A 101382-nucleotide genomic window follows, 5' to 3' on the forward strand; every position below is an offset into this window, starting at 1 on the left:
CAGACGGTGAAACCTGACAGTATTGTCTATACCGATACTTGGCGCAGTTATAATGCGTTAGATGTAAGCGAATTTAAACACTATCGTATTAACCATAGTAAGCTTTTTGCCGATAAGCAAAATCATATCAATGGTATTGAGAATTTTTGGAATCAAGCTAAGCGCCACTTACGGCGATTTAACGGTATTCCAAAGGAGCATTTTCACTTGTTTTTGAAAGAGTGTGAGTGGCGATTTAATAACAGTGACCCAAAGAGTCAATTAAAACAATTAACTCAATGGGTTAAAGCGAATATGGGCTAGTTATCTGGATCAGCCCCTTAATTATTATTATCCAGAGAAACAATTATCAGTGCCGGTTGAAGTTGGGGTGCATTATGATTCGGATTTGGAACATGTTGAAAGAGTGACACTGGAAGTTGCCCGTAACATTCTAAAAACCCATAAATGGGGCGTGCCTGATTACCAGACTTTTGTTATTTTTCACACCTTTGATAGTTCAAGCATTAACTTTACTGTGATGTTACGAGCACAGGAATACTTCAATCGATTCTTTATTAAATCCGAGTTTATCAAAGCCTTACATCAACGTTTTAAAGAAGAGGGGATAACCATTCCTTATCCAATTCGGGCAATTAATTATGAACAAGAAAAGGCAAATTCATCAGCTGAGGATAAAAGAGCAGGTTGACTTCATATTGTCCTGCAACCTTGAACTAAGTTGCGTACAATTTAATTATGTTTTAGCTTTTTTGTTGTTGGACACTCTATGTCGTCAGATCTAAATGATTTATTAGACCAGAAAAAACTTGAGTCATTAAGTCACTATATTGATATGTTACTTGATGCTATATGCATCGTTGATAAAGATGGGCATTTCTTGTTTCTTAGTGCCGGGGCTGAACGCATATTCGGATATACACGTGAGGAGTTGTTGGGTAAGCAAATGCTGGATATGGTGCATCCAGATGATCGTGAAGCTACGCTGCATGTTGTTGACGACATTATGAAGGGCCAGGAAACAACAGACTTTGAGAACCGTTATATACGTAAAGATGGTCAGGTTGTTTATCTACTCTGGTCAGCCAAGTGGGCGAGTAATGAAGAATTTCGGATAGCTGTTGCCAGAGATATTTCTCGAAGTAAACGTTCAGAAGCTATTCAGTCTGCAACTTATGCGATTTCTGAAGCAGCTCACCACGAAGAAAGTTTGTCAGCGTTGTATAAACGTATACATCAGATTATGCAGACCCTATTACCGATAAGTGATTTTGTTATTGCCCTGTATGATGAGCCAACCCAGAATCTGACATTTGCTTATTCTAGTATCTATGTCGATCAGGAATCGTTGCATGCGCATTTAAGCGAGAATCTGACATCATGGATTGATTCAAAAAAGGTGTGTTTTGACATCGAGAATGGTTGGATAAAAGTACCACTGTGCTCAGCGGAAAAAGTAATAGGTAGTCTCATTGTCAAAGTGGGAGCAGAGCATATCAATAATGAAGATAGTCAAAATTTACTTGAATATATTTCAACGCAAATTGCTGCTGCGATTACACGAAAACAACTACATGACCGCTTACGTTTCCTTGCGATGTATGATCATTTAACTGGTCTGGCAAATCGTGAGTTATTTCATGATCGTATTCAGCATGCCATTTCACGAGCGTTAAGACAGCAAACAGAATTAGCATTGTTTTACCTTGATCTGGATGACTTTAAACAGGCCAATGATAATTTTGGTCATGATGTCGGGGATGCCTTATTGCAACAAGCTGCCGAGCGAATACAGTCGTGTGTGCGAAGCACAGATACGGTGGCCCGATTCGGTGGTGATGAGTTTGTGGTACTGCTTGAAACGATAAATCATCAGCAAGATGCAAAGAATATTGCTGACAAAATACGACAGGCGATGGCAAAGGTATTTGTCGTCGGCAACTGTGAAATTTATCTATCTACCAGCATTGGTATTGCTCTATTACCCGCCCATGGCAATATCGAAAAAATATTATTGCAGCATGCTGATAAGGCTATGTATGAAGCAAAACGCTTAGGTGGTAATCAATACATTATCTGATTATTGCCTATGCTTATTCAGGGGAAAACGCTTTACTGACAGATTGGCTTATTTTTTCTATGACCATATTTTTTTCACTTTTTGAGCGTTCTGAGCCAGAGTAATACACGACTAATAAATAAGGTTGGCCAGCATCCGGCCAGATAATAGCAACATCATTATTGGCACCATTAGCACCTGAGCCGGTTTTATCACCTACAAGCCATGTTGACGGAACCCCAGCTCGTATTTTGTCATCACCGGTTTGGTTGCCTATTAACCAGTGAATAAGACGTTGTTTGGATGACTCAGATAAAGCATCACCAAGCAGTATGGTTTTTAAGGTAAATAGCATAGCCTCTGGTGTAGTGGTATCTCTTGGATCATCAGCTAAGTTGCTATTGAGATTTGGCTCAATTCTATCTAAACGAGTGGTGTCATCGCCTAATGTACGCAGATAACTCGTCAATCCCTGTGGACCACCCAATGTATTTAGTAATAAATTTGCAGCGGTATTATCACTTAGCTGTAATGTAGCTTTACTTAAGGCGGCTACCGTCATTGCCCCTTTATCAAGATGTTGTGACGTGACAGGTGCGTAATCAAGGATGTCCGATTTATCATAGCTTATCAGGCGATCAAGTTTTTCTTGTTTCTGATCAATACGATGTAAGACATTAGCAACGAGTAATAATTTGAAGGTACTACACATCGCAAAACGCTCATTTTCGCGATATTGAAGTTGTTGACCATCATTTGTATTCCATGCAGATACACCTATACGTCCACCATAAACAGTTTCTAGCTGTGCGACATCGTCTTGCCAAGCGGCATTCGCATCAACGGCAAAGGCAGGAGATTGAGCAGTGAATACGATAAAAAATAAGGTCAATAGTTTTAAAAGTGATTTCATAGATAAAGTATTTATATAGCTAAAAAATGATTACAGCAGCGAGTAGACGTTGAGTGAAGTGTGGTGCTTCACAGTCGTCAGCTAATCGGAAAGCGGAGAATTATAGCGTCAAATGACCACTGAATCGAATGCGATAAAGCTATCAGATTTAATGAATAGCTAAGGGCTGTTTAATGAAATCGTTAAATTCTTCTAAAGGCATTGGTTTACCAAATAAATAACCTTGGTAATTCAAACAGCCATTTTCTGCCAGAAACATCTCCTGAGCTTCCGTTTCCACGCCTTCTGCGATCACGGTCATACCCATATGATTACTCATATTAATGACCGTACGGATGATATGAGCATCATTGACATTTTCCAGCATGTGATCGACAAAACTTTTATCAATCTTGATTTCATCCAAGGGGAAGCTACGTAATATGGATAAAGATGAGTAGCCTGTGCCAAAGTCATCCAGCGATAAAGTGATGCCATAAGAACGTAATTTTTCAATCTTTGTGGCGAGTTCATTGATGTTTTTTAACATCAGACTCTCGGTAATTTCCAGTCGTAAACGCGAGCCAGAGCATTGATAGGTTTCAATACTGGATAAGACGGTCTCAACAAAGTTCTTTTGCATAAACTGTCGTGCACTGATGTTAACGGATAATACTAAGCGAGCTGTTTCAGGATTATTTTGCCAAATGGCTAATTGCTTACAAGCACTCTGAAGCACTTCAGTGCCTATACGGTTGATAATGTCAGAGTCTTCTGCAATCGGGATAAATTCAGCAGGCGATATCATGCCATGTTTGGGATGTTTCCAACGGAGTAAAATTTCTGCTCCGATCAATTGATGGCTATGATTTACCTGAGGCTGAAAGTAGGGAATGATATCGCGATTAAAAATAGCCCCTCTGAGGTCATTTTCCAGACTGGCCTTAAATTCAATACTGGGTTGCAGTTTTTCATCAAAAAACCGAAAACAACTACGACCGTCGGACTTAGCCTGAAACATGGCATTATCAGCGCGTTTAAAGATTTCATTAACCGATAAGGTATCACCGAGAAAGTTACAAATACCAATACTGCATGAAGTACGATATTGTACATTACCAATATTGTATATATCGCTGATTCCATTGATTATTTTATTGTAAATTACTTCTGCTATTTTTTTGCTTTTGCTAAGTGTTTGACCAATATTCTCGATGAGTATCACGAATTCATCACCACCGAAACGGGCAATAGTATCTTCATCTCTTAGCAGTGTTTTAAGGCGTGTTGATACTGATTTTAATAACATGTCGCCAGCAGAATGACCATGTAAGTCATTAATATTTTTAAAGTTATCGAGGTCAATAAAGAAAATAGCGCAATAAGATTTACTCCGACTACTTGAATGCATGGCATGTGTAACACGATCGGTTAATAAGCGTCGGTTTGGTAAGTCAGTTAAGGTATCGTAATAAGCAAGGTATTGGATTTCATCCTGATTCTTTTTGAATTCAGTTTTGTTTTGCACTAACGTGGCTAAGCCTACCACATGGTTATCACTGTCCCGTAAGGCGGTATACGTCCATTCACAATAAATAATCTCGTGTTCTTTGGTCAGGTTTTCATTTTGACAATGCGTTGAGCTACCTTCCGAAATGAGCTTATGCATTTTTTGAAGCATCTGATTTTGAATTTCCAGGGGCAAGATAAAGCTGGCATGTTGATGAAGTGCTTCAGCTTGGCTATGGCCAAAAATCTCTTCCGCAGCGGCATTCCATGAAACAACACATAAGTTGAGATCCCATTCGATTACACCCATCGGGGTATGATCTAAATGGATGCGCTGATGTTGAGATAACTTTTCAATTTCTGCCTGTTGTTTGATGGCAGCATGATGCAATAAGATATTTTCTCGAAGCTTTTTACCCAAATTAATGGATGCTATAGAAATATAGACAATATAAACGGCTAATAAAATAGCCATTGCCAGTGACAGTTCTATTTCATTGGTAAAAAAGCCGGGCAGGGATAACAGGTAGATACTGCCAGAGAATAACGTTGATGTTATGGCATCCACGGCATATACCATCATCGCTCCGCCTGTTACGCCAACAATAACGAGAGTGATAAAAGCCTTATGTGCGATCTCATTAGTTTCTGATAGAAAGTAATAGCCGGCAAATCCCCATGCCAGACCGCAGGCTAACGTCGATAAGCGAAAGATATTCAGCCAGTAATCTGGGGGATAATTATTTGAGTTTCGTTGAAAATAAAAGATGGTATAAAAACGCAAGCCATAAACTAAGCAAAAAATAACACACCAGGCGAATAAGATAATGTTATCAACCTGGTCGTATTCAACATAGACCAAGGTGAGCGCGACAAGACTGGCAACAATAAACGACTTAAGGTTGCTGCCATACAACATATTGATGATCTCGACCTTTAATGCCGTTTCCCGATCTTGCTTAACCGGTCTATCAGTTGCTGCTTTGGCGTCCAAACGAAAGTATCCTTTCTCTGCTTAAACCAAATATTTAAACGTTTTTTTAATGGCTTTAGCAGACTGTGCTAAATACCTACGTTTTAGATGGTTTTAGCACAGAAAAAAAAATACTGTCTATTTTGTTGTGGGCTAATTACTTTGAGACATTGTTTGAATTAATCTGCCTGAACCTTTTTGGTCTGTACTTCTAACCATTACATAAACATGCTTAGTCGTATTGAAACTGACTTTGTCAGACGATAATGCAGAGCTGAATCGCAGTATCATTAGTCAGAATTGGGTTAGCGTGCCAGGTGATGACAATGCTGGTTAGTGACGATAGTAGATGGAAAAACAGTCAGGGAATTGAAGCTTCAGGTGGTATGTCTCTCTAAAAAAGTGTACTTAATGGCCACCCGTTTTAGAAAAGAGGTTGATCACGAGCACACCTGAGATGATTAACCCCATGCCAAGCAGGGCAGGTAAGTCCAGTTTCTGTCCATACATTATCCAGGAGATGATAGCGATCAGTACAATTCCAAGCCCCGCCCAGATAGCATAGGCAATACCAACAGGAATCACTCTTAGTGACAGGGTCAGAAAGTAAAAGGCAGTCAGATAGCCTGTAACAACAATTATCGTTGGAACAAGGCGGGTAAATTCATTGCTTGCTTTCAGGGCAGAGGTTGCGATGACCTCTGCCACAATAGCGATCGCTAAATATATCCAATGGGGCATAGTGTCACCGGCTAAATGTATTGATGTAAAGCTGCTCAACTTTTTTTCTGGCCCAGTCTGTTCTGCGCAGAAATTTCAAAGAGGATTTAACCGATGGATCGTTTTTGAAGCAGTTCAAATTGATTCGCTGTGCGAAGCCATCCCAGCCAAAATGATCAACCAGTTCAGTGACAATAGTTTCTAGAGTGATGCCATGTAATGGGTTGTTGGGTTGCTGATTCATAATACGAACTTATTATTTACCTGAAGTTATTTTCTTAAGAGTACAGCCGTCTTTTATAAATGCTGATACAAGACTGCTGTTGAATGGCTTTAGATTAACACTCAAGTGATAAAAGCACTCAAAATATCTTTATGAATATGGGTAAGAGAGGGGCTGTATTGGTCCCCGTTATAAGGGCAAGCAGACTACTCTAATAAATCAGAGTAGCCATTTGACAAGCAACACCATCATTTCAATTATGGTATTTAATGCGATACCTGTGCAGCTTGTTGTTTAAAGCTGAATATCAGAATTAAAATCAGGCTAAGCAATAAGCCGGTTATGCCTAAATGACTTAAAGCTAGGCCTCCTTCCGCTATCGGCTTATCTAGAAAGTCACCTACCACCGCACCTAATGGTCGGGTGAAAATAAATGCAGCCCAGAATAAAACAGTATGTGAAATAGATGTGGTGAAATATGCAATGGCAATACTGACAAGCACGGCACCAAACAGTAAAGCGCTGGTAGCGTAGCCTAGCCCTTGTGTATCTGCTACCCAATCTCCTAAAGCAGTTCCTAATGTTTGTGAAAATAAAATAGTGACCCAATAAAACATTTCAGCTTTAGGTGAACGTATCTGTTGGATTGAGACTGAGCCTAGACTTTTGTGCCAGACAAATAACGATAACATCAATAATGTTAATAGCAGGGTAGAGCCGCCGGCATAACCAATCCCTAACGATCGATCTGTAAAGTCAGCCATTGTGGTACCCAATGTAGTGGTGGCGATAATGGTAGCCCAGTAGATGAACACGTTAAATGATCGGGCGTTGATTTGTAGAGAGACCACAGTAAGAAAAATAACAGCAAAAATAATACTACTGATGAGATAGCCAACATTCAGTGACATTGAGACTAAATCGCCAGCTGTTTCACCAACCGTGGTGGCAAATATTTTGATTACCCAGAATATTAGGGTGACTTCCGGTACCTTGCTTACAATTTCATGATGTTCTGTTTTCACCGCTGCCTCACTGATTTAAATCTATTAGAGTCAAAGCCTCTATTTCGATGAGTGACCTATCGTCAATACGTCGACAGCGTTATTGTTCTATGGATTACTTAAACGTAACTTAAACAGTGATGTTTATATTTATACCAGTGTTGCTTTTGCATAGGCATGGGTGTCTATATCAATAGCCTCCGCCGTGATAGTGATATCTGTCAAAGGTAATGTGGTACATAGACGTTCTACTATCAGATTTGTTAAGCGTTTTTTCTGTTCTTCTGAGCGTCCTTGATGAAGCCTGACGGTGACATGTATAAAGTGGCTGTGATGATCACCTAACTGAAATGTCTGGTAAGCAATACTGCGTGTTTTGATATGCGCTGGCTCAAACAGTAAAGAGTCGATAGCGGCTTGATGCACAGTCGACACTAAAGCGGCATCAGTGGTGATGGTGGCAGTCGATGTTGAATGCTCGATAATACAATGTGGCAAATCGATATCTCCTAAGGTATATCAATAAGAAAAAAGGCCGCAGTTAGCGGCCTTTTTGTCATAGTCAAAACTACTTATTTTATAAATAACATCTCACGATATTTAGGTAATGGCCATAAGTCATCGGCGAGTTCACCTTCAAGTGTGTCAACATGTGAACGTACTTTATCCATCAGGCTACGGATGTCGTTCGCACAGAAGTTCATATGCGCTTCAATTGATTCAAAGTCGTGTTTTTTCACCGCAGCTTCAAGTTCAGCGACAGTCGTTAACATCGCATTGGTTTCTTTAGCGATACTGCTAACGACAGCGTTATTCATTTCAATGCCCATATCTGCCATGCTGGTGTGCGTGACTGATAGCTCCGCTAAATATTGTGAGGCAGATGGGTAAATTAAGGTTTTTGCCATTTCAATAACAAGCTTGGCTTCAACCTCAATAGAAAGAATATATTGCTCAGCATATACCTCGAAACGGCTTTCTAGTTCTACTGGTGTGAACACGCCGGTACGAGAGAATAATTCACGGATGGACTCATCACGAAGATAAGGCAGAGCATCAGCTGATGTGGGCAGATTTTTCAAACCACGTTCTTCAACGGCAGCTTTATGCCATTCTTCAGAGTAACCATCGCCACCAAACACAACGTTACTGTGTTGTTCCATCAATTCTTTCAGTACTGCAAGAACTGCCGTGGTTTGATCTTTACCGTTATCTAATTCGACTTTGAGCTTGTCGGCAATCCAATCGAGGGAATCTGCCATCATCGTATTCATCGCAACTAATGGGCCCGATACCGATTGGGATGAGCCTACAGCGCGGAACTCAAAACGGTTACCAGTAAAGGCAAACGGTGAAGTTCGGTTACGATCACCAGGATCACGCTCAAATTTTAAAATTTGAGAAAGTCCCAGATCCATTTCATCGCCTTTTTTCGAGGTCGCAATATTGCCATCTTTAATGTCCTGGAAGACTTTTTCTAGTTGGTCGCCAAGGTAAACAGACAAAATAGCTGGGGGGGCTTCATTCGCACCTAGACGATGATCATTTGAAGCAGAAGCGATGACAGCACGTAATAGGGGACCGTACTTATGAACACCACGAATAACGGCACCGCAGAATAATAAGAAGTTAAGGTTGTCGTGTGGTGTTTTACCCGGATCAAGCAAGTTGCCTTGGGTAGCATTACCGACAGACCAGTTAACATGTTTACCTGAACCATTAACACCGGCAAAAGGCTTTTCATGCAGCAAGCACATAAAGCCATGTTTTTTTGCGGTGGCTTTCATCAAGGTCATCATTAATTGCTGGTGATCAGCAGCGATATTGGCAGACTCGAAATAAGGAGCAATTTCAAATTGGCCTGGAGCCACTTCATTGTGATGCGTTTTTGCAGGGATACCTAAACGGTAGAGCTGATCTTCAAAGTCTTGCATAAAGACCTGAACACGTTCAGGAATTGCGCCAAAATAGTGATCATCAAACTGCTGGCCTTTAGCTGGTGGAGCACCAAATAGCGTGCGACCAGTTAATAATAAGTCAGGGCGTGCCAGTGCAAAATTACTGTCTACCAGGAAGTATTCTTGTTCAGCACCACAGCTTGAATTAAGGGGAGCAATCTCTGTTTCGCCCATCAATGCCAGGACTTTGTTTGCCGCTTTATCCATCGCTGAAATAGAGCGTAACAGTGGAATTTTTTTATCCAGCGCTTCACCAGTCCATGACATGAACACACTTGGAATCATTAATGTTGAGCCGTTCTCGGTATGCATGATGAAAGCAGGGCTGGTGGGATCCCACGCTGTGTAGCCACGAGCCGCATTGGTCATTCGCAAACTACCGTTCGGGAATGATGAGCCATCTGGTTCGCCTTTGATTAATAAGCTGCCAGAGAATTCTGTGATGGCATTGCCTTCAGCATTGGTCACAATAAAACCGTCGTGTTTTTCAGCGGTAATATTGGTCATTGGGTAGAAAATATGTGAGAAAAACTTCACGCCTTTTGATAAGGCCCAGTTTTTCATTGCTGCGGCCACAACATCGGCAACGGCTGGATCTAATGGCGCACCTGTTTGCACGGTTTGCTTAACCGCTTTGAAGGCTGACTTGTTTAATGCTTCTTCCATTTTGGCCAGATTAAAAACATCTGTCGCCCAGATTTTATCAAGTGGTTCAGGTTTTTGAACGACTGTTTTCTGGCGGTTTGTAATGTTTAAAATGGCTTGCAGACGTGATTCATTTCCACTCATTTTTCTATCCCTTAATCGCTGATGATTAATTGTTAATTTGATAAACGTATTCGTCCCCGTGGCAAACAATATGATTGCTTGCGCATACACAGGTCCTGTTAGCAACAGTGCTAAATAACGATACGAGTATCTAATCGTCTTAATTGGTGTGACACTAAAATAGAGAATAACCATATCAACATATTGATTATCAATATGAAATCATCGGTGATTGGATAAGGCACGACATTCAGCGGAAAAGGTATTCTTGCGTGGTCGATATGCGTCTTTATTAAACTATTTAATGTGTGACAACTATCAATATAGAGTAAAAAAATTAAGTTATGAAGTCCTGATGTTGTAATAAAAATCGTGTAGGGAGAAATAGCAAGCTAATAATCATTAAAGAACCGCGGCCTCAGGACGATGTGTATTGTAAAGGACGTATATTGCTTATTATTTGGACACCCATTATGAATGTCGATCTCTCATCGGTTCGCAGTAGCAGCCCGACAAAATCAAAAGCGCCAACTGGCACATCACTTGATTCACGTATTGCTGCATTAAAGAAAAAAATGGTCGATTTATTTAATAAGCTCAAAGAATTGGGACAGGAACCTAGCGAAGATTCGGCAAAACAAGCTGAGGCTATTCAGAAGCAGATCCAATTACTTCAGGCGCAGATAATGCAACTGGAAGCCTTAAAACGCCAGCAGGAGAAAGCAGAGCAAAAATCTCAGGCAGCGGATGTGGTGCCGGCAGAGCCGATCTCGATTGCCGATGAAGATACCCGTAGCAAACTGGGTAATAATATCGATAGTTACGGTTGAGTGAATAAAAGCCGGCCTGCCAGAAGTATAAATATGACGGCGGTGAGGGTATGGAGAACGCTTTGTGCATAGCTTGAACGTATTAACCAATTGCCCAACTTAGCAGCGCTCATAGCCACTACAAAAAATACCAATAGCGCACTTGCCATAAAAATAAGGCCTAAACATAAAATTTGTAGCGACACATGTCCTTTATCGGCGTGAACAAATTGTGGTAAGAAAGCCAGAAAAAAGATCGCTACTTTAGGATTACTCACATTCATCAAGAATCCGGTTCTGAACAAGGCTATGGCGTTATGTGGAGAACGCTTATCGGTTAAAGCGGATATAGGCTGTGCTTTTAATGCACGCCAAGCTAAATAGAGTAAATAACTGGCGCCGATGACTTTTACCAAGATAAAGGCTACGGGTGTGGTGGTCAGTAACGTTGCTATGCCAATGACTACTGCCATGATATGGATGATAAGACCGCTACATAATCCCAAGGTAAGTATCGCACCGGTTCTGACACCATAAAGTGCAGATTGTGTGAGCACGTAGAGGTTGTCCGGACCTGGTGCAATAGCGAGCAGAATAGACGTCAGGATAAAAATTGATAAATCACCAGTAACAGGCATCATGCTCAATCTTTTTGACGTGACAATTTTAACCAGCTAAATGACTTTTCTAAAAAAGACACTGCGTGGTCTTCAATAATTAAACCATGCGCCATCACTATTTTTTCAGGTTGCCAGCTGATAATGTGTTGCATATGTTCTCTGGCGACATCTTTGTTAAAACTAAGGCGCCAGTCGATAGGCATTTTGCCATTGGGGGCAACAACGCCACTTATTTTTGCCAGAAAACGTTTTATGGGCGGGAAGGCATCGGGCGAAAAGTTTTCAATTAGATCAGTGACGATAAGTGTTTTACTGTCACGATGGAAAAACACACATTCCTGCATCGCTTTTGAACCAGTAAATAAGCACTGTTGTATGTCATTTTCCCAGGGTAGGGTGACATCAGAAGTGAGAATGCCATCAAACTGGATATCTGTTCGTTTTTGTGAGACTTGTTCTGTACCGTAAACTGCTGCCGAAGGGTAATGTTGTTGCCAGTCTTTCAGAAACAGATGATGTAACTTATTGGGTGCAATTAAAAAACGGACCTGACCAAGTGCATCAACTTGATTGACTAAGTCTTGAGTGAGCTTAATCGGGCTGTGTATCCATAAGCTATTGTCGGCTAAGCGAACAATCACCATACGTGTTGTATAAGGTAGGGTATAAAAAGGGACGCTATCACCATCAGCGTACCAAATATTGTTCCCCAAGCTTTTCATTGTGACTCCTTCGTTTTGGGCTAAGACATCAAGATAGCTGTACACCTGATAATTTCTTATCAGCATATACAGATGGGATGTGACAGAATATTACCGTTGCTAATCAATTATAGCTGAGGATAAACAGGTTAATGACACTGCGATCGATTCTACGTAAATGGACAGAACGTTATTTCTCTGATGAAGAAGCCGTCATACTGCTGATTGTATTAGTCATCGGTTTTGCCGTTGTGATCTGGCTGGGCGGGATGTTGGCACCATTTTTTACGGCATTGGTCATTGCCTTTTTATTGCAAGGTGTCGTCAATATGCTGACTCGACGGCATGTGCCCAATATGGTGGCTGTAGCTATTGTCTTTCTGGGATTTATCAGCCTGATGTTAGCAATGGGTTTTTTATTAATGCCGCTATTGTGGAATCAGCTGGTTAATCTGGTTCAGGAAACGCCAAAAATGCTATCCAATGGTGAAGACTGGCTAGTGAATTTGCATACTCATTACCCCAACTTGATTAAACCTGATGAGATACAAAACTGGATTTCCAGCACAGCAAAACAATTCACGGTTTATGGTCAACGAGCTGTTTCACTTTCTATTGCTTCGCTGGGTAATGTGATTGCCTTAATTATTTATTTAGTGCTTGTCCCCATTCTTGTCTTTTTTATGCTGAAAGATAGAGAAAAGTTAGTGAGCTTTGTGCTGTCATTTATGCCAGAAAAACGAGGTCTGATGAATCGTATCTGGAATGAAATGGATGATCAGATTGCCAATTATGTGCGTGGTAAAGTGGTCGAAATTGTGATTGTTGGTACTGTAAGCTATGCCTCATTCTCATTCTTCGGTTTGCAATACACCGCGTTATTAGCTGTTCTGGTCGGTTTTTCAGTGTTAATTCCTTTTATTGGTGCCGCAGTGGCTACCTTACCAGTTGCAGCAGTGGCCGGTTTCCAATTTGGCCTGACTGATCAGTTTGCCTATGTATTAATTGCTTACGGCATTATTCAGGCCCTGGATGGTAATGTCTTAGTGCCTATTCTCTTTTCTGAAGCGGTGAACTTACACCCAGTCTCTATCATCCTTGCTGTACTGTTCTTCGGCGGTATATGGGGAGTATGGGGGGTGTTCTTTGCTATTCCGCTCGCGACATTATTAAAAGCTTTAATGACGGCCTGGCCCAGAAGTCTGCATGGGACATCTGTACAAGAAATTCCTTAGCATTAATCAATCATAGATTTTCACAGGAGCCTTGAGTGGGGCAGTTATCTTCGCCGACGAATATTGTGGCCAAAAAGGACATTTAACAGAGATGGATTTATCCCAGCATACTTAAAAATGTCCATGTTAATTATTCAAACCATTGTGAAACAATGGGATAAAAGTCAGCAAAGTGAGCAACATCAACAACAACGTATGTGCTTACCTGATCGATATCCGCTGCATATTCCGCCGGCGAAATGGGTGATGGAAAATCAGGTTCTTCTTGATCAACAGGGTGATGATATTGAGGGGAAACGGATTCAATATCTTGTGCATGGCAAAGATAATTTTATTATCGACCGTTTTCGGTTTTCTCTGTCCAATAAAACCTTGGAATATAAAACAGCTCATTCCGAGCCCGTACTGATTTCACAGTTAACTAAAGGCTGGGTGCAGTGTCGTTATAACTGGCGTCGGCGTGTTGAACAGGGTGGGTTTATCTATTGGTTGTATGAAGATGTCACGCTAAATGCTTGTTTCGTAGAGAAATTGGATAGTCAGATTTTTATGATATCTGAACCGGAGACTGTATTTACGGATTTAACGCTGCCAGAGCAATAAGAGTAAACCGTCAAAAAACATCAATATCCGCTTTTCCCCAAAGTATGTCGATTTGTTGCTCAAATCTGCTTCGATCACTGTTTGTCAGTAACAAAGTTGATCCCGGTGTCTGCTGTGCAGAGCGTAAATTTTCCTGCTGTAGTCGCCTGTTGACTTCTCTGGCCACAGCTTCTTCAGTGCTGATGACATTGACGGTTTCCCCAGCCACTTTTTGTATCACTGCTTTTAGATGAGTGAAATGAGTACAACCCAAAATGATGGTATCTGCACCTTTATCCAGTAAGGGCTGTACATAAGCTTGCACGGTATCATATGCTTCTTCATAGCTGAGCTTTAAGGCTTCGACTAATAGAACTAAGTCTGGGCACGGCTGAATTTCGACTTTAGCTCCCATGGCGACGCGTTGAGCAAGATCATGAAAGGACTGGCTGGTAAGAGTTTTTGCTGTGGCTAAGACACCAATTACACCGGTTTTTGTATTCAGTGCTGCAGGTCTTAATCCAGGTTCTACGCCTATAAAGGGAATAGGGTAGCGTTCACGTAAGGTTTTGATACTGACCAGCGTTGCAGTATTGCAAGCCACAACAATCGCTTTCACATCACGAGCTAATAGAAATTCAGTAATGTTGATCGAGCGTTCGAGAATATAGGCTTCCGTTTTTTCGCCATAGGGCGCATGTATGGTATCGGCTAGGTAGATGAGGTTCTCATTTGGCATAAAAGAGCGGACTTGTTTTGCGATAGCTAAGCCGCCAATACCTGAGTCAAATATGCCAATAGATCTCGTATCAGCCATGATAATTTCTGTTTTATATGTCGCTGGAAGAATAAAAAGACGACGATTGTACTGTATCTATGTAGGGATAGTTAAAAATGGATTATTTTTGCAGTGCAACAAATTCGCCGCGAAAGAAACCTGCGCGCTGCTGCTGGTAATGCAATGTTGAAATAAGTGTTGTGCGAGCTTTGCCCATACGTGAAAAATGGCGAAGAAATTTAGGCCAATCTTTTGTCGATTCCAGTTGTGCAGTGGCGGTAAACTCACCGGTAATGGGTTTTTCATACTCCATCGTGTTGCGTTGTATGACCAGCGTCGATTCAATATTAGCTTGATGCAGCCGAGTATTTAACAATGACTAGGCAGAGAGGATCGCTAATGTGGATGCGCTGCCGCCAAACACAGTTTCATGATAATTAATATTTGGTGTTAAAGGCGCTCGGAGTATGACCTTTTCATCGCTGACATGATCAACAGAGACCTGCATGGCTGCAGATAAGGGAATATGTTGATAAAGGTATTGCTGAAGTTGTTCAGGAGTCATCCGATTTTATGTCCTTAATTCATCAGCAATGATAACGTCTTCTCTACAGGTGAAAAAGCATTTACGCTATCAACATCATCTGCGAGTTAAAAAGGTTCGCACAAAAATGGAAGTATCACTGGATATAAAACGGTTGTCGACTGTTACCTTACTGTTGTTCTGTATTCTATTTGCTGTGACTGTGTTTGCAGATGATGTTCAGCAAGGTGTAGTGGCCTATAAACAGGGTGACTTTCAATCTGCTTACCAGGCCTGGCATAAAGCCGCTGAAAACGATGTTGCTGAAGCACAGTGGATGTTGGCTATTTTGTTATTAAATGGTCAGGGTGTGAAACAAGACAACGTCGCCGCCTATTCATGGTTAACCTTAGCTAGTGAAAAACAGCATAAGCAAGCCATGATTGATCGTATGGCGATAAGAGACAGATTAAGCGCAGAAGAATTAGCCAGAGCTGAGACCTTAAGCAAGGCATTCAGAAATAAACAAACAGCAAAAACAGCGATTAAGCAGCAAAAAGAAAAAGCTTTTCACTGGTTTGAAAAGGGCGCAAAACAGGGTGATCCACAGGCCCAATATCAAGTAGGGGAGATGTTACTCAATGGTGATGGCGTCAAACAGGATAAAGTCGCTGCCTATTCCTGGTTTAGTCTGGCGAGTCAACAAAATCAACCACAGGCAATTGTAAAACAGGCACAATTAAAATCGGAGTTAAGCAGCAGTCAAATTGAAAAAGCCAATGTCTTGATGCTGGCCAATCGTGATAATCATCCGATTAATGATGCACCTCCTGGCTTACCTGATATCGCTAAGAAAGTTGCGGTAAAAGAGGTTCAACCACCGCCAGAAGTAGCTTTACTACCTGTCCTTACTCCACCACCCGAGAAGGTGAATAAACCGACATTCGAAAAGCCTGCTGAGCTTATTAAGGTTATCAGAGCTGAGCATAAGAAATCTGAAATTAAGCCTATTGCAGATACTGTCTATCGTGTGCAGGTTGGCGCATTTAAATCCAAACAACAGGTTGATATGGCATTGGCCCAGCTAACAAAAATATCCGCCGCTACAGTGCAGAAATATCAAACAACCATTACCGAACCTGTCGACAATGGTGTTAAACCGGATTTTTATCGTCTACAACTGGGTAATTTTGAAGATAAGCCTGAAGCAACAAAGCTGTGTCAGTTTCTCAAACAGAACAAACAAGCCTGTTTTGTTGTTTCCAGCCAGCCTGAATAATCCTTTGAGTTTCTTGGACAGAACAACTGTCTATTAACGAGCTAATTTGACGCTAACGTAAAAATAAAATTATTGATTAAATTCAAATGTTTAGTATTATTTTTTTAAGTGTCATACGGAAAGTTAAACTGATCATTGCACCATCAATTTTTCTATATGTCAGGGAGTGAGTCATGCTAAGGCAGATTTTTAAAGGACTGGTCAGTGCTTCATTCGTCTTTTTATTCTGTAGCAATGTTTATGCAGAGTCAGCGATAGACAAGGCATTAGAAGCCCGAGCAATGGAGGCTATCAGTAAACAAGAACAGTGTTTCTATCTGCTTGACCCTAAATTACCCAGCCGTGAAAAAGTTACCGGCGCTCGGGAATGCAATGTAGCCTGCCACAAAATACGATCGAGCTTTAATGTGTATAAAAGATCTAGTTCCTTGAATAAGGATTACCATAAATCAACATTAATTGAGACGCTTCAAGTCTGTGAAGCCGCTTATGACCGCGTTAAAGCTGCAATGACACCAGCAGAACAAAAATTACATTATCAGCAGTATCTTGATAAGAAAAATACAAAACCGTTATCACCGCAGGAAAAGTCACAGGCAAAACTTAAAGGGCCTCGAGAGGTGCTTCAAGATAAATCAAAACAGCCTGTTATTGATAGCTTTCTTCAAAAGTGCACGAAAGGTTACTCCGAGGCCATATGCAATTGTAAAGCGGATGCAGTCATCAAAGAACTCAATGGTGGCGGTTCTGGGATGCGTGCAATCAGATCTGTGATGTTGAAGGGCGATATTTGCTAGTTCAGAAGTTGTATTCGAACTTGAATTATCTAAGAAAGTTTACTGCGGAAAACAAAATAAACCGCACCCACCAGACATAAACCGGCCTATAAATAGTCGAGCTTAAGTGGTTCTTTCAGGTAGAAAACAGAAAAGGGGATAAATACCATTAAGGTAATGACTTCCTGAAGTATCTTGAGCTGACCAACACTGAGTACCGTGTAGCCAATTCGATTAGCTGGCACTTGTAATAAATATTCGAATAAGGCGATTCCCCAGCTGATTAATGCGGCGATAATCCACGGCTTATTATTAAGTTCTTTCAGGTGGGCGTACCAGGCAAACGTCATAAAAATATTGCTGCAAACCAGCAGCGATACACTAACGAGTATGGGATTCATTTACTCTGGTCCTGAGGGTTAAACAGCTATTATTCCTGAAACAGTCTTTTCAGGAGTACATATAAGGCGCCGGTGCCGCCATCATCGACTGTGGCACTACAAAAGGCGAGCACGATCGCGCTTTGTCGTAACCAGTGATTCAGTTTACTTTTCAATACGGGTTTATTATCCCGCGATCCCCAGCCTTTACCATGGATAATTCGCACACAGCGGATCTGTTGTTGCTGACAAAACTCCAAAAACTCGGATAGTGATGGTTCCGCTTTGGCAATGGTCATGCCGTGTAAGTCTAATTCTGCTTCAATATGGACTTTGCCATTACGTAATTTGCCGAATAGTTTGTGTTGGATCCCAGGCCCACGGTATTCGAGATATTCTTCGTTACCAACGGTTTCTGGAGAAAACATATCAGAGAATGTTTCCCCCTGATATTCATCATCCATGATCTTTTGGCGAATAGCCTTTGCAACGGGTTTTGGTGTGTTATGAATCAAACGATTTTGGCGGATACGGGTAGCATCGCGCATTTCTTGACGAAATAACGCAAATTCGTCCTCATCGGTATCGTCTTTTTTATTGACCATGAGCGTGTGGCTACCTGCGGATTTAAGTAAAAGTTCGTCACTATTGTGCCAGATGAGGCTTGTGCAAAAAATCATTTTTGATTTACCATGCGAATCACTTGTCGGGGTGCCCGCCCGGAATAATCCGGAAAGGCTGAGATGAAACCCGTTGAACCTGAAGAGGCTAGAACCTCCGTAGGAAACAAGCAGGACATCTGTTTTGCACTCGAGATCCATTTTCGATTGGTGTCTGTTTTCTTGTTCGCTTTCGCGCAACGATCTCATCTTCCCCGTCGTGGTTTTCATTTAGGGGAAGAAACGTGTCTACACAATCCAATAAAGTTATTAACATTAAAGACCGTAGCGGCATTACGACTGAGCCTTTGGTGGGGAGTGAGAAGTTTTACATCAAAGGCAGCCGCGACGATTTACTGGTGCCATTCCGTCAGATTCATTTAACTGATACACCTAACGCCAATCCTGAATTAGCAGCCATTCCGAATGAACCCGTTGTTGTATATGACACATCAGGTTTGTATACCGATCCCAAAGCACGCATTGATATTGAAAAAGGTCTGCCATTAATTCGTCAAACCTGGATTGATGAGCGTGATGATACTGAACAATTAGCCGAGTTCAGTTCGGCCTATACACGTGAGCAAGATGCTCAGGATTTTGATATTCCATTGTTCAATCATCGTCGCTTACCGCGTAAAGCGAAAGCGGGCAAAAACGTTAGCCAAATGCACTATGCACGCCAAGGCATTATTACCCCAGAAATGGAATACATTGCTATTCGTGAAAGTATGGGCCGTGAAGCCTTAGCCCAGCGTGGTGAACTGCCAGAGAATATGGAACACTACATTACGGCCGAATTTGTGCGTAAAGAAGTGGCTGAAGGTCGGGCCATTATCCCGGCCAATATCAATCATCCGGAAACTGAACCGATGATCATCGGCCGTAACTTCCTGGTAAAAATTAATGCCAATATCGGTAACTCAGCCACTACCTCTTCGATTGAAGAAGAAGTCGAAAAAATGGTGTGGAGTACTCGCTGGGGTGGTGACACCATTATGGATTTATCGACAGGTAAACATATCCATCAAACTCGTGAGTGGATTATTCGTAACTCACCTGTGCCAGTAGGCACTGTGCCTATTTATCAGGCACTGGAAAAGGTTAATGGCGTTGCCGAAGATCTGACCTGGGAAGTGTTCAGAGATACCCTGATTGAACAAGCCGAGCAGGGCGTCGATTATTTCACGATCCATGCGGGTGTGCGTTTGGCACATATCCCACTGACCGTGAATCGCACAACAGGTATCGTTTCACGTGGTGGTTCGATTATGGCAGCATGGTGTCTGGCGCATCATGAAGAAAGCTTCCTCTACACGCATTTCGAAGATATCTGCGAAATCATGAAAGCCTATGACGTGTCATTTTCATTAGGGGATGGTTTACGTCCAGGTTCTCAGGCTGATGCCAATGATGAAGCGCAGCTGGCGGAGTTAAAAACCTTAGGTGAGTTAACTACCATTGCCTGGAAGCATGATGTGCAAGTGATGATTGAAGGTCCGGGTCATGTTCCGATGCATAAGATCAAAGAAAATATGGATCTGCAATTGGAGTGGTGTCATGAAGCACCGTTCTACACCTTGGGTCCATTGGTGACCGATATCGCACCAGGTTATGACCATATTACTTCTGGTATCGGCGCAGCTATGATTGGCTGGTTTGGCACGGCGATGCTGTGTTATGTCACACCAAAAGAACATCTCGGTCTGCCGAATAAAGACGATGTGAAAACCGGCATTATTACCTACAAAATTGCTGCCCACGCAGCTGATTTAGGTAAAGGTCATCCAGGCGCACAGATTCGTGATGATGCCATTTCAAAAGCGCGTTTTGAATTCCGTTGGGAGGATCAATTTAATCTTGGTCTGGACCCGGATACGGCGCGTGAATATCACGATGAAACTTTGCCGCAACCTAAAGCAAAAGTAGCCCATTTCTGCTCAATGTGTGGGCCTAAGTTCTGCTCGATGAAAATTTCACATGATGTGAAAGCAGCTTTTGCTGAGAAATCTCAGGAGTTCAAGGAAGGCGGCAGCAAAATTTATCGCCAAGTTTGATGAGCCATTATCTCATCATCGGTAGTGGCCTGATCGGACGGCTAACAGCTTGGCGTCTGATTCAGGCAGGCTATCAAGTCACATTATTATCGAAAGATGACAAAATCGGTACCGACAGTGCTGGTTATGTTGCTGCTTCTATGGTGGCTCCAGCGACAGAAGCAATTACTTCAGAGCCTCTGGTAAAAACAATCGGACTCAGGTCATATCAGCTATGGCCAGAATGGTTAAACGAGTTAGATGAACCTGTGTTTTATCAGAATGAAGGCACTTTGGTGGTGGCTCATCAGGGCGATAAAGCTGAAATGGAGCGTTTTGAGCGACGAGCGAATCATGTACTGGAAGCAGGAGATTATCAGCGTCTTGATAAAACATCGCTTACTGAACGTGAGCCAGAGCTTGCCGACCGCTTTGATCAAGCACTGTTGTTTGAGCAAGAGTCTTGTATTGATAATCGCCAGTTATATAAGCAGCTTACAACATTTATTGAAACACATGCTGAGTGGATACAAACGGATGATATTGGCGAGTTGAATTCGACAGAGATTGAAAAACTGACTCAACGTTATCTGCAATGCTCAGCAGATACGTTTGATGCTGTGCTGGATTGTCGTGGCAATGGTGGCAAAGCAAATTTAGCTGAATTACGCAGTGTGCGAGGCGAAGTGATTCGTGTGTCAGCCCCTGAAGTAAATTTCAAACATGCGATTCGTTTAATGCATCCACGTTATCCGTTTTATCTGGCACCAAGGCCGAATAATGAGTATGTGCTTGGGGCAACCGTGATCGAAAGTGATGACCGCTCTCAGCTGACTGTTCGCAGTGGCCTGGAGTTGATGTCGGCTTTATATAGCCTGCATAAAGGCTTTGCCGAAGCACGTATTCTGGAAATGGCTGCACATTGTCGACCGGGGCTGCCCGATAATCTTCCGACGATAAAGCGTACTGATTGGGGCTACATCATTAATGGGTTTTACCGGCATGGTTATCTGTTTGCACCAGCTATCGCTGATGATTTATGTCAGGTGCTGGCAGGCAATAAAGAACAGATAAAGTTTGGAGCGTTATATGACATCTAATCTAATGTTACATATCAAGCTAAACGGTGAGTTAACCGAGCTTGGTAAGGAACAGACTGTTTCTGAGTTCGTTAATGAACAGGACTTTAACGGTCGTTTTGTTATCGTTATCAATGATGAATTAATGCCCAAATCACGCTGGCAAGATGTAGTGATTCATGATGGAGACCGTATTGATATCGTGTCTCCGATAAGTGGAGGTTGAGATGAAAGCATCTGATTGGCAAGTCTATGGCCAAACCTTGAGTAGTCGATTATTTATTGGCACGGCTTTGTATCCCTCACCTAAGGTGATGATCGATGCTATTAAAGCGTCTCAGGCGGAAGTGATTACGGTTTCGCTGCGTCGGCAGACATCAGCCGATAAACAAAGTGGCGGCCAATTCTGGCAAATGATTGAGCAGCTTAACTGCCATCTTTTACCTAATACGGCAGGTTGTTATAGCGTCAAAGAAGCGGTTAACACCGCACATATGGCCAGAGAGTTATTTGACACTGACTGGGTGAAGCTTGAAGTATTGGGTGATAGTTATAATCTGCAACCGGATCCATTTGCTTTAGTTGAAGCCACTAAAATATTAATCGAAGATGGATTTAAGGTGTTTCCATACTGCACAGATGATCTGGTGTTATGTCAGAAATTGGCAGAGTTGGGTTGTGAAGTATTAATGCCTTGGGGAGCACCCATCGGCACTGGTCAGGGATTACTCAATCCTTATGCCTTAAAGACATTACGCGAACGTTTGCCAGATATGACTTTATTAGTCGATGCGGGCATTGGTAAACCTTCTGACGCTGTTCAGGCACTGGAGCTAGGCTTTGATGGCATTTTATTAAACACAGCAATTGCAGAAGCGCTTGAGCCTGAGACCATGGCTTATGCCTTTGCTGATGCCATTAATGCGGGGCGTTTGGCTTATGAAGCAGGAGTGATGCCTAAACGTGATAATGCCAAACCCAGCACACCCACCTTAGATCAGCCAATCTGGCAGCAACATGCTTAAAAGCAGAACTAATGCAGCAGAATCATACTGTTGTCACAGAACTCTCTGTGGTTAATCCGTTATTATCCTGCTCCGTTATTTCCAAAGAATGCCTCGTCAGGCGCTTTATTTATATGAGGCAATAAGTGAATTCAACTTCTAGTCAAAAACCTGCTGTCCTATTAATTGGAGGACTTGATCCTCAGGGTTGTGCTGGCATCAGTGCTGATATCATGACGGTCGAGAATCATGGCTGTCACCCTTTACCATTAATCACTGCATTAACAGAGCAGAGTTCACAGGGATTGACAGAATTTGGCCTTGTCAGCCCATCAAAGATGATGGCGCAGTATGAAAACTGTATTGCAGATTTTGATATCAAAGCGATAAAAATTGGCTTGATTCCCCATCTCCTCACAGCAAAATACATCAAAGAGATTCTTTTAAACTTTAATGGGCCCATCATTTTAGATCCTGTGCTTGCAAGCACCAGTGGCGGAGTGACTGTAGATGATGATGTAAAAGCTTTTATTCGTGATGATATTCTTCCTTTAGTCACTTTAATTACACCCAACCTGCCCGAGTTGACGATGTTGACTGGAAATGATGTCAGTGTCGAAGAAGGGGCGAAATCATTACGCCAACTGGGTGTTGCAGCATGTTTGATTAAAGGGGGGCATGCAGAGGGTGCCTTAGCAATAGATTATTTTTCATCTGAGTTAGCTGATTTTTATCTTTATAACGATAAAACTGTAGACAAGGTGCGTGGTACGGGCTGTGTACTGGCATCTGCGTTAGCTTCGCAGCTTGCCTGTGGTCAAGATATACGTGATGCAGTTGTGCTTGCTAAAGCGTATGTAAGTCGAGGCATAAGGCTTTCAGCAAAGGCGGGTTCATATCAGGTCATCCATCATAGCCAGGATGAGATTGCCTTAGTGGATTTCCCCAAGCTGTGTTATCAGCCCGAACTGATTAGCCAGACCTTTGATTTTCCCCGTTGCCCTGAGTTAGGTATCTATCCGGTTGTAGATAATGCTGACTGGGTGAAGAAGCTTATTGATGAGGGCGTCGATACCATACAGCTGCGAGTAAAGGATCTGGATAACGAGTCAACAAATCAACAAATCGTATCGGCTCTTCATTATTTACAAGGTAAATCGATACAGTTTTTTGTTAATGACCATTGGCAAGTGGCTATTGAACTCGGTGCTTACGGCGTACATCTGGGACAGGAAGACTTGCATGATGCAAATTTGAAAATATTGGCCGAAGCCGGGCTGAGGTTGGGTATTTCTACTCACTCGTATTGGGAGCTTGCTCGGGCTCTTGCGGTCAATCCCAGTTATATTGCATTGGGCCCGATATATGAGACCACGAGTAAGCAGATGCCTTTCTCACCCCAGGGTATTGAGCGTTTGCAACAATGGGTGAATTTATTAAAAGGTCAGTATCCGGTGGTGGCTATCGGTGGTATTACACTTGAACGAGCAGAGCAACTGAAAGTCACGGGGGTAGGCTCGGTCGCCATGATTACAGCGATTACGCGTGCAAAAGATTATAAATATGTCACCCAGCAATTATTAGATTTGTGGCAATAGATCAATTCTTACCTAAGTCAGGTTTAACCTCTCCCCACTGTGGCCCGATATCAAGTTTATGCTGCTGGCTGTAGCGGTATTCCTGATACTGAATAGGCTTATCAGTAGTTGATTGAGTTTCGTTATCTTCAGTAAAAGAAGGGGCTGCCGGAGCAACATAGTCGCTGGCAGTGAGATCTTCATTTTTCAGATGTTTGTTTTCATTCGACAATTGCTGGATTTGTTTAATCAGCTCATGGTTTGTTGATTGTTGTTTATTCAATTGCTGCTGTAATGCCATGACTTCTTTAAGCAATTTGTCTGGCGAACTTGCATCTGTAGGCGCTGTACTTGTTGCTGTGCTGTCAGTGGTCGCAGCGGCCGTTGCAGTTGATGCATCATTGGCTGCAGGGGCTGGCTCGGATGGTGTATTTGCAGCAGTCATTGGGTTATCGATATCTGGCATAGGGTTAATCAGATTATCCGTTGGGATAACATTGCCATTTTCATCGGTTTTCTTTTTCACAACAGTGGGCAGTGTGACACTTTCTTCTTCGTCATTTTCCATATCAGTATCAACTGGCGGTAAGGCGGCTGCTTCCTCGTTATCTTCAGATGGGGGAGCGGTAGAGTCTGGCTCAGAACCTGTATCACTATCTTCAAGAAGCAGGGGCTCGGCTTCCTCGGCAGGATCATCTGATCCCATCAGAAAAAACATAGCTAAACCACCAATCAGAGATAAAGCTGCCAGACCAATCCCGATTTTTATCAGCAACGATGTGGAGAGACCAAGTAATTTTGGCTTCTCTTTGTTATCGCTTTTGTCTTTAGCATCGTTGTTACTTTCGGATCTTTCATCCGCTTGAGGACTAGGACTCTCCTCAGTCGCTTCTTCGATAATGTCGTTACTGTCTTCAGCCATGGTGTTACATCTACCTCAACCACTTATTCCTAGTTGATATATCGGCTTTAATAACAAAATCTTTTGTCATGAAGGCAAACGATTTTCATCAAGGCTACCATCGACCTCAGGTCCACTCATTTCAGCCGGGGTCAGATCGCCTTCATCTTGCACAAGGGCAACAATGGTCCAGCCCATTTCTGGTTGTAATGATTCTGCCGCAGTAAAAAAGCGCAGACGTTTACGAGGGTTAAATGCAAACAATGGGGTGACGCGTCTACCATGTTCACGTAAGTAATCGGCAAAACTAAAGTTTTCAGTCAACTTGGTTTGTTTTATTTTGGCGCCTTTTGAAATCAGGCTGGCCATTTTGGCGTAAGTAATTTCATTACCAAACAGAACATGCGAGTCATGACTGATAGCTTTACGTGATTTGACGATGCTACGTTCTTTGTCTTTTTCCTTATCTGTCGATAAAAAGTAAACGCGATTACTCCCAAACTCTGATTTATAACGCATACAGGCCAGTGCGTTGAGCTCGCTTTGTGGTGTCAGTGCAAGTATTTGACCTAATCCAATAAGATCCAAGTGGCGGTCAGCATGTTCAGAAACCGCATTACCATAGTAGGTATCCATGCCTTTCATTCGGGCTTCTTTGACATTACTCCAGCTACCATCAGTGAGACGGGTTCTAAAACCATTATCGTTTAATGCCTGAGCCACGACACGGGCCACAGAGTTGGCACCGACAATAAGAAAGCCACTATCTTCCGGCTCGGCAACGCCAAGGCGTTTGGCAATGAATTTAGCAGTAGCACCTTGTACCAGAACAGTTCCGATAATAATGGCAAAAGATAATGGTACTAGCAGGTCGGCTTTATCGTAGCCAATGTCTTGTAAACGAAGTGCAAATAATGCCGTGACAGCGGCAGCCACAATACCACGTGGTCCAATCCAACTTATCATCGCCTTTTCTTGCCATGTTAAGTCTGATCCGATTGAGCAGAGGAACACTTTAATCGGACGCACGACAAACTGGATAAATAAGAACAGCATTACCGCGCCCATACCCAGTTGAGTAAAGGAATCCAGGTTCAGGCGGGCAGCAAGTAAGATAAATAAACCTGAAATCAAAAAGATACTGAGATCTTCTTTAAAGTCGAGAATGTTTTCAACTTGCACATTTTTCATATTGGCTAACCAGATACCGAGCACAGTAACGGTAAGCAAACCGGATTCTTCCGAGATTTCATTAGATACAGCAAATGTACCAAATACCAAAGCTAAGGCAGCTACATTATGTAAGTATTCAGGTAATAAATGCCGACGCAGTAACAAACCAAAACCATAACCAGCAATAGCACCAATCACCAAACCAACAGCAATGGTTTTAGCGAACATATATAGCGTGTGTCCAACTTCGGCATGACCTTGAAGTTGTATTGATAAAAGAACCTCAAATACTAATACTGCAAGGATGGCGCCCAGTGGATCAATGACAATACCTTCCCAGCGTAAGACATTGGAAATTTTGGCATTAGGGCGAACGGTTCTCAGCATGGGAACGATAACCGTGGGGCCGGTAACGACCATAATGGCACCAAATAAAATGGCCAGTGCCCAAGGGAAATCAAGCAGAATATGTGTGGCAATTGCGATTGCTGACCAGGTGATGAGTACACCGAGAGTCAAAATATTACGAACAACTTTTTGTAAACCACGAATTTCTTCAAACTTAAGGGTCAGACTTCCTTCAAACAGGATGACAGCAACGGCCAGAGACACGGTAGGAAAGAGCAGGTCACCAAATAAAGCTTCAGGGTCTAACCAGCCAGTAACAGGACCAAGAACAATACCAGCGATCAACAGCAGAACGATGGCTGGTAATTTAATCCACCAGGCTAGCCATTGACATATTATGGCGATAATTCCAATAACTGACAGTGCCATGACTGCTTCTTGATTCATTCTCTTCCTTTAGCTCAATGGAGCAGTGATAAATGGACGCTAATGGTGACACTAATTAGCATTGTCGAAAAGACTTTTACCTGACTAATTCAATTTCTGCCCGGCGATTGTATGCTCGTCCTTTAGCTGTTTTATTAGTGGCGGCGGGATCATGGTCAACAAACGAACGCATGACAATTTTTTCTGCCGGAATTTCATATTTACTAACAAAAAAGTCACGGATGGTTTTGGCTCGGGCTTCTGACAAAGGCACATTTAAACGTTTACGACCAAAGCTGTCAGTGTGGCTGGTGATGATGATTTGACTGACACAGTCATCCACTTTCACATAGTCAGCAACCCGTGTCAGTGCATTGATAGAAGCTTTGTCCAGATTGGCTTTTTCTGATTCAAAATAGACAGTGAGTTTTTTAATTTCGTCAAAGCTATCTGGATAGAGATTGCTTAGGCATTGTTGAAATGCGGGTAATGAATCATTGAACTTCACCGTGGATAACTTCACTGTGGTTTCGCCATTATAGGACTGAGAGTGATACCGGATGATCGGGAAACGGCCATCCTGCATTTTTGACAGTGCTTGCTGTGCTAGCACACCATCGACAATAAATTCTCGTTGGCCGGAAGTGGTAGGTAAGGTCACCAAAGTATCGAATTGATCCGTGTTTTGCCATGGCGCCGCAGACATTTCAAAGTGCACATCCTTTTTTTGTGCTGGCAGACTATCGGTGACGAATTTTAATTGTAAAGACTGACCATTACGACGATAAAAGCCAGCCTGACCAAAGCTGGGGATGGTTTGCATCAGTGAACATTCGAGCGGTGACTCAATAACATGCCAATTGGTATCTGTGACCGGCGCCTGAAACTCTTCGGCATAGACTGAGCTGGTAAATAATAGCGAGGCAATAATCAATTTCAACATGATGTTAATAACTTATTAGAGTGTGTATAGGATAAGACATTAAATTGTCACGACCTTGTAAAAAATCAAGTTCCATAACAAAAGCACAAGCGATGACTTCACCACCCAGATTTTCGATTAATTCGCAGCTTGCCCGCGCAGTTCCACCTGTCGCCAGAACATCGTCAATCACTAAAATTCTGTCGCCGGTACTAATAGCATCAATGTGAGCTTCTAAAGAGGCTGTACCATATTCAAGAGCATAATCTATACGTTGGACATCATAAGGTAATTTACCTGGCTTACGTAATGGTATAAATCCGACGCCAAGCTCCCAGGCAGCCAGAGATCCAAAAATGAATCCTCTCGCTTCCATTCCCGCTACCGCCGTAATGGACTCTTTTCTAAACGGGCGAATTAATTCTTCTATACATTCCTTGAGTAACAGTGGGTCCTGCACTAGTGGTGTAATATCCTTGAATACAATGCCTGGTGAAGGGAAGTCAGGGATATCTCTGATTTTAGCTTTTAGCTTTTGCATAATAATCTCATTGAGCGAAACGGCGATCAGCGTCTATTATATCGGCAGTAATCGTCCGGTTTTTAGTGACAAACGAATTAACGATAAAAGGAAGCATTTTGACTTTATATTCCCGACTGTTTTTTTCTTTTTTTATTTTATCGACATCTCTTCTTCTCAGTTCTTGTTTTAGCTGGGGTGGCGGTGACAAAGAAGTGGATATGACACCACGTTATTATGTGTTGGATGTCGAGCGAGCGGATGTCGCTGCTGATTTTCCTGCAAATCGTGTTTTGCGACTTAATCCAGTGCGCGTTGTGCCACATTTTAAAAGTAAAACTTTAATATTCAGAGTCGGAGAAAATGAATATAAGGCTGTAGAGCCACATCAGTTTCTGGTTGACCCGGAAGTTATGTTTACTAATATTCTGAAACGCTGGTTACAAAAGAGCGGTCAATTCAGCAAGGTGGTCACCGATGATTCTGTGCCAGCTGATTTTACCATGGATGCTGCAGTGACAGCCTTCTATGGCGAAAAACGTCCTGCCTACTCACCCCAATCTGTTATTGAAATGCAATTTTTCATGACGGCGGCAGATAATCCTGAGAAATTACTGTTTCAAACAGGCTTACGTGTTGATGTCGATATCGAACAAGCTACTCCGAGCAATGTTGTTACAGGCTGGAAAGAGGGAACTGAAGAACTTCTAACGACTTTAGAGCAGGATTTAAGCGCATATTTTGCAAAAGTAGATGCTAGGTAGCATCTTGAGTTTAACGTGCAGGATATGGGCTTTAGTGGTAGGATAACAGGTTTGGTGGTTTAGACAGATTGGCCCCATTTCCGGGGTGAGTGTGTTTTTCCGGTAGTGCCTAAGCAAGTTACTGAAATTTGTGAAGTTATGTCTGGAATTCTTTCGACTGGTTTCGTCTTCTGAGACTGGTTGATAAACCATGTATGTAGAACTGACTACGCTACACCTCTGTTCACTGAAACAGCCGAACAGCTGGTTTGTAGTCTTATGCTTTATTTGGACGGTCAATAAATGAGTGAAATTGCCTTAGAACTGGATTCGATAGGTATCGAAACCGAGATGAAGCAGTCGTACCTCGATTACGCCATGAGCGTTATCGTGGGACGGGCGCTACCTGATGTTCGTGATGGTTTAAAACCTGTACATCGTCGTGTTCTCTATGCGATGAGAGAACTGGGCAATAGCTGGAACAGCCCATATAAAAAGTCTGCTCGTATCGTCGGTGACGTTATCGGTAAATATCACCCACATGGTGATACCGCCGTGTATGACACGATGGTTCGTATGGCTCAGCCATTCTCTATGCGTTATATGCTGGTTGATGGTCAGGGTAACTTCGGTTCGGTTGATGGTGATCCACCTGCTGCGATGCGTTACACCGAAGTCCGCATGGCTAAAATCGCTCATGAAATGTTGGCGGATCTTGAAAAAGAGACAGTTGACTTTGTACCTAACTATGATGAGTCCGAATCTGAACCAGCCGTTCTGCCAACAAAAATTCCTGCCTTATTAGTCAATGGCTCGTCAGGTATTGCGGTGGGGATGGCGACGAATATTCCGCCACACAACCTTACTGAAATCCTGAATGCCTGTATTGCCATTATTGATAATCCTGATATCGGTATCCATGAATTAATGGAATACGTGCCAGGGCCTGATTTCCCGACGTCAGGGATTATTAACGGTGCTCGTGGTATTGCAGAAGCCTATCAAACTGGTCGTGGTCGTGTTCACATTCGTGCCAGAGCCGATATCGAAACTAATGAGGCGACTGGACAGCAAAGTATCGTTGTTAAAGAGCTGCCTTATCAGGTCAATAAAGCGCGTTTATTAGAAAAAATCGCCGAGCTTGTTAAAGATAAAAAAATGGAAGGTATTTCTGCCTTACGCGATGAGTCTGATAAAGACGGTATGCGTATGGTGATTGTACTGAAGCGTGGCGAAGTGCCTGAAGTAGTACTGAATAATCTGTATCAACAAACGCAGATGCAGACTGTCTTTGGTATCAATATGGTGGCGATTGTTGACGGACAACCGCGCACATTAAATCTGAAAGCGATTTTGGATGCCTTTATTCGCCACCGTCGTGAAGTGGTGACTCGTCGTTCGATTTATGATTTAAGAAAAGCGCGTGAACGTGCTCACGTCTTAGAAGGTTTAGCAACTGCTTTAGCCAATATTGATGAAGTTATCGAACTGATTAAAGCTTCTCCGAATCCTGCTGAAGCAAAAGAAGCATTGGTTTCTAAAGGTTGGGCTTCAGGCATGATCCTGGAAATGCTCGGTGCAGCCGGTGCAGAAGCCTCACGCCCGGAAGACTTAGCGGATCAATATGGTTTAGTTGAGAACCTTTATTATCTGTCTCCTGTTCAGGCACAAGCTATTCTGGATATGCGTTTACACCGCTTAACCGGTCTGGAACAAGACAAAATTCTGCAAGAGTACCGTGAAGTATTAGACGTCATTGCAGAGTTATTAGCTATTTTGAGCGATCCAGATAATCTGATGGCTGTAATCCGTGAAGAATTAGTAGCGATTAATGCCGAATACGGTGATGAGCGTCGTACAGAAATTCTGGCAAATCATCTTGATTTAACTCTGGAAGATTTAATCACCGAAGAAGAAATGGTAGTGACTTTGTCTCATGCCGGTTATGCCAAAACACAGCAGCTTGATACTTATCAGGCACAAAAACGCGGTGGTAAAGGTAAAGCAGCAACCGCGATGAAAGATGAAGACTTTATTGAGCATCTGTTCATTGCTAATACACATGACACACTTTTGTGTTTCTCCAGTGCAGGTAAAGTGTATTGGAAAAAAGTCTATGAATTACCGCAGGGAAGCCGGGCTTCTCGTGGCAAACCTATTATCAATTTATTGCCTTTAGAAGAAGGTGAGAAGATTAATGCGGTGATGCCAATTCGTGAGTTTGAGGCTGATAAGTTTATCTTTATGGCAACAGCCTCTGGTACGGTTAAGAAAACGCCATTAGTCGATTACTCTCGTCCACGTGCTAACGGTATTATTGCAGTTGATCTGAAAGAGGGTGACCAACTCATTGATGTGGCCGTTACCGATGGTCACTCTGATGTGATGCTATTTAGCAATACTGGTAAAGTCATTCGCTTTACTGAAACAGATGTCCGTTCTATGGGACGTGTCTCTCGTGGTGTTCGTGGCATGCGCATTGGTGACGATGAAAAAATTATTTCTCTGATTATTGCAGAAGAAGAGGGCGCTATCTTAACGGCGACAGAATATGGTTATGGTAAACGTACCAACCTTGCTGAATATCGTGTTCAGGGGCGTGGTGGTCAAGGCATTATTTCAATTCAGACATCGGAACGAAATGGTTGCGTAGTTGGGGCTGTACAAGTCTGCGATGAGAATCAGATTATGCTGATTACTAATGGTGGCACATTGGTAAGAACACCGGTTAAGGATGTTTCATTGGTAGGCCGAAATACACAGGGTGTTAGATTAATTAATCTGAGTAATGGTGAAAAATTGGTCGGTCTTGAACGTGTTATCGAAGATGACGACGAAGATGTCGATTTAGCTATCGACGATGCTGATGATACTGACGAAACAACAGAAGAATAAATTTGAGAGCTTATAATTTTAGTGCTGGTCCTGCTATGTTGCCTGATGCTGTCATGCAAAAAGCACAGCAGGAAATGCTTGATTGGAATGGGACCGGTATGTCTGTGATGGAAATGAGTCATCGCGGACCGGAATATACGAGTATTGCTGAAAAAGCAGAAGCCGATCTGCGTGAATTAATGGGTATTTCTGATGATTATGCCGTACTGTTTTTACAGGGCGGCGCATCTCTTCAGTTTCCCATGATTCCGATGAATCTGCTGCGAGGAAAAAAAACAGCAGATTATTTCAATACCGGTGCATGGTCTACAAAGGCGATAGCTGAAGCCAGACAATTCTGTAAGGTGAATATTGTTACAGATTCAACGGCAAACCATTTCACTACGATTGCTGGGCCCGAGCAATGGTCATTATCAAATGACGCTGCTTATGTTCATTACACTCCGAATGAAACCATTCATGGACTTGAGTTTGCTGACATCCCGGATGTAGGTGATGTGCCGCTGATAGCAGATCTATCCTCGACGATTTTATCTCGTCCGATAGATGTATCTAAATTCGGCATGATTTACGCTGGTGCTCAGAAAAATATCGGTCCTGCAGGCCTGTGTATCGTCATTATCCGTAAGGATTTATTAGGTGAAGTATTGCCGGGGACACCGACAATGCTGAACTATAAAACTCATGCCGATAATGGCTCAATGTTTAATACACCTGCCACTTATAGCTGGTATCTGGCTGGCCTGGTTTTTGATTGGCTAAAACAGCAAGGTGGTTTAGAAGCAATGGCCACGTTGAATCAGCGTAAAGCGGCGAAGCTGTACGCGGCTATCGATGGAAGTGATTTTTATGCTAATCCGGTTGATATTCGCTATCGTTCCTGGATGAATGTACCGTTTACTCTGGCTGATGATAAGCTTGATAAACAATTTCTTCAGCAAGCTGCTGAGCAGCATTTGTTGACGCTTAAAGGTCATCGTGATTTGGGCGGTATGCGTGCCAGTATTTATAATGCGATGCCAGAAGAAGGTGTTGATGCACTTATCAATTTTATGAATGAGTTTGAGCGTAAAAACGGGTAACTGCTGCCAATGAATGAGAAAGAAGCCTTAGCCAATATTCGTCAAAAAATTGATGATATCGATTTAAAAATTCAACAACTGTTGAATGACAGAGCTGCGATGGCGCAGGAAGTAGCCCGGATAAAAATCGATAGTGGCGAGCAGGCTGATTTTTATCGTCCTGAACGTGAAGCCATGGTGCTTAGAACGGTAATGGAGCGTAATGAAGGACCGCTGGCCTCAGCTGAAGTCGCGCGATTATTCCGTGAAATTATGTCAGCCTGTCTGGCCGCAGAAAAACCATTGCAGGTCGCATACCTCGGTCCGGAAGGCTCTTTCACTCAAGCAGCCGCACAAAAGCAGTTTGGGGGCAGTGTCGAATTACATCCCATGAGTACCATTGCTGATGTTTTTCATGCTGTTGAAACTTCTCATGCCTGTTATGGTGTTGTTCCAGTAGAAAACTCAACGGAAGGTATGGTCTCGCATACCTTAGATCGGTTTATCGCTTCGCCTTTGAAAATTAATGGTGAAGTGACGCTTCGTATTCATCACTATTTGTTAAGTAAAGAGAAAAACCTTGAAGATGTCAGAACGGTTTATGCACATCCGCAAGCCATAGCTCAATGTCGACAATGGTTGATGGAACAGCTGCCAGAGGCTGAGTTAGTGCCACTTAACAGTAATTCTGAAGCCGCTAAACGCGTTGCAGCAAAGCCTGATAATACAGCAGCCATTGCCGCTAATCGTGCTGCAGATATTTATGGTCTTTCTATATTAGCTAGCAATATTGAAGACGAAGTAGATAACACCACACGCTTTTTAGTGATTGGTTCACAAAATGTCGGACCATCTGGTGTTGATAAAACTGCTTTACTTGTCGCAACAAAGAATAAGCCTGGTGCCTTACAAACTTTGTTAAAACCATTGGCAGATAACAGTATCAGTATGACCAGAATTGAATCCAGACCATCCAGAAAGGGCATTTGGGAATATGTGTTTTTCATCGATATTGAAGGGCACATTGATGAACCTGCTGTAGCATCAGCTCTATCTTTATTAGAAAACGAGTCTTCTATGTTTCGTATATTAGGTTCTTATCCAAAGGCAGTTTTATGAGTAAAGAACTGATTCTCGCCAATCCCCGTGGTTTCTGTGCCGGTGTGGATCGGGCAATTGATATCGTAGAGCGAGCACTGGAATTATTTGGCGCTCCGGTTTATGTACGTCATGAGGTTGTTCATAATCGCTTTGTCGTTGATGGACTTAGAAATAAAGGTGCAGTCTTCGTTGAAGAGATCGATGAAGTGCCTGATGGAAACACCTTAATATTCAGCGCACATGGTGTGTCCAAAAAAGTACAGAGTGAAGGCCGTAAACGCGATCTGAAAGTATTCGATGCTACTTGTCCATTAGTCACTAAAGTCCATATGGAAGTCTCTCGTTATGAAAAACAGAAGATGGAATGCATTCTGATTGGCCATGCGGGTCATCCGGAAGTAGAAGGCACGATGGGACAATACACATCGACAGAAGGCGGAATGTACTTAGTCGAATCGCCTGAAGATGTCGCTAATTTAAAGGTAAAAAATCCTCAGCAATTGGCGTTTGTTACCCAAACAACTCTTTCTGTTGATGATACATCGCTGGTGATTGATGCATTACGCGAATATTTTCCTGACATTATTGGTCCGAGCAAAGATGATATTTGTTATGCCACCCAAAACAGACAGGACGCAGTAAAAAAACTGGCAAATGAATGTGATCTGGTGTTAGTTGTGGGCTCTGTGAACAGTTCTAACTCAAATCGCTTGCGAGAATTATCAGAGAAATTGGGGACGCCTGCATATTTAATAGACAATGCTGAGCAAATAGATCCACAATGGCTTGAAAATAAAAATCGAATTGGTTTGACTGCAGGTGCTTCTGCACCTGAAATCTTAGTCAATCAGGTCGTTGAAAAACTTCGTGACTTAGGTGTTGATTCGTCATATGAAGATGACGGTTTAAAAGAGAATATTGAATTCTCATTACCACGAGAATTAAAGATAGATACATCAAGTCTGAAAAAATAAAACAAGGCTGACCATGTCGTTTTTGCCCGTATTGCTTTGGACAGACATTTTAATTTTCCTGCTCCTCACAGTTATTGTGGCAGCAGTGATGTATATAAGAAGACGTCCTCATCTGAGTGCGCCATGGAAATCAGTGATGATGCGAAAGCGGGGTATGATCTCCGTGATGATTTTGTCTTGTTATGTGGTTATTGGGCTACTGGACTCTATGCATTATCGCCCAGCCCTGGAATCTACTGAAAATACACAGGAAACTTACTATTCATCAGAAGTTTTGAGCGTGTTTGATTGGTTGGTTTTACCACTTAAACAGCAAATGGAAAAAACTTACTCGGCACCGTTTTCAGATCGATTGTTTGTTAAAGAAATACAGACAATGAATGATGGATCTATTAAATACGATTATCCAAAACTAAAATACGGTGCGGCACATCTTGCTCAAGTTGATGATAAAGCAGCAGATATATATCAAACTGTTCTTAAAGCCAGTCTGCTGAGTTTATTGCTGCTGTTTCTGATTTATATTTGTCATGTGGTTGCTGCCTCGCGATGTAAGCTGGCACAATTTCCTCACCAGTTTAAACGTATCGCTCTTAATCAATCTCAATACCCACTCTATACTTTCTATTTCACCGCTTTCTGCCTTCTGTTTGTTGTCGTTAATCTCATTTTCCTTAGTCAAAATTATCACGTATTCGGGACCGATAAGGTTGGTCAGGATGTGTTATATCAATCCCTGAAAAGTGTTCGTACCGGTTTAGTGATTGGTACTTTAACGACCTTAGTTATGTTGCCAATGGCGATCATGCTGGGGATTGCAGCAGGTTATTTTAGAGGCTGGATAGATGATGTCATACAGTATATTTATACGACCCTGAATTCGATCCCTGGCGTATTGTTGATTGCTGCAGCCGTTTTAATTCTGCAGGTCTACGTAAATAACCATCCTGAGAATTTCAAAACGATTGCTGAACGCGCCGATATCAGGCTACTGTTTTTATGTATTATTTTGGGCATGACCAGCTGGACAGGCTTATGTCGAATTCTACGTGCTGAAACCCTGAAATTACGGGAAGCTGAATATGTGATGGCTTCACGTGCGTTGGGAGCGGGTAGTTTCAGTATTTTGCATAAACATATTTTGCCTAATCTGATGCATCTGGTGCTTATTGCCGTTGTACTCGACTTTAGTGGCTTAGTATTAGCTGAAGCTGTGTTGTCCTATGTTGGGGTAGGTGTGGATCCCTCGATGATCAGCTGGGGCAATATGATTAATAGTGCACGGCTGGAAATGGCTCGGGAACCTGTAGTTTGGTGGTCTTTAACTGCGGCGTTCATTTCTATGTTTGTACTTGTCCTTGCCGCTAATTTATTTGCTGATGTTGTTCGTGATGCCTTTGATCCCAGAATGCAGGAGGCAAGATGAGCTCGCTGCTCGAAGTCACAGGATTAAGAACCTGGTTTGGCCATGATAGTGATCCCTATAAAGCTGTAGATGGTGTCGATTTCTGCATTGAAAAAGGTCAGACCTTTGCCTTACTTGGCGAGTCTGGTTGCGGAAAATCAATGACAGCCTTATCACTGCTACGACTGAATCCATATCCGGCGAGTCATATTGTTTCCGGTGAGGTCCGTTTGGCAGGAGAGGAAATTCTGTCTTTATCTGAAGCTGAGATGGAAAAAATTCGCGGTCGGCGGGTTGCGATGATATTTCAGGAACCACAAAGTTCACTAAACCCTGTGTTGACAGTAGGCCAACAGATTGCAGAAGTGTTTCATTGGCACTTCACGCTGGATAAAAAAGCGATTTATACACGAACACTTGAATTACTTCACTCTGTTGGTATTCCTGATCCTATTGAACGAATCAATGCCTACCCGCATCAATTATCAGGTGGTATGAAGCAACGTGTGATGATAGCTATGGCACTGGCTGGTGAGCCTGAATTATTGATTGCCGATGAGCCTACAACTGCTTTAGATGTCACCATTCAGGCTCAAATTCTCGACTTGTTAAAAGATATTCAACAAAAAACGGGGATGGCCATTTTGTTAATCACCCATGATCTGGGTGTTGTTGCACAAATGGCGGACCATGTGGCGGTAATGTATGCCGGACAGATTGTTGAATCAGCTAGCCGCGAGCAATTTTTTAATAATACCCTGCACCCATACACGCGTAAACTGTTTGAAGCCATCCCGTCAGAACAAAAGCGGGAAGAAAAGTTGACGGTTATCAAAGGTAGTGTGCCACCACTGAACAGACAGTTTACCGCTTGTCGCTTTGCTGAACGTTGTGAGTTAGCCTGGCAGTATTGTCAGGAAGCTGAACCTCGCTGGATCAACAATAATGATCATGGCGTCCGTTGTCATTTATATGATCCAGATGTGGACGCTGAACATATTAAATCTCAAAAACAGGTGTCTAGCTCACGATTATCCGAAGTTATACCAGCGAATAATGCTATTTTGCAGGTCAGTCAGTTAAAAGTGCACTTTCCTATAAAAAAAGGGCTTTTTCAACGTACAGTAGGTGCTGTTAAGGCGGTTGATGATATTACCTTGGATCTCCGTTCTGCCGAAACACTTGCTCTGGTTGGTGAGTCGGGTTGTGGGAAAACAACGGTTGGTAAAGGAATTTTGCAGCTTGTTCCTGTGACTTCAGGCAACGTGGTTTTTCAGGGACAAAAACTGAATCGTTTATCAATCCGCGCTTTACGTTCAGTGCGTGCATCCATGCAGATTATTTTTCAGGATCCTTTTGCTTCAATGAACCCTCGAATGACGATTAATAATGTCATTAAAGAAGGCATGCTGACCTCGAAGATTAAAGATTCAGCAGCACAAGAGGCGAAAGTCGATGAATTATTAACAAGAGTAGGCCTGCGAGCAGATATAAAACATCGTTATCCGCACGAGTTTTCTGGTGGACAACGACAGCGTATTTGTATAGCCCGAGCATTGGCGGCTGAGCCGGAAGTAATCATTTGTGATGAGCCCACCAGTGCCTTAGATGTGTCTGTACAGGCACAGATTTTAAATTTACTTCGTGATATCCAACATGAGTTCGGCTTATCTTTTTTATTTATTACTCATAATATTAGTGTAGTCGACTATCTAGCGCATCGCGTTGCGGTTATGTACCTGGGACGAATTGTTGAGCAGGGCACACGTGAGGAAGTATTAAATAGTCCCAAACATCCTTATACGCAGGCATTGCTTGCGGCGGTGCCAAAAATTGCCGCAGAAACTCATCTGAGCAAACAAAAACTGCAAGGTGAGCTTCCTTCACCCGCCAATCCACCTAAAGGCTGTCATTTTCACCAGCGTTGCCCGCATGTTATGCCTGTATGTTTAGAACAATACCCTGACACGACATTGCTGAGCCCGACACATAATGTGAAATGTTTTTTATTTGAGGAAAATTATGGATCAACAAACACAAACTGAACTGGAAGCCGCAGCATTCAGACGTTTAATCAAACACCTGCAAGAAAATACCGATGTACAGAATATTGACTTGATGAATTTGGCCGGTTTTTGTCGAAATTGTCTATCAAAATGGTATTTGGCTGCAGCCGAAGAAAAACAGATTGATATGAATTACGATGAGGCACGTGAATACGTTTACGGCATGCCATATAGCGAATGGAAGGACAAATATCAGACAGGACCAAAACAGTAGGCAATGAAATTCTGTGAGCTTATCTGGACTCTGAATCAGACAGGGCTCGCAGCTTTTCTGCTAAGGCCTTAGTGTCAGTATGGTGTTCTTCTGTCGGGTGAATTGTAGCAACAGTATCGATCGTCTGACGAATTTGCTGTAAATAATTACGGCAGCAACCACAAATAAGCAAATGTAGAAACAAACCGATACGTTTCCTTAAAGGAAGATCTCCCTCAAGATAGTTACTGGCTTCTTCAGCTACATCTTTACATTGAAACATCTGCTTATTGTCCTCGGTACTCTTCAATTTTGTGATGCAATGTAGTCCGTGCCCGGTGTAAAAGAACTCTAGCATTAGACGAACTAATATCAAGAATGTTACAAATCTCTGACATTTCTAATCCTTCCATATCATACATAGTTAACATGGCACGCTGATTGGCTGGCAGTTTGCGAAAGCTTGTCTCAATAACAATTCGTAACTGTTCATTTTCTAACAAAGCATCTGGAGTTTCTTCATCCCACGGTAAGATGTTATCTAAACGATGTCCACGCTCATCAAACTTGTCATGTGGAACCGACTCCCAACCGTCATCAAGTGAAACTTGACGCTGTTCTCGTTTAAAACGGGTTTTGGCACCATTACTGGTAATTTGTAATAACCAGGTTTTCAGACTTGAGCGACCCTCAAAGTTTGGTAATGCTTTGATAGCTGACAACCAGGCATCCTGCACAATTTCATCCGCAAATGCCTCACCTACAATCGCCCTGGCAACAGTTAACATCAGCCCATGATATTGGGATACAACATAGTCAAACGCTTTTGCATCGCCATTAATTAATTGCCTGATTAAGTTGTGCTCATCGGCTGAGCTCAACTTCACATTTTTTTTCATTTTGTTTGTAACAATCCTTTGTGAGGCTCGTCTACTAAGCAAGACTGGCTTTAATGCTCGTTGAATTTTTAACAACAATAGAAGGAAAAAATCATCATGGCAACATTTAACAAATCATCAGTGGCTATTGCAACATTTGCAGCAGGCTTGGCTATGGCGCCATCAATGGCGAGTGCAGGTAATAACCCATTTGCTTCAACTGAATTATCCAGTGGTTATATGCAGCTTGCAGAACATCATGCTGAAGAAGGTAAATGTGGTGAAGCGAAATGCGGTGCTGAGAAAAAAGCGAAGGAAGCTAAAGAAGCTAAGTGTGGTGCTGAGAAAAAAGCTAAAGAAGCCAAATGTGGTGCAGAGAAAAAAGCTAAAGAAGCTAAATGTGGTGCTGAGAAAAAAGCAAAAGAAGCAAGCTGTGGTGGAAATAAATAAAACAGCAGAACAACGGTTAAATAAGGGCTCGTTTATGAGCCCTTATTTACTTTAGGAGATCGCTCATGTCTTTTTGTCGTTTATATCAGTCTGTATCGACTAACTTGAATAAAACACGTGCCGCCGATTTTATTGCGCCACTTCTGCTGAGAATATACTTAGCACCTGTTTTTTGGGTGGCTGCCAACAACAAATGGAATCCGTTTGATGCTGACAGCTCTCTGGAAAATACGATTGAATGGTTTGCTAATCCGGATTGGGGATTAGGCTTACCTTTTCCAGAACTATTAGCCTATCTTGCCTGGGGTGCTGAGTATTTCGGTGCCATCTTTCTTATATTAGGTTTTGCTGTCCGCCTGGTCTCTATTCCGTTGATGGTTACCATGATTGTTGCAGCTACCACTGTGCATTGGAAAAATGGTTGGCAGGCAATACACGACACCATGAGTCCTTTTGCTTCAGCTGATGTCAATGACGCTATAGAGCGACTACATAAAGCCAAAGAAATTTTACAGGAATATGGAAACTATGACTGGTTAACACAGCATGGCAGCTTTGTTGTACTTAATAATGGTATTGAGTTTGCGGCAACCTATTTTCTGATGTTACTCGTTCTGTTTTTTATCGGGGCAGGTAACTATCTCAGTATCGATTACTGGCTGAACAGATCTTGTCGGTAAAGTAAGGAGGGTAAGTAAATGTTTTTTAGAAAACAAAAATCCTGGGAAATATCAGAATCAGAAGTGACTGATTATGAAATTTATCAAAACCGCCGACAGTTTCTTAATACGAGTTTAGCTGTTGGTTTGGCTGGTGCATTGCCATCAATGGCATTAGCGGATGTGGCTAAACAACCCAAGCCTTTTAGTGATGTGAGTAAAAGTCCATTTTCTACCGATGAAGAAAAAACTGACTTTGAGTCCATCACTACCTATAACAATTTTTATGAATTTGGTACGTCCAAGCAGGATCCAGCCATCAACGCCACGGCCTTTCCGGATGAGTCTCAACCATGGAAAGTGGTGATTGATGGTGAATGCGATAAACCGGGTACATATGATTATCAGGACCTAATCAAAGCCTTTACGTTAGAAGAACGCATTTACCGGATGCGCTGCGTTGAAGGCTGGTCGATGGTTATTCCGTGGATTGGTTTCCCGCTTGCAGACTTATTAAAAAAAGCCCAGCCAAACTCCAGAGCGAAGTTTGTTGAATTCACTACCTTGTATGACCCCAAACAAATGCCAGGACAGCGTCGGGCAGTGCTTGACTGGCCTTATGTTGAAGGCTTACGTATCGATGAAGCAATGAACCCACTGACACTGCTGTCTGTTGGCCTGTATGGCAAAGAATTATTGGGTCAGAATGGTGCGCCAATACGACTCGTTGTACCGTGGAAGTATGGTTTTAAAGGCATAAAATCGATCGTTCACATTCGCTTTGTTGAGGACATGCCACAGACCGCATGGATGAAAGCCAATGCCAGAGAGTATGGTTTTTACTCAAACGTTAACCCTAATGTGGATCACCCACGCTGGAGTCAGGCAAAAGAGCGTCGTATAGGTGAATTTTTAAAGCGTAAAACTTTAATGTTTAACGGCTACGGTGAACAGGTGGCAGATTTATATGCAGGCATGGATCTCAAACGTTATTTCTGAGCAACAATTGTCAGCAAACACCAAAGCAAGTGTCGTAAAGACATTCTTGTTTATTCTTTGTTTGCTGCCTCTTATCTATCTGGTTTGGGGACTCTTCACGGATAACCTTGGGGCTAACCCTGTGGAAACCTTAACCAGAAGTTCTGGCTTATGGGCTTTACGTTTTTTGTTAATCACACTGCTGGTATCGCCCATCCGTTGGTATACAGGTTTAACAGCTATTGTGAAGTACCGACGTATGTTGGGCTTATATGCTTTTTTTTATGCCAGCGTGCATATGCTGTTATATCTCGGACTGGATCAATTATTTGATATTCAGGATATCTGGAAGGATATCGTTAAAAGGCCATTTATTACTGTGGGATTTATCAGTTTTATCTTGCTGCTGCCTCTGGCGATTACTTCAACTAATAAAATGATGAAACGCCTCGGTGGCAAACGCTGGAAACGATTACACCGCTTAACATATTTAATAGCCACTTTATCCTGTGTTCATTTTCTTATGCTGGTCAAAGCGGATATTCGTGAACCCGTGATTTATATGATTCTTCTTTCACTGCTGTTTTTTGTCAGGTTATTTCATTCATTGAGTAAAAAAAAGCTGGTCAGTCGCTGAATTTTTTCGCAAACTGATAAGCAGCACCATGAAGTCGTGGTGTGAACTAACCATAAGTCAGTAAACAAGTTTCTGTTTAAATTCTGTGTCAAGTGGCATTGTGTATAGTGGTTTGAGTCATGAATTCAAACAAAAACTGTTACAATGTTCCGCTGTTATTCATCGCGTTATGATTTGAGAAGGTATTTATGACTGATTTTGTCGATCACGATCCACAGGAAACTCAAGAATGGCTTGACGCCCTTGAGTCTGTAATTGAGGCCGGTGGTGAGGAAAAAGCGCACTTTATCATTGAGAAGCTCATTGATATGGCTCGTCGCACCGGGATCAACCTCCCGTATAGCGCTAACACTGCATACGTCAACACGATTCCTGTTGATCAGCAAGAACGCATCCCTGGTGACCAGGCGATGGAGCACAAGCTGAGATCCTATATTCGCTGGAATGCTATGGCGATGGTTGTGAAAGCTAATATGAAACCCGGTTCAGTCGGTGGTCATATTGCCAGCTTTTCATCTGCTGCTACCCTTTATGATGTGGGCTTTAACCACTTCTTCAAAGGTGATGACTATGGCAATGGTGCAGATATGGTTTTTGTACAAGGCCATTCTTCACCTGGTATCTATGCCCGTTCATTCCTTGAAGGCAGATTGACCGAAGAACAATTAGAAAATTTCCGTTTTGAAGTAAACGGTAAAGGTCTGTCATCTTACCCACATCCATGGTTAATGCCTGACTACTGGCAGTTCCCAACTGTATCTATGGGCTTGGGACCTATCCTTGCTATCTATCAAGCACGCTTCATGAAGTACATGCAGCATCGCGATATCGTTAAAACAGAAGGCCGTCATGTCTGGGCTTATCTGGGTGATGGCGAAATGGATGAGCCAGAATCATTAGGTGCAATTACCCTGGCTGGTCGTGAGAAGCTTGATAACCTTATCTATGTTGTTAACTGTAACTTACAGCGTCTTGATGGTCCGGTTCGTGGTAACGGCAAAATCATTCAAGAATTAGAAGCCTTATTCCGCGGCGCAGGCTGGAATGTCATCAAAGTTTTATGGGGTAGCGGCTGGGATCAGCTACTGGCTCGTGATACTAATGGTTTGCTGCTTAAACGCATGGAAGAAGTGGTTGATGGCGAATACCAGAACTATAAAGCGAAAGATGGTGCTTATGTTCGTAAACACTTCTTTGGTAAATATCCTGAATTGTTAGAAATGGTTTCTGACATGACTGATGAGGATATCTGGCATTTAAGTCGTGGTGGTCATGATCCGAGAAAGATCTACGCAGCTTATAAACGTGCTGTAGACCATGTTGGTCAACCTACTGTCATCTTAGCTAAAACTGTTAAAGGTTACGGTATGGGGGAAGCGGGTGAAGGTCAAAACACCACGCATCAACAGAAGAAACTGGAAATTGAACAAATGAAACGATTCCGTGATCGTTTCAATATTCCTTTAACAGATGAAGAAGTGGATAACGTTCCATTCATCAAACTCAAAGATGACAGTCCAGAGAAGAAATACTTACTGGAACGTCGTAATGAGTTAGGTGGTTTCTTACCAAAACGTAATCACAGTGCACCTGCTCTGAAAATTCCAGAGTTGAAACTGTTTGATGCTGTTCTGAAATCAAGTGGTGATCGTGAGCTCTCTACTACCATGGCGTTTGTTCGTGTCTTAACAGCACTGATTCGTGATAAACAGATTGGTAAGAATATTGTGCCAATCGTACCTGATGAAGCCCGTACCTTTGGTATGGAAGGTCTGTTCAGAAGCGTAGGTATCTATTCTTCATCTGGCCAACGCTATGAACCTGAAGATTCAGGCAAAGTCATGTGGTACCGCGAAGATACTAAAGGCCAGATCCTGGAAGAAGGTATCAACGAAGCCGGTTCAATGGCTGAGTGGGTATCTGCTGCAACGGCTTACAGCAACTATAACGTTAATATGGTGCCGTTCTACATCTATTACTCCATGTTTGGTTACCAGCGTGTAGGCGATTTATGGTGGTTAGCTGGTGATATTCAAGCGAAAGGCTTCTTGATCGGTGGTACTGCAGGTCGTACAACATTGAATGGTGAAGGTTTACAACATCAGGATGGACACAACCTGTTGATGGCAAATGCGATTCCAAACTGCGTTAGCTACGATCCGACCTATGCCTATGAAATGGCCGTTATCGTGCATGATGGTATGAAACGTATGTATGAGAAGCAGGAAAATGTCTTCTATTACATCACTGCCATGAATGAAAATTACAAACACCCTGATATGCCTGAAGGTGTAGAAGAAGGCATTATCAAAGGTCTGTATAAATTGAAAACTGGCGGTAAACATAAGCTAAAAGCTCAGCTAATGGGTAGTGGTACCATTCTGCGTGAAGTAGAAGCAGCTGCAGAGCTGCTGGAAAAAGACTGGAAAGTGTCTGCTGATGTGTGGAGTGCGACCAGCATGAACGAATTGGTTCGTGATGGACAAGAAGTAGAGCGCCATAACCGTCTCAACCCAACCGCACCGAAGAAACGTAGTTATATTTCTGAATGTTTGGATGATGCGGCTGGTGTCGTTGTTGCTGCAACAGACTATGTACGTATGTATGCGGAACAAATTCGTCCATGGGTTAAAGCGAGCTATACCGTTTTAGGTACAGATGGTTTTGGCCGTAGTGACACACGTGAAGCATTGCGTAGCTTCTTTGAAGTTGACCGCTATCATGTAGTGGTTGCAACACTGCATGCATTAGCCGATGAAGGTCAGATCAAATACGACGTGGTTGCTGACGCAATCAAGAAGTATGAGATTAATGCTGATGCAATCAACCCAGTTAAGGCATAAATAATGGCAGAATTAATTGAGTTAAAAGTTCCTGATATTGGTGACTTTGAAGCAGTTGAAATCATCGAAGTGCTTGTTGCCGTTGGCGATAGCATTGATGAAAACCAAGAAGTCATTACTGTTGAGTCTGATAAAGCGATGATGGAAATTCCAGCATCGCAGGCAGGCGTCATTAAAGAAATGAAAGTGGCGGTTGGTGATAAGGTAAGTGAAGGCACGGTTATCGCCATGCTTGAAGTCGCTGAAGGTGCTTCTTCTGCAAAAGAAGAGGCAAAAGCTGAAGAGAAAACAGAAAAGCCTGTAGCTACTGCACCTGCTGAAAATACACAGCCAAAACCGGAAACGAAAGTTGAAGCAAGTCCGGCAGTAAATACGCCGCCTGCAGAAGCTATTCCATATGCACCTGACAACAAATCAGGTATTCGCCGTGCACATGCATCACCTTCTGTACGTCGTTTTGCACGTGATTTGGGTGTTGTCTTAACATCGGTAAGTGGTACAGGCCCTAAAGGTCGTGTCACTAAAGAAGATGTTCAAAGTTATGTGAAACAGGTTATGACTGCACCAGCTGCAGCACCTGCACAAAGCGGTAGTGCTATTCCATCTGTGCCTGTTGTCAATTTTGAACAATTCGGTGATGTCGAGACACAAGAAATGTCTCGTATTAAGAAAATATCTGGTAAACATCTTCATGCATGTTGGTTAAATATTCCACATGTGACCCAGTTTGATGAAGCTGATATCACAGAATTAGATGCCTTCCGTAAGGAAAATAAAGATATGGCTGCGAAGAAAGGCGTTAATTTAACGCCTTTAGTCTTCATTATGAAAGCGGTTGTAGCTTGCTTGAAACAATTCCCAGAATTTAATGCATCACTGAGTGAAGACAAAGAAAGTCTGATTCTGAAAAATTACTATAACCTGGGTGTGGCAGTTGATACGCCAAATGGACTTATGGTGCCAGTTATCAAGGATGTCGATAAAAAAGGTTTCCTTGAACTAGCTGGTGAACTCGGTGATATCAGTGCCCGTGCCCGTGAAGGTTCATTAACTGCCAAAGATTTACAAGGTGGCACGTTCTCGATTTCAAGTCTTGGTGGTATCGGTGGACAATTCTTTACACCGATTGTCAATGCACCTGAAGTCGCCATCTTAGGTGTTAGTCGTCATCAAATGAAACCAGTGTGGAATGGAAAAGAATTTGTTCCAAGACTGATGCTGCCATTGTCAGTGTCATATGACCATCGTGTGATTGACGGTGCCGCCGGTGCTCGCTTTACTGTGATGCTCAGCCAAATGTTGTCTGATATTCGTAAGGTGCTGCTATGAGTGAAATAGAAGTAAAAGTCCCGGATATTGGCGATTTTGATTCCGTTGAAATCATAGAAGTACTGGTCAGTGAGGGTGATATCATTGATGAAAATCAAGATATTATTACCTTAGAGTCTGACAAAGCGGCTATGGAAATTCCGAGCACAGCTAAAGGTAAAATTGTCAGTTTGAAAGTTGCTGTTGGCGATAAAGTCGCAGAGGGTGATGTCATTCTAACGCTTGAAGTTGAACAGGCAGACGCTGAAGACACATCAGCACCTGAATCAACGGAAACGAAAGCCTCAGCAGCAAAGAAAGCAGCACCGACACCAGCTGCTGTACCGCAAGGTGATGCTGATTTACACGCGGAGGTATTGGTGCTGGGTTCTGGGCCTGGTGGTTATACTGCTGCATTCAGAGCCGCTGACCTTGGTAAGCAGGTCGTCATGGTTGAGCGCCACGAGCGTATTGGTGGTGTTTGCCTCAATGTCGGTTGTATTCCTTCTAAAGCCTTGTTACACACAGCACAGATCATTAATGAAGCTGAAGAAATGTCACATCACGGGGTTAAATTTAATAAACCTCAAATTGATATTCGCGAATTAGAATCATGGAAAAGCAGTGTTGTTAATCAGCTGACAGGCGGATTAAAAGCATTAGCGAAAACACGTAAGGTCACGATAGTTCAGGGCGAGGGTAGCTTTACCAGTCCAAATACCCTGAAAGTAGAAGGGCCTGACGGCGAGAAAACAATTTCGTTTGATAATTGTATTATTGCTGCGGGTTCACGTGTGACGAAAATTCCAGTGTTCCCAAATGATGATCCAAGAATGATGGATTCCACTGATGCACTGGAACTGGAAGATGTACCAGAAAAATTATTGGTCATCGGCGGCGGCATCATCGGACTTGAAATGGCGACTGTTTATGATGCCTTAGGCTCAAAGATTACCGTTGTTGAATTACAAGATAGTCTGATTCCTGGTGCTGATAAAGATATCGTTAAACCATTATTCAAACGTGTGCAGGAAAAATACGACAATATTTACCTGAATACTAAAGTCAGTAATATCGAGCCGAAAGATGATGGTTTATTAGTGACCTTTGAGGGTAAAGACGCTCCCGAACAAACCATGTTTGACAAGATACTGGTTGCTGTTGGACGCTCACCAAACGGTAAGCTGATTAACGCTGAAGCAGCAGGTGTCATGGTGACTGATCATGGCTTTATTGAAACTGATGGTCAGATGCGCACTAATGTGCCTCACATCTTTGCTATCGGTGACATTGTAGGTCAGCCTATGCTTGCTCATAAAGCAACACACGAAGGTAAAGTCGCTGCTGAAGTTATTGCCGGTCAGAAATCCGTATTTGAACCGATGACTATTCCTTCTGTTGCCTATACCGATCCTGAAGTGGCATGGATGGGAATGAATGAAGATGAAGCGAAAAAGCAAGGTATCGATTACGTCAAAGGTGCTTTCCCTTGGGCTGCAAGCGGTAGAAGCTTGAGCTTAGGCAGAGATGAAGGTCTGACAAAAGCCTTGTTTGAAAAAGAAACGGGTCGATTGATCGGTGCAGGTATTGTTGGTCCTAACGCTGGTGAATTAATTGCAGAAGCGGTTTTAGCTTTAGAGATGGGTGCAGATGCAGAGGATATTGGTCTGACAATTCATCCACATCCAACCTTATCTGAAACACTTGGCTTTGCTGCTGAAATGGCGGAAGGATCGATTACAGATCTGATGCCTCCACGCAAGACATTGCACTCTAAGTAAGCATGTGTAAACTGGCCATAGCCAGTAATTAAGGGGGGTATATCTGTGTCTACACAGATATACCCGTTTTTTTGTCTATTATTTTTATTTGAGTTAATGACAAGCAAGGGCCATTTTGATGCCACGTTGAAACCACCACTCAAATGGGCGGGCGGTAAGCGTTGGTTATTACCCGTTCTTAAACGCTACTGGAATAAACACCAGCAATCCAGACTGGTGGAACCATTTTGTGGCGGGCTTTCTGTCGCGCTTGGTCTGGCACCTGAACGAGCATTACTTAATGATGTAAATCCGGCATTAATTAATTTTTACCAGCACTTAAGCGAGGGCTTAGAGGTTGATATAGCGTTCATTAATGACGAATCAGCCTACTATCATTGTCGTGATGAATTTAATCAACTCAACGCCAATCAATCTGATGCTCCGCGCGCAGCTCAACTATTCTATTATTTAAATCGTACGGGCTATAACGGCTTATGCCGTTTTAATAGTCGAGGTGGTTACAATGTGCCTTTCGGTCGTTATAAAACCATTAACTATTTAGAGAGTTTTATCCACTATCAGCCGATTTTGTCCCGCTGGCAATTCAGTTGCCAGGATTTCGAAACAATACCACTTGAACCGATGGATTTTGTCTATGCCGATCCGCCATATGACACGCCTTTTCATCAATATTCACAAAAAGGTTTTAAGTGGGAAGATCAGGAGCGGCTTGCATACTGGCTAAGTCAGCATAATGGCCCCGTTTTATTATCAAACCAAGCGACAGACAGAATTATTAAGTTATACAAACAACTTGGATTCAGACTTCGATATCTTGATGCGCCACGGTTAATCAGTTGCAAAGGAAATGGTCGTAAAGCCGTTAAAGAAGTGCTTGCAATCCGTGGTTTTTGATACAATACGTGTTCTTTTTTATTCAAGTTAATTTCTATTTTGCCGATGTTATTACTATGGCGATTTAGGGATTGAATCAGCTAATTTTTTACAGGAATAAATATCACCCATGTCTAAGATCAACAAAGTCGTACTAGCCTATTCAGGTGGACTGGATACTTCCGTTATTTTGAAGTGGTTACAAGATAAATATGAGTGTGAAGTGGTTACTTTCACAGCTGACCTTGGGCAGGGTGAAGAAGTTGAACCAGCCAGAGCAAAGGCGAAATCGCTTGGAATCAAAGAAATTTATATTGAAGATTTACGTGAAGAGTTCGCACGTGATTATGTATTCCCTATGTTTCGTGCTAACGCCATCTATGAAGGCGAATACTTATTAGGTACTTCAATCGCTCGACCATTGATTGCAAAACGTTTGGTTGAAATTGCTAATGAAACTGGTGCTGAAGCTGTTTCTCATGGTGCTACAGGTAAAGGCAATGACCAAGTCCGTTTTGAACTTGGTGCCTATGCGCTGAACCCAAATATTAAAGTGATTGCCCCTTGGCGTGAATGGGACTTATTGTCACGTCAAAAGTTACTTGATTACGCTGAACAGCATGGTATTCCAGTTGAAATGAAACAAGGTAAAAAGTCACCTTATTCAATGGATGCCAACTTGTTACATATCTCTTATGAAGGCGGTATTTTAGAAGATCCATGGGCTGAGCCTGAAGACTCTATGTGGCGTTGGTCTGTTTCTCCAGAAAATGCACCAGATAAACCAACTTATCTTGAATTAAGCTACGAAAAAGGCGATATCACTGCAATTAATGGTGAAGCGATGTCACCTGCGACAGTGATGACGTATTTGAACAAAGTTGCGGGAGAAAACGGTATCGGTCGTCTGGATATTGTCGAAAACCGTTATGTCGGCATGAAGTCACGTGGTTGTTATGAAACACCTGCCGGTACAGTGATGTTGAAAGCACACCGTGCTATTGAATCATTAACATTGGATCGTGAAGTTGCACACCTTAAAGATGAGTTGATGCCTCGTTATGCCAAAATGATTTATAACGGCTACTGGTGGGCACCAGAACGTGTGATGCTTCAGAAAATGATTGATGAATCACAACAAACGGTTAACGGTAAAGTACGTATCAAATTATATAAGGGTAACGTTTCTGTTGTTGGGCGTGCATCTGAGACTGATAGTCTTTTTGATGAGTCAATTGCGACTTTTGAAGATGACGCAGGTGCATACAATCAAAAAGATGCGGAAGGCTTCATTAAACTGAATGCGTTGCGTCTGAAAATTGCAGGAAAGGCGAAGCGTAAGGTTTAAGAAACCATACGCAGGCTTGTTTAACATGGATTACAACGAATTATCTGATAAAGCCGCAGAATATATGCGGCTTGCATTGCCTCTGATGCGGAAACATGGTGTGCCAATGACACCAGATAATTATACGGTGTGGTATGAGCATGTATCTGGTGCAAACCAAGAGCTTTCAGTTACTATTCAGGAGATGGTGGCTGAAACACCTCTGTTAAGCCAAAGCCAATGTAAGACCCTGTTCAAGCGATTCTTCAATATAGAAAAAGAGCGAGAAGAGGTATATCAAATGCGCCGTGAACTGGCGCGTTTGCTGAAAGAAGTCATTAATTTTATCTATAGCAGTGTCATGCATACGGATAAAACAAATCAGCGTTTAAACGATCTGATGAGTCGGATTAATCGCGATATGACAGCAGCAGAGATCCATCAGATAGTTGATGATATTCTCGCTGAAACACGACAAGCGATGAACAGTGGCGAACTGTTGACTGAGCGCTTAAATACTGCGATGACCGAGGTAGAAAAGCTCAAAAAAGAGTTTGATGTTTCCAAACAAGAAGCAAAAACAGATACATTAACAGGCTTAGCTAACCGTAAAGCTTTTGACGATGTAGTTAGCAAAGTCACACATGATGCGGATAACTCCGGACTGGATGTCTGTATTATCTTTGCCGATCTTGATTTGTTTAAAAATATCAATGATAAACACGGACATCTGGTTGGTGATCAGGTATTACGTGTGGTGGCGAATGCATTAAAAGACAGCGTTAAAGGACGTGATCTGGTTGCGAGATATGGTGGTGAGGAATTCGCCATCATCTTATTGAACACAAGCCTTCAGAATGCAAAAAATGTCGCTGAAAATATTCGTCAGGAAATTGCTTCTAAGCGGATACAGCGTAAAGATACCAGAGAGTCACTTGGTGTCATCACCATGTCATTTGGTGTGGCACGTTATGTGAGTTCTGAAGGCAGTGAGAGCTTTATGCAGCGGGCTGACAGAGCTTTGTATATGTCCAAGAGGAAAGGGCGCAACTGTGTGTCAGAAGCGCCACCACCAATCATCTAGTTTCGTCTGGGAATCTGTCAGTAAACAGTACTTCGTCTAGCTCTAACTGTCCCGAACGTGGGCGTGCTTCCTGTAATTTCTTACCAACAGTAATCATCATTACAATAACATGATCATGGGGTAAGTTAATGATTCTCGCGACTTTATCAAAGTCAAAACCGTCCATTGGACATGAATCATATCCCATACCTTTCGCCATCAGCATGATGGTACTAGCAACAATCCCAACAGAACGAAAACATTCGTCACGTTGACCCTGGTGATGATTGGTGTAGTAGCCTTCGATCGCTGGCAACATGAAATCTTGTACTTCTTTGGGGGCATGGCGCCAGTAGCGTTGTGGATCTTTCTCCCAGGCATTTAAATCGGCACACAACACTAATAACATAGATGCATCAGTGACTTGAGCCTGACCATAACTGGCTTCACGGATTTCTTCACGAAGTTCTTTATCTTCAACATTAATAAAACGCCAGTGCTGAAGATTAAATGCTGTTGGAGATAAGATTGCATGCTCCATTAATGTCCTGACTTCTTCTTTTGTCATTGTGTGTTCAGGGTCATAATGCTTAACAGAACGACGGCTAAGAATCGCTTCTTTAATATCCATAAATACTCTTGTGATTAATTTGAAGATGTTTCAACTTTCAGATAGATAATTTGTTGTTGCCCTTGATGTGTTTGATACTGTTTCAGACCTTCTTTTTGTCTCTGCTGATCTTCTGAAACATAGGCGATTTCTATCCATTGGCCTAATTTGCCATGTACTGTACTGATAAGATTGCTGCTATTAATTTGTCCATCATGGCTTCGGTCTGAGAAAGAGGGGTGTATTTCTACTCTGACATTATCATCTGCCAGTAGAAAAGGGATAGCCATAAATCCTCTTGAAGTCGATATATATTGGGTATTCGAGGCAAAACCGATATTGCCATTAGGATTAACAAAGTATAAATAGTCTTTTTCTGGTTTGGCATTACCGATATTGATAGCAATGGGCTGTCCGGCAATACCCTGAGCACTATAACGATTATCTTTATCGTCTTTTCCTTTTGTTGACCATTGTTTTATCGACACTGAAGCATTAGGTTGTTCCGTGGATAACTGGATATTGGCTTGATGGCCAGACTGATTATTGAGTTGTTCTGACGTTTGCCAGACAGTAACTACAACGGATTTCAATGGCATATCCAGTTTTTTAATCAGCTGCTCTACATTCGCTACAGTAGCCCGATCTGATTTTAAAATAAGCATATTGTCGTACGCTTTTATGGTGGCTGATTCGGGTAAAAACGGACGGACTTGATCAACAACCTCACTAGCCAGGCGATGCTTTAGAGTGATGGTATGAATATCGGAATCTGCAAATACGTTCGAGCAGAACATCAGTATTGCAATGGTCAAAATGAGTTTTTTCATAATTGCAAGCGCCTCGTATTCAAATCAAATTGGCTTCTTGACCACATGTCCTCAAAGTCCTTTTTTCTATTACGGACCTGACGTGCAGCATCAAAGTCGACTATACCCTCGTAGCGGACAGAATTGGGACAATATAAAAATGCTTTATTATCTATCAACAGATACATATAGCGTGATTTCTGATCTTGCTTGTCTGCAATATGAATCTGAATTTTACTGGAGAGCCGCTGTGCTAAAGGTATAAGTAAATGCCTTTGGGCTGTCGTTTGCTGTGTACCGTGTACTAAAAAGCGAATACCACAGCGCTGGCTCTGATTAATAAATGCAATTAATTTATCAATGACAATTTGATTATTGAATAAAACACTATCTAACTCAGGACCAAAAAAACAGATTTCCTGTCTGGCGGACTCAATGAGTTCAATAGAGTATTGGCTTGCATATTCCCGACTGTCGAACGGTATAGTTTGATCGTCAGTCGGGATACTCTCACTCATACTTAACCGTTTCTGGCTTGTTCTGCTGCGTTGCCAAGATAATTAGCCGGTGTCATCGCCTTTAATTTATCTTTGGCTTCTTGAGGCATATCAAGTCCATCGATGAATGCTTGCATAATGTCTTTATTAACACGTTGGCCACGCGTTAAATCCTTCAGCTTTTCATATGGATTTTCAATACCGTAGCGACGCATCACTGTTTGAATTGGCTCAGCTAATAATTCCCAGTTAGCATCCAAATCAGCCGCCATAACCTCAGGTGCAGGGTCAAGTTTGCTGATGCCTTTTAATGCTGAGCTATATGACAATAAAGAATGCGCAAAACCTACACCCAGGTTACGTAACACAGTAGAGTCTGTCAGATCACGTTGCCATCTGGATATAGGTAGTTTCAGTGCTAAGTGATCAAATACGGCATTCGCTATACCCAGATTGCCTTCAGCATTTTCAAAATCGATAGGATTCACTTTGTGAGGCATGGTTGATGAACCAATTTCACCTTTAACCGTTTTTTGTTTGAAATAACCGATAGAGATATAACTCCAGACGTCACGGCAAAAATCAATCAGCACAGTATTAAAGCGAATCATTGCCTGGAATAATTCAGCCATATAATCATGAGGCTCAATTTGCGTAGTATATTTATTCCAACGCAGTCCAAGACCGGTCACAAAGGCATTCGCCATCATTGGCCAGTCAACATCAGGGTAGGCAGCATAGTGAGCATTGTAGTTACCTACAGCGCCATTCATTTTACCGTACAGTAAAACAGCTGCGACATGGGTGCGTTGTAACTCGAGACGTTGAACCACATTAGCCAATTCTTTGCCTAAGGTGGTTGGTGATGCAGGCTGTCCGTGTGTGCGTGACATCATCGGTGTATCAATATGTTGTTGCGCAACCTTACGAATGGCAGCGATAACAGTATCCATTTCCGGCAAAATAACTTTCTCACGGGCATTTTTTAGCATGATGCCGTAAGCGGTATTATTGATATCTTCAGAAGTACAAGCAAAGTGAACGAATTCACTAACAGCATTTAATTCTGGATTATCTTTAAATTTTCTTTTGATGAAATATTCAACGGCTTTAACATCGTGATTTGTTTCACGCTCAATATTTTTTATTTCCTGAGCATCTTCAACCGAGAAGTTGTTAATAATGTTATCTAAAAAAGCTTCTGCTTCTTGACTAAGTTTCGGTACTTCCTGAATACTGGCATTATTACCGAGTAAATGTAGCCAGCGAAGTTCTACTTCTACACGGGCGCGCAGTAGTCCATACTCACTAAAGAATGGGCGTAGCGCTTCAGTTTTTCCGGCATAGCGGCCATCAACCGGTGAAATCGCGGTCAAAGCGGTTAAATCCATGAATACTCCGATGAAAGATTTAGTTAATAAATTTGTGCGAAATTATAGCAGAGTTCGCTCGTACTAAACGCTTTCAGGTAAAATGTCACCGTTTCATTCTCAAACTTTGGGGTACACATACGTGCTGAAAGAATATCAATCGCAAGTTGAAGAACGCGCCAAACTTGGCTTACCACCGTTACCACTTGATGCTGAACAGGTTTCTGCTTTAATTGAACAGCTCAAATCAGGAAGCGATGACAGTGAAGAATTATTAGATCTTCTGATTCATAGAGTCCCGCCAGGTGTCGATCAAGCGGCTTATGTGAAAGCGGGCTTTCTCACCGATATCGCAAAAGGTGAAGTGACATGTGCATTGATCCCACCAGTCAAAGCAACAGAGTTATTAGGCACGATGATGGGTGGCTACAATGTGCAATCATTGATCCAGCTACTCGATATTGAAGAAACTGCCGCTACGGCTGAAAAAGCATTGTGTAAAACATTGATGGTTTACGATGCTTACCATGACGTGGTTGAAAAAGCGGAGACCAATGAATACGCCAAGCGCGTATTACAATCATGGGCTGACGCTGAATGGTTCACTTCCCGACCTAAATTGGCTGAACAGATCACGCTAACGGTATTTAAAGTCCCTGGTGAAACCAATACCGATGATTTATCTCCTGCTACAGAAGCATGGAGCCGTCCGGATATTCCTCTTCATGCTAAAGCCATGCTGGTCAGTAAAATGGATGATCCCATTGGTGACATTGAGAAGCTAAAAGAGAAAGGTTATCCATTGGCATTTGTCGGTGATGTTGTGGGTACGGGTTCGTCTAGAAAATCAGCGATTAACTCTGTGTTATGGCATATGGGCCATGATATTCCCTATGTGCCTAACAAACGTCAGGGTGGCGTTATTCTCGGTAATAATATTGCTCCTATCTTCTTTAATACTGCGGAAGACTCTGGTGCAATGCCGATTGAATGTGATGTCCAGAATATGGAAACTGGCGATATCATCACCATTCTGCCTTATGAAGGCAAAATATTAAATGAAGCAGGTAATGTCATCAGCGAATTCAGTATGCGTCCAACCACGCTGGCCGATGAGGTTCGTGCCGGCGGTCGTATTCCGTTAATTATTGGCCGTGGACTGACTGATAAAGCCCGTGAAACCTTAGGCTTAGAACCCTCGGATATTTTTGTACGCCCAGTCGAACCCGTAGATACCGGTAAAGGCTTTACATTAGCGCAGAAAATGGTCGGCCGTGCTTGTGGTGTAGAAGGTGTTCGCCCAAATAGTTACTGTGAACCTAAGGTCACCACTGTCGGCTCTCAGGATACAACCGGGGCGATGACACGTGATGAGTTAAAAGAGCTGGCCTGTTTAGGTTTTTCTGCCGATCTTGTTATGCAATCTTTCTGTCATACCGCGGCTTATCCAAAACCAGTTGATATTAAACTACAGCATGAATTGCCTGACTTTATCAGCACACGTGGTGGCGTCTCATTACGTCCTGGTGACGGTATTATTCACTCTTGGTTAAACCGCATGATTTTGCCTGATACCGTCGGTACTGGTGGTGACTCACATACGCGTTTCCCAATTGGTATCAGTTTCCCGGCTGGCTCAGGTTTAGTGGCGTTTGGTGCAGCTTTAGGGGTTATGCCGTTAGATATGCCAGAGTCAGTACTGGTTAAATTCAAAGGTGAAATGCAGTCTGGGATTACACTTCGTGACTTGGTAAATGCAATTCCATACGCTGCTATTCAACAAGGACTGCTGACCGTAGAGAAAAAAGGTAAGAAAAATATTTTCAATGGTCGCGTGTTGGAAATTGAAGGTTTACCTGATCTCAAAGTAGAGCAGGCATTTGAATTATCTGATGCTTCTGCCGAGCGTAGTGCAAATGGTTGTACCGTGCGTTTGAATAAAGAACCTATTATTGAGTTCTTAAATTCAAATATGGCGCTGATGGAATGGATGATTGCGGAAGGTTATCAGGATGAGCGTACTTTGCGTCGTCGCATTGATAGCATGAAAGCCTGGTTGGATGATCCACAGTTATTAGAACCTGATGCTGATGCAGAATACGCTGCAGTCATCGAAATTGACTTGAATGAAATTAAAGAACCTCTGTTGGCTTGCCCGAACGATCCTGATGACATTAAACCGTTGTCAGAGCTTCAAGGTAATAAAATCGATGAGGTGTTTATTGGTTCATGTATGACTAATATCGGTCATTATCGTGCCGCAAGCAAAGTATTGGAAAATATGCGTAACTTGCCTGTTAAGTTATGGATTGCCCCACCAACCAAAATGGATAAATTCCAGCTGACTGAAGAGGGTGTATACAGCACCTTTGGTCGAGTAGGTGCTCGTACAGAAACACCTGGTTGTTCTTTATGTATGGGTAACCAGGCACGGGTTGCTGATGGTGCAACGGTCGTTTCTACGTCTACGCGTAACTTCCCGAACCGTTTAGGTAATAATGCGGATGTCTATTTATCTTCTGCAGAACTTGCTGCGGTAGTGGCCAGCATCGGACGTTTACCCACCGTTGCTGAATACCTTGAGGCGGTTGCAGGTATTAAACCAATGGCGGCAGAAATTTATCGTTATCTTAACTTCCATGAGATGGATGAATATCGACGTGCTGCCAGCTAGAGCTTAGTGGCATAAAACAAAAAAGGCTGTTTTCTTTTTAGAAGCAGCCTTTTTTATATCTGAGAAAAGAAATGAATACATCTGTACAAGTTATTTCAAACTTTCAACTGGCATTGGCTTTTATTCCAGTCGTCGTCGTTTTACTGATGATGGTGCATTGGTCGCTAAAAGCGGGTTTTGCAGTTTATGCACTGATCCGGATGTTGATTCAATTATTACTGGTGGGTTATGTATTAACAACAGTGTTTGCTGCTGAAAAGTCATGGATTGTTATGCTGGTGATGTTAGTCATGGTCAGTGCAGCAAGCTGGATTGCATTAGGAACTGTAGAAGGGCAGAGACGATCTCTTTATCCGATTGCTTTTCTTAGTATTTTATTTGGCGGTGGACTCACCTTAATGCTAGTTACTCAGGGCGTGATTGGTCTTTCACCCTGGTATGAGCCACGCTATATGATTCCATTGGCTGGGATGATTTTTGCCAATGCGATGAATAGCGTGAGCCTGGCTGCCGAACGATTATCCGCTGAATTATCAAGAGATATCGACTTTCTTACTGCCAGATATGAGGCTTTTCAAGCCGCCTTTATTCCAACGATTAACTCGATGTTAGCTGTCGGTTTAGTCTCTTTACCAGGCATGATGACCGGACAAATCTTATCTGGAGTGTCGCCGATTACAGCTGCTCATTATCAAATTGTGGTGATGTGTATGATTTTTGGTGGTTCAGGTTTGTCGATTGTGTTTTTCTTATGGCTTTTTAAAACACGGGTTAATTAAATTTCACTCGACAAGGCTTCAGTTGCACTTAGTAGCTTTCCACTTTGAAATAGAAACTGCCAGCGCCGTCCGCCTTTTTGTTGCCATAACACAGCAGCACGAATACCTGTCAGAAGCAGGGCTCTTACCAGATTAATATTGTCTGGCTGTTGTAAAAAACCGGGATCTCCATAGACCTGAATGCGAGGTTTTAACTCACTTAATGTGCGTTGATATATATCGGCAAAACGTGCAATAACCTGCGGGGATAGAATATCGCCGAAGTAATCAATTTGCGCAGGCACTTGTTGAATTTCACGATCAATTAACGCCAGCATTTCTGGCTGTTTTGCTAATTGACGTTCAAGATGAAGAAGACTGACGACATAACGTAATAAGGTCACATCCTTTTTGTCTTTTTTCTTTGAAAGCTGAGTATTGAGTGCCTCAATTCCTGTTCTTAATTGACTCACTGAACCATACACAGACTCGGTGTCAGGTGCATTCTCTACCAACAAACTTTCCAACATCACTTTCATGTCGGTGTTATCAACTTGACCAGTTTCAGCGACTTGTTGAACTAATGTAGCAGCCTGAACAACGGCAGAAATGGCAATCGTGCGATCACGTAAACGAGGGCTTATGCTCATGGATGGATTCCTGGTGCATCAGTCGAGACAATAATCCCACCACCAAGACAGTCATCATCCAGATAAAACACCACCGATTGACCAGGGGTCACGGCACGTTGCTTTTCGTCAAATTCAACATGAATATTACCGTTCTCATCCTGGCTAATCGTACAAGCCTGATCAGGTTGACGATAGCGTGTTTTTGCCGCAGCACGACAAGGAAACTCAGGCGGATGGCCAGCGACCCAGGACACGTCTTCTGCCACCAGGTTTTGACTCCATAGCCAGGGATGATCGCCCTGAACGACGTAAAGAATCTGATTATCCATATCTTTACCGGCGACAAACCAGGGTTCGCCGGTGCTATCTTTACGACCACCAATACCAAGTCCCTGACGTTGGCCCAATGTGTAATACATAAGACCAGCATGTTGACCTATTTTTTCACCTTCAGGGGTACGCATTTCTCCAGGCTGAGCTGGTATATAACGACTCAAAAACTCACGGAAATGACGTTCGCCGATAAAACAAATACCGGTGCTGTCTTTTTTATCATGATTAATAAAACCGGCTTCTTCAGCAATACGTCTGACTTCGGTTTTTGGCAATTCACCTAATGGAAAGCGTGTTCGTGATAATTGTTCCTGACCAAGCGTATATAAAAAGTAGCTTTGATCTTTTTTATGATCTTTGCCTTTTAACAAATGAAATTGGCCATTTCGTTCTTCAACACGGGCATAGTGACCGGTAGCGATAATGTCACCACCAAGTTCAATAGCATGATCGAGAAAGGTTTTAAATTTTATTTCACGATTACACAGAATATCCGGATTAGGGGTACGACCAGCGCGGTACTCATCCAGAAAGTGTTTGAAAACGTAATCCCAATATTCCATGGCAAAGTTGGCTTCATGAAAGGGGATACCGACTGTTTCAGCAACAGAGCTGGCGTCTTTACGATCTTCTTCGACAGTGCACTCACTTTCATCAGCGAAGTCGACCCAATTTTTCATGAACAGCCCTTCAACATGATCAAATTGCTGTTTTAACAATAACGCGGCTACAGAGGAGTCGACGCCGCCGGAAAGTCCGACGACTACTTTATTTTCATTGCTCATATTTAATTACGTAAAATATCCAGAGGATAGCGGTGGCCATCAATATAGTCTTGGAAACAATCAGTTACAAGTGTACTGCGCAGATCCGCTTGTCTGTGGCGTATCTCATCAAAAGGTAACCAGAGTGCTTGATGAATATCATCATCCAGTGGTTGTTCGGGATCATGATCCGTGACTGTTCCTGAAAAACAGTAACGAATATAGGTTTCACCCTTACGCGGGTGAATCCATCGATAAATCCCGACCAGTGATTCCGGATGAAACGTCCAGGCTGTCTCTTCCTTTGTCTCACGAATCACTGCGTCTATTAGACTTTCGTCTGGTTCGAGATGGCCGGCTGGCTGATTTAAGGTCATTTTGCCGTTGATTTCTTCTTCGACCAGAAGGAATCGGTCGTTCTGTTCGACTACGGCGGCGACTGTTGTTCGAGGCTTCCAAATCATTCTGCCATTTTATCACGTCATTGGTATTAACGGAGAGCCATTGACCAGGTTCCAGAGCATTTAATTGCCAAGGACCAATAGCCGCACGGATAAGGCGAAGTGTCGGGTAGCCAATAGCTGCTGTCATACGCCTTACCTGCCGGTTACGGCCTTCAGTAATTTTAAGCTCCAGCCATTGCGTAGGAATAGCTTTTCGCTCGCGTATAGGCGGTATTCTTTCCCATATATCAGGTGGTTCAATTAATCGCGCTTTGGCAGGTTTTGTCATGCCATCTTTCAGTTTTACACCGGCAACCAACTGTTGCAGTGAATCCGGATCAGGAATATTCTCCACCTGTACCCAATAGGTTTTTTCTAATTTGAATTCAGGATTGGCAATCTGATGTTGTAATTGACCATCGTCGGTCAATAAAACAAGTCCTTCACTATCCCGATCCAGCCTGCCTGCAGGGTAAACATCATTAATATCAATATAGTCTTTTAATGTCTTCCTACAGGCTTCATCAGTAAACTGGGTGAGTACATCAAAAGGTTTATTAAAAAGTATCAGCTTCGTCATGATTAGTGTGTGAATGAGTTTAATGATAAAATACTCAACTTTTTTTATCGTAGAAAGTATTGTTTAATGCGCTTAGTGATGTGGCGACAAGACAATATTATGTTTGTCTGGCATTAGTTAAGCCCGTTATTGAAGATAAAAAATTAAGCTGATGATGGCTTTTATTAGTTTGCAAGGTGTTGATACTATACCAGCGCATGCTAATGAGAATAGGTGAATATCACATCTTAAATTATTAGCGTAACGGTTATTGTCTCCATGCTAGTCGATGGCTACTCATGGATTAATAGCTGATGATGAAACTACTAACGTAAGCTGAATGGTAAATCTATTTGGGGTTTATATTGGTAACATCGATAGGTTGTAGTGATTATGCTGCAGCTGTAATCCAAAACATGTAAGTGAGGAACATAAATGAAAGTTGCAGATAAGACTGTCGTAGTAATCGACTATACACTGACTGATAACGATGGCAGCGTCATCGATAGCTCAGAAGCAGCAGGTCCATTAGCTTACCTTCATGGTGCAGGTAATATTATTCCTGGTCTGGAAGATGCGCTGAATGGTAAAGAAGCTGGTGATGCAGTAAAAGCAAGCATTGAACCAGCAAAAGCGTATGGCGAAAGACATGAAGAGTTAAAGCAAGACGTACCTCGTGAATTATTCAGTGGTGTTGATGATGTTCAGGTTGGCATGCAGTTTCAATCAGAAACAGAGCAGGGGCCAGTGCTTGTAACCGTTGTTGACATTAAAGATGACACAGTAACAGTTGACGGTAATCATCCGTTAGCAGGCGTTCACCTGAATTTTGATGTAACTGTTCGTGAAGTTCGTGAAGCCAGTGCTGAAGAACTTGAGCACGGCCATGTTCATGGTGAAGGTGGTCATCATCACTAAGCAGGATTTTTCCTTTTAGTGAATGACTATACTGTCTATGGAGAGACGGGCGTAAGCCCGTTTTTTCGTTTGGAATACTGAATATGCAGGATTTAGAAACACTTAATCGTCTGTTTGGTAAAGAAGCTCAAGTACGCTTTGTTGAAGGGCAAACGGGTATGCCCATTATTGAAGTGGCTACAAAAAAAGCTTCTGCGACCATTGCTCTCTATGGCGGGCAAATATTGTCGTATAAATCAAATGGAATGGAACACGATCTTTTTTACTTAAGTGAAAAAGCTATTTATCAGCAAGGTAAAGCCATACGTGGTGGTGTGCCAGTCTGTTGGCCATGGTTTGGTGAAGATCCCAGTAAATTAGGGCGTCAGGCACATGGTTTTGCCCGTAATTTATTATGGAATGTACTGGACTGTCAGTTACATGATGACATTGTCGAAATTACCTTGGGTCTTGAATCAACGGCAACCAGTAAACAATGGTGGCCAAATGAATTCCGTCTTCGTAAAAAAATTGTTATCGGTGAGCAACTGGATATTGCATTGACCACTGAAAACAGGGGCGAAATACCATTTAGTATCTCTAAAGCACTACATTCGTATTTTCTGGTTGGTGATATTTCGCAAATCACGGTCGTGGGCTTAGATGGCCTGGATTATCTGGATAAAACATTAGATTTTTCAAAGCAAACGCAAGTGGGTGACATTACACCATTTGCCGAAACGGACCGTGTTTATCTGGCATCGCCTGCTCGCGTTGACATCATTGATGAAGCCTTGAAACGTCAAATTAATATCGAACAGAGTGGTGCAGAAAATATCGTTGTATGGAATCCGTGGACAAGAGCGTCTTTACTGAATGATATGGATGCCAGTGATTACCGGAAATTCATTTGTGTTGAAACGGCAAATGCTATCGCGAATAGTGTAATTATTGCACCAGGAGCGTCACATCAAATGCAGGTTAAATATAATGTCAGCTCGATTGCTTAGGTGAACAAGTAACGCTAATGGAAGAGATGATCAAAACAATATGGAGCAATGAAACCTGGTTATGGGCGCTGGGCATCATCTCCATATTAAGTTTTGTTGCTTCGTTAGTGTTTATTCCCTATTTAATCGTCAGGATGCCAGCAGATTATTTCTCAACAGAAAAGAGACATAAAACGCCATGGGCAGATCAACACATTATCATCAGAACAGTGCTCATTACCTTAAAAAATTGTCTGGGAATTGTTTTAGTTATTTTGGGTTTAGCCATGCTGGTATTGCCAGGCCAAGGATTATTGACGTTATTTATCGGTCTTCTTTGTCTGAATTTTCCAGGAAAATATCGACTGGAGAAATGGTTAATCCAACAAAAAAGTATTCGACGCTCTATTGACTGGTTACGGCAGCGTGCGGGTAGTGAACCTTTGAATTACGATTGATTTACTGCCATTGCTGACGGAGTTTATCCCGATTGAGTTGTAACCACTGAACAGCAATGAGTGGGATCGCAGATTTAATACGTCCAGTTTCAACCAGCTTGCAAGCTTCATCAAATTTAACAACGCTAACAGCAATATCCTCATCTTCTTCAGCAAGGCCATGAACACCACCGACTTCACTGGTATCGACTTTGCCACAGAATAAGGTCAGACATTCCGAAGTACCACCAGGTGAGGTGTAAAACTCATTAATCTTCATCAGTTCTTTTATGACACATCCCGCTTCTTCCTGAGCTTCTCTGATGGCTACTTCTTCTGGAGTTTCATTTTCTTCAACCGCTCCAGCCACAATCTCCAGTAGCCAGGCATCTTCTTGCTGTTTTGACAGGATTGCCCCAGCACGAAACTGTTCAATAATGACCACTTCATCGCGCTGCGGATCATAAAGTAAAACACCGACACAGTCCCCGCGATGAAAGACTTCTCTATCAACGACCTGACTCCAGCCACCATGATAAAGCGTATGTTGCAGTGTGTATTTTTTTACGCTGAAGAAGCCTTTATATACGGTCTTCTGATTAAGTACTTTAAAAGACTTTTTAGTCATAAATAGTGATTTTGTCGGTCTAGTTGTCGTTAATGAAAGCGTGTTGATAGTCCAGACCTTTGAGTCGGCGGAGGACTGCCGTAAACGTTGTGCCATCTTCGATATGTTCGAGTTTTACTGGTAAATACGCAAGGGAAGGGGCACACCAGAGAGTGGTTTCACGATTATTATCTTTATCACGATGGCGGGTTAATTTCACTGCATCAATTTCACCTAATGGTGTTTTGATACGTTCCTGACCTAATATACGGATCTGATAGGTTTTTAATTTGCCACCATCAGCTATACGATAGTTAATCTGATCGCCTTTATGCTTGCTTAAATCTCGCATCAGGCTGATTTGATACACCAGTTTATCCAGTGTTTTGGGTTCAATATGAAGTTGCCAGGGATGTTCCTGATCATCAATCTGAACCAGCATATCAGACCAGTTAAACTTCATTTCCAGGCGTTTTTCTTTTTTTCCACCAGTACGAAGATAGCGGTAAAACTGGGGTTGCACGGCATTATCGTGTATTTTCCACAAACTGGTTTCTTCAATCACATCCGGTTTGAAAAACGAAAATACGCCCTTGGCTTGTGAAACAGAACTGAAGTGTCTGAGCCCTGTTTCATCGGTTTCAAGTGTTCGTTTGAGTTCACCTGCCTGAATGCCATTTAGTTTCACTGAATAATTGGCTGAAAAGTCCGGTATATCTGCCGCGATAGACACTTTTGTAAAAATAAGCAGCAAAAAAACACTGAACAATAGTCGCATTATTAGTCCTGTTTACTGTTCACCAGTTTTTGTATGGCAGCAGGATACAACTGATGTTCCTGTTCTAATACTCTTGCAGCAAGTGTCTGGGCAGAATCATCAGCCATGACCTTTACTTTTGCCTGCATGATGACCGGACCGTCATCCAGCTCAGCAGTGACAAAATGCACACTTGCGCCATGTTCTTGTTCACCAGCATCAATAGCGCGTTGGTGGGTATCCAGCCCTTTGAATTTAGGTAATAGAGACGGATGGATATTGATAAGTTTATTTTGATAATGCTCAACAAACTCAGCAGTAAGAATGCGCATGAACCCAGCTAAAATGACATAGTCAGGGTTAAATTCGTCGATTTGCTTAGCTAAGGCTTTATCAAAACTGTCCCTGTCTGCAAATGCCTTATGATCAACAATTTTAGTAGGAATAGACTGGCTGCTAGCATATTCCAGCCCAGCAGCATCCGGACGATTACTGATAACAGCGGCTACAGTCGCATCAAGTTGTTGGTGATTAATCGCTTCAATAATTGAGCGCATATTGCTACCGCGGCCGGAGATTAAAATCACCAGCCGCGTTGTATGTTCATTCAGACTCATCTTTATTGAATTTCAACTAGTTCATCAGCCGCATTTGCTGTTTCAATTTGACCAATCAAACTTGCTTGTTCACCGGCACTGTTCAATACAGCCAGCGCTTCAGATACATCATTCTCTGCAATCACGATAACCATACCTATCCCATTATTGAATGTGCGATACATTTCTTTATCTGTCACATTGCCATTTTCTTGCAGCCAATCAAATACAGTAGGGCGTTGCCAACTATCGGCATCAATCACCGCTTTCACACCTTCTGGCAGAACGCGTGGAATATTCTCCAGAAGACCACCACCCGTAATATGAGATAAAGCATGAATGCTGACTTTCTCGTTTAGCTGTAAAAGCGATTTAACGTAGATTTTGGTCGGTGCTAATAACTTTTCACCTAATGTCGCCCCATCGAATTCAGAGCTTAATGATTGACCACTACGTTCAAGAATTTTACGAATGAGAGAGTAACCATTTGAGTGTGGCCCAGAGGCTGCAAGACCAATTAATTTATCACCAGCAGCGACTTTTGAACCATCAATAACTGCTTCTTTTTCAACGACACCAACACAAAAACCCGCTAGATCATAATCGCCATCTTCATACATACTTGGCATTTCAGCAGTTTCACCACCGACTAGTGCAGCACCAGCCTGCAGACAACCTTCAGCGATACCTGATACCACAGACTCTGCGATATCTACATCCAGTTTCCCAGTTGCATAATAATCGAGGAAGAATAAAGGCTCAGCACCTAACACCGCGATATCGTTGACACACATGGCAACAAGATCAATACCGATAGTATTGTGGATACCTGATTCGATAGCCAGGCGTAATTTTGTGCCTACGCCATCTGTGCCTGAAACTAAAACAGGTTGTTTGTATTTATCGACTGGGAGTTCAAAAAGACTACCGAAACCACCTAAACCAGCCATGACACCAGGTCGACGGGTTTTTGCTGCGTGAGGTTTAATGCGATCGACTAAGGCGTTACCAGCTTCAATATCAACGCCGGCATCACGATAACTAAGAGAGGTGCGAGAAGAGTCCACACTGTCGGTCATAATGTATTCCTGAAAATGTTGTGCATCACATGCTTAAAACAGCGTGTTAGAATACCACAATGCACCGATTATTTTATGCCCTTATTTTGCTGTTTCTGAGTTTTAGTAGCTACGCTGCTGAAGTGAATAATCTTTATCAGGCAACAGCTCCCGTCACGACACAACAGCAGAAAGAGCGTGATGCTCTGGCACCTGAGTTGCTCAAGCAAGTGCTTATCAAATTAGTCGGTAATGAAAATCAGGTTAACAACGCTGATATTGCCCCGGTACTTGCTAATGCCACGCAACTTGTTGAGCGTTATGAATACATTCGTAACAATATTGAAGCTGCAGATTTAACTCAGCCTGATCAACTTTCATTACGTTTGAGCTTTGATAAAAATGCCGTCAATGCAGTTATACGTCAGCTTGGTTTGCCTCGTTGGGGAAAAGTCAGGCCTGATGTGCTGGTCTGGTTAGCGACTGATATTGATGGACAGCAAACGCTACAAGGTTTAGAGAATATTCCCCAAGCTGTTTTTAAACCATTGCAACAAGCTGCTGACGAGCGTGGACTACCTATTCTTATGCCGTTAATGGACCTACAGGATCAGTCTGCTTTGAGTTTTGATGATGTGTGGTCAGGTAATGATGACGCCATCAGCGCGGCCTCCCAACGTTATGGGGCGGATATCATTCTGATTATAAAAATGACAATTCACGATGATACTGCACAGATTGTCTGGCAATCAGGCACTGGGGACACACGCCAACGCTGGACCTCAGAAGGATTTATCACAGCTTCAATAAATAAAGGCTTAGGTGTATTAGTCGATAATCTTGCTAGCGAGTATGCTCAACATAATCAGGTGTCGGATACGAATAAGACACTTTCTGTACAGATTGATGAGGTTAACGATTACGCTGGCTTTTCCAGAGTAATGGCTTATCTCAATCAAATCGACAGTATTGAAAATATCCGGGTTAATAATCTGGGAATGAATATTCTCGATTTAGATATTAGCTATAGTGGTGACCTGCAAGTTCTGCAACGTCTTTTATCTGTTGGTGGTCTTTTGTCAGAGTTATCAGCGCCTGAGGACACTATAACGGATAAAAAACATTATCGGTTAACACATTGAGTTTACGTGACATTCCCAATCTGATTTCATTGTTACGTATCTTACTGGTGATTCCAGTGGTATTAGCGCTGCTTGATGAACGTTATGTACTGGCATTGATCTTATCTGCAATTGCAGGCATTTCAGATGGTATTGATGGTTTTCTCGCCAAACATTTTCACTGGCAGTCACGCCTCGGTTCCATTCTCGACCCGATAGCTGACAAACTATTGTTGGTGGCCAGCTTTGCCACTCTAGCCTGGACTGGGCTGATTCCAATGTGGCTACTTTGGTTAGTTCTGGCCCGGGATATCATTATTGTTTGTGGTGGCTTAATTTATCATTACACCATTGGCGAATTTGAATTACTGCCGTTATGGAGCAGTAAGATTAATACCGCATTACAAATTCTATTAGTGTTGCTGGTGATAATTGAGCAGCAATGGTTGCCGATGTTGCATCCTGCAGTGACTGTGGGTATCTGGGCAGTTGTCGCCAGCGTTTTATACAGTGGTTTTGAATATGTGATTATTTGGGGTAATAAAGCATGGAAGCAGAGAAAACGACCATCATGAGTGATACGAATAAGTTATTACTTGTTGCGATCGTTGTTATTGCCGGTTGGTTGCTGTTTGAACTCTCACCTGTGTTGATGCCGTTTTTTATTGCGACGCTTTTTGCTTATTTGGGCGACCCTTTGGTGGACAGACTGGAAAGCTGGAATTTATCCAGAACCATGTCAGTGAGTGTGGTGTTTGCCGTTATTTTTATTGTCGTTGCGTTAATGTTGTTGGTAATGCTGCCTTTATTAAGTGCTCAGGTAGCAAAGCTCTTTACTAATTTGCCTGATTATTTAACACAGACGCAGAAATTGATCGAACCCTGGTTGAACTCTGTGGGCTTGCCAACGGATGTGTTTAATCTGCAAACGGTTAAACAGGCCTTGAGTAAATACTGGTCAGAGTTTGGCCAGGCTGCCGGTGGCATCTTCAACTATATAACACGCTCTGGAATGGTGTTAGTACAGTGGTTGGCTAATTTACTTTTAATCCCTGTGCTTACGTTTTATTTATTAAGAGACTGGGATAGTTTAGTTGCGCGTTTTAGAGAGTTGTTACCAAGACGCTACGCTAAAACATTCATTGAAATGTCATTAGAATGTGATGATATGTTAGCTGGCTTTATGCGTGGTCAGCTGATGGTGATGTTTTCACTTGCAGTGATTTACACGCTGGGACTGAGTATGATTGGTCTGGAATTAGCGTTATTACTCGGTGTCATTGCTGGACTGGTCAGTTTCGTTCCTTATCTGGGGTTAATTGTGGGTATCTTGCTCGCTGGCTTAGCCGCATTTTTTCAATTTGGTGACTGGTTACCGGTGCTGCAAGTGGCGATTGTCTTTGCTGTCGCTCAGGCGATAGAAGGAATGGTGCTAACCCCTCGCTTTGTTGGTGAGCGTATTGGTTTACACCCCGTAGCGGTTATTTTTGCGGTATTAGCCGGTGGTCAATTATTTGGGTTTACTGGTGTGTTACTTGCTTTGCCTGCCGCTGCGGTTGTGATGGTGTTATTACGTCATGCCCATCAGCGTTATCTTGATAGTCATTTGTATTCTTAACTTAGTCGTAAACTCATGTCATTAGCTGAAACACAATTAACGCTTCGATTGTCTCCACAGGAGATATACAGGCTAGATAATTTCTTGTTTGCCAAACAAGAAACCAAACAAGCTCTACAAGCCTTTTGTCAGTTAACTGAGCTGGATTTTCTTTATCTGGCTGGGGAGAGTGGCACCGGTAAAACGCACTTACTGATTGCCTGTGCTGAATCAGTTCAGCAGATGGGCTACAGAGTCATTTATCTATCGCTATCAGAACTTGTGAAAACAGCAGAACCTGCGGTATTACAGGCGATTGAACAAGCTGATTTACTCTGCCTGGATGATATTGATGCGATTGCTGGTTTACCCGAATGGGAAGAAGCGGTCTTTCACTGTTTTAATCGTTTACATGATGCAAAAGGCTGCTTATTGGTAGCTGCACAGCAGACGCCAGCAAATAGTCCGATTACATTAGCAGATTTACGCTCAAGGCTGGCGACCGGCCTGGTCTATCAATTAGTTATGATGAACGATGAGCAGAAACAGCAGGCTCTGGTGTTGCAGGCTCAGTCGCGCGGATTAATGATAACAAGCGAAGTGGCACAATACTTATTACGCCATTATGGACGTGATATGCCTGCACTGATGACTGTTTTACAGCAGTTAGATAAAGCGTCTTTACAGGCTAAACGTAAGTTGACCATACCGTTTATACGGCAAGTTTTGGCGAATGGCTAGGCAAGAACTGACGCTGATTCTGCCTGATTTTTCGGCCATAGTTTCCAACCCCATCAACCAGTCTTTTTTGCCTCAGTCTTTGAAAAAGCTGATGAAAAGAGGCGTGTTTACTGAATCTAAAGATCGTTTTTTTCAGCAGCTATTATCATTATTTTCTGAAGAAACAATAGATTGGAATGACTTCCCAATGGCCAGGTTAAGAGGTGGAACGGAGTTCAGTCTCTGTGTGGAACCGTGTTATTTACAAGCTGACAGAGATCAACTGGTGTTATTCCACCATGGCATTGATATCAGTCAGGATGAAGCTGAACAACTTACTGCATCGATTCAATATCTGTTTGATGATTTAGGGGCTTCACTAACGATCAATGCAGCGAATCAATGGCTGCTCAATATGCCAATCGAACCTGATATCGAATTGACTTGCGTGGATAAAGTCGATCGTCGATCCGTGACAGATTTTTTACCAAAAGGTGCTGATGGCCGGTTATGGATTCGTTTATGGAATGAGATTCAGATGGTGTTATTTGATTGTCCGGTGAACCAGACAAGGGAAGCGCAAGGTCAAGTGCCGATTAATAGTGTCTGGTTCTGGGGGAAGGGCACAATGCCGGATGACTTGCAATACTGGTCCCATGTTTCTGGTGAAGATGAAACACTGAAGCTATTAAGTCACCATAGTGGCTCTGAATGGGTGGATGGTATTGAGCATTTTTCTGATATTCAGGCAAAACAAGCACTCCACTTAGCGCATTTTGATCCGGATAAAGATTGGTCAGCACAGATCGAAGCGCTCAATAACAATTGGTTAACGCCTATCTATAAGGCATTGAAAGGTCTTCAGTTGGATTCCGTGCATATCGTTATTCCCGAGTGGGGACGTTACCATTTAACTCCTGCATCTGTCTGGAAAATCTGGTTATGAGTATATTGCCCGACATTGTTGAACGTCCTCATGATGGTTGGGATAAGTTACCTGAGTCATGGCCGGAAAGTTTACGAAAAATTATGGCTGCACGCGGTATTACCGAAGTAGAGCAGTTGTATTTTGAACTGGCCGACTTACCAAGACCAGATCAGCTGCTTGGTATGCAGGCGGCAGTTGAATTATTAGCAACAGCATTGAAAGAACAATGGAAAGTGACGATTGTTGCTGACTTTGATAGTGACGGTGCCACCAGTTGTGCACTGGCTATACGTGGTTTGCAGTCAATGGGATTGAAGCAGGTTCATTATATTGTCCCTAATCGCTTTGTCCATGGTTACGGCCTAACACCATCTTTACTCGATGATATTCCAGAGCTGGAACAACCTGATTTACTGGTGACCGTTGATAATGGTATTGCATCAATATCAGGAGTAAAGGCCGCACATCAACGTGGAATGAAGGTATTGGTGACCGATCATCACCTTGCTGGTGAGGAATTACCAGAAGCCGATGCCATCGTTAACCCTAACCAAACAGGCGATCCCTTCCCCTATAAGAACCTGGCTGGTGTGGGTGTCTGTTTCTATGTGTTACTAGGCTTAAGACAGCATTTAAGAACAATAGACTGGTTTGAAAGCGCGTCTTTACCGGAACCCAAAGTAGGGGACTGGCTTGATCTTGTTGCTTTAGGCACGGTAGCGGATGTGGTGCCACTGGATAAACTAAATCGCACATTAGTCAATCACGGATTACAGCGTATTCGCCGTGGAAAGGGCTGTATTGGAATACAGGCACTGATTCGAATTGCTGGCAGAGAAAAAGAAAAACTGGTCTCTTCAGATTTAGGATTTAGTATTGCGCCCAGGTTGAATGCAGCTGGACGCATGGAAGATATGGGACTCGGCATTAATTTACTGCTGACAGATAATGCTCAGCAGGCGCTTAATATAGCCACACAGCTGGATAGTATTAATCTGGAAAGACGCGCCGTTGAGCAAACGATGCAAGTAGATGCATTAAAGATGCTGGAACGGATTGATATTGAGGAAAATACCTTAAGAACCGGTTATTGCTTATTTGATGAGGACTGGCATCAGGGAGTCATCGGTCTTTTGGCCTCTCGTATTAAAGAAAAAACATACCGTCCGGTTATTGCTTTTGCCCCTGGCAATGACGATGAAGTCAAAGGATCAGCCCGTTCAATTCCAGGCATACATATTCGAGATGTATTAGCTCGCGTAGCAGCAAAACACCCTAAATTATTAGAACGCTTTGGTGGTCATGCGATGGCGGCCGGTTTAACGATAAAAAAAGCCGATTTAAACGACTTTAATCGGGCATTTGAGTCGGCGTTAAATGAGATGGTGTCATCAGAAACCTATTTGCAACAATTACCTTCAGATGGTGAATTAGCCTCATCAGATTGCCAATTGTCATTTGCGGAAATGCTGTCTGAAGCTGCTCCCTGGGGGCAGGGCTTTGAGGAGCCTCGGTTCCATGGTGTGTTTAAAGTGAGTAATTTTCGTCTGGTTGGGCAGGAACAGAACCATCTACGTTTGCAACTTGAGATGAATGGACGCAGGCAGATTAATGCCATGGCATTTGGTCAGGATAAACCGAGCTGGTTAGCTGAAAACAGTTTAGTATTAGTCCGTTATAAATTATCTGTAAACGAATTTCGCGGCCAGAAAAGCTTACAGTTTCTGGTTGATGAATTAATGCCAGCGCATACAGATAGACATAATTGATCATCAGTCATATCAGGTAGAAAAGTCATGACCACTCATCAAATTGCTGTGTTTAGTGCCAAGTCATACGATGAACGCTTTTTATTGCAAGCATCTGTGCCTGCGATTCAATTCATTTGTCATGAGGTCAGGCTGAATCCATCAACCGCCGTGCTGGCAAAGGGGTATGAGATTGTCAGTGCCTTTGTGAATGATGATTTGAGTCGGGAAACATTACATACGCTAGCAGAAGGTGGTACACGACTAATTGCTTTGCGCTGTGCGGGTTATAATCAGGTCGATCTTATGGCTGCACATGAATTGGGTATTAGTGTAGTTAATGTACCGGCATATTCGCCTTATGCTGTAGCTGAACACACTATTGCGATGATGCTGTCATTAAGCCGCAAAATTCCTCGTGCCTATAACCGTGTCCGCGATGGTAATTTTTCTCTGGATGGTTTACTCGGCTTTGATTTTTACCAAAAGAAAGTTGGGATAGTCGGTGGCGGAAAAATTGGTTTATTGGTGGCTGACAGAATGCGGGCATTTGGTTGTGAGGTGATTGTTTATGAGCCTGTTAATTCTCAACACTGTATAAAGCAAGGATTTCAAACATCTGACTTAACAACACTTATTGAAACGTCAGACATTATCAGCCTGCATTGTCCGTTAACCAGTGATACCCGTTATATGATCAATCATGACAGCATCACCAGCATGAAACCGGGCGTCATGTTAATTAATACCAGTCGCGGCGCTTTGATGGATACTCGTGCGGTTTTGGACGGGTTGAAATCAAAACAAATCGGTTATCTGGGCATTGATGTTTATGAACAGGAAGGCAGTTTATTTTTTGAAGATCATTCCCTTGATATTATTCAGGATGATTTATTTCAACGCTTATTAACCTTTCCAAATGTATTAGTGACAGGGCATCAGGCCTACTTCACACAGGAAGCTGTTCAACACATTGCTGAAACAACAGTAACGAATGTGCTGGCTTATCTCAATGGTGAAAGTTTACACAATAGAGTAGGCATGTGACGGCAGTAAAAACACTCTTTGAGCGCATCGAATCAGCGATGCCCGATTTTAAGGCGCGTCCACAACAGATTCAAATGAGCGAGTTTATTGCTCAATCTATGCTTAAACCACCACAGAAAAGGGTAGTAGTCGTTGAAGCTCCAACTGGCGTCGGTAAAACATTGGCCTATCTGACGGGTACTATCCAAACTGCACTTTTACAAAAGAAAACACTGGTCATCAGTACCGCCACGGTGAATTTACAACAACAACTTATTCAAAAAGATTTACCCCAGTTTTCAGCAACACTTGAAGAGCCTATCCGTTTCGTTCAGGTGAAAGGACGTCGCCGTTATGTCTGCCCAAGTAAGTTAAATCAAACCGCCACCACACCTGAGCAACAAACGCTCAATATTGATGTGGATGAAAAGTATCAACAGGTTCTGCATATTGCTCAGGCGAAACAGTTAATGAGTGAGTGGGAGCAGGAACGTTGGGATGGTGACCGCGATAGCCGCCGCGATAAAATTGATGCTGATCTCTGGCAGCAGATATCCACGGACTCTGAAGGCTGTGCAGGAAAGAGCTGTTCCTTTTATATGCGCTGCCCATATTATAAGTTACGTCGTGAAATGACAGCCGCTCAGGTTATTGTGGCAAACCATGATTTAATTTTAAGTGATGCCGATCTTGGCGGCGGTCTCGTCTTACCAAACCCTGAAGAAATTCTTTTTGTATTTGATGAAGCGCATAATTTGCCGCGTAAAGCGCTGGACCATGCGGCCAAAGCATTAAACTTTATTCAGCTTTATCAAACCACCGAAACAGCAGATAGTGTGCTGAAGAAAATCCCATCCGCTTTAGCCTATCGCCAGCATGATTTTGGCTACATGCTATCGGAATTAAGACGTGATCTACCGGCAGTAATCAGCCATCTGCAAACGATTGAGAGTATTTTGCACAGTGATGCTGTGGTGCAGGATTTATTAGAAAAGCATATTAGTGAGCCACGTATTTTCTGGAATAGTCCATTGGTGAATGCGCTATTAATACCGTGTCAGGGGTTATTGCAACGCGCTAATTCCATTTATAAACATTACTCCGTGTTAGCTAAATGGATTAAAGAAGGGTTGGAAAAAACGCAGTTATCCAATAAAGTCGGTGAGGCTTTATTACCGCAGGTCGGAACAGTACAAAATATTTTTGGTTATCTGATTGATTTTATGGCTTTATTTCTTGAGCCTGACCAAGAGGATAGACCACCAAATGTGCGTTGGTTATCAGTGGACACATTTGCTAAACAACAAACCCTGGTTATTCACGCCGGGCCAATGACGGCCGCTTACTTTCTTGATCGCAGTTTGTGGTCACGAGCTTATGGTGTGGTGCTAACCTCAGCGACTTTACGTGGACTGGGCTTATTTCACCGCTTTAGATTAGATTGTGGTTTGCATCGTTTTGATGAACAGCACTTTCTAGCCGTACCATCACCGTTTAACTATCAAAAACAAGCTACCCTCCATATTCCCGATATGCGCTTTCAGCCGAATGAGCAACAACAGCAATGGCAGCAGGAAGTAGTCAAAAAACTCACCGACATCATTGATGTTAATGAGGCGACCTTGGTGTTATTTACCTCAAAGCTGGTGATGGAAGCGGTGTATCGACAATGTCCGGCAGCGATTACTGCGATAACCATGGTGCAAGGGGATAGCTTGTCCCCTAAAAACATGGTGAACCGTCATATCCGACAGATTGAGTCTGGTAAAGGCAGTATTATTTTTGGTTTGGATCGTTTTGCTGAAGGGGTGGATCTTCCAGGGCATTTATGTACGCATGTCATCATTACAAAATTGCCTTTCCCAGTGTTCACCAGACCTATCGAACAAGCAAAACAAGAGTGGATTATTCGTAAAGGTGGTCAACCTTTTACAGCACTGTCTCTGCCTGCAGTTAGTGTAAAACTGATTCAGGCTTGTGGCAGATTACTAAGAAAGGAAACAGACTCGGGAAGAATTACTATTCTTGATAAACGTTTGTTAACAAAGGGTTACGGTAAACAATTGCTCGCGCACTTACCCGATTATCAATTGGAACAGTCATAGTCGGCAACACGACAGGTCATAACTTCCCGTACAACAGGAAGCGCTTCCCTTATCAAAAGGATTTTATGTCGAGGCGATTGGGAGATTCTGCTGCATCTATTCCATCCTCATTACTCTATTCTATTTCCTAAGCTAAATAGTTACTGAGCTACTGATTTTTAATTAAACCTGAGGAAGGAATCTGATCATGAAAAAAACAACATTTGTTGCTTTAACTGCGTTGAGTTTTGTTGTGGCACCTGCATTTGCTGATATTGAAAACAGAACATTTTCTGAGCAATTACAATTACAAAAAACACAACTGCGTCCACAGGCATTTAACTTTTTCTCAGATCGCTACATACAAGTTCAAGCGATGAAAAAACCAGTTACTCTGAGCTTTAAAGAGCAGTTGGACAGCCAAAAATCATTACTGCGTAAACAACAGTTTAACCCAATCAGTGATGCTTATTTACAGACGCACGCTCGTCAGTCATAAGAGCATCTTGAGTAAAACAAAAAACCCGGCAAAAGCCGGGTTTTTTTATGCGCTTTATTCAGTACGGCTAGTGACTTCTAGCAAGTGATAACCAAACTGTGTTTTTACTGGGCCCTGAACGGTTTTGACAGGAGCTGAAAAAACAACTTTATCAAATTCTGGCACCATCATTCCTGGGCCAAACTCACCTAAGTCACCGCCTGAACGGCCAGAAGGGCATGAAGAGTGTTCTTTAGCAACATCAGCAAAATCGGCACCTTGTTCGATTTCACGTTTAAGTTCTAAACAGATTTCTTCACTATCTACCAGGATGTGTCTTGCTGTTGCTTTAGCCATGTTAACTCTCTTTTTGAAATAAAACGGTCATTATATCAGCTTCAGGCAAACTTACGCAGGCGGCTCAGTAAGGCCTGAGCAGTCACTTCTGATGACTGTGGATTCTGTCCGGTAATTAATAAACCATCCTCACAGCAGAATGGAGCCCAGTCATCGGCTTTATGATAATAACCACCGGCATCTTTTAATTCATCTTCCAGTAAAAATGGGACGACATCAGTGAGTCCTACCGCATCTTCTTCGGAGTTTGAAAAACCGGTTACAGACAAGTTTTTAACAAGAGGCTCTTCAGTCAGGGTTTTTACATTGAGTAACACGGCTGGGGCATGGCAGACTGCTGCAACAGGCTTATCTTGAAATATGAATTGTTGAATCAATTCAATCGACTTTTCTGAGACGCTAAGATCCCACAGAGGCCCATGTCCACCAGGGTAGAAAACAGCATCATAATCATCAGCTCGAATACTGTCTAAAACTAATGTACTGGCGAGCGCTGTCTGTGCTTCTTTGTCCTGCTTAAAGCGTTTTGTCGACTCTGTTTGTGAGTCTGGATCGTCACTTTTTGGATCTAATGGCGGCTGACCACCTTTAGGACTTGCCAGCGTGATATCAACGCCAGCGTCTTTGAACACATAATAGGGAGAGGCAAATTCTTCTAACCAGAAGCCTGTTTTTTTACCTGTATCACCTAAGGTATCGTGAGATGTCAAAATCATTAAAATTCGCATGGTTCTCCCTTTTTTATATGTATTGATGGGTTATGAATGGGTATCTACTACTAACATATGCGTAGCACCTTTCTGGAATTGATAATCAACGAGATGCTGCTGAAGTTTGTGACCCCGTTGTATTAATTCTTTACTTATTAAGCCTAGATGAGGAGAGGGGGTATTGTCCAACCCAATCAACGGATACACTCTGACTTGCCTCGCAACGCGGCACAACTCAAGCATGGCTTGCTGATGAAACTCAAGGTCAAAATGTTCGCTATATAAAAACAAAAGTGTGAACATAAGGCCAAATCAAATTGCTTATCTTCAAATGGTAGATGAGGTAGTTCAGCATTGATGTAAAACGGCGAGCTTGTTGGCAGGGCATAATCTGCTAAGAATAATTGCATGGCAGTCATGCGTTGTTGGTACAAGGTGTCAGGATCTGAAAATGTCTGCCAGATAAATTGATTTTGGTGTTCGCGAACTTGTCTAATCACATCTGGCGCTACTTGCTCTATGCGCTGATGGATTTGCTCAGCGTTGAATTGATATAAAGGGTCTACAGAGGTGACATTTATACCTTTTAGTCTGGCTTCGAGATTAAAACTGGCTGGTCCGTCACTGCAGCCAAGAATAGATTGCTGAAAATCATCGTCGTTGAGCATAAACATACGTTGATATTCCAGCAGATTACGACCCCATGGTACGACTTTATCTAATTTCATTCTGTTGTAGATTTTTATTTATCAGGAGGAATTAGATGTCTGCTGACGAGATTTGTTTCCATCCATTTGTAAATAGGATAGGGGACAGAAAAACTAAACATTTATTCAGAGATAATCAGGGTGATATCTTCAAAACCAATTTCATCACCGCCTACAATTTTTCTGCGTTTTCGTGTTTCCAGTTCACCATTTACAGAAACAAGGCCTTGCTCAATAAGTAGTTTGGCTTCAGCACCACTTGCCGCGATACCCTCAAACTTCAGGACTTTATACAACTCAACCGGCGTAGAGGTGAGTTCGACTTCGATTGTTTGAGACATAATGAACTCTTATAAAAAAAGAATCATGATAAAGCTTATCTGTGACAGTGTGATAACGATTTCTTAAATAAAACGCATTAAATCTTTCAGTAGTGTGAATCAGGTCGCGCACTATTAACTTGTCTTCTTTTATATTGCTCTAATTAACACGGAGTAATTATGGATGAAACTACTGGTTAATTTAATACAAATTCTCATTATCGGTGTCATCGTTTACCCCATTTATTATGTATGGGAGACACAACATATTGATAATTTCTGCAGAGAAATTACACCAGGAATGTCAGATAAGAGATTGATTAAATTAGTTAAAGAATATCACGTTGCTTTAGATGGACTGGATGAGAGTGGGGCCGAAAAAGGCAAGTGGTTGGCCCAAGTCAAAGCGAAGTCATCGTTTTCTAATTACCGTTGTGAGATTGGTGGAATAGCAAACAAAGTGGCGCATGCCAGCATTATGGAAGAGTAATAGACACCATACCTATTCGATATGGTGTCTATTTGTAAGATTAGGTGCCGACGTAGTTAATCAAAATACCAGCGGCGACTGCAGAGCCGATAACACCGGCGACATTAGGTCCCATCGCATGCATTAACAGGAAGTTATGTGGATCAGACTCTAAACCAAGCTTATTAGACACACGTGCCGCCATAGGTACAGCAGATACACCGGCTGAGCCAATTAATGGATTAATCGGTTCCTTAATGAGTTTATTCAGTATTTTTGCCATGATCACACCTGAGGCGGTACCAATAGCAAATGCCGCCATACCTAACACCAAAATACCCAGCGTCTGTAAATCCAGGAATTTATCTGCACTTAGCTTGGAGCCAACTGCTAAACCTAAAAAGATTGTTACGGTGTTAATCAGCGAATTCTGCGTGGTATTGCTTAAACGATCCACGACAGCACATTCTTTCATTAAATTACCAAAACAGAACATACCGAGTAATGGCGCAGCATCAGGCAATAAAAACGCGACAAGAATGAGTAACACTAACGGAAATACAATTTTCTCACGTTGTGAGACATGACGCTGTTGCACCATTTTGATTTTACGTTCTGACTCAGTTGTCAGGGCACGCATAATCGGCGGCTGAATTAATGGTACTAATGCCATATAAGAGTATGACGCTACAGCAATAGCACCGAGTAAATCCGGAGCAAGCTTACTGGCAACATAAATAGATGTTGGTCCATCTGCACCCCCGATAATCCCTATAGCAGCGGCATCAGCAAGACTAAAGTCAAAAATACCAAAGTGAGCCAGTACCACCGCACCCATTAAGGTAGCAAAAATACCGAACTGGGCCGCAGCACCCAGAAACAGGGTTTTAGGATTGGCTAATAGCGGACCAAAGTCGGTCATCGCACCTACACCCATAAAAATGATCAGTGGAAAGGCGCCACTTTCAATACCGACGGTATAGAAAATATGCAAGATGCCATTACCTTCGGCGAGACCAGCACCGGGAATATTCGCCAACACACCGCCAAAGCCGATGGGAACTAATAATAAAGGTTCGAAGTTTTTCTTGATGGCCAGATATAGCAATAACATGCCGATCAGAATCATGACACCTTGGCCTGGTGTCATTTGGTTTATACCTGTTACTTGCCAGAGATGAAGTAGTTTATCCATGAATTCCCCCAATTAAGCGATAGTTGCCAGCTGATCACCGACTTTGACGGAATCACCTTGTTTAACAGAAATGGATGATACTGTTCCTGATTTAGAGGCCACGATTTGTGTTTCCATTTTCATCGCTTCCAGAATCAAAATAGTGTCACCTTCATTGACTTGCTGACCGACACTGACCTCGACTTTCCAGATATTTCCGGAAAGCGGAGCCGCAACGGGATCACCTTCACCCATTGGGGTAGGTGCCGATGCTGCTGAGGATTCAACATGGCTGATATCACCACCTTCATTTACCTGAACAACATAACTCTGACCATTGACTTTAATGGTGTAAGTTTCTTGTTCCTGGCTTGCTGGGCGAGCAGTTGTTGGCGCGTTATCAATAACGGGAACAGGCTCAAATGCGTCTGAATTATGACGGTTTTTAAGGAATTTAAGCCCGATTTGTGGGAATAGGGCATAAGTTAAAACATCGTCAACCTGCTGTTCACCTTCTGCCAGCTCAATTTTTTCCTCGTCAGCAATAGCAAGAAGCTCGGTAGTGAGCTTTTCCATCTCTGCTTCAATCAGATCCGCAGGACGACAGCTGATAGGCTCCGCGCCTTCGAGAACGCGCTCCTGAAGCTCTTTATTGAATGGCGCTGGTGCGGCACCGTATTCACCTTTTAAGATCCCCGCTGTTTCTGCTGCAATGGTTTTATAACGTTCACCAGTCAACACATTGATAACTGACTGGGTACCAACAATCTGTGATGTCGGTGTGACCAATGGAATAAAGCCCAGGTCTTCACGAACACGGGGAATTTCTTTTAAAACCGCATCCATCTTATCCAGCGCATTTTGTTCGCGCAGCTGACTTTCCATATTGGTCAACATGCCGCCGGGTACCTGAGCAACCAGAATACGTGAATCCACACCACGTAAAGAACCTTCGAACTGCGCGTATTTTTTTCTGACATCGCGGAAGTAGGCGGCGACTTCTTCAAGGAGTTCAATATTAAGACCAGTATCACGGTCCGTATCTTCAAAGATTGCAACAACAGATTCCGTTGCAGAGTGACCATAGGTCATCGACATTGAGGAAATAGCAGAATCAACATTATTAATACCGGCTTCCACACATTTCATAATGGTGGCAGTGGATAAACCAGTGGTAGCGTGTGATTGCATATGAATCGGGATATCAATAGTTTGCTTAAGGCTTTGAACTAATTCATAAGCCACATAAGGCTTAAGCAAACCAGCCATATCTTTGATACATAAAGAGTGGGCACCCATGTCTTCAATACGTTTAGCCATGTCTAACCACAAATTCAGATCATGAACCGGGCTGATTGTGTAGGCGATAGTACCTTGAGCGTGGCGATCATTTTCCAGCACAGCTTTGATTGCTGTTTCCAGATTGCGTGGGTCATTCATGGCATCAAACACGCGGAACACGTCAACGCCATTGATTGCGGCTCTTTCTACAAACTTTCTGACAACATCATCAGCATAGTGACGATAACCTAATAAATTCTGACCACGTAGCAACATTTGCTGACGAGTATTAGGCATAGCTGCTTTAAGTGAGCGAATACGATGCCAGGGATCTTCACCCAGATAACGGATACAGGCATCAAATGTGGCACCGCCCCAGCTCTCTACAGACCAAAAACCAATTTGGTCGAGCTTGTCAGCGATAGGTAACATGTCATCCAGTCTAAGACGGGTAGCGAATAATGATTGATGTGCATCACGTAAAACGACGTCGGTGATGCCAAGTGGTTTTTTAACTTCGGTCATATTCATGGCCTTATTGATTGATTCGAAAAAAGTCTTTAACGCGCTGATTTATTTATGGCGAGAACGAAATTTGTGCACTGCAGCAGAGAGCACAGTGATTAAGTTTTTATCATCGTTAGCATGTTGAGACTGATTCATGGCCGGACTGATGACTGCCGTAGGCGAGGAAATACCTTCTTCAGGTAATACACCCACGTTTTTTTCGTAGCTGGTGATAATGCGTGACATGATCGATGTGACAAACACCAATAATGTCAAAAATATAAATACGAACCCCATGCCGATAAGCATCAGATTCAAACCTTCAGTCATTAAGTTTGAAGTTGTCATTATTATAATCTCTCTCCATTGGTTTTCTTAGGTCATTAAATCAATGACTTACAAAAAAGCAGCCGGCAATTATACCATTGTTGACCCATGAACGAATGACTGTGGCGGAACTCCTTCTTTTTAAAAGAATAATGATAAAAAAAGAGCGTTTGTTGAGACGGTAAGGCATTCATTATCGGTATGATATTTTCCTATCTGTGGAAACCCTGCCAAACTAATAGCAACGATACCAAGCTATAAAAAAGGATATTTATGACACCTGATGAGTCTGATTTCTGGTTTTTGCCACTGGGAGGAACCGGTGAAATAGGCATGAACCTGAACCTCTATGGCCATGATGGCCGTTGGTTAATGGTGGACTGTGGTGTTACTTTTGAAGCAAAAACCGATATCGATGGGGAGCCGGTTGAAGGCGCACAAGCTCATGTGCAGATGGCTGATCCACAGTTTATTGTTGATCGCAAAGAACAACTCGATGGGCTAGTGATAACCCATGCCCATGAAGATCATATCGGTGCCGTGCCTTATTTATGGGAACGATTTCGTTGTCCTATCTACACAACGGCTTATACGGCCGAAATCTTACGCAGAAAACTAGCTGAAGCCGGATTAATCAAAAAAGTTAAAGTCCATATTGTTGAGGCTCAGGCATCAAGACAGATAGGGGTGTTTAATGTGCAGTGGATTCAACTGACACACTCCATCCCTGATCCGTTTGCTTTATTGATTACAACTCCTGCAGGCAAAGTATTTCATACCGCTGACTGGAAGCTTGATTCCGCGCCAGTTGTCGGGGAGGCATATAAGGAAGATGATTATGCCCGACTGGGTGAGCTGGGTGTTGATGCAATGGTCTGTGATTCGACTAATGCTAATGTACCAGGCTGGTCAACGTCTGAAGCATCATTATATAAAGGCCTGAAACATCATGTGGAGCAAGCGAAAGGGCGAGTCGTTGTTACCTGCTTTGGCAGTAATATTGCCCGCTTGAGAACGGTGGCTGATATTGCTAAAGAGACAGGGAGACATCTCGGTTTATTGGGACGTTCATTATTAAATACCTATTCTGCAGCAAAACGCGTCGGTCTGTGGAGTGGTATTGAAACCTTTGTTGATCCGCATCACTTAGGTTTTCTGCCACGAAATACGGTTTTGTTAGTGGCAACCGGTAGTCAGGGTGAACCAAGAACAGCGTTAAACCGACTCAGTCAAAACAGTTTTCGAGATATTGAACTGGAAGCCGGTGATACCGTTATTTTCAGTTCTAAAGTGATTCCTGGAAATGAACTACCGATTGAGGCGTTAATTGAACGACTTAAAGCAATGCAGGTAGATGTGATTACTGTGGATAATAGTCGCCTGGAAATCCATGCTTCGGGTCACCCGGCTATGGAAGAACTAAAGGCTATGTATCGTTGGGTCAAACCAGCGTGTGCTATTCCTGTTCATGGAGAGTTTCAACATTTGAGAGCGAATGCCAGACTGGCAAAATCAGTTGGCGTTCCGGAGCAACTTGAAGGGAAAAATGGTGACTTATATTACATAGCACCAGTGAAAGGAATCCGCCGTGGTGCAGTAAAAACAGGCCGATTGGGCCTTGTTCAGGATAAGCTGAAAAAATTGTTTTAATCACATTGTTATAAAACAGCGATAAGCTAGCAAAATGATAGAAGAACTGAGACGGTTTATACGCCACCCAAGCAGCGTGCCTATTCAGGTTAAGTTAGGAGAGCAGCATCAGCAACGTTCGCTGAAAGATGTCAGTAAAGGTGGCCTGTGTTTTAGCTCACCTAAGCCCATGCCTTCTGGCAGTCTGGTTGAGGTTAATATTCTTGCCTGTAAACCGGGGTTTAAGGCAAAAGGTATTGTCTGTTGGTGCAAAACAGAAGGAAATGAATATTTGGTTGGTATTAGTTTTCAGAATAAGGCGATTACCTATGCTCTCAGAATGGTTGAGCAGATTTGTTATATCGAAGATTATAGAAAACGTATCAGCGCTAAAACAGGACGTCAGTTAACGAGTGATGAAGCAGCTTTAGAGTGGATCCAGAAATATGCAGCAGATTTCCCGGCGTTGAATGAGTAGCTTCTATCAGGCTTTTGCTTCGAACCGTTGTGAGCGGCGATCAGAGGAAACACGACGTTCGATAAAGGGTCTTTGATTTCGCTTTCGACGATCATAACGTTGTCTGCGATCGCTATCATTGGGTGTTTTCGTTTCCTGAGCAGCAGGGCGAGCTGGTTCAACCTGTGATGGCGCACTAATAGTAATCATCGTATTGTGATAAAGCCTAGGTATCTCGTTCATGTCTCTAAAGATGAAAGTTATATACACTAACTATCGGATTGATTTTAATAAGCTTTAGAAATTATTTTGTGTCGGCATATTCCATCTGAAATTGGCCGTTTTTAATACGGGACTTATTGTCTAAAGAGTACTGATAAAGGTATGCCCAGGCACGGAATATCTTGATATCAGTAGTATCAGGCTGGATGTTGATTAGTTGGCGTTGGTATTCGTGTGGCTCAGGGAAAGATGAAGAGCATTCTTCATAATCATCCAGTTGACTAAGCACCCAGCTGGCATTAGAAACCTTATACAATTCGCCATAAACGATGTCGTCTTTGTTGTCAGATAAAATGGCGCCCGGATAATAGTCAATAAGATAGAGCTGACCTTGCATAGAGGCACGACAAATAAACTCACTATGTTTGACAAGCAACTGTGCCATTGAGTGATTTGTTTCTTTCATCAATGTGCCGTACACAAATAAATAGGTATTTTGTTCAATCATTACTTTATTAATCTTTTTTATCTATATGATAAATATAACAAACTATAGGTTTTAAGGTGAGCGAAAAATTAAAGATTGGCCTGGCTTTAGGCAGTGGAGCAGCTCGTGGCTGGGCGCATATTGGTATTATCAGGCAGTTAGAAAAACTGGGCATCATTCCCGATATTGTAACTGGTACGTCAATAGGTGCTTTGGTTGGTGCAGCCTATGTAGCCAATAATATCGATAAGCTTAATGACTGGGTACTGCAATTAGATAAGTTGAAAACTGCTCAGTACTTTGCCATTAATCGCTCACTACAAGGCTTTGTTAATAAAAACCGCCTACGTAGTTTTCTTGATGAATATGTGGTGGATCAGAATCTGGATATAGAATCTGTACAAATCCGTTTTGCTACCGTTGCAACAGATTTATACAACGGCCGTGAAGTCTGGAACATGCGTGGCAATATGATGGATGCTGTGTGGTCGTCCATGTCCTTACCTGGCTTATTCCCGGCAATAAAACACAATAATCGTTGGTTAATTGATGGCGGATTGGTTAATCCCGTGCCTGTGTCATTATGTCGGGCCATGGGGGCTGACGTGGTTATTGCTGTGAACCTTAACAGTGGCATTGTGGGCAAACATTTCAGAATGGATGTTGATGACAGCGAACCTGAAACAACACTTGATACACCAACAAGCTGGACAGGAAAAGTCGGCAATATGGTAGCCGACTATACCAATAATCTATTTCCTAAACGTCGAGAACAAAAAGAAGAAGCTCCCGCCTTATTAGATGCCATTGCGGCATCTATTAATATTACTCAGGACCGGATTACTCGCAGCCGAATGGCCGGTGATCCGCCAGAAATCATCTTAAATCCACGTCTTTCCCATATTGGGATTCTGGAATTCTATCGCGCAGATGAAGCTATCAAAGAGGGGATTGCATGTGTGAATCGTCAGCAAACGGAACTGAGTTATTATTTGTCTATTGATAAGTAGTTATCTAACAGGGATGTCCCAGTCTTGAAGTTGGCTAAAATAATCACGTAAAAAATCAATCAGAATCCTCACACGGTGCGATAAAAACCGTGTTTGTGGATAGATGGCATAAATACCGATATCTTTCTGAACCAGTGCATTGTCAAGAACGGTCAGCAACTTGCCTGCTTTAATTGCAGAAAAAGCAATAAAATCGGGACTCAAAATTAAACCTTTTCCATCTACACATACATCCCGCAGATATTCACCATTATTTGAAGAAAGCACTGTAGGCAGATTGACAGACATTATCTCCCCTTGATGATCCAGTAATGACCAACTGCTACTGACATGTGAATATTGCAGTTTTACATGACCGTACAGTAAGTCTTCTGTTTTTTCAGGTAAGCCATTTTGAGCAAAGTAGTCAGGGCTGCCACAAATATGGAGGCGGGTAGAGGCCAGTTTACGGGCGATCATGCTGGAGTCAGTTAAATTAGATATACGAATGGCCAAATCTAAACCTTCAGCGACTAAGTCCTGATGTCTGTCACTAAAATCAATATCAAACATTATTTCCGGATGTATCTGATTAAATTCGCGTAGAGCCGGACTCAAGTGCATCAAACCAAAACTGATGGGTGCAGATAATCTGATACGGCCAGATAACGATGTTTGCTCATTGCCTAACGCATTTTCAACCTCATAGATATCATCAAGAATACGAACACAATGCTGGTAGTAACTGCGACCTGCATCGGTAAGCGTTTGTTTACGCGTTGTTCGTTTAAGCAAGCTGATACCTAGTCGTCTTTCTAAATCAGTTAAACGCTTGCTTATAGCAGATTTCACCGTATTCATCTGTTCTGCGGCTTTAGTGATACTGCCAGCTTCAACCACCCGCACGAAACACTGCATTTCTTCTAATTGACTCATTGTTATTGTTCTTTATTTGGTAACAATAAGTTCATTAATACACTGTTTTATAAAAATATGGAAACAATAAACTGTGAACCATAGAAATAACACAGTAAAAGGAAAAAAGATGAACGCAGTAACAGGGGTATCAATAGTAACGGGTCGGTTTTTATTAAGCCTGATGTTTATTTCAGCCGGTATAGGAAAGCTCGGTGCAGGTTATGAAGCAACACAGGGTTATATGAGCATGATGGGGGTACCTACATCACTATTACCACTAGTCATTGCCACAGAAATTTTAGGCGGTCTGGCCATTTTATTTGGCTTTAAAACACGTATTGCAGCGTTTTTGTTAGCAGGGTTTACGGTGATTGCAGCAGCTATTTTCCACAGTAATTTTGCCGACCAAATGCAAAGCATTTTGTTTATGAAAGATTTAGCCATTGCCGGTGGATTGTTGTTACTGGTGGGGAATGGTGCGGGTAATTTAGCTATCGACAATATCAAGTAATTCATAGAAAACAGGAGAATAAACATGAATAACACGATTTTACATATCAATAGTAGTGAACGTTTTCAGGACTCTGTAACACGTCAGGTATCTGCTGAACTGGTATCAGCATTACAAAAACAATCTGGTTTTGTGATCAAATCACGTGATTTAGCGAAAGGTATTCCTTTCATCAATGAAGATTGGATCCACGCCAATTTCACTGACCAAGAGCAACGTACCGAACAAAACAAGCAGGCGTTAAAAACGTCGGACCAATTAGTAGAAGAGTTGCAGGATGCCGATATTCTGGTAATTGCATCGCCTATCTATAACTTTAGTGTGCCAGCAGTGTTAAAGGCCTGGATAGATCAAGTTGCCAGAGCAAAAGTTACGTTTCGTTACACTGAAAATGGGCCTGAAGGTTTGCTGAAAGCGAAAAAAGCCTACATGGTCATGGCTTCCGGCGGCGTACCTCTGGGAAGTGAAGTGGATTACGCTTCTACTTATTTGAAGCTGATAATGAATTTTCTGGGTATTGAGGATGTCATTGTGGTGGATGCCGGCAGTCTGATTCAGGAAACAGAAACATTGACACAAAAAGTTGCTGATCTCATCAGCTAATATTTATCAGGAGAATGTGATGACTCAGACAAGGGAATTAAGACAAATCATCAACGGAGACAGGGTCTCAGATGGTGCAGGTGTACAGCTTACTCGTATTATCGGCTCACCACAGCTCAATATGCTTGACCCTTTTCTGATGTTTGATGCCTTTGGTTCAGATAAACCTCAGGACTATATTGCTGGCTTCCCACCACATCCACACCGTGGCTTTGAAACGGTGACCTATATGTTAGAAGGGCGTATGCGTCACGAAGACAGTGCGGGTAATGCCGGAGTCATTGAAACAGGTGGTGTGCAATGGATGACGGCAGGTAAAGGAATTATCCATTCTGAAATGCCAGAGCAGAAAGAAGGACGTTTAGCAGGCTTTCAATTGTGGGTGAACTTGCCGGCAAAAGAAAAGATGAATGAGCCCAAGTATCAGGAGTTTGGTGCTGAGCAGATTCCGGTAGCCAGATTAGACAATGGCACCGAAATCAAGGTCATTGCTGGTCAGACAGATAGTGGCGTTAATGGTGTGATTGATAACCCGTTTGTTAATCCTCTATACCTGCATGTTTTTTTACCTGCAGGAGTCACGTTTGAGCATACAGTGAAGGAAACGGACAACACGTTCCTGTATCTGATGAAAGGTCAGATACAGGTCGGCGATAAACAGCGACCACTTAATGCTGGCCAACTCGCCGTATTGGAGACCGGATCAAAAGTGCGAGTCAACAGTGAACGTGATACGGAGTTTGTGCTTGTATCAGGACAGCCTTTGAATGAACCTATTGCCAGAGGCGGTCCGTTTGTGATGAACACGCGCGAGCAGATTGAACAAGCTTTTGATGATTATCGTCATGGCCGGTTCGCTTAAGTTTTGTTTGTTTGACTAAGAAAAAGCCACTGATTCGTCAGTGGCTTTTTTGTTTAAGTATTTTTTAAGTTACAAAGATTAATCTTTGCCAAAATTAATTTGGTCGAGGTTTACCATGCGTCGTGCAATTCCTTCTCAGTATTTAGTCTTATTGTTCTCAGTACTTCTGATGCTTGCTTATAACAATGGCTTGTGGGCAGGCATTGTTCAGGCGAATCAGTTAATCACTAAACATAATCTGTTGTTCTTAGGTTCTTGCGCCATCTTTATGACGGCGTTGTTTAATCTGATATTTAATTTGGTGTCATCCAGGCACCTGATAAAACCAGTATTGATTTTCATTGTGTTGTGTTCTGCTGCAGCCAGCTATTTTATCGATAGCTATGGTGTACATATCGACAGCTCGATGATTCAAAACGTGTTAGAAACCGATGCCGCAGAAACAAAGGAATTATTGAGTAAAGATTTTATTATTCATTTCTTGCTATGGGGTGTTTTTCCAGCATTTTTGATAGCTAAAGTACGGATTGCTCACGTCCGCTGGACAAAGCAATTATTGATGAGTTCGTTTTCTATCACCATGAGTATTTTAGCGATGGGATTGGTCGCTGCCTTTTTCTATCAGGATTACGCGTCGACATTCCGAAATCATCGCGATTTACGTTATTTAATTAATCCGACCAGTTATATTTATGCGGTCACTAAAATTGCCAAACAGCAATTTGCAGAGGCGGATAAACCATTAATCCCTATTTCACAAAATGCCGCACTTGGCAGCTTAGCGCATGAGAAAAAGCATCGCACAGTGACAGTGATGGTCGTCGGTGAAACAGCGAGAGCAGAATCATTTCATCTGAATGGTTATGAACGTGAGACAACACCAGAGTTAGAGAAAACTAACAGCCTGTATTTTAATAATGCCTCGTCTTGTGGCACAGCCACGGCGACGTCAGTGCCATGTATGTTCTCACAGTTTTCTCGTGATGATTATGACGATGAAAAAGGCCATGGTTATGAAAGTGTGCTGGACGCTATTTCCGCTGCAGGTGTCAAGGTAAGTTGGTTGGATAATAACAGCGGCTGTAAAGGCGTGTGTGATCGTGTAGAACACCAGAAAGTGACTGACGTTAATCTGACAGATTTATGTCCCGATGGTGAGTGTTATGACGAAGTATTACTGACTAATCTAAAAGCACTGGTTGCTAAGTCAGATGATGATCAATTAATTGTATTGCATCAGAAGGGCAGTCATGGTCCGGCCTACTTTAAGCGGGTACCAGCGGCATTTGAGAAGTATAAACCGCTATGTCAAACCTCAGAACTACAAAAATGTTCGAATGAGGAACTAAGAAATGCTTATGACAATACGATTTTATATACCGATCATGTGTTGGCTCAACTGATTCATTATCTTGATAATTTATCTTCGCAATCAATTGATACTGCCATGATTTATGTATCAGACCATGGTGAGTCTTTAGGTGAACACAATATATATCTACACGGCACCCCTTATTTTGCTGCACCTAGTCAGCAAACCCATGTACCGATGGTGGTGTGGTTGTCAGATAACTATGAACGTGACTATCACATTGACCCAGTATGTATGAAAAATGAAACTGGCAAAGCGGTCAGCCATGACAATATTTTCCATTCATTATTAGGAATGAATAATGTCTTACTGCCAGGTAAATATGATCCAGATTTAGATATCTTTGCCAGCTGTCAGCATAGCTAAATCTATGCTGAATCATTTAGTACGTTTGTGGGGGCTGTATTTTGTTTTGATGGCTATTATTGCTGTCACAGAACTGGATAAGTTAGTGGTTACCATCTGGTATCAGCTTGAAGGTGGGCAATGGCAACTAAAGCATTATTGGCTGACACAAACGTGGTTGCATGATGGCGGTCATGACCTGGCAGTACTCCTGTTTATCGCTGTATTACTAAGCTATGTAGTCAGTGTAGGAACAGGTTATTTATCACGATATCGTCATGCTTTAGCGTATCTAAGTATCAGTATTCCTGCATCGACACTCACGGTAAGTGCTATAAAAAGGCTGACCCAGGTTGATTGTCCCTGGTCTGTGATGGAATTTGGCGGGGAACGACCTTATCAGTTTTGGCTGCATAGTCTATGGTCGCCGCTGCAAGGCGCAGATCATTGTTTTCCGGCAGGTCATGCAAGTTCTGCCTATATGTTTTTTGGTTTGTATTTTGTCAGCACACAACTTTTTCCTCAGCAGGCCAGGAAAGTGCTATATGGCGTCATCGTTGCTGGCGTCATTTTCGGTGTAGCCCAGCAGTTACGTGGGGCGCATTTCATCAGTCATGACATCACTTCGGCATTTATCTGTTGGACAGTCTCCTGCTTGTTATGGCGGTTCTGGCCGGTTCAGCAACTCAAACTGGGAAAATTTGATAAATAGATTGATCTTAGTCATTTCAGTTATTTCGTCATTGTGTATTATTAGAAGTAGTGTTTATTCCAATCACTCTTCATCAATAAAGAAAACACATGCTGCGATTACGAAATTTGATTCTGTTACTAATATTGGTTGCCGTCGCTGCAGCCAGCTATTACTGGAAGTCTGAACAAGAGCTGAGTTTACCCAGTGGCTTTGCCGCAGGAAATAGCCGAATTGAAGCAACTGAAGTCGATGTGGCGACAAAAACAGCGGGTAAAGTTGAACAAATTGAGGTGAATGAAGGTGACTGGGTCACCCAAGGTCAAATTCTGGCCGTGATGGATACCGAACAAGCTGAGGCGAGTCTGGCAGTAGCTAATGCCAATCTTAATAAAGCGAATGAGTCTAAAAAATATGCACAGGCCATTCTGGCGCAGCGACGCAGTGAAGTTACTCTGGCAAAGAAAGAGCTTGAACGTACTCAGGCATTGGTAAAAAAAGGCCATCTTAGCCAAGAGGTCATGGATCAAAAAGAAACACAAAAAGCGACTGCACAAGCTGCCATGCAAGCAGCATCAGTACAAGTTGCTGAAGCACAAGCAGCGATTGAAGCCGCCAAAGCCGAGGTAACAAAAGCACAGGTGGTGATAGCTGATAGCCAACTTACCACGCCTCGTAACGGCCGGGTTCTTTATCGCCTGGCAGAGCCCGGCGAAGTGCTTCCTGCAGGCGGTAAAGTCATTACACTTATTGATGTCAGTGATGTTTATATGTATCTGTTTTTACCCACAGACCAAGCAGGGCAAACTCGTGTAGGTGCAGAAGCGCGAATCGTCATTGATGCTTATCCGGATTTTTCTATTCCTGCCCATGTGTCGTTTGTGGCACCTCAAGCTCAGTTCACGCCTAAATCCGTTGAAACGGAAGAAGAGCGTCAAAAGCTTATGTTCCGGGTAAAAGTGAAAATTGAAGAAGGCGTATTAAAAAAATATGCAGAGCAGGTCAAAACCGGGGTGCCTGGCGTGGCGTATATCAAGTTAGATGATAAAGCACAGTGGCCAGAGAAAGTGCCACCACTCATTACATACTGATCTGCCAATGCCTGCAGGAATTGTTATCAGCCTGAAAGATGTCAGTCACCAGTATGGTGATACACAGGCATTAAAGGATGTGACGCTGGATATCCCTTCCGGTCAACGCGTTGGCTTTATCGGTCCTGATGGCGTCGGCAAATCAACCTTATTAGGTCTTATCGCCGGCGTAAAAAAAGCTCAAAGTGGTCAGTGTCAGGTTCTGGGTGCTGATATTCAAGACAATAAACAACGTACAGAGATTTGTTCACGAATTGCTTATATGCCGCAAGGTCTTGGCAAAAATCTGTATATGACCTTATCGGTACATGAAAACCTGCTGTTTTTTGCCCGTTTATTTAGTTTAGCTGCTGACGAGCGTGAACAGCGTATCAATCTATTATTAAAAAGTACTGGTCTGAGCGAGTTTCGTGATCGTCCTGCCGGGCAGTTATCCGGTGGCATGAAGCAAAAACTAGGATTATGCTGCGCTTTAATTCATAACCCGGATCTGTTGATTCTTGATGAACCGACGACGGGTGTAGACCCCTTATCGCGGCGTCAGTTCTGGACGCTTATTGACCGGATTCGTGCTCAACGACCGCAAATGAGTGTATTGATTGCAACGGCTTATATGGATGAAGCGGCTGAGTTTGATTTCCTTATTGCCATGGATGATGGTGTGGTTATGGCCACTGGCAGTCCAGAAGCTCTTATCAAACAAACGGGACAAGACGATCTCGATCAAGCGTTTATTGCGTTATTACCTGAAGAAAAACGGCAAGGGCACAAAACTGTCACGGTGCCACCACGGCAGCAGTCAGAAAAAATTGCTATTTCGGCGAGAGATTTATCAAAGACATTTGGCGACTTTACTGCAGTCAATAAAGTGAACTTTGAAATAGAACGCGGTGAAATATTTGGTTTTCTTGGTTCTAACGGTTGCGGTAAAACTACCACGATGAAAATGTTAACGGGCTTATTACCAACAAGCTCAGGTGAAGCTCGTTTATTTGGTGAACAAGTTGATGCCAATGATATGGCAACTCGTCGCCGCGTCGGCTTTATGTCACAAAGCTTTTCCTTATATGAAGAGCTTTCAGTCAGTCAAAATCTGTTTTTGCACGCCCGCTTATTTGATTTGGCTCAGGATTATCAACACAAGCGTGTTGAAAAATTATTGAATGACTTTGATCTTGAGCGTTATCAGAAGCAGTCAGCGAAGGACTTACCTTTGGGGATTCGCCAGCGTTTATCACTGGCAGTGGCAATTATTCATGAGCCCGAAATTTTAATTCTCGATGAACCCACATCGGGCGTCGACCCAGTGGCTCGTGATGGTTTCTGGGAGCTATTAATCGGTCTATCGCGTGAGCAGGGCGTCACCATCTTTGTTTCAACGCATTTTATGAATGAAGCGCAACGCTGTGATCGGATTTCATTAATGCATGCGGGTAAAGTCCTTGCTACCGACTCACCGGACGCTTTATGCAAAACAAAAGGCTTAGAGACTTTAGAAGAAACGTTCATTGCCTATTTGACGGAGCAACAAGCAGACGATAGCGATGACAGTCAGCTACTCGCTGAAAATACACTTGCCGAACAACAAAATAACAAAAAGCAAAAAAGTTTTTCATTGACCCGTCTACTGGCGTATAGCTTGCGTGAGACATTAGAAATTGCCCGTGATCCTGTCCGTCTGGTATTTGCTTTTTTAGGTACGGTGATTTTGATGTTTGTGTTGGGCTACGGCATCAGTCTTGATGTCGAGGATATCCCGTTCGCGGTGATGGATCGCGATCAGTCACCTGAAAGTCGCGATTATATTCAAAGCCTTGCTGGCTCACGTTACTTTGACGAAAAGGCACAGATTCTGACAGATCGCGAAATGGATGAGCGAATGCGCAGTGGTGATATCAGTATGGCGATAGAAATTCCGCCAGACTACGGCAAAGATATGCGTCATGGTCAACAACCTAATGTGAGTGTTTGGGTTGATGGTTCCATGCCATATCGTGCTGAAACCATAAAGGGCTATATTCAGGGCTTCCATCTTCGTTATTTATCAGAATTGAGTATCCGCCAGCTTGGAATCAAAGCATCACCCAGTTATCAGCTTATATCGCGTTATCGCTACAACCCACAGGTTGAAAGTCTGATATCAATGGTCCCCGGTGTATTACCGATATTGTTGTTGATGATTACCTCGATGCTGACTGCATTATCGATTGTGCGTGAAAAAGAACTGGGATCTATCACTAATTTTTACGCGACACCGGTTAACAGACTTGAATTTCTGATGGGTAAACAGTTGCCCTATATCGTGATTGGCATGATGAACTTTCTGATGCTGATGTGGCTGGTGTATATGGTCTTTGATGTGCCTTTAACCGGCAGTTTTTGGGCATTACTGGTGGGGACCTTTCTTTATATCGTTGTGGCCACATGTATGGGGCAGTTTATTTCTGCCTTTACCAAAACGCAGATTGCGGCCATCTTTCTGACGATGATCGCCAGTATTGTGCCTTGTGTGAATTATGCCGGACTGATTAATCCGATTAATTCACTTGAAGGGGCGGGTTATGTAGTTGGCCATATCTACCCGGCTTCATATTATTTGCTGATTTGCCGGGGCGCCTTTACTAAAGGCTTGGGCTTTGATGAATTAAACGAATTTTATTGGCCGATGGGCTTAGCTATTGTTGTTTTGATGTGCCTGAGTTTATTACTACTCAAAAAGCAGGATAAATAAGATGAGTAGTGTTAAGAATATTTTTAACCTTGGTATTAAAGAACTGCGAACTCTGCTACAAGATCCATTGATGGTGGTTGTGATTTTAGTCACCTTTACCGTGATGGTATATTCGGCAGGCAAAAGTGTGTCGACTGAGCTTCAGAATACGCCAATAGCTGTTGTGGATGAAGATCAGTCAGCGATTTCCATCAATATTGCAGAAGCCTTTTATGAGCCACATTTTAAACCGGCCGAGCAGATATCGCTTCAGGATGTGAATAAATCACTTGATACCGGTTTATATACCTTCGTATTGGATATTCCTCATGATTTTCAAAAAGACTTATTAGCTGGCCGTAAGCCTGAAATTCAGCTGGCGATTGATGCAACAATGATGAGTCAGGCGTTTATTGGTGCCGGTTATATCAGTGAAATCATCAATAGAGAAGTGCAGCACTTATTAGAAACACATAATGCAACATCCAGCCAACCTGTAAAACAGATTGTACGTATGCGGTTTAATCCAAACCTCAATAGTGCCTGGTTCAGTGGGGTGATGGAATTAATCAATATGATTACATTGTTATCTGTGATTTTGACTGGTGCCGCATTGATACGCGAACGTGAACACGGTACCTTAGAACATTTACTGGTGATGCCCATCACACCCTTTCAAATTATGATGGCAAAAATCTGGTCGATGGGACTGGTTGTATTAATTACCAGTACTTTTTCACTTTATGTCGTTATTCAGGGCTGGCTGAATATGACCATTGCCGGTTCTATTATACTGTTTCAGTTGGGCACAGCTTGTTTCTTATTTTCCACTACATCGTTAGGCATTTTATTAGGCACACTAGCCCGAAGTATGCCGCAGTTGGGTTTGTTATTACTGTTATTAATATTGCCGTTACAGATGTTGTCCGGTGGGATGACTCCCTTTGATAGCATGCCAAAGATTGTGCAAAACATTATGCAATTTGCACCCACCTCACACTTTGTCAGTACCAGTCAGGCAGTTTTATACCGTGGGGCTGATTTCGCTATTATTTGGCCTGACTTATTAGCTAATTTGGCGATTGGAAGCGTGTTTTTCTTGATAGCTCTGGCATTATTCAGAAAAAGTCTGGCAACAGTCTGAGGCCTCATTTTTGCACAAGTAATAAAGCGTGCTTCATTATGCCGAGCAATCGCTCCATAAAACTACGCCATAAAATGATAGGGTTATAGCATTGATGTGAGTTTCTGAATGCTTGCAATTCGTAGAACAGCTGACCAGTATTCAGAAATAATCAGAATTAAGTAGGGAGAAGACCATGAGTTTAGAGGAGAAAATCTGTCAAAGCTGCAACAAAGACAATCGTTTGGATTTCGACTTTACTATGGCTTTTCAACCTATCGTAAATTGTAGCAACAACACTATTTATGGTTATGAAGCCTTGGTGCGAGGCATCAATAATGAATCTGCATATTCAGTCATATCAAAATTGAATGATAAAAATCGTTATTTATTTGATCAGCTCTGTCGTGTTAAAGCTATTTCACTTGCCGCCAAGTTGAATATTACTTCCATGTTGAGCATTAACTTTTTGCCCAATGCCATCTATACACCTGAGCGTTGTATTCGTACTACCTTTGAAGCGGCTCAACAGTATGATTTTCCTTCAGAGCGAATTATGTTTGAGTTTACTGAAGTGGAAAAAATGGATGATACAGAGCATGTTAAACGTATCGTCGATTACTACCAGTCGCTTGGTTTTAAAACTGCAGTAGATGATTTTGGGGCAGGCTATTCAGGCCTGAATCTGCTTGCTGACTTTCAGACAGATATTATTAAATTGGATATGGCGCTTATCAGAAATATTGACTCAAATAAGGTACATCAATCTATTGTGAGAAATTGCTTAACGATGTTTAATGAGTTAAATATCACTGCATTGGCAGAAGGCATTGAAACCTATGAGGAATATCTCTGGTTACGGGATGCAGGAATTGATCTTATGCAAGGTTATTATTTTGCCAAACCGGGATTTGAAAGCTTGCCTGATATAGAGCATCAAGGTTACAAGCAAGCTATTCAGTAATATCAGTTTTCAGATAAGGTTAATGTTATTACATACTGTCTGGCCAGGTCGTTAATAAGCGTTCTTTCCGCAAAGCTTCGTATAATAATCAGAACAGATACATTCATTACAATTAAGAGAGTCCCATTCCGATGATTAACTGGCTAGCCAATCTTGGTGATGTTACCCATGCTGTGCAATTGGCTTTGACGCCAGCATTTCTACTTACCGGTATGGCCGGTATTCTTAATGTGATGGCTAACCGGCTTGCTAGGATTATCGATCGAGCACGTGTATTGACTGATCAAATGGCATCAGCCGTTGAGTTGCCTGATGCATGGCGAGAAGAGATATCTGTGTTGGGACTTCGACGTCGAGCAGCAAGTAATGCGATTACCATGTGTGTCTTGTCTGCTTTGTTGATCTGTTCTGTTGTCTCGGTAATGTTTTTAGAGGCCTTGCTTGATTTTAACTTACGCTGGTTGATTGGAATGTTGTTTATGGGCTCGACGATGGCAATTGTCATTGGCCTTGCTTTTTTCTTGCGTGAAGTCCATTTAGCAACGCGGAATAGTTATAAGATGATTCCATCGCTGCGAAAAAAAAGCATTAATGGTGATAATTAATAAATCACGGATGATATTGACTAAAAATAAAATCGCTGTTGCTGCTATTCAGTGCGAATACCGATAGTTCATTGACGAGAAATGGTAACGATGGAATCAGACGCTTTTGGCTTAACAGATACGCTAAACATATTATCGACTCAGTTACTTCAGTTATGGGAAGCAACTATCAAGGTTATGCCATCTTTTGTTCTTGGCCTGCTGGTTTTTCTTATCTTCTTTTTTCTGGCAAAGCCATTCTCTGCTTTACTCGTTCACCCCATTGCCTATATCAGTGATAGTAAATTGGTGCAGAATGTTATCCGGCGGATTATCAGCCTGTTTATTATCTTGCTTGGTTTATATATTTTTCTGAGTATTGTTGGCTTAACGCAAGCTGCACTTGCGATTGTCAGTGGTACCGGCTTGTTAGGTATTATTATTGGGTTTGCATTTAAGGACATCGCTGAAAACTTTATTTCGAGTTTGCTATTGAGTGTACAGCGCCCGTTTTTAATCGGTGATGTGATTGAAGTGCAAGGCTTGAAAGGTGTGGTAAATAAAGTGACTGCCCGTGGCACAACCTTAGTTGATTTTGATGGTAATCATATTCAAATTCCCAATGCCACTATTTATAAAAATGTGATTAAAAACTTTTCGGCGAATCCCTGGGTAAGGGGCAGTTTTGTAGTGGGCATTGGCTATGATGCCAGTATTCAAAAATCACGGCAGACCATTTTGGCCGTGTTGAACGAACAAAATGAAGTATTAAAAGATCCTGAACCACAGGTGCTTATTGACTCATTAGGTTCATCCACCATTAATATAGTGATTAATTTTTGGGTTGATGGTCACCAATATGCGTTAAACAAGGTGGCTTCGGTTTTGATGCATAAAACTGTCCGGCACCTTGAAGCGGCTGGCATTAATATGCCTGACGACGCTCGTGAAGTTATTTTTCCTCAAGGCATTCCGGTCGTGCAAATGAACAACCAAGAGGCAGTAATGGCAGAGGCGGTCGATAAGCCTCCCGTAAAAAATGACAGTGCTGAGGTGAGTGCACAGCAACTCGCCAGTGATACACAAGATATTATTGAACAAGCAAAAAATGCACGTGATCCAGAGGAAGGAAAAAATATTATTTAAGCAAACTCAGCACACAGAGCTTGATGTTGGCGTTTAGAATCAAATAAGCAATATAAACAGGAGCCCACTATGGGGCAGGCAACACCATCAAAGCTAAGTTTCTGGCAAAAATTACATAATAAAATAGACCATCTTTATAATGGTTCAAGCCCAAGTTCCAGACGCTTTCGCTGGGGATTATTAGCGTTTGATGCGATTACGATTGTCTATTTTATATTGGGTTCTTTTTTTCACCACATAGATGATTTCCATGTCCTGGAAGAGACGATTGGGATTATCTATTTGCTGGAGTTAGTGGCCAGATTGTTTATCAGTAAATCAAAACTTCAGGAACTGATTCATCCTGTTGGGTTGGCTGATATTATCGTCATTATTTCTTTACTTGCACCATCTCTGGCAGAAAATTTCAGTTTCCTTAGAGTGATTCGTACCTTACGTTTATTACGCTCTTACCATATGCTCAGAAATCTGCGTAAGCAGTCACGTTTCGTAAGAATGCATGAAGATGTCATATTCAGCGTGGTGAATTTGTTTGTGTTTATTTTTGTGATCACCGCTGTGGTTTATGTCAGCCAGGTGCATATTAATGATCATATCAATGACTATCTGGATGCGCTGTATTTCACCATTGCCACCTTAACGACTACCGGCTTTGGTGATATTACCCTGGTGGGACATGACGGCCATATTCTGGCAGTGCTGATAATGATTTTTGGCATCTCTTTATTTTTACGTTTGATCCAGACTATTTTTCGTCCGGGTAAAATTCGTTATGAATGTCCGACATGTGGCTTAAATCGACATGATCATGATGCCGTACATTGTAAACATTGCGGTGAAGTGCTTCATATCACCACGGAAGGCGAGTATTAACTCAGCTTGCGAGATTTATAAGGAAATATTTAGCTGAAGATTAGGCCATTTCCACTCGATTACGCCCATTGGCTTTAGCCTGGTATAAGGCATTATCCGCACGGTTAAAAAAGTCCGTAGTGGTATCGCCTTGCTGATAAGAAGTTATGCCAATACTCACGGTGAAATGCGGTAATGATGTGTCTTGATGCGTGTCTATTTTGGTTTGTAAAAGCTTAGCAATCTCAAGAGCTTGCTCTTGTTCGGTTTGTTTTATAAGCACAGCAAATTCTTCTCCACCAATACGGAAGATAGTATCGGTTTCCCGTAGTCGGTTTTTGAGGAGTTTAACAAGCTTTATGAGTACAGCATCACCGATATCATGACCGTATTGATCATTAACCTTTTTAAAGTGATCGGCATCGATGAGAAGTAGGCTTAACTTGGCGCCGCGAGATGCCAAGTTTAATTGCATTTTTAACTGTTCATCCCATTTATGACGATTATAGGCGCCTGTCAGCTTATCCATCGTTGCCAGCTCAATCAGTTGTTTCTCAATTTCGTCGCGGCTGATTATTTCATGGCTAAATTGTTTTAATAACAATTTTAACTCATGCTCAAACTGAGAAAGCTCATCACGTTCATCGTCTATATTGCTCTCAACTTCAAAATCGATGACCTCTCTATGTTCAATAGCATCTCTAAATAGATGTATGGTGTCACGTGTTTGGGTAATTCGTTGACGAAAATACTGAATGGTATATTGCGTTAGATACAAGCCAATAATGAAGGCACACAGGCCTAGAATACTGGTCATAATCATGAAGTTTGATTCATGCTTTTCCGTATAAATAGCGGTGCTGATGGTTAATGCATTCAGTTTAGTAAGTAATTTTCCAAGCTCATCATCAAGGTGTTGATCTTGTTCTTGTTTAAATCGAATACGTCCTTGCTCAAGCCCATTTTCGATAATGGTTGATGCTTTATACATTTGCTCTGAAAGATGCTGATTATAACTATTGAGCTGTTGATGGATGTCGGCAGGATTAATGTCGTTATTAGACGGTCTGTGATTGGTTTGGCGGAACAATTCAATCAGAATATGCTGTCGGAGCTGGAGCAGTTCAATCTCAGAAATGACCTGTGTTAATGGCGTATCTACTTCGGCCAGTTCAATCATTTCCGAACGAATTTGCTGCAGTCCTACCATCGAATAGATGATCATAATGATTAAAAATGACAATAAGATGATTGATAGTCCACCGATCCTTCTGCTGATTGATGAGTTTACCCAACGTAACATTAAATTTTGCTCCTGAATTCAAGTGCACAGTGTAGCAATATGCTGTTGATTACAGCAGCGTTTTCAATCCTTATTTCAATTTATGTTAATGACATGATTTAATAATCCTGCTCCAGGATGAGAGCAACTGAAAAATAATTAAGGAAGATAAAATGAAAAATATAAGGGGCTGATCCAGATAATACTTAAAAAGGTATTATCTGAGCATGAGAAAAAGCCGATTGAGCTGGTACAAGCAACAGCGATTAATTGAGTTATTTGTAGGGGGAGTAACAGCCCGCACCGCAGCATCTTTAGTTGGTGTGAATGTGAAAACAGCCATTGGCTATTTTCAACGTTTAAGGACGTTGATTTATGAGCATAGTGAACACCTTGAATTATTAGAAGGTGAGATCGAAGCTGATGAAAGTTATTTCGGTGGCAGTCGCAAAGGTAAGCGAGGCCGAGGGGCTGGAGGTAAAGTACCGGTGTTTGGCCTGCTAAAGCGCAATGGCATGGTATTTACGG

103 protein-coding genes, 1 pseudogene and 1 riboswitch are annotated in these 101382 nt (G+C 42.4%); of the genes and pseudogenes, 62 read left to right on the forward strand and 42 right to left on the reverse strand.

Annotated features, from left to right (window positions below; genetic code table 11):
• The 3 genes from BM232_RS09925 to BM232_RS09935 all read left to right on the forward strand — a co-directional run.
• A partial coding sequence (locus tag BM232_RS09925; RefSeq protein ID WP_143092278.1) for an IS1595 family transposase occupies positions 1-303 on the forward strand: 303 nt, incomplete at its 5' end.
• 49 nt (positions 304-352) lie between these two features.
• Positions 353-691 carry a mechanosensitive ion channel domain-containing protein gene (locus BM232_RS09930; protein WP_245752896.1) on the forward strand — a complete coding sequence of 113 codons (339 nt, stop codon included), beginning with the start codon at positions 353-355 and terminating at the stop codon, positions 689-691.
• Between the two features lie 78 nt (positions 692-769).
• Positions 770-2080, forward strand: a complete 1311-nt coding sequence (locus BM232_RS09935; RefSeq protein WP_091714144.1) for a GGDEF domain-containing protein — start codon at positions 770-772, stop codon at positions 2078-2080.
• A gap of 13 nt (positions 2081-2093) precedes the next feature.
• Here the strand turns inward: BM232_RS09935 and bla are convergent, their stop codons facing one another.
• The 7 genes from bla to BM232_RS09970 all read right to left on the reverse strand — a co-directional run bounded on the left by bla (position 2094) and on the right by BM232_RS09970 (position 10127).
• A complete protein-coding gene (gene bla, locus BM232_RS09940) occupies positions 2094-2972 on the reverse strand; it encodes a class A beta-lactamase (RefSeq protein WP_091714147.1) in 879 nt (292 codons plus the stop codon).
• Positions 2973-3120: 148 nt separating this feature from the next.
• Positions 3121-5454: a putative bifunctional diguanylate cyclase/phosphodiesterase gene (locus BM232_RS09945; RefSeq protein WP_091714149.1), complete on the reverse strand. Its 2334-nt coding sequence runs from the start codon at positions 5452-5454 to the stop codon at positions 3121-3123.
• A gap of 387 nt (positions 5455-5841) precedes the next feature.
• The gene (locus BM232_RS09950) at positions 5842-6174 is read right to left on the reverse strand and encodes a DMT family transporter (RefSeq protein ID WP_091714151.1); all 333 of its coding nucleotides are present in this window, start codon (positions 6172-6174) and stop codon (positions 5842-5844) included.
• A gap of 4 nt (positions 6175-6178) precedes the next feature.
• The gene (locus tag BM232_RS09955; protein WP_091714153.1) at positions 6179-6397 is read right to left on the reverse strand and encodes a VF530 family protein; all 219 of its coding nucleotides are present in this window, start codon (positions 6395-6397) and stop codon (positions 6179-6181) included.
• 245 nt (positions 6398-6642) lie between these two features.
• Positions 6643-7401 (reverse strand): COG4705 family protein, encoded by a 759-nt coding sequence (locus BM232_RS09960; RefSeq protein ID WP_091714155.1) that lies wholly within the window; start codon positions 7399-7401, stop codon positions 6643-6645.
• A 129-nt stretch (positions 7402-7530) separates the two neighbouring features.
• Positions 7531-7878, reverse strand: coding sequence for a 5-carboxymethyl-2-hydroxymuconate Delta-isomerase (locus tag BM232_RS09965; protein WP_091714157.1), 348 nt, complete (start codon positions 7876-7878; stop codon positions 7531-7533).
• Positions 7879-7952: 74 nt separating this feature from the next.
• Positions 7953-10127 carry a glutamine synthetase III family protein gene (locus tag BM232_RS09970; RefSeq protein WP_091714159.1) on the reverse strand — a complete coding sequence of 725 codons (2175 nt, stop codon included), beginning with the start codon at positions 10125-10127 and terminating at the stop codon, positions 7953-7955.
• Between the two features lie 452 nt (positions 10128-10579).
• On the opposite strand from BM232_RS09970, the gene BM232_RS09975 reads away from it, so the two are divergent.
• Positions 10580-10936, forward strand: a complete 357-nt coding sequence (locus tag BM232_RS09975) for a FlxA-like family protein (protein ID WP_091714161.1) — start codon at positions 10580-10582, stop codon at positions 10934-10936.
• Here BM232_RS09975 and BM232_RS09980 read toward each other — a convergent pair.
• Together BM232_RS09980 and BM232_RS09985 are read right to left on the reverse strand one after the other, a co-directional pair.
• Entirely contained in the window at positions 10927-11556 is a 630-nt protein-coding gene (locus tag BM232_RS09980) for a LysE family translocator (protein WP_245752898.1), read from the reverse strand. The two genes, BM232_RS09975 and BM232_RS09980, sit on opposite strands and share 10 nt — an antisense overlap.
• 2 nt (positions 11557-11558) lie before the next feature.
• Positions 11559-12257: a DUF4336 domain-containing protein gene (locus tag BM232_RS09985; protein ID WP_091714162.1), complete on the reverse strand. Its 699-nt coding sequence runs from the start codon at positions 12255-12257 to the stop codon at positions 11559-11561.
• Between the two features lie 131 nt (positions 12258-12388).
• Here BM232_RS09985 and BM232_RS09990 point away from each other — a divergent pair, with 131 nt between their 5' ends.
• Both BM232_RS09990 and BM232_RS09995 read left to right on the forward strand, forming a co-directional pair.
• Positions 12389-13471 carry an AI-2E family transporter gene (locus BM232_RS09990; protein ID WP_091714165.1) on the forward strand — a complete coding sequence of 361 codons (1083 nt, stop codon included), beginning with the start codon at positions 12389-12391 and terminating at the stop codon, positions 13469-13471.
• Between the two features lie 117 nt (positions 13472-13588).
• Entirely contained in the window at positions 13589-14074 is a 486-nt protein-coding gene (locus tag BM232_RS09995; protein ID WP_143092279.1) for a hypothetical protein, read from the forward strand.
• A gap of 10 nt (positions 14075-14084) precedes the next feature.
• Here the strand turns inward: BM232_RS09995 and murI are convergent, their stop codons facing one another.
• Together murI and BM232_RS10005 are read right to left on the reverse strand one after the other, a co-directional pair.
• Entirely contained in the window at positions 14085-14870 is a 786-nt protein-coding gene (gene murI, locus BM232_RS10000) for a glutamate racemase (RefSeq protein WP_091714170.1), read from the reverse strand.
• A gap of 82 nt (positions 14871-14952) precedes the next feature.
• Positions 14953-15396 (reverse strand): annotated as a pseudogene (locus BM232_RS10005) (YiiD C-terminal domain-containing protein).
• 106 nt (positions 15397-15502) lie between these two features.
• Between BM232_RS10005 and BM232_RS10010 the strand changes: the two are divergent.
• Complete coding sequence (locus BM232_RS10010; RefSeq protein WP_177207308.1) at positions 15503-16633, forward strand: SPOR domain-containing protein; 1131 nt, start codon at positions 15503-15505, stop codon at positions 16631-16633.
• A gap of 173 nt (positions 16634-16806) precedes the next feature.
• Positions 16807-17430: a hypothetical protein gene (locus tag BM232_RS10015; protein WP_091714175.1), complete on the forward strand. Its 624-nt coding sequence runs from the start codon at positions 16807-16809 to the stop codon at positions 17428-17430.
• Positions 17431-17516: 86 nt separating this feature from the next.
• Here the strand turns inward: BM232_RS10015 and BM232_RS10020 are convergent, their stop codons facing one another.
• Both BM232_RS10020 and BM232_RS10025 read right to left on the reverse strand, forming a co-directional pair.
• Complete coding sequence (locus BM232_RS10020) at positions 17517-17810, reverse strand: DMT family protein (RefSeq protein WP_091714177.1); 294 nt, start codon at positions 17808-17810, stop codon at positions 17517-17519.
• A 29-nt stretch (positions 17811-17839) separates the two neighbouring features.
• Positions 17840-18394: a Smr/MutS family protein gene (locus BM232_RS10025; protein ID WP_091714179.1), complete on the reverse strand. Its 555-nt coding sequence runs from the start codon at positions 18392-18394 to the stop codon at positions 17840-17842.
• A gap of 92 nt (positions 18395-18486) precedes the next feature.
• A riboswitch (TPP riboswitch) is annotated at positions 18487-18592 on the forward strand.
• Between the two features lie 101 nt (positions 18593-18693).
• Between BM232_RS10025 and thiC the strand changes: the two genes are divergently transcribed.
• From thiC to thiE, 5 genes are all read left to right on the forward strand, one after another.
• Complete coding sequence (gene thiC / locus BM232_RS10030; RefSeq protein ID WP_091714181.1) at positions 18694-20505, forward strand: phosphomethylpyrimidine synthase ThiC; 1812 nt, start codon at positions 18694-18696, stop codon at positions 20503-20505.
• Positions 20505-21584 (forward strand): FAD-dependent oxidoreductase, encoded by a 1080-nt coding sequence (locus tag BM232_RS10035; protein WP_091714183.1) that lies wholly within the window; start codon positions 20505-20507, stop codon positions 21582-21584. Before thiC ends, BM232_RS10035 begins: the two co-directional genes overlap by 1 nt.
• Positions 21574-21789, forward strand: coding sequence for a sulfur carrier protein ThiS (gene thiS, locus BM232_RS10040; RefSeq protein ID WP_245752900.1), 216 nt, complete (start codon positions 21574-21576; stop codon positions 21787-21789). The genes BM232_RS10035 and thiS overlap by 11 nt, the downstream gene beginning before the upstream one ends.
• A gap of 1 nt (position 21790) precedes the next feature.
• Positions 21791-22588, forward strand: coding sequence for a thiazole synthase (locus BM232_RS10045; protein WP_091714186.1), 798 nt, complete (start codon positions 21791-21793; stop codon positions 22586-22588).
• 125 nt (positions 22589-22713) lie between these two features.
• On the forward strand, positions 22714-24165 hold the full coding sequence (thiE, locus tag BM232_RS10050) for a thiamine phosphate synthase (protein WP_091714188.1): 1452 nt from the start codon (positions 22714-22716) through the stop codon (positions 24163-24165).
• 1 nt (position 24166) lies between these two features.
• Here the strand turns inward: thiE and BM232_RS10055 are convergent, their stop codons facing one another.
• The 4 genes from BM232_RS10055 to BM232_RS10070 all read right to left on the reverse strand — a co-directional run bounded on the left by BM232_RS10055 (position 24167) and on the right by BM232_RS10070 (position 28455).
• Entirely contained in the window at positions 24167-25066 is a 900-nt protein-coding gene (locus BM232_RS10055; RefSeq protein ID WP_091714191.1) for a hypothetical protein, read from the reverse strand.
• Between the two features lie 66 nt (positions 25067-25132).
• The gene (locus tag BM232_RS10060) at positions 25133-27013 is read right to left on the reverse strand and encodes a cation:proton antiporter (protein ID WP_091714193.1); all 1881 of its coding nucleotides are present in this window, start codon (positions 27011-27013) and stop codon (positions 25133-25135) included.
• 76 nt (positions 27014-27089) lie between these two features.
• Complete coding sequence (locus tag BM232_RS10065; protein WP_091714195.1) at positions 27090-27935, reverse strand: flagellar protein MotY; 846 nt, start codon at positions 27933-27935, stop codon at positions 27090-27092.
• Positions 27936-27939: 4 nt separating this feature from the next.
• Positions 27940-28455: an adenine phosphoribosyltransferase gene (locus tag BM232_RS10070; protein ID WP_091714197.1), complete on the reverse strand. Its 516-nt coding sequence runs from the start codon at positions 28453-28455 to the stop codon at positions 27940-27942.
• A 200-nt stretch (positions 28456-28655) separates the two neighbouring features.
• Between BM232_RS10070 and BM232_RS10075 the strand changes: the two genes are divergently transcribed.
• From BM232_RS10075 to BM232_RS10110, 8 genes are all read left to right on the forward strand, one after another.
• Entirely contained in the window at positions 28656-29198 is a 543-nt protein-coding gene (locus BM232_RS10075; protein ID WP_245752901.1) for an ABC-type transport auxiliary lipoprotein family protein, read from the forward strand.
• 282 nt (positions 29199-29480) lie between these two features.
• Positions 29481-32072 (forward strand): DNA gyrase subunit A, encoded by a 2592-nt coding sequence (gene gyrA, locus BM232_RS10080; protein WP_091714201.1) that lies wholly within the window; start codon positions 29481-29483, stop codon positions 32070-32072.
• A 35-nt stretch (positions 32073-32107) separates the two neighbouring features.
• A complete protein-coding gene (serC, locus tag BM232_RS10085; RefSeq protein ID WP_245752910.1) occupies positions 32108-33154 on the forward strand; it encodes a 3-phosphoserine/phosphohydroxythreonine transaminase in 1047 nt (348 codons plus the stop codon).
• Between the two features lie 9 nt (positions 33155-33163).
• Positions 33164-34252, forward strand: coding sequence for a prephenate dehydratase (gene pheA, locus BM232_RS10090; RefSeq protein ID WP_091714205.1), 1089 nt, complete (start codon positions 33164-33166; stop codon positions 34250-34252).
• Positions 34249-35208 (forward strand): 4-hydroxy-3-methylbut-2-enyl diphosphate reductase, encoded by a 960-nt coding sequence (gene ispH, locus BM232_RS10095; RefSeq protein WP_091714208.1) that lies wholly within the window; start codon positions 34249-34251, stop codon positions 35206-35208. The genes pheA and ispH overlap by 4 nt, the downstream gene beginning before the upstream one ends.
• 13 nt (positions 35209-35221) lie before the next feature.
• Positions 35222-36634: an ABC transporter permease gene (locus BM232_RS10100; RefSeq protein ID WP_091714210.1), complete on the forward strand. Its 1413-nt coding sequence runs from the start codon at positions 35222-35224 to the stop codon at positions 36632-36634.
• Positions 36631-38658: an ABC transporter ATP-binding protein gene (locus tag BM232_RS10105; protein ID WP_091714212.1), complete on the forward strand. Its 2028-nt coding sequence runs from the start codon at positions 36631-36633 to the stop codon at positions 38656-38658. The genes BM232_RS10100 and BM232_RS10105 overlap by 4 nt, the downstream gene beginning before the upstream one ends.
• Complete coding sequence (locus tag BM232_RS10110) at positions 38636-38893, forward strand: DUF1244 domain-containing protein (RefSeq protein WP_091714214.1); 258 nt, start codon at positions 38636-38638, stop codon at positions 38891-38893. Before BM232_RS10105 ends, BM232_RS10110 begins: the two co-directional genes overlap by 23 nt.
• 19 nt (positions 38894-38912) lie before the next feature.
• Here the strand turns inward: BM232_RS10110 and BM232_RS10115 are convergent, their stop codons facing one another.
• Positions 38913-39155 (reverse strand): anti-sigma factor family protein, encoded by a 243-nt coding sequence (locus BM232_RS10115; RefSeq protein ID WP_091714217.1) that lies wholly within the window; start codon positions 39153-39155, stop codon positions 38913-38915.
• 4 nt (positions 39156-39159) lie between these two features.
• On the reverse strand, positions 39160-39771 hold the full coding sequence (locus BM232_RS10120; protein WP_091714220.1) for an RNA polymerase sigma factor: 612 nt from the start codon (positions 39769-39771) through the stop codon (positions 39160-39162).
• Positions 39772-39867: 96 nt separating this feature from the next.
• On the opposite strand from BM232_RS10120, the gene BM232_RS10125 reads away from it, so the two are divergent.
• From BM232_RS10125 to BM232_RS10170, 10 genes are all read left to right on the forward strand, one after another.
• The gene (locus BM232_RS10125) at positions 39868-40200 is read left to right on the forward strand and encodes an HvfA family oxazolone/thioamide-modified RiPP metallophore (RefSeq protein WP_091714223.1); all 333 of its coding nucleotides are present in this window, start codon (positions 39868-39870) and stop codon (positions 40198-40200) included.
• 65 nt (positions 40201-40265) lie between these two features.
• Positions 40266-40880, forward strand: a complete 615-nt coding sequence (locus tag BM232_RS10130; RefSeq protein ID WP_091714225.1) for an HvfX family Cu-binding RiPP maturation protein — start codon at positions 40266-40268, stop codon at positions 40878-40880.
• An 18-nt stretch (positions 40881-40898) separates the two neighbouring features.
• A complete protein-coding gene (gene msrP / locus BM232_RS10135; RefSeq protein ID WP_091714227.1) occupies positions 40899-41858 on the forward strand; it encodes a protein-methionine-sulfoxide reductase catalytic subunit MsrP in 960 nt (319 codons plus the stop codon).
• Positions 41827-42474: a protein-methionine-sulfoxide reductase heme-binding subunit MsrQ gene (locus BM232_RS10140; RefSeq protein WP_091714229.1), complete on the forward strand. Its 648-nt coding sequence runs from the start codon at positions 41827-41829 to the stop codon at positions 42472-42474. Before msrP ends, BM232_RS10140 begins: the two co-directional genes overlap by 32 nt.
• A gap of 188 nt (positions 42475-42662) precedes the next feature.
• Positions 42663-45317, forward strand: a complete 2655-nt coding sequence (aceE, locus tag BM232_RS10145) for a pyruvate dehydrogenase (acetyl-transferring), homodimeric type (RefSeq protein ID WP_091714231.1) — start codon at positions 42663-42665, stop codon at positions 45315-45317.
• A gap of 3 nt (positions 45318-45320) precedes the next feature.
• A complete protein-coding gene (gene aceF, locus BM232_RS10150) occupies positions 45321-46646 on the forward strand; it encodes a dihydrolipoyllysine-residue acetyltransferase (protein WP_091714233.1) in 1326 nt (441 codons plus the stop codon).
• Entirely contained in the window at positions 46643-48406 is a 1764-nt protein-coding gene (gene lpdA, locus BM232_RS10155) for a dihydrolipoyl dehydrogenase (protein WP_091714236.1), read from the forward strand. The genes aceF and lpdA overlap by 4 nt, the downstream gene beginning before the upstream one ends.
• 45 nt (positions 48407-48451) lie before the next feature.
• Positions 48452-49303 carry a DNA adenine methylase gene (locus BM232_RS10160; RefSeq protein WP_245752903.1) on the forward strand — a complete coding sequence of 284 codons (852 nt, stop codon included), beginning with the start codon at positions 48452-48454 and terminating at the stop codon, positions 49301-49303.
• A gap of 109 nt (positions 49304-49412) precedes the next feature.
• Positions 49413-50630 (forward strand): argininosuccinate synthase, encoded by a 1218-nt coding sequence (locus BM232_RS10165; RefSeq protein ID WP_091714239.1) that lies wholly within the window; start codon positions 49413-49415, stop codon positions 50628-50630.
• Positions 50631-50655: 25 nt separating this feature from the next.
• Positions 50656-51693 (forward strand): GGDEF domain-containing protein, encoded by a 1038-nt coding sequence (locus BM232_RS10170; RefSeq protein WP_091714242.1) that lies wholly within the window; start codon positions 50656-50658, stop codon positions 51691-51693.
• On the opposite strand, the gene BM232_RS10175 is transcribed toward BM232_RS10170, so the two are convergent.
• The 4 genes from BM232_RS10175 to purB are packed head-to-tail and all read right to left on the reverse strand — an operon-like array spanning position 51686 to position 54979.
• Positions 51686-52303 (reverse strand): nitroreductase family protein, encoded by a 618-nt coding sequence (locus BM232_RS10175; RefSeq protein WP_091714244.1) that lies wholly within the window; start codon positions 52301-52303, stop codon positions 51686-51688. The genes BM232_RS10170 and BM232_RS10175 overlap by 8 nt on opposite strands.
• A 14-nt stretch (positions 52304-52317) precedes the next feature.
• Entirely contained in the window at positions 52318-53112 is a 795-nt protein-coding gene (locus tag BM232_RS10180; RefSeq protein ID WP_091714246.1) for a secretin N-terminal domain-containing protein, read from the reverse strand.
• Positions 53109-53609: a DUF7931 domain-containing protein gene (locus BM232_RS10185; protein ID WP_091714248.1), complete on the reverse strand. Its 501-nt coding sequence runs from the start codon at positions 53607-53609 to the stop codon at positions 53109-53111. Before BM232_RS10185 ends, BM232_RS10180 begins: the two co-directional genes overlap by 4 nt.
• A gap of 2 nt (positions 53610-53611) precedes the next feature.
• The gene (gene purB, locus BM232_RS10190; protein WP_091714251.1) at positions 53612-54979 is read right to left on the reverse strand and encodes an adenylosuccinate lyase; all 1368 of its coding nucleotides are present in this window, start codon (positions 54977-54979) and stop codon (positions 53612-53614) included.
• Positions 54980-55100: 121 nt separating this feature from the next.
• On the opposite strand from purB, the gene acnB reads away from it, so the two are divergent.
• A complete protein-coding gene (acnB, locus tag BM232_RS10195) occupies positions 55101-57632 on the forward strand; it encodes a bifunctional aconitate hydratase 2/2-methylisocitrate dehydratase (protein WP_091714254.1) in 2532 nt (843 codons plus the stop codon).
• A 71-nt stretch (positions 57633-57703) separates the two neighbouring features.
• A complete protein-coding gene (locus BM232_RS10200; RefSeq protein WP_091714256.1) occupies positions 57704-58411 on the forward strand; it encodes an ABC transporter permease in 708 nt (235 codons plus the stop codon).
• Here the strand turns inward: BM232_RS10200 and hflD are convergent.
• From hflD to BM232_RS10220, 4 genes are read right to left on the reverse strand one after another with little or no spacing between them, the layout of a single operon-like run.
• On the reverse strand, positions 58408-59040 hold the full coding sequence (hflD, locus tag BM232_RS10205; RefSeq protein WP_091714258.1) for a high frequency lysogenization protein HflD: 633 nt from the start codon (positions 59038-59040) through the stop codon (positions 58408-58410). The two genes, BM232_RS10200 and hflD, sit on opposite strands and share 4 nt — an antisense overlap.
• Entirely contained in the window at positions 59037-60140 is a 1104-nt protein-coding gene (mnmA, locus tag BM232_RS10210; RefSeq protein WP_091714261.1) for a tRNA 2-thiouridine(34) synthase MnmA, read from the reverse strand. The genes hflD and mnmA overlap by 4 nt, the downstream gene beginning before the upstream one ends.
• Before the next feature lie 2 nt (positions 60141-60142).
• Positions 60143-60523, reverse strand: a complete 381-nt coding sequence (locus BM232_RS10215) for an NUDIX hydrolase (RefSeq protein ID WP_245752912.1) — start codon at positions 60521-60523, stop codon at positions 60143-60145.
• The gene (locus tag BM232_RS10220; protein WP_091714266.1) at positions 60429-61142 is read right to left on the reverse strand and encodes a pseudouridine synthase; all 714 of its coding nucleotides are present in this window, start codon (positions 61140-61142) and stop codon (positions 60429-60431) included. The genes BM232_RS10215 and BM232_RS10220 overlap by 95 nt, the downstream gene beginning before the upstream one ends.
• A 414-nt stretch (positions 61143-61556) precedes the next feature.
• On the opposite strand from BM232_RS10220, the gene slyD reads away from it, so the two are divergent.
• The 3 genes from slyD to BM232_RS10235 all read left to right on the forward strand — a co-directional run bounded on the left by slyD (position 61557) and on the right by BM232_RS10235 (position 63465).
• Complete coding sequence (gene slyD, locus BM232_RS10225) at positions 61557-62039, forward strand: peptidylprolyl isomerase (RefSeq protein ID WP_091714269.1); 483 nt, start codon at positions 61557-61559, stop codon at positions 62037-62039.
• An 83-nt stretch (positions 62040-62122) separates the two neighbouring features.
• Positions 62123-63028: a D-hexose-6-phosphate mutarotase gene (locus tag BM232_RS10230; RefSeq protein WP_091714271.1), complete on the forward strand. Its 906-nt coding sequence runs from the start codon at positions 62123-62125 to the stop codon at positions 63026-63028.
• A gap of 17 nt (positions 63029-63045) precedes the next feature.
• The gene (locus tag BM232_RS10235; RefSeq protein ID WP_091714273.1) at positions 63046-63465 is read left to right on the forward strand and encodes a PGPGW domain-containing protein; all 420 of its coding nucleotides are present in this window, start codon (positions 63046-63048) and stop codon (positions 63463-63465) included.
• Between the two features lies 1 nt (position 63466).
• Here the strand turns inward: BM232_RS10235 and BM232_RS10240 are convergent, their stop codons facing one another.
• The 4 genes from BM232_RS10240 to purM are packed head-to-tail and all read right to left on the reverse strand — an operon-like array spanning position 63467 to position 66483.
• Entirely contained in the window at positions 63467-64072 is a 606-nt protein-coding gene (locus BM232_RS10240; RefSeq protein ID WP_091714275.1) for an NUDIX domain-containing protein, read from the reverse strand.
• A 19-nt stretch (positions 64073-64091) separates the two neighbouring features.
• Entirely contained in the window at positions 64092-64829 is a 738-nt protein-coding gene (locus BM232_RS10245) for a DUF3108 domain-containing protein (RefSeq protein WP_091714278.1), read from the reverse strand.
• Positions 64830-64831: 2 nt separating this feature from the next.
• Positions 64832-65425, reverse strand: a complete 594-nt coding sequence (gene purN, locus BM232_RS10250; protein WP_091714281.1) for a phosphoribosylglycinamide formyltransferase — start codon at positions 65423-65425, stop codon at positions 64832-64834.
• 2 nt (positions 65426-65427) lie between these two features.
• Positions 65428-66483: a phosphoribosylformylglycinamidine cyclo-ligase gene (gene purM, locus BM232_RS10255; protein ID WP_091714283.1), complete on the reverse strand. Its 1056-nt coding sequence runs from the start codon at positions 66481-66483 to the stop codon at positions 65428-65430.
• Between the two features lie 59 nt (positions 66484-66542).
• Here purM and BM232_RS10260 point away from each other — a divergent pair, with 59 nt between their 5' ends.
• The 9 genes from BM232_RS10260 (at position 66543) to BM232_RS10300 (ending at position 76185) form a co-directional block, all read left to right on the forward strand.
• Positions 66543-67604: a DUF2066 domain-containing protein gene (locus BM232_RS10260; RefSeq protein ID WP_091714285.1), complete on the forward strand. Its 1062-nt coding sequence runs from the start codon at positions 66543-66545 to the stop codon at positions 67602-67604.
• A complete protein-coding gene (locus BM232_RS10265; RefSeq protein ID WP_091714288.1) occupies positions 67601-68158 on the forward strand; it encodes a CDP-alcohol phosphatidyltransferase family protein in 558 nt (185 codons plus the stop codon). The genes BM232_RS10260 and BM232_RS10265 overlap by 4 nt, the downstream gene beginning before the upstream one ends.
• The gene (locus BM232_RS10270; protein ID WP_091714291.1) at positions 68131-69201 is read left to right on the forward strand and encodes an AI-2E family transporter; all 1071 of its coding nucleotides are present in this window, start codon (positions 68131-68133) and stop codon (positions 69199-69201) included. The genes BM232_RS10265 and BM232_RS10270 overlap by 28 nt, the downstream gene beginning before the upstream one ends.
• 15 nt (positions 69202-69216) lie before the next feature.
• On the forward strand, positions 69217-69921 hold the full coding sequence (gene hda, locus BM232_RS10275) for a DnaA regulatory inactivator Hda (protein ID WP_091714293.1): 705 nt from the start codon (positions 69217-69219) through the stop codon (positions 69919-69921).
• Complete coding sequence (locus BM232_RS10280) at positions 69914-70846, forward strand: hypothetical protein (protein WP_091714295.1); 933 nt, start codon at positions 69914-69916, stop codon at positions 70844-70846. Before hda ends, BM232_RS10280 begins: the two co-directional genes overlap by 8 nt.
• Entirely contained in the window at positions 70843-72597 is a 1755-nt protein-coding gene (recJ, locus tag BM232_RS10285) for a single-stranded-DNA-specific exonuclease RecJ (RefSeq protein WP_091714298.1), read from the forward strand. Before BM232_RS10280 ends, recJ begins: the two co-directional genes overlap by 4 nt.
• Positions 72598-72624: 27 nt before the next feature.
• On the forward strand, positions 72625-73623 hold the full coding sequence (locus BM232_RS10290; protein WP_091714300.1) for a 2-hydroxyacid dehydrogenase: 999 nt from the start codon (positions 72625-72627) through the stop codon (positions 73621-73623).
• Positions 73620-75707 (forward strand): ATP-dependent DNA helicase DinG, encoded by a 2088-nt coding sequence (gene dinG, locus BM232_RS10295; protein WP_091714303.1) that lies wholly within the window; start codon positions 73620-73622, stop codon positions 75705-75707. Before BM232_RS10290 ends, dinG begins: the two co-directional genes overlap by 4 nt.
• Before the next feature lie 187 nt (positions 75708-75894).
• Positions 75895-76185, forward strand: coding sequence for a hypothetical protein (locus tag BM232_RS10300; RefSeq protein WP_091714305.1), 291 nt, complete (start codon positions 75895-75897; stop codon positions 76183-76185).
• 54 nt (positions 76186-76239) lie between these two features.
• Here the strand turns inward: BM232_RS10300 and BM232_RS10305 are convergent, their stop codons facing one another.
• The 4 genes from BM232_RS10305 to BM232_RS10320 form a co-directional block, all read right to left on the reverse strand.
• Positions 76240-76521: a peptidylprolyl isomerase gene (locus BM232_RS10305; RefSeq protein ID WP_091714307.1), complete on the reverse strand. Its 282-nt coding sequence runs from the start codon at positions 76519-76521 to the stop codon at positions 76240-76242.
• 41 nt (positions 76522-76562) lie between these two features.
• On the reverse strand, positions 76563-77249 hold the full coding sequence (locus BM232_RS10310; protein ID WP_091714310.1) for a type 1 glutamine amidotransferase domain-containing protein: 687 nt from the start codon (positions 77247-77249) through the stop codon (positions 76563-76565).
• Positions 77250-77425: 176 nt separating this feature from the next.
• On the reverse strand, positions 77426-77959 hold the full coding sequence (locus tag BM232_RS10315) for a class I SAM-dependent methyltransferase (RefSeq protein WP_245752906.1): 534 nt from the start codon (positions 77957-77959) through the stop codon (positions 77426-77428).
• A 101-nt stretch (positions 77960-78060) separates the two neighbouring features.
• Positions 78061-78279, reverse strand: a complete 219-nt coding sequence (locus BM232_RS10320) for an RNA-binding S4 domain-containing protein (protein ID WP_091714312.1) — start codon at positions 78277-78279, stop codon at positions 78061-78063.
• A gap of 163 nt (positions 78280-78442) precedes the next feature.
• On the opposite strand from BM232_RS10320, the gene BM232_RS10325 reads away from it, so the two are divergent.
• Positions 78443-78748: a hypothetical protein gene (locus tag BM232_RS10325; RefSeq protein ID WP_091714315.1), complete on the forward strand. Its 306-nt coding sequence runs from the start codon at positions 78443-78445 to the stop codon at positions 78746-78748.
• A 40-nt stretch (positions 78749-78788) separates the two neighbouring features.
• On the opposite strand, the gene BM232_RS10330 is transcribed toward BM232_RS10325, so the two are convergent.
• The 3 genes from BM232_RS10330 to BM232_RS10340 are packed head-to-tail and all read right to left on the reverse strand — an operon-like array spanning position 78789 to position 82037.
• Positions 78789-79922, reverse strand: a complete 1134-nt coding sequence (locus BM232_RS10330) for a sodium ion-translocating decarboxylase subunit beta (RefSeq protein WP_091714318.1) — start codon at positions 79920-79922, stop codon at positions 78789-78791.
• Between the two features lie 12 nt (positions 79923-79934).
• Positions 79935-81707: a sodium-extruding oxaloacetate decarboxylase subunit alpha gene (oadA, locus tag BM232_RS10335; RefSeq protein ID WP_091714320.1), complete on the reverse strand. Its 1773-nt coding sequence runs from the start codon at positions 81705-81707 to the stop codon at positions 79935-79937.
• A 48-nt stretch (positions 81708-81755) separates the two neighbouring features.
• Complete coding sequence (locus tag BM232_RS10340; RefSeq protein ID WP_040576204.1) at positions 81756-82037, reverse strand: OadG family protein; 282 nt, start codon at positions 82035-82037, stop codon at positions 81756-81758.
• A 252-nt stretch (positions 82038-82289) separates the two neighbouring features.
• Between BM232_RS10340 and BM232_RS10345 the strand changes: the two genes are divergently transcribed.
• Both BM232_RS10345 and BM232_RS10350 read left to right on the forward strand, forming a co-directional pair.
• Complete coding sequence (locus tag BM232_RS10345) at positions 82290-83666, forward strand: ribonuclease J (RefSeq protein WP_091714322.1); 1377 nt, start codon at positions 82290-82292, stop codon at positions 83664-83666.
• Between the two features lie 34 nt (positions 83667-83700).
• On the forward strand, positions 83701-84123 hold the full coding sequence (locus BM232_RS10350; RefSeq protein ID WP_091714324.1) for a PilZ domain-containing protein: 423 nt from the start codon (positions 83701-83703) through the stop codon (positions 84121-84123).
• Positions 84124-84129: 6 nt separating this feature from the next.
• On the opposite strand, the gene BM232_RS10355 is transcribed toward BM232_RS10350, so the two are convergent.
• Together BM232_RS10355 and BM232_RS10360 are read right to left on the reverse strand one after the other, a co-directional pair.
• Entirely contained in the window at positions 84130-84345 is a 216-nt protein-coding gene (locus BM232_RS10355) for a hypothetical protein (RefSeq protein WP_245752908.1), read from the reverse strand.
• A 61-nt stretch (positions 84346-84406) separates the two neighbouring features.
• On the reverse strand, positions 84407-84832 hold the full coding sequence (locus BM232_RS10360) for a gamma-glutamylcyclotransferase family protein (protein WP_091714328.1): 426 nt from the start codon (positions 84830-84832) through the stop codon (positions 84407-84409).
• A gap of 56 nt (positions 84833-84888) precedes the next feature.
• On the opposite strand from BM232_RS10360, the gene BM232_RS10365 reads away from it, so the two are divergent.
• On the forward strand, positions 84889-85821 hold the full coding sequence (locus BM232_RS10365; protein WP_091714330.1) for a patatin-like phospholipase family protein: 933 nt from the start codon (positions 84889-84891) through the stop codon (positions 85819-85821).
• On the opposite strand, the gene BM232_RS10370 is transcribed toward BM232_RS10365, so the two are convergent.
• On the reverse strand, positions 85822-86736 hold the full coding sequence (locus BM232_RS10370) for a LysR family transcriptional regulator (protein ID WP_091714332.1): 915 nt from the start codon (positions 86734-86736) through the stop codon (positions 85822-85824). It lies immediately after the preceding gene.
• A gap of 109 nt (positions 86737-86845) precedes the next feature.
• Here BM232_RS10370 and BM232_RS10375 point away from each other — a divergent pair, with 109 nt between their 5' ends.
• From BM232_RS10375 to BM232_RS10430, 12 genes are all read left to right on the forward strand, one after another.
• Complete coding sequence (locus BM232_RS10375) at positions 86846-87229, forward strand: DoxX family protein (RefSeq protein WP_091714335.1); 384 nt, start codon at positions 86846-86848, stop codon at positions 87227-87229.
• A gap of 24 nt (positions 87230-87253) precedes the next feature.
• Positions 87254-87832 (forward strand): FMN-dependent NADH-azoreductase, encoded by a 579-nt coding sequence (locus BM232_RS10380; RefSeq protein ID WP_091714338.1) that lies wholly within the window; start codon positions 87254-87256, stop codon positions 87830-87832.
• A gap of 19 nt (positions 87833-87851) precedes the next feature.
• Positions 87852-88694: a pirin family protein gene (locus tag BM232_RS10385; protein WP_091714341.1), complete on the forward strand. Its 843-nt coding sequence runs from the start codon at positions 87852-87854 to the stop codon at positions 88692-88694.
• A 115-nt stretch (positions 88695-88809) separates the two neighbouring features.
• The gene (locus tag BM232_RS10390) at positions 88810-90432 is read left to right on the forward strand and encodes a phosphoethanolamine transferase (protein WP_091714343.1); all 1623 of its coding nucleotides are present in this window, start codon (positions 88810-88812) and stop codon (positions 90430-90432) included.
• A 4-nt stretch (positions 90433-90436) separates the two neighbouring features.
• Positions 90437-91123, forward strand: coding sequence for a phosphatase PAP2 family protein (locus BM232_RS10395; protein ID WP_091714345.1), 687 nt, complete (start codon positions 90437-90439; stop codon positions 91121-91123).
• An 89-nt stretch (positions 91124-91212) separates the two neighbouring features.
• Positions 91213-92193, forward strand: coding sequence for an HlyD family secretion protein (locus BM232_RS10400; protein ID WP_091714348.1), 981 nt, complete (start codon positions 91213-91215; stop codon positions 92191-92193).
• 7 nt (positions 92194-92200) lie between these two features.
• Positions 92201-94924 carry a ribosome-associated ATPase/putative transporter RbbA gene (gene rbbA / locus BM232_RS10405; protein ID WP_091714350.1) on the forward strand — a complete coding sequence of 908 codons (2724 nt, stop codon included), beginning with the start codon at positions 92201-92203 and terminating at the stop codon, positions 94922-94924.
• A 1-nt stretch (position 94925) separates the two neighbouring features.
• Positions 94926-96047, forward strand: a complete 1122-nt coding sequence (locus tag BM232_RS10410) for an ABC transporter permease (protein WP_091714352.1) — start codon at positions 94926-94928, stop codon at positions 96045-96047.
• Positions 96048-96222: 175 nt separating this feature from the next.
• The gene (locus BM232_RS10415; protein ID WP_091714354.1) at positions 96223-96990 is read left to right on the forward strand and encodes an EAL domain-containing protein; all 768 of its coding nucleotides are present in this window, start codon (positions 96223-96225) and stop codon (positions 96988-96990) included.
• A 131-nt stretch (positions 96991-97121) separates the two neighbouring features.
• Positions 97122-97595: a DUF2721 domain-containing protein gene (locus tag BM232_RS10420; RefSeq protein ID WP_091714356.1), complete on the forward strand. Its 474-nt coding sequence runs from the start codon at positions 97122-97124 to the stop codon at positions 97593-97595.
• A 90-nt stretch (positions 97596-97685) separates the two neighbouring features.
• Complete coding sequence (locus tag BM232_RS10425) at positions 97686-98720, forward strand: mechanosensitive ion channel family protein (RefSeq protein ID WP_091714359.1); 1035 nt, start codon at positions 97686-97688, stop codon at positions 98718-98720.
• A 69-nt stretch (positions 98721-98789) separates the two neighbouring features.
• The gene (locus BM232_RS10430) at positions 98790-99593 is read left to right on the forward strand and encodes a potassium channel family protein (protein WP_091714362.1); all 804 of its coding nucleotides are present in this window, start codon (positions 98790-98792) and stop codon (positions 99591-99593) included.
• A 40-nt stretch (positions 99594-99633) separates the two neighbouring features.
• On the opposite strand, the gene BM232_RS10435 is transcribed toward BM232_RS10430, so the two are convergent.
• A complete protein-coding gene (locus BM232_RS10435) occupies positions 99634-100875 on the reverse strand; it encodes a GGDEF domain-containing protein (protein ID WP_091714365.1) in 1242 nt (413 codons plus the stop codon).
• A gap of 206 nt (positions 100876-101081) precedes the next feature.
• Here BM232_RS10435 and BM232_RS10440 point away from each other — a divergent pair.
• A partial coding sequence (locus BM232_RS10440) for a transposase (protein WP_143092277.1) occupies positions 101082-101382 on the forward strand: 301 nt, incomplete at its 3' end.

Origin of the sequence: Methylophaga sulfidovorans, from assembly GCF_900114205.1 — a bacterium.
GTDB classification, from domain to species: Bacteria; Pseudomonadota; Gammaproteobacteria; order Nitrosococcales; family Methylophagaceae; genus Methylophaga; species Methylophaga sulfidovorans.

Coding starts and splice junctions, on each gene's coding strand:
- BM232_RS09970 (WP_091714159.1), bottom strand. CDS start 10,127: ATGAGTGGAAATGAATCACGTCTGCAAGCCATTTTAAACATTACAAAC.
- BM232_RS09990 (WP_091714165.1), top strand. CDS start 12,389: ATGACACTGCGATCGATTCTACGTAAATGGACAGAACGTTATTTCTCT.
- BM232_RS10230 (WP_091714271.1), top strand. CDS start 62,123: ATGCAGGATTTAGAAACACTTAATCGTCTGTTTGGTAAAGAAGCTCAA.
- BM232_RS10110 (WP_091714214.1), top strand. CDS start 38,636: ATGGATCAACAAACACAAACTGAACTGGAAGCCGCAGCATTCAGACGT.
- slyD (WP_091714269.1), top strand. CDS start 61,557: ATGAAAGTTGCAGATAAGACTGTCGTAGTAATCGACTATACACTGACT.
- aceE (WP_091714231.1), top strand. CDS start 42,663: ATGACTGATTTTGTCGATCACGATCCACAGGAAACTCAAGAATGGCTT.
- purN (WP_091714281.1), bottom strand. CDS start 65,425: ATGAGTCTGAATGAACATACAACGCGGCTGGTGATTTTAATCTCCGGC.
- BM232_RS10380 (WP_091714338.1), top strand. CDS start 87,254: ATGAATAACACGATTTTACATATCAATAGTAGTGAACGTTTTCAGGAC.
- BM232_RS10025 (WP_091714179.1), bottom strand. CDS start 18,394: ATGGTCAATAAAAAAGACGATACCGATGAGGACGAATTTGCGTTATTT.
- BM232_RS10330 (WP_091714318.1), bottom strand. CDS start 79,922: ATGGATAAACTACTTCATCTCTGGCAAGTAACAGGTATAAACCAAATG.
- BM232_RS10100 (WP_091714210.1), top strand. CDS start 35,222: ATGTCGTTTTTGCCCGTATTGCTTTGGACAGACATTTTAATTTTCCTG.
- BM232_RS10020 (WP_091714177.1), bottom strand. CDS start 17,810: ATGAATCCCATACTCGTTAGTGTATCGCTGCTGGTTTGCAGCAATATT.
- BM232_RS10170 (WP_091714242.1), top strand. CDS start 50,656: ATGGATTACAACGAATTATCTGATAAAGCCGCAGAATATATGCGGCTT.
- BM232_RS10060 (WP_091714193.1), bottom strand. CDS start 27,013: ATGAATCAAGAAGCAGTCATGGCACTGTCAGTTATTGGAATTATCGCC.
- BM232_RS10310 (WP_091714310.1), bottom strand. CDS start 77,249: ATGCGAATTTTAATGATTTTGACATCTCACGATACCTTAGGTGATACA.
- BM232_RS09980 (WP_245752898.1), bottom strand. CDS start 11,556: ATGATGCCTGTTACTGGTGATTTATCAATTTTTATCCTGACGTCTATT.
- BM232_RS10355 (WP_245752908.1), bottom strand. CDS start 84,345: ATGAACGAGATACCTAGGCTTTATCACAATACGATGATTACTATTAGT.
- BM232_RS10415 (WP_091714354.1), top strand. CDS start 96,223: ATGAGTTTAGAGGAGAAAATCTGTCAAAGCTGCAACAAAGACAATCGT.
- purB (WP_091714251.1), bottom strand. CDS start 54,979: ATGGATTTAACCGCTTTGACCGCGATTTCACCGGTTGATGGCCGCTAT.
- rbbA (WP_091714350.1), top strand. CDS start 92,201: ATGCCTGCAGGAATTGTTATCAGCCTGAAAGATGTCAGTCACCAGTAT.
- BM232_RS10360 (WP_091714328.1), bottom strand. CDS start 84,832: ATGATTGAACAAAATACCTATTTATTTGTGTACGGCACATTGATGAAA.
- BM232_RS10400 (WP_091714348.1), top strand. CDS start 91,213: ATGCTGCGATTACGAAATTTGATTCTGTTACTAATATTGGTTGCCGTC.
- hflD (WP_091714258.1), bottom strand. CDS start 59,040: ATGAGCATAAGCCCTCGTTTACGTGATCGCACGATTGCCATTTCTGCC.
- BM232_RS10320 (WP_091714312.1), bottom strand. CDS start 78,279: ATGTCTCAAACAATCGAAGTCGAACTCACCTCTACGCCGGTTGAGTTG.
- ispH (WP_091714208.1), top strand. CDS start 34,249: ATGAGTAAAGAACTGATTCTCGCCAATCCCCGTGGTTTCTGTGCCGGT.
- BM232_RS10390 (WP_091714343.1), top strand. CDS start 88,810: ATGCGTCGTGCAATTCCTTCTCAGTATTTAGTCTTATTGTTCTCAGTA.
- purM (WP_091714283.1), bottom strand. CDS start 66,483: ATGACCGACAGTGTGGACTCTTCTCGCACCTCTCTTAGTTATCGTGAT.
- BM232_RS10055 (WP_091714191.1), bottom strand. CDS start 25,066: ATGGCTGAAGACAGTAACGACATTATCGAAGAAGCGACTGAGGAGAGT.
- BM232_RS10370 (WP_091714332.1), bottom strand. CDS start 86,736: ATGAGTCAATTAGAAGAAATGCAGTGTTTCGTGCGGGTGGTTGAAGCT.
- BM232_RS10375 (WP_091714335.1), top strand. CDS start 86,846: ATGAACGCAGTAACAGGGGTATCAATAGTAACGGGTCGGTTTTTATTA.
- BM232_RS10305 (WP_091714307.1), bottom strand. CDS start 76,521: ATGGCTAAAGCAACAGCAAGACACATCCTGGTAGATAGTGAAGAAATC.
- BM232_RS10125 (WP_091714223.1), top strand. CDS start 39,868: ATGGCAACATTTAACAAATCATCAGTGGCTATTGCAACATTTGCAGCA.
- BM232_RS10175 (WP_091714244.1), bottom strand. CDS start 52,303: ATGGATATTAAAGAAGCGATTCTTAGCCGTCGTTCTGTTAAGCATTAT.
- BM232_RS10345 (WP_091714322.1), top strand. CDS start 82,290: ATGACACCTGATGAGTCTGATTTCTGGTTTTTGCCACTGGGAGGAACC.
- BM232_RS10350 (WP_091714324.1), top strand. CDS start 83,701: ATGATAGAAGAACTGAGACGGTTTATACGCCACCCAAGCAGCGTGCCT.
- BM232_RS10115 (WP_091714217.1), bottom strand. CDS start 39,155: ATGTTTCAATGTAAAGATGTAGCTGAAGAAGCCAGTAACTATCTTGAG.
- serC (WP_245752910.1), top strand. CDS start 32,108: ATGTTGCCTGATGCTGTCATGCAAAAAGCACAGCAGGAAATGCTTGAT.
- BM232_RS10270 (WP_091714291.1), top strand. CDS start 68,131: ATGGAAGCAGAGAAAACGACCATCATGAGTGATACGAATAAGTTATTA.
- BM232_RS10130 (WP_091714225.1), top strand. CDS start 40,266: ATGTCTTTTTGTCGTTTATATCAGTCTGTATCGACTAACTTGAATAAA.
- BM232_RS10120 (WP_091714220.1), bottom strand. CDS start 39,771: ATGAAAAAAAATGTGAAGTTGAGCTCAGCCGATGAGCACAACTTAATC.
- BM232_RS10260 (WP_091714285.1), top strand. CDS start 66,543: ATGCACCGATTATTTTATGCCCTTATTTTGCTGTTTCTGAGTTTTAGT.
- BM232_RS09975 (WP_091714161.1), top strand. CDS start 10,580: ATGAATGTCGATCTCTCATCGGTTCGCAGTAGCAGCCCGACAAAATCA.
- BM232_RS10280 (WP_091714295.1), top strand. CDS start 69,914: ATGGCTAGGCAAGAACTGACGCTGATTCTGCCTGATTTTTCGGCCATA.
- BM232_RS10105 (WP_091714212.1), top strand. CDS start 36,631: ATGAGCTCGCTGCTCGAAGTCACAGGATTAAGAACCTGGTTTGGCCAT.
- BM232_RS10325 (WP_091714315.1), top strand. CDS start 78,443: ATGAAACTACTGGTTAATTTAATACAAATTCTCATTATCGGTGTCATC.
- BM232_RS10425 (WP_091714359.1), top strand. CDS start 97,686: ATGGAATCAGACGCTTTTGGCTTAACAGATACGCTAAACATATTATCG.
- BM232_RS10180 (WP_091714246.1), bottom strand. CDS start 53,112: ATGAAAAAACTCATTTTGACCATTGCAATACTGATGTTCTGCTCGAAC.
- BM232_RS10220 (WP_091714266.1), bottom strand. CDS start 61,142: ATGACGAAGCTGATACTTTTTAATAAACCTTTTGATGTACTCACCCAG.
- BM232_RS10185 (WP_091714248.1), bottom strand. CDS start 53,609: ATGAGTGAGAGTATCCCGACTGACGATCAAACTATACCGTTCGACAGT.
- BM232_RS10070 (WP_091714197.1), bottom strand. CDS start 28,455: ATGCAAAAGCTAAAAGCTAAAATCAGAGATATCCCTGACTTCCCTTCA.
- BM232_RS10410 (WP_091714352.1), top strand. CDS start 94,926: ATGAGTAGTGTTAAGAATATTTTTAACCTTGGTATTAAAGAACTGCGA.
- BM232_RS09995 (WP_143092279.1), top strand. CDS start 13,589: ATGTCCATGTTAATTATTCAAACCATTGTGAAACAATGGGATAAAAGT.
- BM232_RS10035 (WP_091714183.1), top strand. CDS start 20,505: ATGAGCCATTATCTCATCATCGGTAGTGGCCTGATCGGACGGCTAACA.
- BM232_RS09985 (WP_091714162.1), bottom strand. CDS start 12,257: ATGAAAAGCTTGGGGAACAATATTTGGTACGCTGATGGTGATAGCGTC.
- BM232_RS10435 (WP_091714365.1), bottom strand. CDS start 100,875: ATGTTACGTTGGGTAAACTCATCAATCAGCAGAAGGATCGGTGGACTA.
- lpdA (WP_091714236.1), top strand. CDS start 46,643: ATGAGTGAAATAGAAGTAAAAGTCCCGGATATTGGCGATTTTGATTCC.
- recJ (WP_091714298.1), top strand. CDS start 70,843: ATGAGTATATTGCCCGACATTGTTGAACGTCCTCATGATGGTTGGGAT.
- bla (WP_091714147.1), bottom strand. CDS start 2,972: ATGAAATCACTTTTAAAACTATTGACCTTATTTTTTATCGTATTCACT.
- BM232_RS10015 (WP_091714175.1), top strand. CDS start 16,807: ATGCTAAGGCAGATTTTTAAAGGACTGGTCAGTGCTTCATTCGTCTTT.
- BM232_RS10045 (WP_091714186.1), top strand. CDS start 21,791: ATGAAAGCATCTGATTGGCAAGTCTATGGCCAAACCTTGAGTAGTCGA.
- pheA (WP_091714205.1), top strand. CDS start 33,164: ATGAATGAGAAAGAAGCCTTAGCCAATATTCGTCAAAAAATTGATGAT.
- BM232_RS10315 (WP_245752906.1), bottom strand. CDS start 77,959: ATGAAATTAGATAAAGTCGTACCATGGGGTCGTAATCTGCTGGAATAT.
- BM232_RS10245 (WP_091714278.1), bottom strand. CDS start 64,829: ATGCGACTATTGTTCAGTGTTTTTTTGCTGCTTATTTTTACAAAAGTG.
- murI (WP_091714170.1), bottom strand. CDS start 14,870: ATGGCTGATACGAGATCTATTGGCATATTTGACTCAGGTATTGGCGGC.
- BM232_RS09935 (WP_091714144.1), top strand. CDS start 770: ATGTCGTCAGATCTAAATGATTTATTAGACCAGAAAAAACTTGAGTCA.
- mnmA (WP_091714261.1), bottom strand. CDS start 60,140: ATGAGCAATGAAAATAAAGTAGTCGTCGGACTTTCCGGCGGCGTCGAC.
- thiS (WP_245752900.1), top strand. CDS start 21,574: ATGACATCTAATCTAATGTTACATATCAAGCTAAACGGTGAGTTAACC.
- hda (WP_091714293.1), top strand. CDS start 69,217: ATGTCATTAGCTGAAACACAATTAACGCTTCGATTGTCTCCACAGGAG.
- msrP (WP_091714227.1), top strand. CDS start 40,899: ATGTTTTTTAGAAAACAAAAATCCTGGGAAATATCAGAATCAGAAGTG.
- BM232_RS10430 (WP_091714362.1), top strand. CDS start 98,790: ATGGGGCAGGCAACACCATCAAAGCTAAGTTTCTGGCAAAAATTACAT.
- BM232_RS10385 (WP_091714341.1), top strand. CDS start 87,852: ATGACTCAGACAAGGGAATTAAGACAAATCATCAACGGAGACAGGGTC.
- gyrA (WP_091714201.1), top strand. CDS start 29,481: ATGAGTGAAATTGCCTTAGAACTGGATTCGATAGGTATCGAAACCGAG.
- aceF (WP_091714233.1), top strand. CDS start 45,321: ATGGCAGAATTAATTGAGTTAAAAGTTCCTGATATTGGTGACTTTGAA.
- BM232_RS10420 (WP_091714356.1), top strand. CDS start 97,122: ATGATTAACTGGCTAGCCAATCTTGGTGATGTTACCCATGCTGTGCAA.
- BM232_RS09955 (WP_091714153.1), bottom strand. CDS start 6,397: ATGAATCAGCAACCCAACAACCCATTACATGGCATCACTCTAGAAACT.
- BM232_RS10300 (WP_091714305.1), top strand. CDS start 75,895: ATGAAAAAAACAACATTTGTTGCTTTAACTGCGTTGAGTTTTGTTGTG.
- BM232_RS10235 (WP_091714273.1), top strand. CDS start 63,046: ATGGAAGAGATGATCAAAACAATATGGAGCAATGAAACCTGGTTATGG.
- BM232_RS10340 (WP_040576204.1), bottom strand. CDS start 82,037: ATGACAACTTCAAACTTAATGACTGAAGGTTTGAATCTGATGCTTATC.
- BM232_RS10290 (WP_091714300.1), top strand. CDS start 72,625: ATGACCACTCATCAAATTGCTGTGTTTAGTGCCAAGTCATACGATGAA.
- BM232_RS10165 (WP_091714239.1), top strand. CDS start 49,413: ATGTCTAAGATCAACAAAGTCGTACTAGCCTATTCAGGTGGACTGGAT.
- BM232_RS10240 (WP_091714275.1), bottom strand. CDS start 64,072: ATGACTAAAAAGTCTTTTAAAGTACTTAATCAGAAGACCGTATATAAA.
- BM232_RS10065 (WP_091714195.1), bottom strand. CDS start 27,935: ATGTTGAAATTGATTATTGCCTCGCTATTATTTACCAGCTCAGTCTAT.
- BM232_RS10395 (WP_091714345.1), top strand. CDS start 90,437: ATGCTGAATCATTTAGTACGTTTGTGGGGGCTGTATTTTGTTTTGATG.
- oadA (WP_091714320.1), bottom strand. CDS start 81,707: ATGACCGAAGTTAAAAAACCACTTGGCATCACCGACGTCGTTTTACGT.
- BM232_RS10200 (WP_091714256.1), top strand. CDS start 57,704: ATGAATACATCTGTACAAGTTATTTCAAACTTTCAACTGGCATTGGCT.
- BM232_RS09950 (WP_091714151.1), bottom strand. CDS start 6,174: ATGCCCCATTGGATATATTTAGCGATCGCTATTGTGGCAGAGGTCATC.
- BM232_RS10075 (WP_245752901.1), top strand. CDS start 28,656: ATGACACCACGTTATTATGTGTTGGATGTCGAGCGAGCGGATGTCGCT.
- BM232_RS10010 (WP_177207308.1), top strand. CDS start 15,503: ATGGAAGTATCACTGGATATAAAACGGTTGTCGACTGTTACCTTACTG.
- BM232_RS10140 (WP_091714229.1), top strand. CDS start 41,827: ATGCAGGCATGGATCTCAAACGTTATTTCTGAGCAACAATTGTCAGCA.